This window comes from Marinomonas lutimaris, assembly GCF_019426345.1.
GTDB lineage: Bacteria > Pseudomonadota > Gammaproteobacteria > Pseudomonadales > Marinomonadaceae > Marinomonas > Marinomonas lutimaris.
On the sequence record NZ_JAHLLW010000006.1, the window covers coordinates 57,672 to 173,014 of the forward strand.

Consider the following 115,343-nt stretch of genomic DNA (forward strand, 5'->3'; position numbering starts at 1 on the left):
TGAGCCAACGCCGCGACCATTTTACCCATATTAGATAATCGCTCGTGATGACTCAGTTTTTTCTGTAGCAAATAGGCTTCCGTCAAATCAACCAGAATAACCAACTGACCAGGAACATTCCCCAATGACGCTGTCTCGACTCGCACGCGACGGCCACTAACCATACTCACATCATGACCATCATCTTTTTGGGGGCGAAAACTCAAGGGAACAATTTCTCCCCAAGATTGACCAACTAATGGCAAATTGAATAAGCGATCCGCAACGGGGTTAGCCATAACCACCACCCCCTCTTCATTCAGCAGTAAAACACCCACCGGCATAGATTCAAAAAGCTGCTGAAACTGTAACACTAAGATACGGTTTTTATCTTGCTCTTGGCGCTTATCCTGCTCAGATTTCTCCAATTTTTCGTATAATCGAACGACTTCTTGTTGAAGGTCGAGATAGGATTTTGCCAATACATCAGAAGACTCGGAAAACGCTTTAAACGCGGTTTTAAGTTCCGCTATTTCTTCATCTTTTGTCACTAAAACTCCGATTTATCAATATTATAGCGACGCATTTTTTCGATAAGCGTTGTACGTTGTATTTGTAGATTCTGCGCAGCCTTAGAAACTACACCTTGAGTAGACACCAAAGCTTGACGAATCAGCAGCGCCTCTAGGTGGCGAACATGTAAATTCAAGTTCACGCCAGACGCCTGAGGAAAAGTATGTAATTGCTTTATTTCTTTAAGCACAGAAGAAAGCGTTTGCGAACGCCAAGGTAACGGGCAAAACCAAACATTATAATCGCCAACTACATCCATTGATTCACAAAGTGAGATAACAGGAATCACCTCATCCAGCTCAAAAGACCGCACAGACTTACCTAGCACAACAAAATCTGGTACGTGAAACGCCGTCAACGAAGTACCATGCTCGACTCCAATAAAGGTCAAGATACTGGAAACACTCGAAATTTCTTCGTCATCAAGACCGCATAACCAAGCTTTCACATTAGCACCTCAACCTTAAAAATAAGCAATTCTAACTATCATTCTATTATAATGCGTTGTTACTGCTTACTTTCAAGCATTTACACAGCTTTTCACCGTATAAAACTTATAATGCCAGCAACAATTCATCAAAAACTTGCTGCGAATCAAGCTCGCTTTCACACCAAGGCAGAACACCTAATAATGGTGCGGATATCATATTCATAAGGCTGGCGAGATTCTCATCATAATATGGCATTTTTTCCGCACCAGTATTGGCAACCCAACCAGCAAGAGTCAAACCATCACGAGCAATGGCCTCTGCGGTTAGTATCGCGTGATTCAAACACCCCAGCTTCATATTAACAACCATAATGACCGGAAAGCCTAAGGATTTTGCTAAGCCAGATAGCAGCTCTCTGTCGTTTAATGGTACTCGCCAACCACCAGCACCTTCAACTAACGCAAGGTCATGAGGTGTAAGCAATGTGCCTTTAATAAAACCCTCTAACCGAGAAACTGTGACCAAGCGCCCCTCTTTCATTGCAGCAATATGAGGCGCAATTGCTTCTTCTAAAACGACCGGGTTTACTTGTTCATAGGCTAATTTAACACTGCTTGCCTGCTGAATAAGCAAAGCATCATCATTGCGCAATTTACCATCAATGCGGTCTGCGCCTGCCGCAATTGGTTTAAGTCCAATTGACTTCAACCCTGCACGTTTGGCAGCATTTAACAAACCAACGGTGACATAAGTTTTACCCGCATCGGTATCAATACCTGTTACAAAAAAACGCTTTTTCACCATAACTCCTAGATACTAATAGGCCGTTGAGCGACCACAAACGAAACTTGATAACTCAGAGGAACTCCACATTCATTCCGCTGCTTCTCATACTCCTGCAAAAATGCTTTCCACTTACTGGGTGATGTAGATTGATCGCCATCAGCCGAGATCAAACTAGCACCGACTTTTTTCAGTGAATAAATAGCGCTTTCAGGTGAATCAAACCACATAGGAATATCTGATAATTGAGAAGATACAAGGTTCAACTCGGATGCTTTAACACAATCTAAAAGCGCGCCTGATGCCATATACTGATGAACATGTTCTTTATTATCCAAGCCAAACCAAGCTTTACTAATTTCGGGCATAGAGCCCTGCGAAAGCGTTGAAAAAACCACATAGCCACCTGGCTTGGTGACACGATAAAGCTCTTTAAACAAAACCAAAGGGGTCAGACACCACTGAATCGCAAGACTCGAAAAAACCAAATCACACGACTTATCTTGAAGAGGTAATTGCTCGGCATCCGCACAAATATAATGGGTATTTTGCAAAGCAGAATAACGCTCACTTGCCACGGTTAACATTTGTGACGACAAGTCGAGCGCAATATTACAAATAGGATTTAGTTGTTCAGATAATATCCCTAGAGCCTGACCGGTCCCCGTTCCAAGATCAAGTACCACGTCTGCCTGATTTAGTGGCAACATCGCCAACAGACGGTCTAGGACAATTTTTTGAAAGTCAGCATAAGAATCATAGGACCGAGAAGCTCGATCAAAACGCTTAGCAAGTTGTCGTTTATAGCTAAGCGTCGATATATCAGGAGTTATTAGCATCTATAAAGTTTTCTATATGACGCACACAAGCCTCTTCATCTTCAAAAAAAGGCTGATGCGCACAATTTGACAGTACAACACATTGCTGCAAAGGATTTACATCAGTTTGTTGCTCTAATGATTTACTAGAAACCAACGCATCCTTGCCTCCTAATACGTGTAAATTAGGACAATCCAAAAGCGACCATTCACGGCGCACATCTAGCGATTTTAATAATCTAAGCCCACCAATAAGAGCTGGACGGCTCAAGGTTTTAACCGGCAAAAAGGTCTGTAATTGTTTAACCAAAGCTCGTTCATTGTCTGCACCTTTAGACTGCAACATAACAAACCGCTTAAGACCGTCTTCAGGCGACTGCTCAACCAAAGCCGAAAAAGCATCAAAATCTTCGACGGCCATTGCATCTTCCCAGTTTTCTCGTTTAATAAAACTCGGTGAAGACGACAAGGTAATCAAACCAAGCACACAACTAGAACGACGCGCAGCAACATAAGCAGATACCATGCCCCCCAGAGACCAACCAATCCACCAAGCCTCTTTGGGTGCAACTGCAATCAACTGCTCAGACAAAGCCGCGATATCATAATTAGGCCCAATACGAGAGCGTGAAATCCATTGCTCATTAAGCGAAATACCAGGCAAATTCGCTACAACAACATAAAAACGCTGACTCAGACGTAATGCAAAAGAGCGCATCACCTCTTTTGGCATTGCCCAACCAGACACCATAAAAATAGCTTGATTAGACGAGTTTCCAAAAGCTTCTGTTTCAATACGTGCTCGCATGCTGTCCCTCTATTACTTTGTATTTAAACGCTTTGGATTTAAACATTTTGCGTTTAAAAGTTTCGCTGTTAAAACTTTTTCGAGTGAGTCGCATAATAACACTAAATCTTCATCAGAGTGGGCGGCACTTAAGGTAATTCTTAAACGAGCGCTACCTACCGGCACAGTTGGTGGACGAATCGCGGTACACCAGATTCCAAGCACTTTTAATTGCTCGCTAATAGCAATTGCAGCCTTGCTATCACCAATAACAATCGGCTGAATGGCTGTATTTGAAGGCATTAATGTAACCGGAAGCGACTGAACTCTCTGACGAAAATACGTAATATGCCGAGCTAGTCTATCTCGCCGTTCCTGACCCTCTGCTGACTGAATAAGCTGCAACGAAGCCAAAGTAGCTCCTGCAATCGCTGGAGACATTGCTGTGGTATACACATAAGGTCGAGCAAATTGAGTGAGATAATCCGCATAATCGTTAGATGTCGCCACAAATGCTCCAGCGGTGCCAAACGCTTTACCCAAAGTGCCAACCAAGATAGGCAAACTTGTTGCGTCCAGCCCCTCTAGCGCCAAACAACCTCTGCCGTTTTCACCAAGACATCCTAACCCATGAGCATCATCCACCATGAACATCCAATCATGTTGATTAGCCAACTGAGACAATTCCGCCAAAGGCGCAATATCACCATCCATACTGAAAACCCCATCGGTGATCAACAAACCACCCGGTGCGGATCTAGCAATCAACTTTTGCGCACTTTCCACATCACCATGCAAATAACGGCGTAACTGTGCTTGTGCTAACAAAGCGCCATCTATTAAAGACGCATGATTAAGCTTGTCTTGTACTATAGGACGATTTTTATCCGCGAGCGCAGAAATCACACCAAGGTTTGCCATATACCCAGTACTAAATAGCATGACTCGCTCGTAACCGAGCCAATCCGCCAAGGCTTCTTCCAACGCTTGATGGGGAGCCAAATGACCACATACTAAGTGAGACGAACCACCACCAACACCATAAGCTTGAGCCGTATCATTTAGCGCTTTAATTAGCTTCGGATGATTGGCTAAACCTAGGTAATCGTTCGAGCAAAATGCCGTATAATCTTGAGACTGTATTTGAGTATGCGGAATTTGAGGACTATCTAGCGTAATGGTACGACGCATTAAGTCTTGTTGGCGGCGCTCTTCAAGCGCCGCCAACACCCAGTCCGGCGTATTAGACGCTGGCTTCATAAAACAACTTAGACTCTTCTTGTTTTACTGCTTGCGCTGCAATAGCTTCAGCCACCGCTGCATCTGAATGCTCTTCACGCTTCTCTGGATTAATGCCCAAATTAGCAAACAACGCCATGTCTTTATCGGCTTCTGGGTTGCCAGTAGTAAGCAGCTTTTCACCGTAGAAAATAGAGTTTGCACCCGCCATAAAACACAAAGCTTGAGTTTGCTCATTCATGCCTTGGCGACCAGCAGACAATCGAACATGTGATTTAGGCATCAAAATACGCGCTACTGCAATCGTACGAATAAATTCAAACGTATCTAGATCATCAACATTTTCTAACGGCGTTCCTTCCACCTTAACCAACATATTGATTGGCACACTTTCCGGATGTGGAGCCATTTGAGAAAGTTGGCGCAACAAACCCACACGGTCTTTTTGCTCTTCCCCCATGCCCATAATACCGCCACAGCAAAGCTTGATTCCTGAATCACGAACACGAGACAGCGTGTCTAAACGATCTTGATAAGTACGAGTGGTAATAATGCTGTCGTAGAACTCAGCAGAGGTATCTAGGTTGTGGTTGTAATAATCCAAACCTACATCTGATAAACGCTTTGCTTGATCATCATTTAACGAACCTAGCGTCACACAAGACTCTAAACCTAAAGACTTAACGCCCTTAATCATCTCTAGCACATAAGGGAAATCTTTCTCGGAAGGATGCTTCCATGCGGCGCCCATGCAAAAACGGCTTGCACCTTTTTCTTTTGCTAAAGCGGCTTCTTCAAGCACCTTCTGCACTTCCATTAACTTTTCTTTTTCAAGTTCAGTATTGTAATGACCACTTTGCGGGCAGTACTTACAGTCTTCTGGACAAGCGCCAGTTTTGATCGATAAAAGCGTACTTACCTGTACTTCATTTGGCGCAAAATTATCTCTATGGACAGTCTGAGCACGAAACATCAAATCCATAAAGGGCAAATCGAACAACGCTTTTATTTCTGCATGGGTCCAATCAAAACGCGGTGCGCTCACATTATTTGTAGGCAGAGCGCTTGCGGACATATTCGCTACAGACGTGTTTGTAGACATACTTAAAGACATAGTATCCTCGATCCAGAAAAAATTAATGGAGCAATACTAATGGACTGGAAGAAACTGTCAACCACAAAAATAACACAAGTTTACAAGAGTATATTTTTAGACCTATGCTATATTTGCAATGCAAAAGCTCAAAACACACTTTGCAAATCCTGCCATGAAGGCTTTCCTGCCAACCTAAATCATTGTCAGCACTGCAAACGCCCAACTCAAAAATCCAGCATTTTGTGCGGACAATGCCAAAGCAGCCAACCTGCCTATCAAGTATGTATCGCGCCCTATCGCTTTGAAGGAATCATAAAAACACTCATCCATAGCATTAAATTTAATCAAGGAACTCATTACATAAGACCACTCATTTACCTATTGAGCGAACACCTCATTGAGTCATATTCGTCTGAAAGCTGGCCAGAACAGATACTCTATGTACCCAGTCATCCAAGCCGAATCAAGGAGCGTGGATTTTGCCAAACAAAAGCCATGACAACCCAGCTAACGAGAAACCTTAAAGAGCTTCTGGGCGAAAAATGCCCAGCTATTCCTAAAAACAATCCACTAAGAAAAATTAAAAACACTAAAGCCCAACACTCACTAAGTCGAAAGGAGCGATTAAAAAGCCCTCAAAGTAGCTATCAGCTTGATGGACCTATCGCCAAACATGTAGCCTTATTTGACGATGTAATGACGACAGGAAGCACGATAGAGAACTGCACCAAACTGTTATTAAAAGCAGGCGCAGAACGAGTGGATGTTTGGGTGATTGCCCGAACGCCTGATAAAGAATATTAATAATAAGAAAAAATATCAGCCTAGCCACAGAAGACAGCTTTGTTTACTATGCCGTCAACAAAGCAATGGTGACGTTATGAAAACAGATCAAGAATACCTAGATTTAGACAAGCAACTCCTGTGGCACCCATACACGTCTATGAGCAAGCCCAGTCCACACTTCCTTGTTGAAAAAGCTTCGGGCTGCGAAATAACCCTCAGCGATGGACGCACACTAATCGATGGTATGTCTTCTTGGTGGAGTGTTATCCACGGCTACAATCACCCAACCATGAATGCGGCTATCCAAGAACAATTATCACAATTTTCACATGTAATGTTTGGAGGGCTAACCCACAAACCCGCCATTGAACTCGCCGAAAAGCTCATCACAATTACTCCTACTGAGTTACAACGTGTTTTCTTCTCCGACTCAGGCTCAGTTTCTGTTGAAGTTGCCCTAAAAATGGCCATCCAATATTGGAATGCCCAAGGCAAACCTGACAAGCAATTTTTCGTCAGTCCAAAAAGCGGCTATCACGGCGACACATTCGCAGCCATGTCAGTGTGTGACCCTGAAAACGGCATGCACAGCTTATTCACTGGCGCACTAACAAAGCAATTCTTCATCTCACCACCACCAACTGGCTTGAACGCACCAATAAAAGCCGAATACCTTGACGAAGTTCGTAAGGTGTTTGAGGAAAACCACCAACGTATAGCAGGCTTCATTATCGAGCCCGTTGTACAAAATGCTGGCGGTATGCGTTTTTATAACCCGGAGTATTTAAATCTGATTCGAGCACTTTGCGATGAATTCGAGATACTCTTAATTTTCGACGAAATTGCTACAGGTTTTGGTCGAACGGGCAAGCTTTTTGCCACAGATCATAGCAATATCTGCCCAGATATAATGTGCGTTGGCAAAGCCTTAACCGGCGGTTACATGACGCTGGCTGCCACTTTAACAAACGATAAAGTGGCACTTGGTATAAGTGACAATGGTGGCGTATTTATGCATGGGCCAACCTTCATGGGAAACCCTCTCGCCTGCTCCGCCGCTAACGCAAGCTTATCTATTTTAAGTAAGTACAATATTCCAGAAAAAATCACCCAGCTAGAAACCTGGATGAAAGAAGCCCTAGAGCCATGTGGGCAGCTCGAACAAGTAAAAGAAGTCCGTTGCCTTGGCGGTATTGGTGTTGTTGAGTTAAAAAACGCGGTCAACTTACACGAAATACAACCAAAACTCGTTGAACTAGGCGTATGGGTACGCCCTTTCGGTAAACTTATTTACTTGATGCCACCTTATGTAATCAGTAAAGAGCAAATTAATATTCTTGGTAAAGCCATTTATCAAGTCACTAGCGAACTCCCCAGCTAAACCAAATATAAATAAAAAGGCCTTTGATAAATAACTATCAAAGGCCTTTAAAATCAAACTATCAAAATCACATTATTCTTTTACTGCTTCATTCGCTCAGCAAGATTCCCCTGCTCGTAAGCCTCTTCTTCAATGTGACTAATATTTATTACGATGCTTTCTGCTTGTTCAATACTATGAATACTCAACTGATCAACATCATGCATCTTATCATTCAGGTCTCTAGCCACACCCGCCTGTTCTTCCGAGGAGACGTTAATCTGTGCAGTCATTTCAACAACGCGCTTTATAGCGGACTCTATATCACTCATTTTTTGAGCCACTTTATTCACACTATCAACACCCTCTTGCGCGACTGCTGTGCCTTTATCGATTGTATTTGTGACGTCTAGAGTATTTCGCTTTAATTCTTCCGTCATGCTATTAATGTTTTGCGTAGCATTTTGAGTACGTATCGCCAACGCACGAACCTCATCAGCAACCACAGCAAAGCCACGACCTGCCTCACCCGCACGAGCAGACTCAATCGCCGCATTCAAGGCAAGCAAGTTAGTCTGCTCTGCAATGCCACTAATGGAATTCACCACCTCATTAATGCTATCACTGCGCTCTGCCAATATGGCCACTACTTTTTTAGCCTCAGAAATATCCTGATAAACCTGACGCATGGTCTCACCTGTTTGCTGAGCCAATAAACGGCTTTCACGGGACAAACCACCCACAGACTCAGTTGCCTCAACCGCTACATGAATGTGCTCTGCAACATGAGTTACGCTAGATAATAGTTGAGAGCTAGCAGCAACTACTTCCTGAAAGGTATTACGCTGTTTATTAAAGTTAGCCAGATTTGTCGTCACACTTGCCTTCGCACCCGACGCTCTTTGACGAAGCTGCAAAGCACCTTCTTTTAGACGATACCGAAAGGTATTACCTGCAGCTTCTTGATGTATTTTGGCAAACTTAATGGCAGCCTTGATTCCAACGGTTTTACAGTATAAATACTGACCTATTGGATTATGTGCCTCGGACGATAAACCGGAGACAACAGAGTTCAACGACTGAGCCTGATAATAAGCTAACCACATACCCAATAAAGCCAAAACAGGCCCAGCAATCTGCAATGCCAATACGTTAGATAATAAGCCAATAACAGCCAATAAAATAAAGCAGGACATCAATGGCCAAGAAGCATTACTAAGATGCGCGGTTACTTTTGTCGTGGTTGGCAATAAAGCTTTCCCAGCATTAATACGATCATAAATAGACTGAGCATGTTGAATTTCATCTCGGGTTGCCTTGCGGCGCACCGATTCATAACCAATCACTTTACTGCCGTCTAATAGCGGACTTACATGCGCACTCACCCAATAGTGATCCCCATTTTCACAGCGGTTTTTTACCAAGCCCATCCAACTCTTACCCTGTTTTAGATTGGCCCACATATCAGCAAAAACAGCTGGCGGCACATCAGGGTGGCGAATAACATTATGAGGTGCACCAATTAAAGCTTCACGCTTATAGCCGGCCACCTCACAAAAAACATCATTAACAAACGTAATGCGTCCCTTCACATCTGTACTGGAAACTAAAACATAGCTCTCAGGAAAATCATTTTCTTTATTTGTTACTGGCATCTTTCGCATAAAAAGCTCTCGATTATATTTATTTGCCACCTATCTTGTGGCTTCTTATTATTTGTAAAGATAACAAAAATACACCAATGAGGTGCTATTCGTCATCAAAATCTCGATATGCATCCGGTGCTAAATCCTCAAAACGAGTATATTTACCCACAAATGCTAATCGACATGTACCAATCGGACCATTACGTTGCTTACCGATAATAATTTCCGCAATTCCTTTATGTGGCGTATCTTCGTGATAAACCTCATCTCGATAGACAAAGGAAATAACGTCAGCATCCTGCTCGATCGCTCCAGATTCACGCAAATCGGAGTTAACCGGACGCTTGTTAGGTCGATTCTCCAAACTACGGTTAAGCTGAGAAAGCGCCACCATTGGGCATTCCATTTCTTTGGCTATGGCTTTTAGTGATCGAGAGATTTCAGAGATTTCATTAGTACGACCTTCAGTGAAACCGGGGATCTGCATAAGCTGAAGGTAATCGACCATGATCATTGCAACGCCGCCGTGCTCACGAGCAATGCGTCGCACACGTGAACGCATTTCCGTCGGGCTGATACCACCGGTATCATCAATAAAAAGTTTGCGATCTTTGAGCATCTTAACTGCAGACATTAATTTGTCCCAGTCCTCTTGAACCAGCTGCCCAGATCGCATTCGAGTCTGATCGATTCGACCAAGGGAAGACAGCATACGCATCATGAGTGATTCAGCAGGCATCTCCAAACTGAATACAATAACAGGCTTATCACTGATCATGGCGGCATTTTCCACCAAGTTCATCGCAAAGGTTGTTTTACCCATAGAAGGACGACCCGCGACGATTATCAAATCAGAAGGTTGCAAACCTGCCGTCATTGCATCCAAATCAGTGAAACCAGTACTTAAGCCTGTGATAGCCCCATCTTGATGATACAATTCATCAATTTTATCCACGGTAGCACTAAGAATATCAGCCGCAATTCGTGGCCCACCTTTTTTCTCTCCGCCTTCAGCGATTTGAAATATTTTTCGCTCAGCCTCATCTAATACTTCAGCAGCCGTCATGCCTTCTGGATGAAAAGCCCGTGCAGAAATATCGTTTGTTGTAGAAATAAGACGTCGTAAAATAGAACGCTCACGAACTATATCAGCATAGGAAGCGATGTTAGAGGCGCTTGGAGTTGCTTCGGCAACCTCAATTAAATACGCCATACCACCAATAGATTCTAGATCGCCACGCTTATCTAATCGCTCACCAATGGTAACCACATCAATAGGCTCTGACTCATCAGCTAAGCGAGCAATAACAGTAAAAATTGCTTTATGCTCTGGACGATAAAAATCATCAGCAATAACAAGCTCGGACACCTTTTCCCAAGCCTGGGGGTCTAGCATCAATCCGCCAACAACTGAACGCTCAGCCTCAATGGAATACGGTGGTAATTTAATAGAAGCGACTTCAGAATCATTTAGTTGCACGCAAAATACCCATACAAATACAGAAAAAATACAGAAAGATTAGCTTATCACGCCAACAAAAAAAGGGCATCTCGCAAAGCAAGATACCCTTCTCTTATTTAAGAAAGACTCACATCTTTCTTAAGCAATTTACCGAAGCAAATTACTCAGCGATTACAGACAAAGTAACCGTTACAATAACTTCAGAGTGAAGTTGAACGTCTACTTCGAAAGAACCTGTGTGACGAATCGCGCCTTCTGGAAGACGGATTTCAGCTTTCTCTACTGCTACTTGCGTAGAAATAGCGTCAGCGATGTCACGAGTACCGATAGAACCGAAAAGCTTACCTTCATCACCAGCATTTGCAGCGATAGTGAAAGTTTTGCCTTCTAGTGTTAGAGCACGAGCTTCAGCAGCAGCTTTACGCTCTGCAGCTTGCGCTTCAAGTTCAACACGGCGCTCTTCAAAGCTAGCCAAGTTAGCTTTAGTAGCCATTACAGCTTTTTTGTTCGGAATCAAAAAGTTACGAGCATAGCCTGGCTTAACAACTGCAACGTCACCAATACCGCCTAGCTTGTTTACTTTGTCGAGTAGAATAACTTCCATCTCGATCACCTCTAATTAATCATTAGCTATCACTTGAGTTGGACGCCTTACCTTGTATTCTAGAACGAATATCTACAAAGCTATCAATCACACAAAGTGCGACTAGAATGTTTGCAAAGTACACATTCAGGACAAAAAAACCTACAAGATAAAATGCGATCAGTCCAACAATCCCAATTTCTTTTTTTGCTAAAATACCATGCACTAGAGCGAGCCCCGGCAACACCAAAGCAGGCACAGCAGCTTGAGAAAGAATAATAAAGGATCCGCCTAAGCTTTCACCTATTAAAATCATCCCCCCCAACACCAAACTAAACGCTACTGGTAGTCTTAACTGATGAAATTCAGTACGTAAACCGCCTGGATTATAGAGTCCTGCTTGCCATTTTCTTGCCAAAAACAAAGAAATAATAGCAATGACCACTTGGAAGATGGATATAGCCATCACCGCTTGGTTAAAAATCAAGTTTCTATCAGGAACTTCAACACCTTCTTTCGTCAAAACACTCTGAACTAACGTTACTGCCAAATTCAAAATATCTGCCATCAAAAGAGGCTGAAGCAGTGTGCTAATAACCGCCAGAAAACTACCGACCAATAGCACCCAACTCCATGACATTGTTAATCTAAGTAAATAGCTCAACAACATCACATCAACTAACACCATGAGTGCCGTTGCATCTCCTTGGAACATCCACAACACAAGTGCTGGTAGACAACCCCAAGCTAATACAGGTATTCCTTCTTTTACACCTTTACGAAGCACCACCAACCCTAAGATTGCGGCCGCCAGCCAAAACATCATAGGAATTAGACCAAACACCATCACACCAATAATGGCATTTAAGCGTTTTTTCATTACCCATTTAGCTAAACCACCCATAAAAGCGCTTCTTTCAGCCTATTAATTAAAGTGGCTGTCAGTGTAAGGAAGAATAGCAATGTAGCGAGCGCGTTTAATTGCAGTCGCTAGCTGACGCTGGTAACGAGCCTTAGTGCCAGTAATACGGCTAGGTACGATTTTACCAGTTTCAGTGATATAACCTTTCAGTGTGTCTAGATCTTTGTAATCGATCTCTTTAACGCCTTCTGCAGTAAAACGGCAGAACTTACGACGACGGAAAAAACGAGCCATGAGTGTCTCCTAATAAAAATAGATTAATCTTCAGATTCTTCAGATACTTCGTCAGAATTGTCGTGGTTACGCTCTTCACGCTGAGGAGCAGAACGACGATCTTCACGACCTTCAGAAGCTTTAATAGGAGATACGTCAGTTACCGCTTCTTTACGACGAATCACCAAGTTACGGATGATGGCATCGTTGTAGCGGAAAGTGTCGTTTAGTTCAGACAAAACACTGTCAGAACACTCAATGTTCATAAGAACATAGTGTGCTTTGTGAATTTTGTTAATTGGGTAAGCTAGTTGACGACGACCCCAATCTTCTAGACGGTGAACTTGACCACCATCTTCAGTGATTAGGTTAGTGTAACGCTCGACCATTGCTGGTACTTGCTCGCTTTGATCTGGGTGAACCAGAAAGACGATTTCATAATGACGCATTTAAGCTCTCCTTATGGGTTCTTAGTCTCCACGCTCCCCCTGTTAAAAAAGCTGTGAGACAAGGAGTATTGATTTACAGGGACGCGCATTATATGCACTAGTGGACAATAAGTAAACGAAATCAACCAAAGTAATGCCAACCTAACCTCACTTATCCTAAACAAGTAAGAATACAGCCTATTTTCTGTTGGCAGTTTTACAGATCCAGCTAAAGGCAATAGAATCAGTCTATTCATAATTCACTCGACCTCACGGATACGGACATCATGAAAAAAGCATTCTTGGCATTACTATTGTTCTCCCCATTTGTCGCTCAAGCTGACGGTAGCATAGGCGTCATTGGCGCTGTATCAGAATCTGTATACAAAGAAACAGATAACCAAGCTAAATTCCTGCCCAACATAGGTTATGAAGGAGAAAACTTTTTCCTTCAATTGCCTGAAGTTGGTTATCGCTTTTTACCAAAACAATCACCTCAAAACTTTTCCGTCGGCTTATCTTACGAAAGCTCAAACTTTGACCCTGACGATTCGGATGATATAAACATTCAACAACTTGATGACAGAGATGACAGCATTATGGCTTTTGCGAGCTATAAAATTGGCCCTCTATCAACAAAATTGGCACAAGATATTAGCGGTGAACATGACGGCTACTATGCACAAATCGCTTTAGGGTATCCGCTTCCTGTTGGCGCATGGAAAGTCATACCATCCATATCTTATCGCTATATGGACAGCAAAATGAGCAATCACTTGTTCGGTGTTTCTCGAAGCGAATCTGCAAACACCGGTGGTACTATTACTGCCTACGATTCAGGTGCAATTGCTCAAATCAGATATGGAATAAGAGGTATTTACCCACTTTCAGAAAGTGTAAATCTGATGCTAGGCATTAATCACACTAGGTTTGATAGTGAAATTTTAAAAAGCCCTATTGTAGAAGACAATACAATCACGTCTGTCTTAGCCGGTGTTATCTTTTCATTTTAAAATATCACCTAACAGACAACCGAGCGCTTTCGGAATAAGAAATTATGGATAAATGCTCCAATAACACCCAAGCCATGCTATTCGGACTTGGGGCCGTACTACTTTGGTCGACTGTCGCCACAGCATTTTCTATATCACTTAAGCATTTCTCACCAACACAATTACTGCTTGTTGCTAATATCGTCTCATTAATATTTTTAACAACTTTAATCGTATTTAAAGGTGAAGCAAAAAAACTCATTGGCTTTGCCAAACAATCATGGAAATCGTCTTTATTTTTTGGCGCGATCAATCCATTTCTTTATTACCTAATATTACTGCAAGCCTACAACACACTTCCAGCACAAGAAGCTCAAGCAATAAATTACACTTGGGCAATTATGCTTAGCTTTATGGCGGTTCCAATACTTAAACAACGACTAAAAAACGCGGACTATATCGCCGCCGCTGCCTGCTATTTTGGAGTACTCTATATATCTACTCGCGGCCAAATAGCATCACTGGAGTTTTCAAACGTCACAGGTGTTGCCTTCGCCCTTCTAAGCACTATCATTTGGGCTCTTTATTGGTTATTGAACACAAAAGACAAACGCCCCAGTTTAATCGGCCTAACGCTTAATTTTGCCTTTGCACTACCTTTAATCACTATATTTGCAGGCGTCACAGGTGAACTAAGCCATTGGGACAATAAAGGGCTGTGGGGCGCAATTTATATTGGTTTATTTGAAATGGGGCTAAGTTTTGTATTATGGAATAGAGCCTTAAAACTAACGACTAACGCTAGCCAAGTCGCGAACTTAATATTTCTATCGCCATTACTATCTATTATTTGGCTTTCACAATTTACTGGTGAGCCTATATTAGGTTCCACACTTATTGGTTTAGCTTGTATTTTAGTTGGTTTATTTATTCAAAACTGGGCAAAAAGAAAAAAACAATAAGGACAATACATGCCAGCATTCATCTACCTATTAGCGCCTATTTTTTTCTGGTCAGGCAACTACATTTTAGGACGATTGACCGTTTCCAATGGAATTGACCCTTTTTCAATCTCTTTCTTACGCTGGAGCCTTGCCTGCCTAATCATTTTGCCTTTTGCTTATAAGAAGCTTTGGCAAGAACGAAGCATTATCGCCAAAAACTGGCCTTTACTTGTTCTTTTCGGCTGGCTTGGTATTTGTAATTACAACCTTTTCCTTTACATAGGACTGAGAACCACAACCGTCACCAATGCAGTATTACTTAATTCGATTATGCCTGTGATGATACTCATTACAGCTCGCCTACTGCTGGGAAACAAAACCTCTTGGTTACAAAATACCGGAATACTTATTTCGACCATCGGCGCCATAACCATTGTTAGTCGGGGCAGTTTAAATACTTTTTTACATCTCAGTTTTTCACAAGGCGACTTATGGATTATTACCGCGGCTATAAGCTGGGCTATTTATTCAGTACTCATCGTAAAGCGCCCCAAAGAAATGTCTTTGATCGGTTTCTTTGCCTGCACTGCAATTATAGGGACCTTGATTCAAGCACCTCTATTTTTACTATTTGGACACAGCCAACTAGCTGACTTCACAGCAAGTAACTGGGGAGCCATCGTCTATATGGGATTATTTGCTTCGATTGGGGCTTTTTTATGCTGGAATACTGGCGTACAAAAACTAGGCGCAGCCACCGCTGGACACTTCATACACCTACTACCAGTATTCAGCATTGGTCTATCGGTTATTTTCTTAGGTGAGCAATTACTTAGCTTTCACTATGCCGGCATCACACTTATCTTTTCCGGCATTTTTGTCGCAACCGTATTAAACAAAAAACGTCAACAAACAGCCTAACCCCTATTTCGCGCCATTCGAGTACTGATCACAATGCTTGAAAAAATAAACAGCATTCCAAGAATGGCGTAAATATCAGGAACATGCCCCCAAACTACCCACCCCCAGAATCCACTAAACACAACACCAACATAACTAATCGGTGAAACAATACTGGCTGGCGCATAGGTATAAGCCAAATTATAAAGATACATACCGACATATAAAGTGACAGTGACCACAGCCACCAGCGGCCATACCGCAACAGGCAAAATCAAAGAGTCTCCCTGCAGCAGCATCAACGGCAGAGACAATACTGTCGACACGAAAAAGTATACAAATAAAGTTTCTTGTCCAGATACTTGCTGAGAAAGCATACGAGTCGTCACCATAGACAAGGCCAAGCCAATAGCGGAAATAAAGCCAACAATATGCCAAGGATTCAAATGATCAGGCGTAGGGTGAATAACAAATGCCACACCAATAAAACCAATTATAAGCGGTAACCAACGCGCCCTTGGAATCCTGATTTTATGCAGTATTAATACGATAAAAGGAACACACAATGGCGCGCAAGTTCGAAGCAAAGACGCCTCCACCAAAGGAATATGATTCAACGACCAGTAATAAAAAAGAAAACCAATGAAGCCACCAAAGCTGCGCAAAAAATGAATTTTCCATATTAAAAGCGGCCGTTTTTGCCAACGCCCTCGCATTTGAGGCAGGAGTATTAAGGCGCAAAATAAGCTCTGCCAGAAAACCAAGGTTGATACTGCGATCATGGTTTGAGCCTGCTTGGCTACCAATGCGGTGAGCGACATAACAAACGCATAAGCGATTGTCATCAAAATGCCTTTCTTCACTAACTCATGATCATCCAATGCAAGGTCACTCTTTTATATGAATAAAAACAGAAAGAATATTTAACCCAATCAAGCGACATTGTCGAGCGATTAGCTTTTCAGCACTAGACTTTCCCGCACTAGGCTAAACCACACCAAGATAACGAGAAAAAAGCGGATGAGGTTCGATTTGAGATAAGACAGACACAGGTTCATGAGCCGTAATACACCCCTGCTCAATCAAAATAACACGCCCACCCACCAAGCTCGCTTCTTGTGGCAAATGCGATACCAATAGTGTGGTTAAGCCTAATTCTAAGGTGACTTCATTAACCAAGTAGAGCATTTCTTCCCGTAAAGCAGGATCCAAAGCACTAAATGGCTCATCAAGTAATAGGATCGGCTTTTTTCGTACCAATGCCCGTGCAATGGCGACACGTTGTGCTTGTCCCCCAGACAAAGCCTGTGGATAGCGGTCTTTTTTATCAACAAGTTGCGTTTTTTCAAGCGCCCATTGAATTTTTGCTTTTTGCTCACTATTCAAAGAGAGAGAAGGAGATAATCCAATGGCAACATTTTGCCAAACCGTTAATTGCGGGAATAAGTTGTCACTTTGAAATAAGGTCGAAATGGGTCTTTCGTAAGCAGGCAAAGAAAGCAGAGACTCTTCGTTGAAAAAAAGCTCACCACGGCCAGCCAGAAAACCACCCAACAAATGTAAAAGTGTACTTTTTCCTTCGCCACTGCCACCAAGTAATGTGGTGACACCAGGGGAAATATCCACGCAATAATTCGCATGAAAGCTCTCCCAATCATATTGAAGGTCAATTTTTAACACGAACCATTACTCCACCAATAAAGCGAGACGAACAATAAAACAAGATCAAGCACAGAGAGATTAATACCACAGCAACACAGGCGCCCTCTTCCAGCTGATAAGAGCCAATCAATTGAAACAAATACAAGGGTAAAGACACCAAGCCCTGACTACCAAATAACGCAATCACGCCCATATCCCCCAAAGAAAGCAAAAGAGCATACCCAAAAGCTTGCGCTACACTTGATCTAATCAACGGCCACTCCAGACGCCATCGAGCCCAAGACTGAATACCTAAACTTAGATAAATATTTCGAAAACGCCGCTCTTGTTGATACATTACAGGCATCAAAGCTCTCAGTACAAAAGGTAGCGCCATAACCGCATTGACCCACACCACAATCCAATAACTCGACCGCAGCCCCCAGCCAAAATCACGTAAAGTCAAAAACAAACCTGTGGCAATCACCAAACCTGGCACCATTAAAATCATATTTCCCAGATGCTCGATTTTACTTGGTAAAAAAGCAAAATACTGACGTGCCATACAGAACCGCGCCAACACACCGAAACTGACACCAAGCAGCAAACTCACCAGCGCTGCAGGAACCGCAATTTTCAATGAAACCAACACTGCACTCCATAGAGCAACAGACTGTAATGTATTTAAAAAAACTGGCGAAAAAATCGGATCAAAAATGGCTAAAAAAGGCGGAATAACCAATACAAACGCACAGAACAATGCCAAAAAATCTGCCGACTTAGCCCAGAATGAGTCTTTGATTATGTAGCTTTTTACCGCTAACAAACTCACATCTTGCCGATTAACCGGTGCAATACGATACACAATGACCGCAAATAAAGTGCATATGGACACCTGAAGCAAAGCTAAAAAACTGGCTTTGTTGAGGTCAAAATCAAATCTAAGCGCCTGATAAATGGCCACTTCCAAGGTGCTATATTTTGGACCGCCACCTAAGCTTAACACCACAGCAAAGCTAGAGAAGCACAACATGAAAATTAGTACAAAGGCTCCAGGCAGAACCTTTTTCATGTAGTGCCATTCAATCCAACGAAAGGCCGCCCAACGAGAAAAACCTAACTGCGAAGCCTGACGCCACTGCCCTGATGGAATTAAGTCATAACCTTGCAACAAAAGGCGTACGGCCAACGGCATATTAAAAAATACATGGGCAAGCAAGATACCCACCAAACCATACAAGGGAACTTGCACCCCAAACAACTGATTCAGCCACCCGGTACGACCATAGACAACCACCAAGCCTAAAATCGCCACAATGGTTGGCACCACCATGGAAACTGAAAACAATTGCAGTAAAGCAGATCGGCCATAAAACTGGCGATGAATAAGACAAGAAGCAACAGGAATAGCAATAAGTAAGCTAATACTACTGCTTAGCAGCGCTTGCCATAAGGAAAAACGAACAACCCGCCAAAGGTAAGGTTGTTGCAGGTAGCCAAGCCAAGAATGCAATTCGCTATAACGCAAAAGAGCCGCCAAGCTGGCAGCCCCCATTAATAGGAAAAAAACGACACCCAATAGCGCCGGCAACAATCTCTTTACTGTTCGAAAAGAAAGCACTTAACGCCTATTATCGAGTCGTGGCATTTAACCACTCATCAATCCAAGCTTTACGATGTTGCGCCACATCTTTTGCAGGCAAGACGAGACTCTTTGTTGGCTCTAAAGCGCTATCAAACGCCGCTGGTAATTTCTCATCTAGCTTGACTACTGGCAGCATCCAGTTGCCCGTTGCAACCGTTGACTGGAAACCAGGGTGCAGAATGAACTGCATAAACTGCTTCGCCAAAGCTGGATGAGGTGCATCTTTCATCATTGCAGCCACTTCAATTTGTGGATAAAGACCTTCACTGGCAGTGGCTGCTTTATACTTATTATCCCCTTCTGCAACAATATGGTAAGCAGGAGACGTGGTATAACTCAACACAACATCCGCTTCACCTTTCAAGAATAAACCATAGGCATCAGACCAACTTTTCGTTACTGTCACCGTATGAGAAGCTAGACTATCCCATGCATCAGCGGCGTTTTCACCGTAAACTGACTTCATCCATAACAACAAACCAAGTCCAGGTGTGCTTGTGCGAGGATCCTGATAAATAACACGCAAGTTTTGGTTATTTACTATATCTTTCAAACTGCTTGGTGGATTTTGAAGTGTTTCAGAGTTGTAAATAAAAGCAAAGTGACCTTGATCAAATGGTACAAAGGTTTTATCTGACCAACCGCCATCGATAATAACAGCCGAAGTATCAACAGCATGGTTCGCTAATAAGCCTGTCTGCTTTGCCGCTTCCATTAAGTTCAGATCTAACCCCAAAAGTACATCAGCTTGTGATGACTTACCTTCTAGCTGCGCACGAGACAAGATACCAACCGAAGAATCCAGTGCAACAAAATTTACTTCGCAGGCGCACTCTTTTTCGAAATTAGCTTTTATCTTCGGCCCTGGGCCCCAATCGGATGCAAATGCGTCATAGGTATATACATTCAGAGTATCCATGGCTAATGTGACAGGCGAAACAATGACGCCAAAACTAACAGCAGCCGCAGAAAAAAGAGAAGTTAACGAAAATGGTTTCAAAGTGTCGCTCCTAAAATAAGTGAGCGGCGTACAGGGAAATGGCAAGAATTGTATTTGAGCTACTGTAAATATATCGGTAGTTCAACTTGCTATCTCGATTCCTACGCCAGCATGATCTGGATCAGGTTCGGTGGGTTAGCAGACAATCTGCTTCTCAGCTCTAACATTTACTAAATGCTAAAGCACCCCATGAGATAATGTGCGCTTATTGTAAAGAGTCGATCAACGGAAGTCTATTTCAGCAAGCACTCTAGTGACAGCACCTTGATTTTTTTCGGCAAAACGCAACGCCGTTTGACCAAGGCGGAAACGCTGAGATGATTGTCCAGCAAGGTCCATGACCACTTTTTCTAATTGCAATTCGTCTTGGCAACGAATGGCCCCATTCACCTGCAAAAGTTGCTCGGTAATATCCTGAAAATTAAAGGTGTATGGGCCAACCAAAATAGCCTTACCAAGTAACGCTGGCTCAATCGGGTTATGACCACCACGTTTAATCAAGCTACCACCCACAAAAGCCATATCAGAAGCTTGGTAGTAATTCATTAATTCACCCATAGAGTCGCCAATCACCACATCAAAATTAGTCCATTGATCAAGTGGCGCTTGGGTACGAAGAGCGACGCGCTCAAAAGACTTCATCGCTAAGGCTTTTACCACTTCAAAGCGTTCCGGATGACGAGGAACTAGTATCAACAATGCATCAGGGTATTTTTGCAACAGTGTCTTATGAACTCGCAACAGCATTTCATCTTCGCCTTGATGAGTACTTCCACCCACCCAGACAAATCGAGAACCTAACTGTCTACGCCAATTAGCTTCAAACACCTCTGGCGGCACGGCAAGATCAAATTTAATACTTCCAGTTACCATTACCTTTTTTGCGCCTAACGCCTCAAAACGCACTGCATCTGCTTGTGCATGAGCCAAAAAACAATCAGGTAAAGCAAATAAGGGTTTAGAAATAGTCGAAAACTTCTGATAGCGCTGAAAAGAACGCTCACTCAAACGTGCATTTACTACCTCAATACGCAGCCCTAACTTTTTAGCCTGTTGCAATAAGTTAGGCCAAAGCTCAGTCTCAACAATCAATAAATGCTTGCAAGTCAGTTTTTTTAGCGCCCTTTTAACACTTGAGGGCCAATCCATAGGTAAATATCTATGCTCGGCAAATGGGAAGGTTTTTACTACTTGTTCAGCACCGGTGGGAGTCATGGTGGTGATTAATAAGCGATGTGTAGGGTATTTTTCACGCCACTGAAGCACCAATGGACGCACAGCAAGCACCTCACCTACAGACGCACAATGAATCCATAAATCAGCTTCAACAGAGGGCCAAAAACCAAACGCCTCTTTCGAACGATAATGCTGGTAGGTTTTCTTAAAACGCCGGATTTTCGATAAAATCACCGGCGTCAATAAAACCAATAAAGAACGATACAACCACATGATTAATCGGCTATCTCACTAAATTGCTGATTATGGAGCTGCGCATAAGCACCATTCATCGCTAACAACTCACGATGCGAGCCTTTTTCAATAATCTCACCGTGATCCACAACTGCAATAATATCGGCATTTTCAATGGTTGATAATCGATGGGCAATGGCAATGGTCGTACGGTTTTCCATTAAACCATCCAGAGCTGTCTGAATTGCTCGCTCTGATTCTGTATCCAATGCTGACGTTGCTTCATCTAAAATCAAAATCGGTGCATTTTTCAAAATAGCTCGCGCTATCGCAATACGTTGACGCTGACCACCAGATAACAGCACACCATTTTCGCCAACCATAGTGTCTAAGCCATGATCAAGCTCTTGAATGAAGTCCCACGCATTTGCCGCTTTCGCGGCTTCAATAACCTCTTCTACACTGGTATCACGCAAATAGCCGTAGGCAATATTATCGCGGATCGTGCCATTAAAAAGTACAACTTGCTGGTTTACCAAAGCGATATTAGAACGCAGTTCAGTCAACTTATAATCATTGATACGAACACCATCGATACTCAAGGAGCCATCATCGATGTCGTAAAAGCGAGGAATTAAGTTCGCTATCGTGGATTTACCGCTTCCAGAACGCCCCACTAAGGCTAAGGTTTTTCCTGCTGGCAAAGACAAATTAATATTTTTTAAGGTCTGTTTTTCAGCACCAGCGTATTTAAAGGACATATTATCCCACTCAATATTCCCCTTTAAGCTAGTGATAGACATCGTTCCTTTATCGATTTCTTCAGGTAAATCTAAGAAATCAAAAATACTGTAAGAAGCAGCTATGCCTTTTTGCAAAATACTGTTCACATCAGTCAACTGGCGAATAGGCTTACCCAACATACCTGCAGCTGTTATAAAAGCAATAAAGTCACCGGGAGACATGTGAGCACTAATAGATGGACTTAAAGCAAACCAAATTAATGTCGCCATCATCAGCGCAAGAATGAACTGCACAATAGGCACATTAAGTGACTTAGTCATTTCCATTTTTAACTGAGAACGACGGTTTTCTGTCGCCGCTTTATGGAAACGTGCTATTTCATATTGGCTACCACCAAATATTTTAACTACTTCATGGCCTTTAATCGCTTCCGATGCCACATCAGTAACACCACCCATCGCATTCTGAATTCGAGTACTCAATTTGCGAAACCGCTTTGATGCATAAGAAACAATCAAACCAATTAAAGGTACAACCACCAAAAATAATAAAGATAGTCGCCAGTTCATGTAGATCATATAACCAAACAAACCAACAACAGTTAGACCTTCACGTAAAATAACACGTATCGCTTGAGTGATGGAGCCAATGACTTGCTCTGTATCGTAAGTCAACTTAGCTAATAGGCGTCCGGTAGGAATAGAGTGATAATAATCAGAAGGCAAAAGCACAAGCTTATTAAACATGCTGGTACGCAAATCAAAAACTACGTTATTGGCGACTTTGGCCATAAAATAGCTACCCAAGAAGGTACCTATTCCTCGAGCAATAAAAACCCCTAATATAGCCAAAGGTATTAACAAGCGGCTGTCTGAAATATTTCCCGCAGAAACGACATCAACAATATGCTTTAACAAAGCCGCTAAAGCTGGCTCCATCGCAGCATAAATTACATAACCTATGATACTAAGAAGCAAATACAACCAAGATGAGCGCACATAGCTCAAAAGGCGAAAATAGTTTTGCATACCTGAAACAGGAACTTTTGGAGCCGCAGTTTCGATTTCTATATTTTCTTTATCTTGCATTTACAAATTCGCTTTTTCGATGATAGAGGTGGTTGAGTAACCATCAACAAAAGTCAACACTTTGACTTCCCCTCCATGAGCTAAGACATGATCAGCACCAACAATTGTTTCTATGGTGTAATCCCCACCTTTAACCAAAACATCAGGCGTTAAAAATTCAATAATTTCTTTTGGTGTGTCTTCGTCAAACCAAGTCACCCAATCAATCGCTCCCACACCTTCAAGTACAGACATACGATGAATCAAGTTATTAATAGGGCGTTTTTCACCTTTAAGCCGTTTAACTGACGCATCAGTATTAACCGCTACAATTAAGCGGTCTCCTAGCGCTTTCGCCTGCTTCATATAGGCAATGTGTCCTGGATGAAGAATATCGAAACAACCATTTGTGAAAACAATCTTTTCACCATTCATTTGTGCCAGCTTAATTTGCTCAAGCAAATCTTCTGGAGAAAGCACACCAAAGTTTGTGCTGTGTGAACGCTGAAACATAATGGCATCTAGTCGCTCGGCACTAATAGATGCCGTACCCAGTTTTCCGACCACATAACCTGCCGCTTGATTGGCGTATTCAACCGCGTCAATAAAACGCTTACTCGTTACATAAACCGCAGTTAAAACCGCAACAACGGTATCGCCAGCACCGGTAACATCAAACACTTCTTTGGCTGCTGTCGCTAATGAAAACGGTGGTTTATCGTCACTCAACAAAATCAAACCATCTTCACCACGAGTCACTAGCAAAGCTTTCCAGCCAAATTGCTCGCGCAGAGCTTTAGCTTTCTCCTCCAATTCTTTCGTTGAACGGCATTTACCCACAATCATTTCGAATTCTAGAAGGTTCGGCTTAACTAAGGTCGCCCCTTGATAGATTGAGAAGTCATCACCTTTAGGGTCAACAAAACTTGGTACTTTCGCGATATTTGAGAGTTTTATTAATGTCTGAACATCTGCAAGACAGCCTTTTGCATAATCAGAAAAAATGACGGCATCTGATTCGGGCAAACACTCTTCGACGACTTTTGCCAATGCTTCATTCTGAGAAAGACTGTCTTCACGCTCTTCAAAATCTAAGCGAATAAGCTGTTGATGACGACTCATCACGCGTAATTTGGTAATGGTTGGTAAGGTTTCTGAGCGAACAAACCGGCAAGTAACGCCCACCTCTTCTAAGCAACGAGTCAACACCTCGGCATTTTCGTCGTTACCGACCACACCAACTAGTGTTACAGAGACGCCCAATTTGGCTAAGCCAAGCGCAACGTTTGCCGCACCACCTGGACGATCTTCAATATTAGAAACCTTGACGACTTGAACAGGAGCTTCAGGAGAAATGCGTGAGGTGCCGCCATGCCAATAGCGATCTAACATAACATCCCCAACAACAAGGATGTGTTTATCTTTAAAATTTAGATACGAAGAGTTCATAGCCACATAATAATCGATTTTTAGAGGCACTCATCTTATCATACTCCCTCGCCAAGTTGGACATACCTAAAACATACGAAATAAGGCTTTTACACAATGCTGAATTCCGCTCTATTATCTAGCCAATCGTTCTTATTTGATGAACTTTTAAACAATTGGTCTCGTTATGGTATCAACAAGGAAGATGGCCACAGTTACGAAAGCATGAAACATGACTGGAGCAACAACTCCCTTGGTCGTGTTCGTTTATTAACTCAATGCCGTCAGTTATATACTTTTAGTCATGCTTGCCAGATAAAAAATTTGCCTGAGTGGCAAGTAAAGCTAACGCCTCTTTTCGACTTTATCACGTCTCATTATTTTGTTGATGATCGCTGGATTTTTTCGTTAAACGACAACCTTTCTGTAAAAGATGGGCAATCTGATGCTTACGCTCTCGCCTTTGTATTGCTCTCTTTTAGCTATTACCATCAGGTAACGAAGGATGATCGCGCTATTCTTTATATGAAAAAAACACACTTGTTTTTGTTGGAGAAGATGCAAGCAGAATCCGGCGGTTTTTATGAATCTTATCCAGTTGATAACACGCAAATTCGCCGCCAAAACCCACACATGCATTTGCTAGAAGGTTATGTCGCCGCCTTCAAAGAAACCCATGATAACGATTATAAAGTGGCCATCCAGTCTCTACTTTCATTGGCACTCGAGCATTTTTACCACAAAGAAACAAAGACGCTACGTGAGTTTTTCAGTGCTGATTGGAGTCTTGACCCTAACACAGGCAATCAAGTAGAACCTGGACACCACTTCGAATGGGTCTGGTTGCTCTACCAAGCAAATAAAATAATCCCTAATTCCGACTATACTGATTTAGCACAACAGCTATGGTTAACAGCAACTAGACATGGACTTGCAAACAATGGTGGCATTTATAATCAAATAGACGGAGATAAAAAGCAGCCTATCGATAAAGAAAAGCGTATCTGGCCAATCACCGAATATATAAAAGCCATCACAGTGATGCCAATTGGTAAAGAAGAGAAAATAGACCGATTAGAGAAGGCTATCTATTTTATTCAGCAACACTATTTGCTACCGAATGGCCGTTGGAATGAGTATCTTAATGAAGATAACTCGCCAAAGGACTTTCCGCTCCCCGGAACCAGCAGCTATCATATTTTTCTCGGTCTAACAGAAGTGATAGCATGGGCAAAAGCAAACAACGATTTTCAGGATTCTTTTTGAGTTTAGAGCTGACGTATTTAGAGCTAAACTTACAAAGACAAAATAGGACACATAAATTATGTATATAGTAACAGGTGGTGCCGGATTCATTGGCAGCAATATAATCAAAGCCTTAAACAACAAAGGTATCAAGAACATCCTTTTGGTAGACGATTTAACAGACGGAAAAAAATGTCTAAACCTGTCTGATCTTGATATTGCAGATTACATGGATATGTATGATTTTTTGGACGCTATCAAGAACGACACATTAAACATTAATCCTATTGCTGTTTTTCATGAAGGTGCTTGTTCAGCAACCACTGAATGGAACGGTAAATATGTCATGGACGTAAATTATCAATATTCAAAAGCTGTGTTAGATTTCTGTTTAAAACACGAAGCACCATTTTCTTATGCATCTTCCGCCTCTGTTTATGGTTCCGGCCCCATTTTTCAAGAATCCCGTGAAAACGAAAAACCGCTTAACATGTACGCCTACTCAAAGTTTCAATTTGACCAATATATTCGAGCGGTTTTACCAAAAGCGAAAAGTCAAATTGTTGGCTTCCGCTATTTCAACGTATATGGGCCTCGTGAACAACATAAAGGCAGCATGGCCAGTGTCGCATTTCACCTTCGTAATCAAGTACTTGCAGGGGAAAACCCAAAACTCTTTGGTGCATACGATGGTTACGAAGCAGGCGGTCAAAGCCGAGATTTCATCTATGTTGAAGATCTAGTTAATACCAAACTTTGGTTCCTAGAAAACCCAGAAAAATCAGGAATATTCAACCTAGGCACAGGTAAAGCAGAACCTTTCCGCACAATAGCTGAAACGGTCATTGCCCATTATGAAAAAGGCGAAATTGAATACATCCCTTTCCCTGAGCATTTAAAAGGCGCTTATCAAAGCTTTACTGAAGCGGACATCAGCAAGCTTCGCGAAGCTGGCTATGAAGGAAACTTCCGCGGACTAGCCCAAGGCGTTCAAGACTACCTAGGTTGGCTTGATACTAATGGCTAAATATTTAATTGTTGGGCCATCTTGGGTTGGCGATATGGTTATGGCTCAAAGCCTCTTCATTACTCTAAAGCAGCGTGATGAAGAGGCTGTCATAGATGTCATTGGTCCAAATTGGTCATTGCCTATTTTGGCCAGAATGCCACAAGTACGACGGGCTATTTCTCTCCCTACTGGCCATGGTGAATGGGGAATAAGCACACGTCGCAAACTAGGACATTCACTTCGCTCAGAGCATTATGATCATGCCATCGTGATGCCTCGCTCATGGAAATCAGCCTTGGTGCCCTTTTTTGCAAAGGTTCCGCATCGCGTTGGTTTTACTGGTGAACAGCGTTATATATTACTTAACGAACGTCGCAAGCTAGATAAAAATATTTTAAATCAAACGGTAAAGCGTTTTACGTCTTTAGGGTTACCTAATGAACTAGCCTATCCACCAATGGATATTCCGTCTCCCGCTTTATCCGTTGATCCAGATAATCAAAAAAGCCTTTTCAAACAATATAATTTATCGAATAGACCCGCTATCGCACTTATGGCTGGCGCAGAATTTGGCCCATCTAAACAATGGCCTATTGCTTATTTCCATGAACTGGCTAAAAGCGCTATTGAAGCGGGCTATCAAATCTGGGTATTGGGCGGACCAAAAGACCAAGACAACGGCGAAGAAATCACAAGTAATCTTGGCGAATTTGCCGTAAATCTATGTGGAAAAACCCAATTAGTGGACGCAATAGATTTACTCGCAATAGCTGACAAAGCTGTCAGTAATGACTCTGGTTTAATGCACATTGCGGCAGCCGTCGGCACAGAAGTACATGGAATTTATGGCTCAACAAGCGAGTTATTTACGCCACCACTTACAGACAATAAAACCATTCATAACCTTCACCTTGAATGCTCCCCTTGCTTTAAACGGACTTGCCCGCTGGAGCACACTAACTGTCAGAATCAACTAACTCCTGACATGATTATAAGGACTGTCATTACACAATGAATCTTGCATTGCTCAGAAATAGACCACATTTTGGAGCTCAGATAACCAGTATTCCTGTGCTGTTTTATTTCTTCAATAACTATGGCAATCAAGAGCCAATCACCCTTTTAGCTAAAAATGATGTGGCATGGATTTACAATCAACTCCCTTGGATAGAAGAATGCATCCACTCGAAAAATAAATTCGAAGAACTCAAGAAGCTTAGACATTGCGATAACCTTCTCAATTTAAGACCGAGCGATCGCCTACCTATCATTTTTTATAAGCTCACCAAAAATGGTAGAGCTTTCGAATTAGTCAAAAATGATTTTCTTACCAACTTACTTTCTGAAAAACATAACATTTTATGCAAAAAAGAATATAGAGCTCTTGGCTATCTAAAAATTTTCATAAAAGAAGAACACGCCTTATTAGAAGCTCTTGCCGCTCCATTTATCGCACTAGCAGAAGGCTCTAAACTCCACCTAGAAAAAGAAGAGTTTAGTGTACTTATTATGCCAGGCGGTGGTGCAGGAGAAATAAAGAAATGGGGAATTGAAAAGTTTCTTATTGCTGTCGAATCCATTACCAATGCAATAGGAAAAAAATACCACCTCCATATTTTATTAGGCCCTGATGAAAACAAAGAAATTCAATACGTAAAAGAGCTAAATTCTGAAAATTTATCTCTGCACGTAAACATCTGTCTTCACGATATTGCAAAGCTAGTGAATCACTGTGACCTAACGATCGCAAATGATTGTGGACCATCTCACGTTGCTCAGTGCTTACAAAAACCCTTTGTTGGCATCTTTAGAGAACCTAATACAGAGTGGTTTCTTAGTCATAAAAAATCGGGGACAATTTTCCCTAAAAAAGGTCATGACATCAAAACCATCACCACAGAAACCGTAACCGAATACGCTATTAATTTATTGAAGAGCCAAGTATGAAAATTTCAGGCAACATCATCACCCTAAATGAAGAAAAAAACATTGCTGCTTGTATAGAATCGATGCAAACCGTTTGCGATGAAATAATCGTGGTAGACTCAGGCAGCACTGACAGTACCATCGAAATTGCTAAAAGCTTAGGTGCAACCATAGTCAATCAACCTTATTTAGGCGATGGTATTCAAAAAAATGTTGCTCTAAATCACACCCAAAATAAATGGGTTTTGAGCTTAGATGCCGATGAGCGTCTAACATCAGAAATGACTCAAGCTATTCAGCAGCTGGATTTAGAGTCTACCAATATTGAAGGCTATTCATTTCGCCGACAGAATATGATTGGTAACCGCTGGATAAAGCACTGCGGCTGGTATCCAGACCGTTGCATCCGCTTATACAATACAGACAAAACTCGTTTTGCTGATGTGAAGCAGCACGCCAGCGTGCAAACAAAAAATGTTAAAGATATTGACGCTGATATTATCCACTATTCTTTTAAGAATATCGGTGAACTGTTTGCTAAGCCCGGCCGAAACTTCAGCGGAAGAGCCGCTAAAATCATGTATGCAAAAGGCAAAAGAGCAAATTCTTTCTCTCCTTTTACACATGGTCTGAATGCTTTTATCCGTAAATACATTTTTCAAAGAGGTTTTATGGGAGGTGTAGATGGAATGACAGTAGCACTAAGTTCAGCAGTCAACAGCTATCTAAAGTACGCTAAGCTTCTTGAATATCAACGTGACCCTAGCGTCACAAAACAAGACGACTTTAAAAACATTTGGTAACCAAACAGGCGATACACCTTGAGTAAAATGCTAACTGTACTTCATGTCAATCTCGCTAAAGGTTTCCGTGGTGGAGAAAGACAAACAGAACTTCTTATAAGAGCCCTAGCAAAGCACTTTAATACACGGCAGTTACTTGCATGTCGTGAAGAGTCTCCCCTTCGCACTAGACTTGCGGACGTGGAGAACCTCTCTTTTGTTACAGCAAACAACCAGCTATCGGGACATTATGCCGCACCTCATGCTGATATCGTCCATGCGCATGAAGCAAAGGCCGTTCACTGGGCTTATCTACACAAGCTCCTTAGAAATACACCCTATATTATTACTCGACGTGTTGATGCAATCGTAAAAGATAAATGGTTAAACAAAAAAACCTACAACAATGCATCAGCATTGGTTGGTATTTCAACGATTATTGCGAATCAACTTCGCGATAAGCAATGGGGAGAGGTTTATCAAATTCCAAGCACTCTCGCTCACTTAGAAGTTGATCAAAAAGAAGGTGAAAGCTTTCGAAGTACTTTTCCAGGAAAAACGATTATTGGCCATGTAGGCGCATTAGTTGATAAACATAAGGGACAAAAAGTTCTTATAGAAGCAGCAATATTGTTAGAAAAAAACCATCCGGATCTACATATCGTTTTTTTCGGTGATGGAGCAGACAAAGAAGAACTTGAATCTTTATCCAAAGGTATTAAAAACATCACATGGATGGGATTTAAGCCGAAGATTGGGGACTATTTACCTTACTTCGACCTCTTTGCCTTCCCTTCTAGAAATGAAGGTTTAGGCTCAACTTTATTAGATGTGATGGATGCAGGTGTACCTATCATTGCCTCTAATGTTGGCGGCATTCCAGATATTGTCATTGATAACGAGACAGGGTTACTTGTCGAACCAAATGACAGCTCTGCACTAGCTGATGCCATCATAAAACTTTCCAATGACAAAGCCCTTCAAATGAAATTAATTGAGGGTGCCAAAAAACAAATCGAAAACTATACGCCACAAAAAATGGCAGAAAGATATTTATCACTCTATGAAAAAATAACGGCCTGAGGGATAACCTCAAGCCGTTACTCTCGAAGAACGGACGATACCAAACAGTGCGTTAATTATTTCCTAAACCGACTCACACTATCCAGTGCATCTTTTAAAAATACATAATTAGGCTCGGCACCTTTTTTCACCCGATTGGTTAAATCATAGATTTTATATTGTCCACTCGCCCCAACCTCTAAAATACTGTCATGAGTAATCAAGGCATAACTAGCATAACTTGAAGACAACACCCAATCTCGTTCCTCACTTTCACCTAAAAGATCAATACCTACCGAATAAGTATCTAAGGAACTGGTAACGCCAAGATAGTTTTTCATTAACGTCGGAACAACATCTTCATGACTGGTTATAGAGCCTAAACCTTCTTTTAGCCTTCCAATATTAGGTCCAACCATAACAAATGGTACATGTGTTTGCGCTGGCGTAAAATTACTGTTGTGCCCCCAATAGTTTAGTTTATTGTCATTCAGTTCTTGCGCATGATCACCAGTTATAATTACAACCGTATTATCTGCATCTCCCGTTGTTTTTAACTCATTCAACACTTTTTTTGCTAAATCATCCACATAATGAACGCTTGTCTTATATCTATTCATAAACAATGTTGGATCTGTATCATTATTGAGAGTCAAGTAATTCACTTCACTTAGCATTGGCTCGTATTTTTTTCCGTAATCTTTCGGAAAATCGTAACCATGCGGAGCATCATAGAAAAGAAATGAAAATGCAGGTTTAGATTTATCTCTGTGCTGATACCATTGCAACCAACCTTCCGTCAGCTTGCCATCTCTTTCAGCAGGTGAACGCCCTTCTGACCTTAAACGCAAGTCATTCACTTTAGTAAAGACAGTTTGATTAAATTCAGGATCAGTCAACGAAGCCGAAGTAAAAATACCTAGCTGATAGTCCAACGCCTGAAGGCGATCAATAAAAACAGGTGATTTTTGATTCGACAGTATGCTTTGCCAATATGTCCCTGGTAGACCATAAAAAAGACCAAAAATCCCAGTACGAGTATTATTCCCAGTAGATATATGATTTTCAAAAGAAGCACCATTTTGAGCATAAGCCCACATGCTAGGAGTATTATCAGCATTAAAAGTATCAAAACGCCATGAATCAACCACCAAAAACATGATATTCACGGGTTTATCAACAGCAACAGTATTAAGTCTTCCAATTGGATAATTAAGGTTACTAGCCACTTTTAAAGACAATACTTTTTGCCGCTTCAGTGCCTCCTCATCAATCCAGCCGTATTGACGCATAAAATTATTTGCCGTCGCAGGCTGAAATAAAGGTAGATAGCTTTTGCTTATTGTAACGGGTTGGTAAGCATTCGCAGCGGCCCATATATGAATAAAATTACTCGCAAAAAAACACAAGATAAACAAGCAGGCGAAATATCTTTTTTTAATCCAAGTAGCAGATCTAGCACTTAGAAAGTTTAGTAGTGCATATTCAATTAAAAATATAGCCAAAAAACTAACAGCGGCAACAAACCAAGTAATAATAGAAAAATCAACCACATCACCGGATAACACTAATTTAAGAACAACTTCATTGATATGGAAGCGATATTGGGCGAACACAAAGGTATCAATCAACAGCAAAAACAAGGATGCAGACGCTAAAAAACCAGCTACTAGATAAAAAAGTTTTCTAGGTAAAAAGACCAAAAAAAAGGCAAATAACCCCAATATTCCACCGAGTAACGCCATCTGCCCGATTAAGCTCGTGACAATAAAAGAAGCACCTAAGACATCAGCAGGAAACTCAGGCAAAAATAAAAAATATCTTATAGCCAAAAGAATAGAGAAAAGTATGTTTATTATTAGAAAATAACCAAAAACTGAACGTTTATTACCAAGAGCCATGCTATAAAACCAAATAATTTTATTAAAAAATAAAAAAGCTAGTCTGTAATCAATCGCCTATAACAATTGAATTTTTCTAGACTTCATTTTTCATATCAAGTAGATCATCCATGACTCGGTTAGCTACATTACTCTGATATAGCTTCATAAATTACTAACGTATTGCAGTTATAAGAAATAATTTTTACTCAGCCAAGTGATTCTCAACCCGTCATCTTTAAATGAAAGTACGGCTTCTTATTAAGTATATAGACCCTCTAAGAGGCAATGTCCAAGGCGACGAGCTCATTACACTTTGCTATTAACGGAGTACTAGAAAACCCAACATAGCCAGCTCCTAGCATAGCTATTTTCATTCAGATCACCTTTTGACTTTAAAGATAGAATTTACGCTCTAAAGAGGCTATTTTACAGTTTGCACCATAATTAAAAACGCCAAAATGCGCTTTTTTCATTAATTACATCAAGAAATACAGCAAATCGAGAACACCACAGCTAATCTTAATAAAAAACAAGGAGTTCTATATGAAGTTTGAACTGGTAGATCGTCAAGGCTATATCCCTGATCTTAACTATGGAGAATCAGGACAAGAGCTTTCCTGCTTTATTCCCAGTGATTACCCTTTTCAGCAAGTCAGCTATGATAATGGCGAAGGCGAAGCCATCATAGACAAACACACTTGGCATTTTTTCTTCACACAAGAAGGCATAGGCATCAAATTAATGGATGGTATTGTGACACTAAAAGAAGCGGAGCACTTCCTACTTGCAGTTAAATCACACATTTGGGGGGAGACACATCAACAAGTACAAATTTTCATAGCGGGTGCAACTCCGAAATAACATGTGCCTTACTACGTCACTTAGCCTCTATTAAAGAGGCTAAGTTTATCGGCATGGATGGCACTAAAAAAACATTATCACAATGCAACCGCTCGCAGCATTCTTTTCGACCATTGACTCCACGACCCAACATAAACTTGCTTTGCTTCTATGCCTGCATAATTTAATGCCAAGACATTATGACAAGCCGTCACACCGGATCCACAATAATATACATACGTATCACTACTACCGGATAACCAGTCTTGCCACTCTACATGCAATTGTTCCGCAGGTTTAAAACAAGCATCTGCATCTAAATTATCTGAAAATGGACGATTAATCGCCCCGGGAATATGCCCAGCAATAGGATCCATGGTTTCATTTTCACCATTAAAACGATCTGACGCTCTAGCATCCACCAGCTGAAATTGATTCGTCTCAAAGTTTTCAACTATCGCTTGCTCACTAATCGCCCAAGGAAATGAAACCTCAACTTTATTAGATGACGCTTTTGCTATGACTGGAGTCAATGAAACATCTCTACCCTCTCTCAACCATGCAGGAAAGCCACCATTTAAAACACGTACATCAATATTTTGCTGGCTAAGCATCCACCAGGCGCGTGCGGCAATCGCCCCGCCCATATCGTCGTATACAACAACTTGAGTATTGAGATCTATTCCCCAAGCCTGTAATTTCTCTGAAAAAACGACTTCGTCCGGTAGAGGATGTCGACCAGTCAATTCCGTCTCTGGTGCTGCCAACTCATGATGAACATCCACAAAAATAGCGCCAGGAATATGACCGTTATCGTATTCCGATTTACCTTTAGCATGATCGGTCAAATAGAACCGACAATCTAAAACAACCACATTCGGCTGCCCAAGCAATAGGGCCAGTTCATTTGTATTAATCAGTGTTTTTAATAGCACAGGCTTTCCTCAGACAATCGTCAGTGGTCATAAAACAGACCCTTTCTGTTTCTTTTAAATCTACTTTGATTATTCATTTTTTGCTAACATTCGCGACAATTATCTTACTACTGAGTTTTCTATGTTACGTATCGACCTAATTCTTACCGAGCAAGGCCTTGCTAAATCTCGCTCGCAAGCACAAATCTTTATCAGTGAAGGACGAGTCTCATACAAACAAAACGAAAAGTGGATAAAAGCCACCAAGCCTAGCATAAAACTGCCATCAGACATTGAGCTGACCGTAACCTCAGACAAAGCCGACAAATACGTTTCCCGTGGTGCTTTGAAACTTGAAGGTGCTTTGTTACATACACAACTAAATATCGAAGGTTTCCTTGTATTAGATATCGGCCAATCTACCGGTGGCTTTAGTGATTGTGCAATTCAGCATGGCGCAGCGCATGTTGTCGGAGTTGAGGTAGGGCACGGACAACTAGACCCTAGCCTGCGTAATAATCACAATATAACCTGCCTAGAAGGAATTAATGCTCGAAACTTGAGTATTAACGATCTAAATGGACACTTTCCAGCAAACGGTTTTGATCTTGTCGTCATGGATGTTTCTTTTATATCGCAGACTAAAATTTTGCCTCAGCTACCAAATTTACTAAGTGAAGCAGGCCACCTGATTACATTAGTAAAACCTCAATTTGAAGTAGGAAAAGAATTCATTGGCAAAGGTGGAATAGTAAAAGACAAGCAGCGTGTAAATCGGCTTGAGCAAGACATAAAAGCCTTTGTCACTTCATTAGGATTCGAAGTGAAGTGCTATATAGAAAGCCCAATAAAAGGTGGTGACGGTAATCAAGAGTTTTTACTCTGGGCTATTAAGGCAGAAGGTTAAAAGAGAAAGTTTTTAAATTATTTCATCATAACTGTGATTATTTGTAGGCAAGATTTCACGAGCCTCTTTCTCTTCCAGCTCTGTAATGTAGTTTCTAGCCATATAAAAACCCAAACAACCAAAGATAACGGATCCAACGGCTTGTCCGAAAAGTATCCCCTCTGCCCCCATAAAAAGAGAGAAAATGGTAATCAGTGGCCATGTACCTAATGTTGCGCGACCAAAGTTCAACAAGGTGCTATTCAAGGGTTTACCAAGATTATTAAAAACAGCAATCGCAATAAACAATAGACTCTGAAAGAAAAAGCTAAAAGACACAAAAGTAGCAAAAAACCGAATCAGATCTGCGCTTCCTTGAGAGGCATGAAATACTGATACCAGCCAATCTTGCATTTGATAAAGGCAGAAGCACAAGACGAGGCAATAACCTAGAGCATAAACCACGGCACTACTGATCGCACTGTGCATTCTGTCAAAGCGCCCTGCCCCATAATTCTGGCCCAGTATAGGCCCAACAGCGCCAGATAAAGCAAATATTCCACCAAACACCACAGGAATAATTCGCCCAATAACGGCCACAGCCGCTACAGCATCATCGCCAAACGACGCTGTATGCTCCATCACAATAGCATTTGCTAACGGCGAGGACATATTCGTTAACATGGCAGGAATGGCGATCATGGAAATCGATTTAACGTCTTTGAAGAAGTCCATTAAATCAAATTCGCCAAGCATCTTATGGATATGAACCACGCCATAATACGACACAGCAACCATGGAAAAACGCGCAATCAAAGAGGCTATGGCCGCGCCTTGCACGCCCAACCCGAAAGCGAAAATAAAAATAGGGTCCAATAGCGCATTGACCAAACCACCAACCATGGTGGCGTACATGGCACGACGGGCATCGCCTAGCGCTCGCATAATGCCAGAGCCAATCATGCCAATCATGACCGCAGGCATGCCGATGACCAAGATCTGCAGATACCCTGTTGCTAAATCGAGTGTTCGCCCTGTGGCACCAATATACAAAAGGATATGAGGAATATTAGGCCATAAAAGCCAGACAACTCCGGTCGAAAAGAAAATACCAAACGCCAGCACATTGACTGCACGACGTTTAGCTAACTCGATCTGTCCTTCACCAACAGCTCTTGATACCAAAGCTGTTGCCGCAATAGAAACAGCAATGCTCAAAGAGATGGTAAAAAACATGATGGTGCTAGCAAAACCTACAGCAGCTACCGCTTCCTTCTCGCCCAACATAGAAAGGAAAAGCATGTCGACCAAATCGACCAAAAACATGCACATTAGACCAAACGCACCGGTGGCTGACATGCTAACGACATGTTTAAAGGTTGAACCTTCTGTAAGCTTTCCCGGACCAGGCATTTGTTTCCCCTAAAAATGACGCATTGACCGCGCGACAATAAAACGCAAAAAAACGCGCCCAAAAATAAAAAACCGGACAAGCAAGCACTTGTCCGGTCAGGTATTTTCTCATGTATGACGATTTGAGAAAATGCTTACATTGTGGATAACCTAATGAAGATCGTTATTTGATCGATTAAAAACGATTTTTTCAACATCGACAAAGCGTTCGGCAAAATGCACCGTCATCCCATCTTTGACAGATTCAGGCAATTCTTCAAAATCACGACGATTTGGCTCAGGTAAAATTACCTCACTAATTTTACTACGCTTAGCTGCGATTATTTTCTCGCGGATACCACCAACCGCTAAAACCTGACCGGTGAGCGTCAATTCCCCCGTCATAGCCAACCCACGTCGAACCGGCTCCCCTTTCGCTAAGGACAATAATGCCGTCGCCATGGAAATACCCGCGCTTGGCCCATCTTTTGGCGTAGCGCCTTCAGGAACATGCAAATGCACTAAACTTTTATCAAAGAATTCTGGATGTTTTTGATAACTCTTTGCATGAGAAAAAACGTAGGAATACGCGATCTCAGCAGACTCTTTCATTACATCACCGAGTTTACCAGTGAGTTTTAAGCCACGTGTTAGTTCATGGACTTTATTGGCTTCAATTGGCAACGTCGCTCCGCCCATAGAAGTCCAAGCCAAGCCAGTCACCACACCAACGCCTTGTAATGTTTTCTCAGGTCGGAAATAAGGCATCCCCAATAACGTCTCTACGTCTTTCACACCAACATTGATGTGCTCTTTTTCGCCAGTCATTAACTCAACAACACTCTTGCGCAAGACTTTTTGCAATAGTTTATCTAAACCACGAACCCCTGCCTCACGAGCATAATGCTCAATAATATGACGTAACGCAGCATCAGTGATATTCAGCTGTTTCTTCATCAACTTGTTTTTCTTTAGCAATTTAGGCCATAAATGCTGCTTAGCAATTGCTAGTTTTTCATCACCAATGTAACCAGACAACCGAATAACATCCATTCGATCTAACAAAGGCGCAGGGATCGTATCTAACTGATTTGCCGTACAAATAAACAACGCCTTAGATAGATCGATACGCATATCCAAATAGTGGTCGAGAAACTCAACGTTCTGTTCAGGGTCAAGTGCCTCCAATAAAGATGACGCTGGATCACCTTGGAAAGAAGAGCCAATTTTGTCGATCTCATCCAACATGATGACAGGATTTTCTACCTCGACATCTTTTAGTGCTTGAACGAATTTACCCGGCAAAGCGCCAATATAGGTACGACGATGGCCTTTTATTTCGGCCTCATCTCGCATGCCGCCAAGACTAAAGCGATAGAACTTACGGTTTAGAGACTCCGCAATAGACTTACCAATGGACGTTTTACCAACCCCAGGAGGACCGACCAGCAGTAAAATGCTGCCGCCCATTTCGCCGCGGTGCGCACCCAAAGCTAAGAATTCAACAATGCGGTCTTTTATGTCGCCAAGACCTGCATGATGAGATTCCAGAACCTCACGGGCTAATTTAATATCCAAGTTATCTTTTGAGTGAACCCCCCATGGTAAAGACGTCGCCCAATCTAAATAATTACGCGTCACGCCGTACTCAGGAGAACCTGTTTCAAGAATACTCAGTTTATGAAGCTCTTCTTGAATTTTATCATTCACGGCTTTAGGTAAGGTTTTACCTTCTAAGCGAGCCTCGAATGTTTCGACATCAGAAGTGCGGTCATCTTTTGAAATACCCAGCTCTTTCTGGATGATTTTCAATTGCTCTTTTAGGAAAAAGTCTCGCTGATGCTTACTTATTTTATCGTTCACTTCGGCGCTAATTTCATTCTGCAAGCGCGCAATTTCAAGCTCTTTTCTCAGCAAGGTAAGCGCTAAATGCATACGAGCATTTACCGGAATAGTAGCCAATACATCATACAAATCTTCCGAATCCGCAGAGGTAATAGATGCAGCAAAGTCTGCCAACAAGCCCGATTCATTAAATGAGAATCGACCTAGATACTGTCTTAAATCTTCGCTAAACAAAGGGTTTAAACGAATCAGTTGTTTAATCGCATCTAGAATGGCAATGGAATAAGCTTTCGACTCATCGTCATTAGACTTCACATCATTAATGTAACGAACGCGAGCCAAATAAGGCGCTTCTTCACTTAACCATTCTATCACTTCAAAACGCTTTACACCTTGAGCCAAAAAGGTCAACTTATCGTTTTGCTTCTCGGCTTTATGTACTCTTGCAACACAGCCAATTGAACGAAATTCGTCAACTGAAGGTGCTTTTTTCGTTTTCTTGTCCGCATAAACTAGGCCAACAACCGCTTGAGGATGTTCTGCGATTCGCTCTAGCGTATCCTCCCACTGCTCGGCATCAACCATAACGGGTTGAACCTGTGCTGGAAAAAATGGGCGGCTTGAAATAGGTAAGATAAACAACGTTTCAGGTAAAACATCATCAGGAAGAGCAAGACCTCTTGGGTCACTAATCACAACACCATCTTCTTCTGTTACTTCTACTTGGTCTTCTTGTGTATCTAAGTATTGTTCGTCATCACTCATAATAAACTTCTCAATAAATATGTATTTTTCGCTAGAAATGTCTATGACAATTTTTTATTGGCATTTTTCTATGGATACACCTTATGTAATGACGATATTGCCGAAAACAATACCATAGGCGACTTTCCCAAATGCTTACTCACTTCAAGAAACAAACTAACCCATAGGACAGGATTAGTTATTTGGCCTATTCCGACTTAGTGTTATTATAAGGACCATGATAAATGTAGAACTCGCTCAATTTCACACTCTCGACCCAGAGTTACAAAAAAGGAAAGGCTAATGACCCGCGATGAACTCCTTAATGCTTACAACGATATATTTGTGATTAAACACCCTTTTGTTAAACACAAATTAACCAGTCTTCGCGATAAGAACACCAGTACCCGTGAATTTCGTATGTTAGTAGAAGAGCTAGGGACATTGATTGGCTACGAAGCTACGCGCGATCTAGAAACAACCGACGTTGAAATTGAAACACCTTTAGAAAAAGCCATGTGCCCAGTTCTAAAGGGCAAAAAGCTTTGTATTGTGACAATAATGAGAGCAGGTAATGGACTTGCAGAGGGCGTACTAAAATTGTCGCCTAGTGCACGTGTAGGTCACGTTGGCTTGTATCGCGACCCGGAAACAAAACAGCCTGTTGAATACTACCTAAAAATGCCACATTCAGTGAATGAACGTACCATTATTGTGGTTGACCCAATGCTAGCAACGGGCAACTCAGCTATTATGGCCATCGACAAAATGAAGGAAATGGGTGCAACAGATATTCGCTTCATCTGCCTATTTGCTGCGCCAGAAGGCATTGAAGCATTTAAAGAAGCACACCCAGACGTTGCCATGTACATTGGTTCAATTGACCGTGGTCTTGACGAGCACGCTTACATTCGTCCAGGTGTTGGCGATGCTGGCGACCGAATTTACGGCACGCGCTAATCATTTACAAAGCAAATAAAAAGCCGTCTTTTAATTGCATAAAAAGGCGGCTTTTTTGTTATTAAGAAGCGAGCAAAAAATTATAACTGTTAACTCTTAAGAGCCAAAAACGCACCAGCACTTGCCATGATGCCACCCGCCGTTTTATTCAATGTTTTCATAGAACGCTCAGACTTCATGAAACGTCTTGCCTGAGAAGCGCCAATAGAAATCGCAGTCAAACCAAGTAACAACGCCACAAAAGTAAGAAGCGACGCAAACACTATATCCATCGCACTTAAAACAGTTAAATCCATAAATGTCGGCAGAAAAGCGACATAAAAGAGTATAACTTTAGGGTTAGAAGCTGAAATCATAAAACCTTGGACAAAGCTTGCGATCTCATTATTCGCTTCTTGTAGATTATCACCCGAAGACATTGTTGAAACTGGCGACACCCACATTTTCCATCCCAAATAAATAAGGTAAGCGGCACCAGCATAACGTATGACAAGAAATACCTCTTCCCAAGCCGCTGCAATAGCCGCCAAACCGTAACATGCCATCACTAAATAAACGATATCACTCATTACCATACCAAGGCTTAGAGAAAAACTCGCTCTCGCACCTCTAGAAATACTTCTTGCCAAAATCGCAAAAACCCCAGGGCCTGGAGTAATGCCAAAAATAAAAATAGCGAGAAAAAACGTAATTCCGCTTTCTAATGTCATGCCTAGCTCTCCATCAATTTACAACGGTTGCTCAACAACACCGCAACCAGCTAACACCATTCTAGTAATAAACTGCTTTGCTTCTTCATAGTCACTTTCTTCTAACTCATCTTTCTGCAGCATTATTTTAACTTGCGCATCAAAATCTGCGTAAGTCTGAGTCATCGCCCAAATACTAATAAATAGATGTTCTGTTGAAACAGGACGCATCAAGCCTTTATCCACCCAAACCTGAATGGTCGCCTTTTCACGACTTAACTCAGTAACAAATAAACTTTTAAGATAATCTAAGACAAAAATTTCTTCGCCAATTAACGCCATTGCAAAAATCTTTGAGGCATTTTTATTAGTACGGGATTGATCTATTTTTTCACTAATGTAGCGCGTCAGGTTGTGCTTAGGCCCCTCTTCAACATTAAACTCGCTGACGGAATCTAACCAAAGACGAAGAATGCGCTCTAATACCGCTTCTAGAAGGTCTTTTTTAGAGCGATAGTAGTAATGAACATTGGCCTTTGGCAGACCAGCTTCATCAGCAATCATCTGAGTTGTGGTTTTAGCCAGACCTTGTCGTGCAAAAACACGCTCCGAGGTTTCTAAAATGAGCGTTTGGTTTTGAGCTCGGATATGCGCTTTCAACTGATCTTTTGGTCGTTTTACTTCGGTCAAGGGTGAAGCCTCGCTGATCAACATGTTACTAAAGGGGGAATGTTTTTGTATTGTCTTACCATCCTGCGCAATATAGATGAAGGATAACATCCTTTAGAATCGGCACGAAGAAATAAGAAAAATCGGCATAAAAAAAGGGAGCCGAAGCTCCCCATTTCCCCTCGTAGCAGAGACGTTAATGACTATAGGCATTCGTCATTAGGCTAACTGCTACACCACGTTGGCGCTGTAATTGAGACGCAAAACCAATAAAAATTCAGCGTACATCAATGTTCTTGATCGATGGCAATTACCATCGTTGGTTACTTGTACAGTAAACCGAAAAGACTCTACTAACTTCTAAGTATTAACACTTCTAGAAATTGAATCAGATGATTCAAACAAATAAATACAGTCTTTTATAAAATCTATATAAGGATTATAGACAGCTGATTTTACAGTGCAATAGATGAGAGCAAAAAAACTGACCGATCGATCAGTTTTTTAAAGATTTAGACGTTTTTTGGAGATGGAGATTTGGAAACGCGGTTCCTTCCTTTCTTTTTAGACTGATACAAGGCTTCATCCGCTCTCTTTAGGACTGAATCTGGAGATTCACCAATAGTAGCAAAAGCCACACCAACACTGGCTGTAACATTCACCCCTATCTCTTGTTTCTTTTTAGGATCAAACACCTCAACCAAAGCGTCTTCGATACTTTCTCGAATCAATTCTAGGACACCTTCAACCTCAGTAAGGCACTTACCTCGAAACACAATAGTAAATTCTTCACCACCGAAACGAAACGCCTTTCCTGGGCTCGAAAACTGCTTCAACTGAGAGGCAACACTTTTAAGCACTTTATCGCCCATGTCATGCCCATAAGTGTCGTTAAACTTTTTAAAATGATCTACATCGACCATGGCAATTGCATAGTGCTTAGACAGTCCGACAAGCTGCTCATTCAAAGCACGCCTACCAGGTAATTTAGTCATATCATCTAAATAAGCCATGCGATGACTTTCCATCAGCAAAAACCAAATCCACAATAAAAACTGTGCTGACAATAAAGCATCAAACTGATTACTTGAGGAAACAAAATGACTGATAATCAGTAAACTGACAATACTTATCAGACCGCTTGCTCGAAAGGTGTCACCGCTTAGCCACCAAGCCAGACCAATTGCCAAGGCACTGACAATCAAGACACTCCACAATAAAACAGTCGACCAACTTACACTGCTACTTAAAAAAGCATAATCTAAAAAAGCAAAAGACACCCAGCTTCGTTCAATGGCATAACACCAGCAAAGTAGCATCAACACGAAGAGGATTCGATTAACCGCAAAACGATTAAAAAAACCTCGCTCAGGCACAAAGCCCAATAAAGCAATACAAAAACAAGAGACAACCAAATAAGCAGTCAATGATGCAGCTTGGTCTGAATCACCATAAAGCTTTGGAATCAAAAGTAGCAACACAAGGATTAACACTCGACCTTTATTAAAATGCCAAGCGAGTAAAATTGCGATACCAGCAAAAATAAGGGGAAGTAACGGTAACAGGCTAAACCACAAAGGTGGCAACAAGCCAACATACAAACTAGCATAAACACTCACTAGTAAAATGCAGCATGGAACTAACAGTGAACCTAAACGTTCAGACATAAAAATATCAAACCCATCGAATCATTCGATTAAATACGACCAATATATTGCCCCGAAAACGATTCAATTTCATTAATAATAACGTGAATTCTAAACCAAAAGGAAAACACAATGGGATTACTTGTAGATGGGCAGTGGACCGATCAGTGGTATGACACCAAAGCGAACAACGGAAAATTTGTACGCAGCGAATCCGTGTTCAGAAACTGGATCTATCCCAAACACGAATACGATCAAAACAACCCGAACCATTTCCCTGCTCAAACTGGCCGCTACCACCTGTACGTCTCTCTTGCCTGCCCTTGGGCACATCGCGCACTGATTTTTATTAAATTAAAACAACTAGAAAACATCATTAGCATTAGCTGTGTTCATCCCGATATGCTTGATAATGGCTGGGAATTCAAGCAAGACGATAACTTTATAGATCCCAACATTAGTATAGGAGATCCATTACACCATTTTGATTTTGCCCATCAGCTTTATACCAAAGCCAAGCCAGATTACAGCGGCAGAGTCACTGTACCTATTCTATGGGACAAAGAACGCCATACTATTGTCTCCAACGAATCTTCAGAAATCATCCGTATTTTTAATCGTGCATTTAATGAAATAACTCATAACAACTTAGATTTTTATCCAAATGATAAAGCAGAAGAAATAGATCAACTAAATGAACGCATTTACAATACAGTCAATAATGGTGTCTACAAGTGCGGCTTTGCAACGACTCAAGAAGCTTACGAAGAGGCTCTAACGCCACTTTTCGATACTTTGGAGTTTTTAGAAGAAAGATTAACGACTCGCACTTATTTATTAGGAGAAGAGCAAACCGAAGCAGACTGGCGTCTTTTTACAACGCTCATTCGCTTTGACGCAGTCTACTTCGGGCACTTTAAATGTAATATGAAGCGTATTCTAGACTATCCAAACCTCAACGTTTTTTTAAAGCGCCTGTACGACACTTCTAGTATTGCAAGCACAGTAAACCTACAACACATCAAACGACATTATTACTACAGCCACAAAACAATCAACCCAACTCAAGTGGTTCCAATAGGGCCCGCTAAATTATTTCCTTAAACATCAATTAAGTAAAAAAGGAATTAAGGCAAATTCAAGAAGCCTGAGTTAAAGTCTATTAAAGTGAGCTCTTTTTAAGGATAATGGGCTCACTTTTTTATCTGCGCACCCCTTTAGTTAGCTATTGCTTGCTTTGTAATGCTTACTGAAAAATATAAATATTTGAGACTTGTGGCTATTTATGGAAAAGAAAATACTCTGGACTATCTCTTTTGCACTAATATTTATTTTGTGGATAAAAGCTGGCCCATTTAAAAATGATATCGACGACATCATGGATGAGTCATCAGAAACAAGCTCCCAATACGATGAATCAGGTGAAGCGACATCAGACGAAAAGAACTACTTTAAATCACATCCGATTCAGAAAAACGCTCCTGACTTTTCTGCAATAGCAGATGTCAAAGAACGTAAAAAAGCCTTCTTTGATTACTTAACCCCTTTTATAAATGAAAAAAACAGTCTTATTTTAAAAGACCGTGAACGCTTGAACGCCCTGCTTGCTAGTAATAAAAAGCTATCAGCAAAAAACAAAAAATGGATTTCTACACTTCGTCAAAATCATAAGCTTAAAAAACTTGAGAGTTACACAAAAGACGACATAAAAGCATTACTTAATCGCATCGACATCATTCCAGCCTCACTGGTTTTAGCACAATCTGCCAATGAATCTGCATGGGGAACATCTCGTTTCGCCACGCAAGGCAACAACTACTTTGGCCAATGGTGCTTTAGAAAAGGCTGTGGCTTAGTCCCAGAATCAAGAAACGAAGATGCCGATCATGAAGTGCGAAAATTCAATGATGCCCGCGAGTCTGTGTTTGCCTATATTGATAACCTAAACACTAATGCCGCTTACAAAAAACTCAGAGCCTCTCGTGCGCAGCTAAGAAAAGATAAACAAGTCGTCACTGGTCTTGCCCTTGTTCATGGTTTAGAACACTATTCAGAACGAGGCCAAGCCTACGTAGAAGAAATAGAAGGCTTAATCAATTACAACAAACTTTGGCGCTTTAATCGCTCTCAGCCAAAACCAGAGCAACCATAACCAATAACAATATTCAAAGCTCAAAGAAGATAAAAATGTAATAAAATGCAATTTATTGTTACGAAATTACTTTATGTGGGGTGGCTAAGCGTTACCCCCTTCATTACAATACCGTAATATTTCACCCACTCATCAAACGAGGAAATTCAATTGGCCCGTTTACCTGTTATTGTTGGCTTTGGCGGAATCAATTCGGCTGGTCGTACCTCTTCACATCAAGCATATCGCCGAATTGTCTTTGATCTTCTTCCAAGCTCAATCCAGCAGGATGTTTTACTCGATCTTGCCACTATTACCAACATGGCCGAGCACAAAAATGGCCTTTGGTATACTAATGGTGGAGAAGCACTAGATGCCGCCGCACTTATTGACAGCATCGGAGAGTCTCTTCTTGCTCGCACCTTAATTCGTCGTATTCACCCTAGTTTATTTGATGTTGACCATGTGGTTTTACACAAATCCACAACACTACAGTCAAGTCACAGCGAAGAAAAACTCAGCTTTACTATCAAAACACGCTCTCTTCCAAATGATCGCCCTACAAATTGGCAAGTAACAGAGCTTTCAGACACCCTAAGCGAAGTCGTTGTTGACGGTAATCTAGAAACTTTTATAAAAGACACTCGCCCTCTTTCTGTAAAAGCTGCAGGACAACTACCCACTGGCTTTGATCCATCTAAGCTGTATCAAAGTCGAAATCATCCTCGCGGCCTACAAATGACTGTCTATGGTGCATCAGATGCTATTAAAAGTAGCGGCATTGATTGGGAAACCATTCGAAGCAAAGTCGCTCCAGATCAAATGGCGGTTTACGCTGCCAACTCAATTGGTCAAATGGACGACTTAGGATTTGGCGGTATGCTCAAATCCGCCCTAATGGGTAAACGCACAACATCGAAACATTTGCCTCTTGGTTATGCTCAAATGCCAGCAGACTTTGTAAATGCTTACATTTTAGGCAGCGTTGGCAATGTCGGTACTGCAATTGGTGCCTGTGCAACGTATTTTTTCAACCTAGAAAAAGCCATCGACGGCATTAAGAGTGGAAAATTTCGCGTGGCAATGGTTGGCGGCAGTGATGCTCCGATCACCCCCGAAATTATCGAAGGCTTCAGAACAATGGGTGCCTTAGCAGAAGATACCGCTCTGCTTGCTCTGGACGAGATAACAAATCAAGAAGAACCAGACCATACCCGCAGCTGCCGACCATTTGCTCAGAACTGTGGTTTTACCATTGGAGAATCCAGTCAATGGACACTTCTGATGGATGATGAACTTGCCATTGAATTAGGCGCTGAAATATTTGGCGCTATCCCAGCGGTATTTTCACATGCAGATGGACATAAAAAATCCATTTCAGCGCCAGGTATTGGCAACTATTTAACCATGAGTAAAGCCATGGCTTACCTGCAAAATATCATAGGTAATGACGGCTTAACGCAGCGTACTTTCATTCAAGCACATGGTACCAGCACACCGCAAAACCGTATCACTGAATCTCACGTACTAAGCAAAGCGGCGACTAGCTTTGGTGCAACCGATATACCAGTTGTGGCAATGAAAGCTTTCCTAGGCCACTCTCAAGGTACTGCAGGTGGCGATCAGTTGCACTTATCTTTAGGCGTGTGGAAAGATGGCATTTTACCCGGTATCACAACATCCAATGCGGTTGCCGATGACGTTTATCAAGACGGCCTAAAATTCCAACTCAAGCACGAGGTTTATGGAAAAGACCATTTTGATGCGGCATTATTAAACTCAAAAGGTTTTGGTGGAAATAACGCAACAGCTGTTTTGTTATCTCCAATTCAAACCATGAAAATGCTAAACAAGCGCTACAGTGCAGAGCAAATGAGCGACTACCAAGCGAAAAACGCTGATGTTGTTGCTGCAGCTGAGGAATATAATCAATCCGCTATTCGTGGTGAAACGCTTCCTATCTACAAATTTGGATTCAACGTATTAGGCGGTGAAGAGCTTAATATAACGGATCAAGAAATTCGTTTACCTGGCTATGATATGCCTGTAAATCTAAACATAGAAAATGAGTTTAGCGATTTGAAATAACAAAAAGCTCAAATCTAAGATACTGGCCAATACACTATCAAAATTTTGTATTGGCCAGTTTGTCTTGTAAAAAATCTAGTAACAATCGAGTCTTTCTAGACATTAGCTTGCGTTGTGGATAAATAGCATAAAAGCATATTTCGTAGCCCTTATACTTTGACAACAAGTTGATCAGCGCACCTGATTCAATGTGCTTTGCTACCAGAAAATCAGGTTGATAAATCACCCCCAAACCCGCCAAGGCAAACCGAGTTAAAGCACCACCATTATTCGCAGTAAAAGCGCCAGAAACCGAAACCGTTTGAGAAACACCGGCTTCGTCTATCAACGACCAACGATTTGGCACGAGCGCATTGCTATACAAAAGGCAGGAATGACTTTCTAGCTCTCCTATATGATGAAGTTCTCCATGCTGCAAAATGTAATCTGGCGACGCACAAACAAACCCTTTGGAATAGCACAGAGGCCGAGCAACAAATTGATCTCCTCCTAAATCCCCTCCCCTAATCGCAATATCAACACCAGATTCCGTCATATCGATACGTTTATCACTAAAATCTATATCCAATTCGATTTGAGGATATAAACGACTAAAACTATCCAGTAAAGGCACAATGTGCGATAAACCAAAATCCATTGGCACACTAATCCTCAGCAGCCCTTTTGGCTTTTGTGTCAAATCGCCAATTTCACTCTCAGCTTCCTCAATCGCATCAAGTATCGCTATGCAATGCTGATAATATTTACGACCAGCATGAGTGATACTGATGTTACGAGTATTACGCTGCAAGAGCTTAGTCCCTAACTCCTCTTCAATAGAGTTAATATAGCGTGTCACCATAGGTCGAGAAATCCCTAAAGAGTCACTCGCTAATTTAAAGCTTTCTGCCTCATAAACACGGCAAAACACCTTCATCGCTTGCAGCTTATCCATTCACTTCCCCAAAAAATAAAAAGTTCCCTTATTATCATTTCTTTTTAGTTAATATTGAATTGTTTTTAGCGCTGATTATTTATTAAAAAAAACAATCTACACTGTGCACATCTTTGAATCTAGTAAAGGAATGTAAGAATGAAAATAATTAGTATCAGTGCATTAATGCTTGTATCAAGCCTATCCATGGCAGCAGATTACAAAATTGATCCCGCCCATTCTGGTGTTGTATTTAAAGTAGGTCATTTGGGCGTTAGCACAACTGTTGGCCGCTTTAATGAATTCGAAGGTAATTTTGCATACGCCGAAGATGGAAAATCAGGTAACGCATCATTGACGATAAAAGCAGACAGTATCGATACCAATCACGATGCTCGTGATAAACACCTACGTAGCCCTGACTTTTTAGATGTTAAACAATTCCCAACACTGACCTTTAAAAGCACCAAATTTGAAGGAAACACCTTAACTGGTGATCTAACTCTACACGGCGTAACTAAGTCGGTTAGCTTTGATGTTAACAAGGTTGGAGAAGGGAAAGATCCTTGGGGTGGTTACCGTGCAGGTTTTGAAGCAAAAACCGTTATTCAGCGCAGTGATTTTGGCATTAGCTACTTCATCCCAGGCGTAACAGATAAAACAGAAATTGAAGTTTATGTGGAAGGCATTCGCCAATAATCAATTCAGAAAAAAGCACCAAGGAAAGCGATCATGTACGAAGAAGCCAGTAACTCTACTGTTTTAATGCTATTACATACGGCAGTTTACCCCTTTCTCGCCGCACTAATAGTCAGCATTGTTGCTGGAAAATTGTTACGCGCATCGTCTTATCTTGGTTACCTTGGCGGCTTTATTGTCGGACTCAGCCTGATCCATTCAGGCTTGAGTTTCCCACCAAAGCAAGCGATAGACTATTACAGCATAACAGTATTAATTGGCATCGTTTCACTATTTAGCTTAGTCACTATTAAACAACCAGTAATTCGCAACAGTGCTGGTTTTATATTGTTTGGACTATCGTTTTATCTTCTACTCAACCCAGTATTAAAACACTCAGGCCCTATCATCAGCCTTAGTTGGGCAGCAAGCTGCGCATTCATCGTTCTGCTTTACCAACTGATACAACAAAAAATACAAAAAACAGCAGATCAAAAAGCACAGCCAGAACGCAGCATTTCTCCACTACTTTTACCAATAGGATTGATGGTCACTGCTGGCGCAGCTGCACCGGTTATATCAATTGGAGGAAGCTTATTAATAGGACAGCTATTAGGTGCTTTAGGTGCAGCGTTATTTGCCTATGTGACTATTAGTTATTTTACTAAAACCACACAAAGCCAAACCAGTATCCCAGCTCTCCTAATACTAGGAGGATTAATTACACAAAGTCATGTTCTAGCAGACATTCCGTTAAACGTCATGCTAATGCTTGCTGCAAGCAGCTTTATAACGCCAATAGCCGTTGCTCTAGGCGGTCGATTAAGCAACAGACAAAGTATTTTCATTATCATTGGCCAAATCGTAATCAGCATTTTAATAAGTGGATTAAGCTTATGGTTGGTTTGGCCGGAAAGTAGCCTGTATTAATCAAAAACGCTAATCTTTGAAAATAGATCTAGAAGATTGCCATAGTGGTAAAATAACAGCCGCTATGGCACAGCTAGCAGCACCATATGACATCATATACAAGACATCAGATTCACTAAGATGAAGGTGAATGAAGACAGAAACATAATTAGGAACAACAATAAATAACCATATCCCTATAACTATAAAGAAGCGACCAAAACCAGATAGCCCCTTTATTCTTAGCAATAACCAAGCCGTAAAATACAAATACACAAAAGAAGAAAATGCGAACAACAAAATCACACCAACGGAAGGTTGCTTCGCCATATCTACCAAAGCTGCACGCTCTAAAAGTGACACAGGTGCCGAAGCATACCAAGCCCCCCCAACAAGCATTTGAAAGATAAAAGCTAATACGACCGCTTTATGATTTATTTTGTACACATCACCTCCCATTCTACTTATTTATCTCAACCAAAAATTGGCAGCTAACTAGCTTGATATAATTCCTTAACTAAACTTCTTAATTTTGATCGCCATGGCCGCTGTTTTATCCCAAAGTGATTAAATATCTTCCGACAAGATAATGATTGCCGCTGCATAACTAACGTTTCATGCACCTCTGGAAACGAATCACCAATTGCCTCGACTTCTACTTGCGCTTTAGGATCGAATTGACTGGAAGTCGCCAAAATAGCCTCAACCAATCGAATCCAACTAATTTCTTCAGCACAACAATAATGGTAAACACCTTTATTTTGAGCACCGTAATGCCCTTGATTTACCATAGACAAAATCACTCGAACCAAATCAGACACTGGTGTAGGACTACCAATTAAGTCATCTTTATAAGCAAGATTAACGCCATCTTGAATCAAGCCTAGCGTCCTACAAACAAAGTCATCCCCTTTACCACTGAATAACCAACCCGTTCGTAGCACAATATTATTAGGGTTACTCAGCACAATAGACTCCGCCTCAATCAAAGCTTTTGCATAAGCCTCAGAACTATCTGGAACATCAATTTCAGCGTAAGGCACATCTTTATTGCCAGAAAACACCCTAGCACTGCTAATCATGATTAATGTCGTGCTCGATTTTTCACTCAAATACCGTAAAGAGGACTGAAACTTTCCATAATCATTTTGCAGCGCATAACGCAAGCTTAACGCATCAATAATAACGTCAAACTGCATGGCATCTAATTCAGCTCTTCTGCTAACATCCAGTAATAGCGATTCATCAGGACACAACCATTCGAATTCGTCTTTGCCTTCAGAAAGCTGCAATAAAGACGAACCAACTTCAGTGCCACTTCCCAAAAGAAGAATACGAATAGGCGCGTTAATATCTTGTGTATTATTCAAAGTAAGTCCTCATTCCACCTTGGAAAAGTCCTCAGTAGATTATCATATGTCTGCTGTGCAATCTGCTCTACACTTTCCTCCCTTATCTGCGCCACACTCTGCGCAATAAGAGGAATAGAAAGAGGGGTATTATGTTGCCCTTGAAAACCATAAAGCGGCATATCAGGCGAATCCGTTTCAAGCACAAATGCATTATCACTGAGCGATGCCAATACTCTATGCGCTTTTTGTGCTCTTGGATAAGTCACCGTACCACCAATCCCCAGCACAAAGCCAAGGTCCAAAAAACGTTTCGCTTGTTCAGAGCTGCCATTAAAAGCATGAACAACACCACCGCATTTAAAACCAACTTCCCGCAAATACTTAAACACCAAATCATAACTTTTTCTGGCGTGTAAAATAACTGGTAATTTCAATGATTTAGCCACACTTAACTGACGAGTGAAAAACGCCACCTGTACTTTCATATCAATAGCATTAGGCCAACAATCCAATCCTATCTCACCAACGGCAACCACACGAGGTGTATCACATTGCTCAGCAAGAAAATCGATTTGATCCAACGAAGCTTCCGACAAAAAATAAGGGTGTAAACCATAAGCAGCTCGCCACTCAGGATAACGCTTCATCAATATTTCCAACTTCGACCAGCTAGCAACAGTCGTCGCAGGCACCAAAAAACCCGCCACACCATTTTCCAAGCAGCGTGACATCAACGAATCGCGTTGCTCATCAAACACATCAAAATCTAAATGACAATGGCTATCAATAAACATATAGAAGAGGTTACACGATTTAAAGGATGAAGTACTAGATTATAAAACATTCGAAAACAAAAAAGGCCGTACAAAATGCACGGCCTTTTTAAGAAACATAGTAAAAGTAAGCTTAAAGTGATGGGCCAGCCTTCACAATAGCATCAGACACTGTATCGAACTTCTTAAAGTTCTCAACGAATTGATTAATCAAATTTTTCGCTTGAGCTTCATAAGCCGACTGATCTGACCATGTCTTACGAGGGTTCAATAAAACACTATCAACACCAGGAACTTGAGTCGGAACATCCAAGTTAACGTCAGACAAGTGCTCGGTTTCAGCATCAGCCAAAACACCAGATTGAATCGCAGAAATTACCGCACGAGTAGTAGGAATACTAAAACGCTTACCACCTTGACCATGAGCACCACCAGTCCAACCAGTATTAACCAGATAAACCTTGCTACCGAACTCCTCAATGCGCTTAATCAAAAGATCCGCGTACACATCAGCAGAACGAGGGAAGAAAGGCGCACCAAAACAAGTAGAGAAGGTTGATTTAATCCCCGTACCAGCGCCCATTTCTGTTGAACCAACAAGCGCTGTGTAACCACTTAAAAAGTGATAAGCCGCCGCTTCTTTCGTCAAGATAGAAACTGGAGGAAGAACACCTGTCAAATCACACGTTAAAAAGATAATGGCATTTGGCTCACCAGCTCGGTTGCCCGCTGCACGTTTTTCAATATGCTCACGAGGGTAACCAGCACGACCATTCTGAGTCAAAGACGTATCAGCATAATCAGCAACACGTGTTTCAGGATCTAGAACAACGTTTTCAACGATAGTACCAAATTTAATCGCATCCCAAATAATCGGCTCATTTTTTTGAGAAAGATCAATGGTTTTTGCGTAGCAGCCGCCTTCAATATTGAAAACGGTGTCTTTACCCCAACCATGTTCATCATCGCCAATCAAAAAGCGCTCAGGATCAGCAGACAAAGTTGTTTTACCCGTACCTGACAATCCAAAAAACAAAGTCACATCGTCTTCTGTACCGACGTTGGCAGCACAATGCATTGGCAATACATCATGAGCAGGCAACAAATAGTTTTGTACGGAGAACATGGCTTTTTTCATTTCACCAGCGTAACGCATACCTGCGATAAGCACTTTGCGCTCAGCAAAGTTCAGAATCACACAACCATCTGAATTGGTGCCATCACGCTCAGGCTCACAAACAAAGTTTGGCGCATTAAGAATCTGCCACTCACCTTTGCTTGATGGATTATATACATCAGGACGAATAAACAGGTTACGACCAAATAATTGGTGCCAAGCTGTTTCAGTGCGCATAATCACTGGCAAATAATATTCATCTCCCGCACCGACATGAATGTTAGATACAAACGACTCTTGGCCATCAAGATACGCAGCAACTCGATCCCAAAGCGGAGCAAATTTTGCTTCAGGGAACGGGCGATTAACAGGGCCCCAATGAATGCTATCTTTACTGGACGCTTCTTCAACGATGAAACGATCCATAGGAGATCGACCGGTACGAGCACCTGTTTCAACAACAAGCGCGCCGTTATCGGCAAGAACCCCTTCGCCATTCTGCAGGGCTTTTTCAACCAACTGCGGCGTAGTTAAATTTGTATGAATACTAGTTACGTCTGATGCGGAGTTCATGTTGCTAAATCCTCTGAACTATAAAGATTGTCTGGTCATTTTTATTATTATGCGAAAGTTTTTTTCTGTAAAAAGCATAGTAACAAAACAATCTAAGAAAAAATATTGTTATAACAATATGTTATTTTATTACCATTTTGAAACTTTCCAAAAAATCCTAACCACATGAAAAATATAGAAATTACTTTAAATCAGTGTAATGAAACGAGAATCAACACCTAAGCACAAGTGATCGACACTATTTTTTTTGTAGTTTTCTTTCTTTTTTGTAGTCTTTCTACTAAATAGAAACTTATTACCCACTCTAAGAACAACAAAAAACAACCAATGCAGCCCCGCAATTTTCTAAGAGAAAGCCACCTAAAATGTAAGGTTTCTATTAAAAAACATCAAAAAAACACAATTATTTGAATTTTTCTTGCCTCTAGTATGTCCTGAATCATAGCGCTTCATGGTAAGATTCTTTCTTCAATTTCCCCCAATTGTTCAAAAGGTTGATCGATATTTATGTTAAAAACGAATCAGAACTGCAATATTGGATTTGTCGGCCTGGGTGTCATGGGTAAAAACTTGGCCTTAAATTTAGCTGACCATGGCTACCGAGTTGCAGGTTTTGATCTTGACGCACATAAAGTTCAAGACGTTTTAGATACTGAAGCGGCAGAACGCCCAGATCCATCAGCAGAAGCTCGTATCATTGGCTGTTCAAACATAGAAGACATGCTTGCAAATTTAGTAAAGCCTCGCGTCATTGTTGTTTTGGTTCCTGCTGGAAGCCCTGTAGACGCCGTATGCAACAGCTTAATTGATGCTGGCCTAGAAGCAGACGATATCGTAGTAGACTGCGGAAACAGTCAATGGACTGATACCATTCGCCGTGAAGCGGAATACAAAGAAAAATTCAAATTCTTTGGCACCGCTGTTTCTGGTGGTGAAGTGGGGGCGCGTTTTGGCCCATCTCTTATGCCTGGCGGCGACGCCGATTCTTGGAAATATCTACAACCAATGTGGGAAGCCGTAGCCGCTAAAGTAGACGAGAATGGCAAACCCATCGTTAGCAACACACCTGGCAAACCTGTAACTAAAGGCGAACCTTGTACTGCTTACCTTGGGCCAAATGGCGCAGGTCATTACGTGAAAATGGTTCATAACGGCATTGAATATGCTGACATGCAGCTTATTTGTGAAGCTTATCATCTACTACGTTCTTTGCTTGGTTACGAACCTGAAGAAATTGGTAAGTTATTTGAAAAATGGAACCAAGGTGTTTTAAACAGCTACCTTGTTGAAATTTCAGCTGACATTCTTCAGCAATACGACCACAAAACAGGCGCTCCGCTAGTAGATATGATCCTAGACAGCGCAGGCCAAAAAGGCACTGGCCGCTGGACATCTATCAGCGCGACACAAATGGGTGTTCCTGCTGGCATTATCAGCGAATCCGTTTATGCTCGTGCCCTAAGCACACTAACAGGTGAACGAGAGCTTGCTGCAAGCAAACTTGTTGCAGATGTAGAAAGTGGCGAAATTGAAGCCGAAGAAGTAGAGAAAGCAATCGAAGAAGCGCTTTACTGTGCGAAAATTTGTGCTTACGCTCAAGGCTTCCAACTAATGCGCGCAGCTGAAAAAGAATACGATTGGAAATTTAACTTCAGTGACATCGCTAAAATCTGGCGCGGAGGCTGCATCATTCGAGCGTCTTTCCTACAAAAGATCGCTGATGCTTTTGTCGAAAACCCAGCGCTTGAAAACCTATTGCTAAGCGATTATTTCGCTGACGCCATGGCGAGCAAGCAAGCTGGTCTTCGCAAAGCTGTTGTCCTTGCAGCGCAATCAGGTATCCCAACGCCATCTTTCTTCTCGGCATTGGCTTACTTTGATGGCTACCGCTCTGAAGTTTTGCCTGCTAACTTGCTACAAGCGCAACGCGACTACTTCGGCGCTCACACCTATGAACGCGTGGATGCAGAGCCAGGTCAGAAATTCCATACTTACTGGCAAGAAGAAGGTCGTCCAGAGCGTAAAGCTTAAGACCAACTTCTAGCTCAAAAAAAACGCTGACTTAGCAATAAGTCAGCGTTTTTTGTTTCAGTTTGGATGCTGACCCATGCTTTTAGCAAAGCACTGTCAAGCGAACTAGTCATTACTTCATTTTCTTTTCCATCGAAGTCAACATACCTCTTAACATGCCCACTTCTTGCTGATCCAATCGCGAACGCTGAAACAAACGACGAAAACGTGTCATCACTTGCATTGGCATTTCAGGATCAAGAAACTCAGTCTGTACTAAGACTTTTTCCAAATGCTCAAGCAAGTAATCGATCTGCTCAACATTGGCCGCTGGCACATCCCATTTACTCGCAACCACTGGCGCATCTTTCATCAATAGAGTCTTCATGCGTAACTCATAGGCAATAACCTGTACTGCCGCACCCAAATTCAAGGAACTAAAGGTCTCAACAGAAGGAATATGCACATGATAATTACAGCGTTGTAGCTCTTCGTTGGTGAGTCCTCTGTCTTCACGACCAAACACAAATGCCGTCACCAAGCCTTCATCAAACACCAAGTCTGCTGCTTGCCTTGGATCTACCAAAGGCCAAGGAATATTACGTTCACGAGCACTGGTGCCGATGACTAGCTGACAATCAGCCAAGGCTTCTTCTAAAGTATCTACAACAACGGCATTATCTAAAATATCCATCGCACCAGAAGCGCGACTCACCGCTTCATCACTAGGATATTGCTTAGGTGCAACAAGATACAGATCTGCTAGCCCCATATTTTTCATTGCACGAGCAGCACCACCAATATTTCCAGGGTGCGATGTATTAACAAGGACAATTCTTACTTTATTTTGCATTTTATGAGGTACCAATAATAGCCGTCGGACAATGGCGCGTATCTTAACAGATATTTATCATAAAGCCGCAAGCCGATCAGTTTTTAACCAAAACTTCACTAGCAAAAAGCGCACTGTTACGATAGAATTCGCGCTCTTATTTAGGCACTCGGTTCTATTGTGCTCTTTGCTTAAGGTACTTACCTTTGCGAAGGCAATTGATAAAACGGAGAAGCCCGCTCTTTAACACTTTATTTGGCAACTTATCGTCTTATAGACGGTATATGCATTTTAATGACGGAATAATTGACGGTAAATTATGCAACCTAGAATCAATGTCGCACTTAAAGCAGCTCGTGCCGCTGCAGAATATATTGTTCACTCGCAAGAAAAATTGCTTTTTGATAAAGAACAAGGTCAGTCCGCTGAACAAGTTTATCAAGCTGTTTGCTCTGGCGCAGAACGCAGCATTGTTTACCACCTAGAAAAAGCCTACCCAGCTGACACCATCACAACTCGCCTTCAAGGCACAGTTCAAAATGGCGAAGAAGGCGAATGGATCATTGATGCAATCCAAGGACAGCACTTATTTTCACGTGGCCTAACGGGCAACGTTATTACTATGAGCTACCTAGTTGCCGGTAAAGTGGAGCACGCTCTTGTGCTAAACCCTCACACCAAAGACGAGTTTTACGCTAGTAAAGGTCGTGGTGCCTACCTGAACAACTCTCGAATCCGTAGCAGCTCTGCACGTACATTAGAAAACGTGACTGTCGCAGCACAATTCCCTGCAACTGATCGCTTGATGCCTTACCTATCTGGACAATTCGCTGTGCTCACTGAAATTGCAGAGCAAGGCGCTCGTGCTGTTATGCAAGACTGCCCAGCATTGATGCTTGCTAACGTTGCAGCTGGTCGTCTTGATGCAGCTTGGGGCATTAAACTTCAAGAATGGGAAATGCAAGCGCCGCTATTCATTGCAAAAGAAGCTGGTTGTTTATTCGCTGGTTTTGATGGCTCACCAAGCCTAGAAAAAGGCGATGTACTTTGCGCAGCACCACGTTTGTTTAAAGTATTGCTGCCAACTCTAAACAAACACCTAAACTAAAACTGAACTTTGGTTTAAGAACATAGACAAAAAGGCTCTTTTCAGCGATGAAAAGAGCCTTTTTTTATGATAATTATTTTCTAATTAATGCTTATGATGACCATGTTCATGATGATGGTGATGTAAATCCTCTTCATCATGGTGATGGTGGTGGTCACTAGAGCCATCTTCACCCGGATAGAACAAACCTATATCTTGACGAATCTCATCTAACGTTGCTATCAGCTCTAAACTGTTCTGCCAGCTATGATTAGGACTTTGAATCAAACCTTCTTCAAGGCAGCGGTTCACTTCATCTACCTCAAACTGGTAGCCATTTCCGGGGAAATCAAACTCCACAGCGCGCTCTTTATTATCAGCGCTAACAACACGGCAGGATTTGGCTTTGAACCATTCTGAATCGATTTCAATATAACCTTTAGAACCAGATAACATGGCACGGTTCGGATTACACGAGATCAAAGACGCATCCAAAGAAGCAAGCTGTCCACTTTCCCAACCTAATAGAATTTGCTCGAACAGATCCACTTCCGTGTCGCCAATCACCGCTTGGTTCTGAACAAAGTCCGGCTTACCGAAAAACAATTGTGCTAAGAACACCGGATAAATCCCTACATCCAATAAAGCGCCGCCGCCAAGCTCAAGATTCATCAAACGATGATTAGGATCTGTAGGCCCAACAAAATTGAAACTTGCCTGAATGCTGTTCAGGTCGCCAATTTCACCTTCTTCAACCCACTCTACAACTTGCTCTATAACAGGATTAAAACGCGTCCACATGGCTTCCATGACAAACACGTTATGCTCTAACGCTAAATCGTAAAGCTCCTTAGATTGCACCTCATTGATAGTGAAAGGCTTTTCACACAATACAGCCTTACCCGCCAAAATACAGGCTTTGGTAAGATCGTAATGAAATACATGAGGTGTCGCTATATAGATAACATCCACTTCATGACTATTAATCAGTGAAAAGTAATCAATAAAGGCCAATTCGATATCAAATTCGGCCGCAAATGCATCCGCTGATGCCTTATCACGAGAAGCAACCGCACGAAGTTCGCCCGCTTTGACATGACAAAAATCACTGGCAAATAAATGCGCGATTTGACCTGTACCAATAATACCCCAGCGTACCTTCTTCATAGGATTCTCCCCATAGACTTAATCAAAGCATTAACGCCAACAACTTATTAGTGTTAAAAATAGCGACACTAAAAAACGCACGTAAGAGACCTTTGCACGACGTTACGAGCGAAACCAAGACGAGGCAAAAATAGACGAGAAAGCAGAGTTTATGAGTTATAAATGAGCATTTCGAGTCTGTTTTTAACAAAGTATTAGCAAGCACAGTAGTCGTGCAAATATCTCGCTAAGTTTGACGTCAAAGAAGACTATAGTCCACTGGCATTTTCAAGTTCATGAATGCGTTCATTTAATTTTTCAACTTGCACTTCTAATTCTTTAACTTTGGCTTCAAGTTGTTGAGTGTATTCATCGCTTGTATCAGAAGAAAAGGAGACAGCTGGCCGCTCTGATTCTGTACAGAAGCATTCTTGATAGCGCTGCTCGCGCTTACCCGGCTCTCTTGGTAACAGGCAAACATAAGGGCCACCCGTTTTCGACTGCAGCGACTGCAAAGCTATTTCCACTTCGTCACGAGATTGGAAGCTATGCAAACGACCACTGCGTGAGCGAAGCTCTCCTGGCGTTTGAGCACCACGAACAAACATCAGGCAGATAATCGCCGTTTCCGCTGGCGACAATTGCAAATCGGAAAACTCCGTATTACAAAACCTGTGCTGATATTTACTGACTCGGCTATGAGATGCATTGATTTCAGTCACCAAGCCGCGAGCCACCAAAGCATCTACCGCGCCTTGCACCTCTATTTCAGACAGTTGAGTAACTGGCTCACGATTGGACTTTTGATTACAGGCATTTACGAGGGCATTCAAACTAAGAGGATATTGATCTGGCGTGGTAATCTCTTTTTCCATAAGACAACCAATAACACGCATTTCGATAAAATTTACTTCGTGATAACTCATAGTTTTTCCTAACTGCTTCTTCTTTATTCGTCTTTAACGATGCTTTTTAAATAATGTAAAAGGCATCACCAATACTTCCTTTAACGATCTTGGTTGATACGTAACCGTATCAGGCAGTCCTATTTTTAAATGTTCATCTCCTTCTAAGGCAATATTTCTTTTTGTCTTAAAAAACGTATCCCAAATACTCAGGAAAAATCCGTAATTACTGTTCGCCTCGAGGCTCACTCTTGAATGATGTATGCGATGCATATCTGGAGTAACTACTAGCTTCTTAACCCATGCCTCGATATTAACAGGCAACCTTGCATTAGTATGGTTAAACATAGCGGATGCATTCAATAAAATATCAAACGCCAGCACGGCTTCCACTGGAATCCCCAATAACCAAACGGCTAAGGCCTTAATACAAAGAGACAATACAATTTCGATGGGATGAAAACGCATCGCAGAACTCACATCCAATTCAGGATCAGAGTGATGAACGCGATGAATACACCACAAGAAAGGAACACGATGAAATAGCCGATGCTGCCAATAAATAAGGCAATCTAGCAATAGAACACTCAGTAGAAAAACAGCCCAAAAAGGCAAACCCAACACCCAAAAAAGACCAAAATCTGGGCTAAATAAAGCCACAGAAGATAGCAATAAAGGCTGAAAAACTCGAACGCTAACCGCACCGATGACTAACAAAAAAAGGTTATGACACCAACGTTGCCGCCACTGCAAAAGAGCACCTCTTGGCCAATACCATTGCCAAAAAAGCAGCACACTAAAGACCAGAAAAAAAACACCCATACGGACAGTGAAATCTATCATTTAGCAAATAGCCTAGGATAAAAAAACCTTAAATATCAAATAAAAAGCTGTAATAAAGCTTACTGAATAAGTACTGAAGGTTCTCGATGATTCAGTAAAAAATGAACTTTTATCTGTCCAAAAAGTTCCGCTAATACATTAAGGTTGATCTCATCTAATCGGTGAATAATAAAACAATTATCCCCAAATTGAACATGAGGTAAACGCTCAGCAAATGGGTAAAGTACGCTAAGATCCGAAAAATATACGCACAAATGATCTTCTCGTGCCGCCACACCATAAAGCCAACCAGCATTCTGCTGAAAGTAAGGAATGCCCAAACCGCCGACTAGCTCAGCCTCGGGGGCAATTAATTCCATCATTTGAATTATTTCCAGCAAATCTTCTCGAATCGCAGGAGAAGCTTGCTGGATATAGCGACTAACAAAATTACTCGATGCTAACGTCAACATAAGAACAGCTCCTGTAGATGCACTTTAACCTGAGCTCGATCTCACTTATTTGACTGTTTTAAAAGCAAATAAATCACATAAATTTGTGTTTTATGAGTGCCTCTTCAATACGAGTCATCGCTTGGTCGAGAATGGATCGGGGACAACCAAAGTTTAGGCGAACATAGTTAGGATTACCAAAATCTTTACCATCGGAAACACCAACACCAGCATCAACAAAAAATTGATACGGATTATCGAGCGACAAAGCTGACGCATCTATCCACGCAAGATAAGTGGCCTCTAAATGCACCATTTTCAGAGGTGTCGAAGCCAATCGTTCAACCAACAAATCTCGGCTGCCTTTCAAATACACCAACAGCTCATCGTGCCACTCTTGACCTTCTTCATAAGCAGCAATAGCAGCAGTTAGACCTAACATATTGGGCGATGGAATTAAGCCTGCTCTTTCTTTGTTAAATGCTTGACGCAATTCAGCGTTTTCAATCACCGCGAAAGCATAACCCAAACCCGCAATGTTGAAGGTTTTACTTGGCGCCATTAAGGTAATGGTGCGATTCGCAGCGTCTTTATTCAAACTGGCAAAAGGCACGTGAGGCAAATCATCCAAGATCAAGTCGCAGTGAATTTCATCACTCACCACCAGCAAATCGTATTTTTTTGCTAACGCGTGAATACTTAATAATTCCGCCTTGGTATAAACCGTCCCTCCTGGATTATGTGGATTACATAACAAAATCATCTTACTTTTAGGGTTGGCACAAGCCGCTTCAAATTGCACCATATCTGGCACCCAACGGCCATCATCAATGACCATATCCACATTTAATAAATCACGCTCCGATGTTAATGGCGCTTTCGTTAAATGATAATAAACAGGGCCAGGTACAACGATGCCATCACCTGCATTTGAGAAAACACGAACACTCAAATGCAAAGCGCAAACTAGTCCAGGTAAATGAACTAAATGCGCGCTAGAAATATCCCAGCCATAACGAGTAGACAAATGTGTTTGAATGGCTTTTGATAAGGCTTTAGGCGTATGCGTGTAACCATAAACGCCCTTTCCAACTCGTTGATTTAAAGCATCTTTAATGCAATCTGGCGAATCAAAATCCATGTCCGCCACCCACATAGGGATGACATTTTCAGGGTATTTTGACCACTTATCACTGCTCATATCCGATCTATCTATCAGGGTATCAAATACCGAAAAGCCGACATCCATAAAATAGCACTCCAACCTTTAATTTAGCTTTATAATTAACACTATCGCGCCTGAAAATTCCAGCCATAATAGCCAATAGGAAAAACGAAAAAGAGCAAGTTAAAATAGTACATTAAGTAAAATATGAGCACAAAAACACTCATTTCTTATCTTATACCGACAGAATACCTCTGAAAAAAAAGACAAAAAATTTTTAAAAACAAATTACCCCTTTAAAATCATATAATTAGATTCTTTAGAGCACTAAGTTTCCTAATTGTCAAGGGTTGACCTAAATTACACAATCAGCCTAGTATAGTTTTCATTAAACGGCTGTTTAATAAAAAAGGATCCAAAATGCCAAAAGTTGGAATGCCCGAAATACGTAAACCTCAGCTCATCGAGGCCGCAATAAAGGCCATAGATAAATATGGTTTTGCGGGGGCAACAGTCAGTGTTATTGGTAAAAAAGCAGGCGTTTCTCCAGCCATCATCAACCATTACTTTGGTGGCAAGGATGGCTTGTATGAAGCAACGATGAGAAGCCTGATTCGTGAGTTTTTTGAAGGGTTATCCAAAGAAGTCATAAAAACGAAAAATAAATCAGCTAAAAATAAAGTAATGGCCATCGTAAAGGCCAGTTTTAGCCAGTCCCAAACACATCCCCAAGTCGTCAAAGCTTGGATGGGATTTTGGGCATCAGCCATGCACACGCCCTCTTTGTATCGATTGCAAAATGTCTACTCTAAGCGCTTACAAACATCGCTTGTGTGTGTGTTAAAAGAAGAATTTGAAATTAGCAAAGCCCGCCGCATCGCCCTAACAGTTGCCGCACTGATTGACGGGATGTGGCTACGAGGCTCATTAGCCGGCGGCATAAATAAACAAGAATCAGCGGCTCAAATACAAGATTATTTGGATCTCGTGTTTAAAGAATAAGCCTTAAACACGCTATCACACGGATTTTTTTCTTACATTTTTTAGGCAGTCTACAAAACAACACTGCCAACGTTTTAGGAGTTCACGGTCAGTGCCAGCACTCGGCACTGTATTCGCTCATTGATTTTGAGTTCAATAGAAAGAGGGTAAGGGTATGTTAAATAAGGCAAAGAAGACCGCAATAGCCATTAGTATGGCAAGTGTTTCGGGACTCACCATGGCAGCAGATTGTTCAACAGTTCGCTTTTCAGATGTGGGTTGGACAGATATTACCGCCACCACAGCAGTAACCAGCGAGATCGTCGAAGGTCTAGGCTACAAAACCAAAACACAATTGTTATCTGTTCCTGTTACTTACACTTCGTTAGCAAATGGCGATATCGATGTTTTTCTAGGCAACTGGATGCCAACCATGCAGGCAGACATTGAACCTTACCTAAAAGCAGGTACTGTTGAAGACCTTGGTGCAAACCTAGTCGGTGCCAAATACACTCTAGCCGTTAGCAAAGACGCTTTTGATGCTGGTGTAACGGACTTTTCCGATCTTGCCAAACACCGCAAAGAATTTTCTGGCCGCATTTACGGTATCGAACCTGGCAATGACGGCAATCGCATCATCCAAGACATGATTGATACTAACGCCTTTGATTTAGGCAATTTCCAACTAGTTGAATCCAGCGAAGCTGGCATGTTGTCTCAAGTTAGCCGAAATACCCGCCGCAACAAATGGATTGCCTTCCTAGGTTGGGCACCACACCCAATGAACGCCAACTTTGAAATGGAATACCTTTCTGGCGGAGATGATTACTTTGGCCCTAACTACGGTGGTGCCGACGTACACACTAACGTCCGTAAAGGTTACATCCAAGCATGCCCTAACGTTGGCAAGCTCATCACAAACCTAAAATTCTCTTTACCGATGGAAAACCAAATAATGGGCGCCATTCTTGATGAAGGCAAAAAACCCAATATCGCAGCAAAAGAATGGTTAAAAGCGAACCCTGAAGTTCTTGATGCTTGGCTTAAAGGTGTAACCACTAAATCTGGTGATAACGGCCTAAGCGCGGTGAAATCACACCTAGGTCTTTAATACATCACTTGCACATCATAACGGCTCCCTTAACAACACACCGTTGAGGGAGCGTCATCGAACTATCGGGAGAACACATATATGAATTGGCTGACGGATAATAAAATCCCTCTTGGCGCTTGGATGGAAAACTTTGTCGATTGGCTGGTTACTGCGGCTTCCGGTTTTTTTGATCTAGTCTCTATAACGTTAGAAACCATGATAGTCACAATGGTCGACGCGATTGATTCGATTCATCCGCTTGCAGTTATTGCCATTATTTTAGTTGGCGTTTGGTTTCTTCATCGCAGCATTGGCCTGCTTATTTTTATAACCCTATCCTTACTACTGATTATTAATATGGGTTATTGGGTGGAAACTATCCAAACCCTAGTACTTGTCGTCTCGGCAACAGCAATAAGTGTATTAATTGGTGTTCCTATTGGCATTGCGGCCGCCCATCGGCCTTGGCTATACACCATGTTGCGTCCAATTTTGGATTTGATGCAGACGATTCCAACCTTTGTGTACCTTATTCCAACACTCATTCTATTTGGTCTAGGTTACGTACCAGGCTTGATATCGACCATTATTTTTGCGATTGCCGCACCAATTCGCTTGACCTACTTAGGCGTCAGTAAAGTACCCAATGAGCTTATCGAAGCAGGCCTAGCCTTCGGTTGTACAAAATCAAAATTGCTATACAAAGTTGAACTGCCAGCTGCTATGCCAAACATCATGGCTGGTGTCACTCAATGTATTATGTTGTCTTTATCCATGGTGGTTGTCGCAGCCTTGGTTGGAGCAGATGGCTTAGGGAAGCCGGTTATCAGAGCATTGAACACGGTAAACATTTCCCAAGGGTTTGAAGCAGGTGTTGCCATTGTATTGGTTGCCATCATGCTAGACCGAATTTGTAAGTCGCCATCATCTAAGAACGCGGGGTAATTTATGTCTGTTGTAACAATTGAAAACGTCGACATTGTCTTCGGTGACAATAAAGCAAAAACACTCCCTCTTATGGACAAAGGTCATACTCGTGATCAAATCCTTGGTATGACTGGCGACGTAGTTGGTGTGCAGAACGCCAACATTGAAGTCAACGAAGGTGAAATCTGCGTATTAATGGGACTATCTGGATCTGGCAAATCTACCTTACTGCGCGCCGTCAACGGTTTGAATAAAATTGCCCGTGGCCGTTGCCTTGTAAGAGACGGAGACAAGATGGTCGATATGGCAAAATGCGACGACGCAACACTACGTCACATGCGTACTCGTCGCGTATCCATGGTATTCCAAAGCTTTGCTTTAATGCCTTGGTTAACCGTACTTGAAAACGTCGCCTTTGGTTTAGAGATGCAGGGCATGCCAAAAGCCGAGCGTCTTAAAAAAGCACGCGAGCAGCTAAAAATGGTCAGCTTAGACAAATGGGCAAACAAAAAACCAGACGAGCTGTCGGGTGGTATGCGCCAACGTGTAGGTTTGGCAAGAGCTTTTGCCATGGACACAGACGTTTTGCTAATGGACGAACCTTTCTCTGCGCTCGATCCATTAATCCGTTCACAACTTCAAGATGAACTGATCGAGCTGCAAAAACGCTTAAATAAGACCATTATTTTCGTTAGTCACGATTTAGATGAAGCACTGAAGATCGGCACCAAGATTGCCATCATGGAATCCGCTAGAATCATTCAGGAAGACGCTCCTGAGCAAATCGTCCTAAATCCTGCTACTGAGTACGTAGAGAAGTTCGTTGCTCATACCAACCCTCTGAACGTGTTACGCGGTAGCTCGCTAATGACACCACTAACTGAATTGGCAGTACAAGACGAGCATGTTGTTATCAATGAAGACATTAAAATGAAACTAGAAAACGGTAAACTGGTTTCTGTGCAAGGACCAAGAGGCGACATTCCAACGGCTCGCTGGACACCAGAAACCATCCTTGCCAACGTGCCAGATAATACCGTCTTTATCGTTCCAGCCAACATCGCCATGCGTGATGCCGTAGAGTTACGCTATCACTCCAACCATTTCATGGTATTAGAAGAAGCAGATCAATGCGTCGGCATTCTCAACGACCATAACTTTTACCATGCCCTACTAGGTAAGCACTTTGGACGCGAAGAAGCCGCGGCTTAGCGCTTTTCTCTAGATAAGACCAAATAAAGAAATAAGACCAATTTGAAATACAGATAAATAAAAAGGCCAGATGTTTAATCCATCTGGCCTTTCTTGTTTTGACGCTGCTTTCACACCTAAATCATCAAACGTTCAGCAACAAGTGCTCTCGTTCCCAAGAACTAATCACTCGGTTAAAGGTTTCAAATTCACTGCGTTTGACGCCCATGTAGGCTTTGACGAAATGTTCGCCCATGATGTCACAAAGCGGTTGGCATTCTTCCAAAAGACGCAAACCTTCTTCAAGAGTACGAGCGATTTCAACTTCTTCCGAAGGTGGCTTTTTACCTTCCACAGGTTCAGTAGGATGCAGTTTCTCTTTAATACCAAGATAACCACACGCCAATGTTGCAGCTATCCCTAAGTAAGGGTTGCAATCTGCACCCGGAAAACGATTTTCAATGCGCGTCGCCTCTGGTGGCGAAAACGGAATTCTTAGTCCTGCAGTACGGTTATCAAATCCCCATTGCATATTGATTGGTGCCGCCATATCTGGAGAGAAACGACGGTAAGAATTGACGTTTGGGGCAAAAAAACTGATCGCACTTGGTGTGTATTTTTGCAATCCACCCAAGTAGTTATAAAACAGTTCACTTGGGCTGCCGTTGTCATCAAACAAGTTTTTCCCTGTTTTGCTGTCCACCAAACTCTGGTGAATGTGCATCGCACTGCCCGGCTCATGTTGCATAGGTTTGGCCATAAACGTCGCGTACATACCATGCTTCATAGCCGCTTCACGCAAAGTACGTTTAAAGACAAATACCTGATCGGCCAAATCTAACGGATCACCATGGATAAAGTTGATTTCCATCTGCGCCGCACCAGACTCATGGATCAAAGTATCCACATCCAAACCCTGTGCTTCGCAATAGCTGTAAAGCGTATCAATCACTGGGTTGAACTCGTTCACTGCGTCTATGCTGTAAGAACGACGAGAAGTCTCTCGTTTGCCAGAGCGCCCTACTGCGGGTTTTAATTCATAATCTGGATCGGTGTTTGGATCAATCAAATAAAATTCTACTTCTGGGGCAATCACTGGTGTGATGCCTTCTTTCGCATACAGAGCAAGAATATTACGTAGAATCGTACGACTAGATAAAGGATGCAGCTGGCCGCTTTTATCATAACAATCATTGATGATTTGCGCCGTAGGTTCATCAGCCCAAGGCACTAATCGGAAGGTGTTCGGATCAGGGTGAAGCTCCATGTCTCGGTCGCTCGCATCCACCAACTCGTAGTGATTGTCAGCCCAATCACCGGTGACACTTTGCACGAGAATAGTCTCTGGAATACGCCCGAACAATTCTGCCAAGAATTTATACGTTGGATAAAATTTACCACGAGCGTTGCCCGTCATGTCTGCCAACGTTGACTCGACTTCCGTTATTGAATGTTCTTTCAAAAAAGCTTCAAACTCTGTCATAACCCACCTTGTGCCAACGAATTTCTTTATTAAAACGGCTAAAAAAATGCCTATTGCGGATACAGTCTATTTGTTTACTATGATCACTAAATTAATTGATAATTTGGCTTTGAACATATTTTAGTTGATCGACTAAAGCAACTGCTTTTGCCAGAATGGGCCAAAATAAAACCATCATCTAATTCGATACCAACCTTTCGTTGCTATCTGTTTTCAAAGGACTCACCAAGTGAATACTCACGAAGCATCCTACTACGCCGCAACAGCGAATATACAGACAGATTACCCAAACCTAACAGGCGAACAAGAAACCGATATCTGTATTATTGGTGGTGGTTTTACTGGCGTTTCTGCCGCACTGCATTTAGCTGAAGCTGGCTTTAAAGTAAGTTTAGTCGAAGCCAATAAAATTGGCTGGGGAGCGTCTGGTCGTAATGGTGGTCAGATTTGCCAAGGTCATAACATGGGCCACGAAGACATGATAAAACAGGTCGGCAAAGACACCGCCGATTTGCTATGGCAAAGCTCGGTGGACTCGGTTGCTTTAGTGAAAGAACTTGTTAAGCGCTACAACATAGATTGCGACTTGACTGCAGGCGTTTTGCACGTCGCCAGCAAACGCCGTCATGGTGACGAAATTAAAGAATCCGTGGAATACAAACGCAATACATTAGGCTACAGCGCAGTCGACTATCTAACCGCTGACGAGGTTGCTAAAAAACTCGGCACGGACCGTTATTTTGGTGGCGAATTTTATCAAGAAGGCGCGCACATTCATCCGCTTAACTTCGTCTTAGGCATGGCGCAATCGGCAACTGCTCATGGCGCCACGCTTTACGAAAACTCCACTGTCATCTCTTATAAAACGGGTGAGAAACCGGAGGTTATTACCGAAAAAGGCAAGATACGTTGTCGCTACCTGCTATTCGCTTGCAATGGTTATTTGGGCAAACTTAATGGCGCAGCGGCGAAAAAAATCATGCCGATTAATAACTTCATTATTGCCACGGAACCCTTGAGTGATGAACAGGCAAATCGCATCAATGCTGAACGAGTCGCAGTGGCTGATTCAAAATTTGTGGTGAACTATTTCCGCCTGTCTGCTGACCAACGTTTGCTTTGGGGCGGCGGTGAAAACTACAGCCAACATTTCCCCAAAGACATCGCGAGCTTTGTAAAAAAGCACATGGTTGAAGTTTATCCAGAACTGGCCTCTCACAAAATTGATTACGCTTGGGGTGGCACTTTAGCCATCACGCTAAATCGCATGCCGCATATTGCTCGACAAGAGCAAAATATCTTTGTCGCACAAGGTTATTCTGGTCATGGCGTGGCGCTGGCGACTTACGCGGGCGCTATTTTTGCAAAAGCGGTACAAGGTTCTCTAGAAGGCATAGACGCCTTTGAGCGTTTACCGATAAAAGACTTCCCCGGCGGTACATTACTGCGTTGGCCGGGGTTAGTCGCGGGGATGTTGTATTACTCTATGCTGGATCGATTACCCTAACAAAATACAAAAGCCGTTTCACAGAGAGTCTTTATTTTTTAAGACTCTTTCTTTAAAAACAAACCAATCCACGACATCATCTGATTAGAATGAATGTCGCTGCTTTCAAGAGAATTTAAAGCTGTCTTGGCTTGCTCTTGAGTAAGTTGCTTACCATCGTATAAATTGACCAAGGCTTTTTCATACACTTTGGAAAACTCAGGATGCCCCTGAAAAGTCAAAATATGATCTTCATAAAGCAAGCCTGCATTTTCACAAAATTCTGAACGTAAAATCACTCGCGCACGTGCAGGCTTTTCAACGACCTGATCCTGATGAAAAGCACACAAGGCAAGCTCTTTTGCCTCTGGAAGCACTGGCAAAGATCCACATATATCATATTGATGAATGCCTACGCCCCAGCCGCCTTGGAATTTTTCAACGCGTCCGCCCAATGCACGAGCAATGACTTGATGGCCAAAACATATGCCGACCAAAGGACGCTGTAACTGATCGATATTTTTGATCAAAGTGCACAAACGCAGAATCCAAGGTTCATCAGAATAGGCATCAGCTTTCGATCCGGTAATCAACCAAGCATCACATTCTTCAGCACTATTTGGGAACTCATCTAAACGCACATCATATGTAACAAAAGAAAAATCTTGTTGTAATTTCCCCAGCTGTTCGGCAAACATATTGGCGTAGGTTGGGAACTCGCCCAGTAAAGAATCAGGTGTAATACCTGCAGCAAAAATACCGATCTTCATTCATTTATCCTTAAAATGTTTTTCAATAAACAGCACTATTTATTCGTATCTTTAAAACGATTTTGTCTATGCATAATTACAATCGCCGCGATGACAGCAATCGACACCGTCACTATCATCAAGGTCGCCAAAGCGTTCACTTCTGGCGTCACGCCTAAACGGACTTTCGAAAAAATCACCATTGGCAAGGTGCTGTTACCTGGGCCAGAAACAAAACTGGCAATCACTAAGTCATCCAACGACAAGGTAAAAGACAACAACCAACCAGAGATAATCGCAGGTGCAATCAAAGGCAAAGTAATCAAAAAGAACAAGGATATAGGTTTGGCACCTAAATCCATCGCCGCTTCTTCTAATGTCTCATCCAAAGAAGCTAAGCGAGATTGCACAACCACGGCCACATAAGCCAAACAAAAGGTTGTATGAGCGATAACGATGGTGGTTACACCACGACCAGCAGGCCAACCAAACATGTTTTCCAAAGACACAAACAACAACAACAAAGATAAGCCAGTAATGACTTCTGGCATCACCAAAGGCGCTGTCACCCAACCGGTTAACATGGCTTTGCCTGCGAACTTACGCATTCGACTCAAGACAAAACCCGCTAAAGTACCCAACACAGACGCCAAGGTCGCACTGATAAAAGCGATTTTCAGACTTACCCAAGCCGCACTCATAATTTGCTCGTTGCGGAACAATTCGACGTACCATTTTAACGACCAACCGCCCCACACTGTGACCAGTTTGGATTCATTAAAGCTATACACAATCAAGGCAATAATCGGCGCATACAGAAACACAAAGCCCGCACCAGCCATCACTTTTAAAGCTACTGAACTGCCCTGTTTCATTCGGCCTCCTTATTGCTGTTTCGCATAAACATAATTGGCCCAACCAAAACAATCAGCATGACCACCGCCACGGCAGATGCCAAAGGCCAATCACGATTTAAAAAGAACTCATCCCACAACACACGGCCAATCATCAAGGTATCCGATCCGCCCAACAAGGCCGGAATCACATACTCCCCAACCGCTGGAATAAACACTAACAAACAGCCAGCAATAATCCCCGGCTTCGCCAATGGCAAGGTCACCAAGAAGAATGACTGATAAGGCTTCGCACCTAAATCTTGCGCCGCATCCAGAAGGTTTAAATCCATTTTTTCCAGAGTGGTATACAAGGGCAAAATCATAAACGGTAGATAGGTATAAACAATGCCAAGATAGACAGCAAAGTCGGTCTGCAAAATTTGAATTGGCTGATCAATAATGCCAGTAGCCAGTAAGAAATCGTTAACCAAGCCATTCTTTTTCAACAAGGCCATCCAAGCGTAAACACGCAATAGAAAAGACGTCCAAAAAGGCAAAATAACCAAGGCGAGCAAAATCGTCCGCATAGTGGGACGACTGCGAGCAATCAAATAGGCAATCGGAAAACCAATTAGCAAAGCAAAAAACGTCGATATGGCCGCTATTTTTAACGAGCTTAAATACGCATCCAAATAAAAGCGTGATTCAAACAAATACAGGTAGTTGCCAAACGTCACTTTAAACGTAAGATAAGCATTACTCGAATCCCATTGCAGCAAAGGTGAATACGGCGGCACCGCAATCATGGCCTCGGCTAGGGAGATCTTGAACACCACCAAAAAAGGAATAAAGAAAAACGCTGCCAACCACAACATTGGCACCAGAATAACCGCCATTCGCCCCAAACGCAGCTTACTCAACATCATGCTACTAACACAACGCAGCTATCCGCGCCCCAAGAGAGAAAAACGCGATCTTCCCAAGTTAAACGGTTGCCCATTTCGCGAGACACATTGGGCTGAGTAATACGGATTTCTTTGCCGGAATTAAGACGAACTTTGAATATCGACTGACTGCCCATATACGCCACATCAGAAATCACACCCGTTGTGGCATTTACTGCTAAATCGATTGGCTCACGGCTAATACGGATTTTTTCAGGACGAATCGCCACGCTCACATTTTGGTTCGGCGCGCCACTAATGCCATGGTCAACTTTCAATAATCCATCGATATCCGAGCTACGAATTGTTGTACTGTCCCGCTCTTCATCCATTACAGTACCGTCAAACAAATTAACGTTTCCAATAAATTCGGCAACAAATCGGTTTTGTGGATATTCATATACTTCATGAGGTTCTGCCGTCTGAACAATGTCGCCATTGTTCATCACGCCAATACGCGTTGCCAAAGTCATGGCTTCCTCTTGGTCATGAGTTACCACAATAAAGGTAATACCCAACTCATCTTGCAAACGCATTAATTCAAACTGAGTCTCTTCACGCAGTTTTTTATCCAAAGCACCCAATGGCTCGTCTAACAGCAAAAGCTTTGGACGCTTTACCAAAGAACGAGCCAAAGCAACGCGCTGACGCTGTCCTCCAGACAACATGTGAGGTTTGCGTTTCGCTAGATGGCCTAACTGAACCATGCCTAAGATTTCAGCAACACGTTTATTTACTTCTGCGCTTTTTAACCCTTCACGCTTCAAACCGAAAGCCACGTTGGCTTCGACCGATAAATGCGGGAACAAGGCATAAGATTGAAACATCATATTAACCGGACGTTCCCAAGGTGGAATGCCCGTCATATCAACGCCATCAATTAGAATACGACCGGACGTTGGCTCTTCAAATCCTGCCAACATTCGTAACAAGGTACTTTTCCCTGAACCTGAGCCACCCAATAAACAAAAAAGTTCATTGCGATAAATATCAAGCGATACCGAATTAACCGCAGTAAACTGGCCAAATTGCTTGGTGATTTGTTCAATTTGCACAAATGGCTTAGCGTCTTTTTGACGCCATGTCGGCACAGATTGCGTCTGTACAGTAGAAGTATTGGGAAAAGCAGACATAACCTACGACCTATCCAAATGATTGAGCGAAAAAATGGCGGAGCAAGAAAGCCCCGCCGATACGTCGATTAACGACCTGTTTTAATATTCGTCCATGCACGAGTCAAAGAACGATCAAAACGCGCCGTGTGAGCAACTTGTACATAAAGCTTATCCTTCACAGCTTGCGTAGGATAAATACCCTTGTTGGAAACCACTTCATCGTCCAACAATGGCTCAGCGGCTTTATTCGGCACGGCATAATACACATAGTTAGAAATCGACGCAGCTACTTCTGGGCGCAAAATATAATTAATAAATGCCAATGCCGCCGCAGGATGTGGTGCATCCGCTGGAATCGCCATCAAATCAAACCACACCAAGGTGCCTTCTTTTGGAATCACGAAATTGATATCAACACCTTGATTGGCTTCTTCTGCTCGGCCTTGGGATTGAAGAATGTCACCGTTATAACCGATAGCAACACAAATCTCGCCATTCGCTAGATCAGAAATATAGGTACTAGAATGGAAATATTTAATAAAAGGACGAGCTTGGCTCATCAATTTTGCCGATGCTTCCAACTCTTTCGTGTCTTCTGAATTTGGATCAACTTGACGGTAATTATTGACGATAGACATCACCTCGGCTGGTGAATCCAATACCGCAATGCCACAGTCTTTCAACTTAGCCGCAATCTCAGGGTTGAATAAAATATCCCATGAATCGATATCACTGGTACCCAAACGTTCTTCGATCATTTGCGTGTTGTAACCAATACCGATTGTTCCCCAAGCATAAGGAATGTTGTGTTGGTTGCCCGCATCGTGTTTTTCGATTTGTTTAAGCAAGGTGCCATCCAAATTACCGATGTTGCTTAATTTGCTTTTATCGATAGTCTGATAAACGCCCGCTTTCACTTGGCGTTCGAAAAAGGAGTTCGACGGCATAACGACATCGTAACCCGAACCGCCAGCCATCATTTTGGCTTCTAAAGCTTCGTTACTGTCGTATACATCGTAGTTCACTTTAATGCCAGTTTCAGCGGTAAACTGCTCCAAAGTGCCTGGTGCCATATAGTCAGACCAGTTGTAAATATTAACGACGTCTTGTGCGTGAAGTGTTGCAGAGCTAGCCGCACATGCGAGCATAAAACCAAGCGCTTTGTTTTTCATTTAGGGATCTCCCACTATTAACTAATAAATAAGCTAATGACATTGGCCAAAGCCAACGTTTAAACTTTATAAGTACGCTTCGTATTCCACATCGGAAATACGCCCATAGATTTTTTCCTGCTCTTGCTCCTTCACCGCACTAAACACTCGGACAAAGGTGTCACCAAGATATTCACACATAAATGCACTGTCTTTAAACGCTTCCGTCGCCAATTCCCAACGATTTGGTAAGGCTTCATAGCGTTCATAAACGGCGTATGCGTCCCCTATAATTGGCTCAGGCGGTGACATTTTGGCTTCTATACCATGCAATGCTGCGCCCAATATTGCCGCCAACACAAGATAAGGGTTCGCATCCGCACCAGCGACTCGATGCTCTATACGACGAGCCTCGCATTCACTTTCCGGTATGCGTACAGCAACCGTGCGGTTCTCATAACCCCAACTTGCAAAAGTTGGCGCATGAGCACCATTTTGAAAACGGCGGTAAGAGTTCATATGTGGCGCAAATACCAGCATAGATTCTGGCATATGATCCAACAAACCTGCCACCGCTTGATGAAGCAGCAAAGAGCCATCTTCATCACCGTTATCAAATACGTTTTTGCCCGTTTCATCCAGCAAACTAAAATGCACATGCATCCCGCTGCCGCTTTTATTGGCATAAGGTTTTGCCATAAAGGTGGAACCCAAGTCATGACGACGGGCAACACCTTTGACCAAGCGTTTAAAAAGGATCGCATGATCGGCGGATAATACTGCGTCATTGGTGTGTTGCATATTAATTTCGAACTGTCCAGGACCTAATTCTGACACTATCGTATCAGCCGGAATTCCCTGAGCTTCGCAAGCCTCACGAACCTCGGTAAAAAAGCCTTCCAACCCATCCATTTCATCGATCGAATAACAATCTGTTTCGCTCAACCTACGACCATTTCCATCGTTAATAATTGGCTCTTCTGGACGACGTTTAAATTCGGATTCACCATCCAATAAATAAAACTCCAGCTCAGTCGCCACTACTGGTGTTAGACCTAATGCTTTATAACGATCAACAATACGCACTAGGATCTGCCGTGGATCAGGATAAAAAGGCGTGCCATCCATATTGAACATCATGGCTAACACTTGATCTCGGGGCGATTCCGCCCAAGGCACAGATGTCGGCTCATCATAAACAGGCATGCAAACGCCGTCGGTATCTCCGGTTTCAAAGACCAAACCATTGGTAAGAACATCATCCCCCCAGTTGTCAAAGCCAATAACCGATTGCGGCAATTTAACGCCTTGGGCCATAACAGTGTCTAAACCACTCGCAGGAATGCGCTTACCTCGAAGATTGCCATTTAAATCGGCAATAAATAAATCAAACTCTGTGTTCCCTTCGTTCATTTCCGACATATAAAATACTCTTCTAAAATGGGGCAACAGTAAGAAAGTTGCTGAATAAAAGCTGAACTTTGTGTCGATACCGATCTTTTAATGGATTGTTTTTATTCACTCCTGATCACAATAATTTCACATTACCCTAAGCAAATGTTATGAGTAACTATCCCCAAGTGGGTATATGCAAAAATGATGGCAAGTCGTTATAAAAACTAAATAATTGTTCAACTTCTTGCATTGTCATGAGATAGAAATCAATTTCCAAGATAAGACTTTCCCTAGAATATAGGTAAACGCATCAAAATGGATCGATGGAAATAAACACAAAACATAAGCGCCCTAATTTGAAGCAAACAGGAAATAAATCGAGGCAGGTATGCAAAAAAACATCACCTTAGAACATCCAACTATTTCAGAGCTAATTCGGGATTTGGCCACGCTAACCAACTATGTGCGTGTACCTAGTTTCCCTGCCATGCTAGATGATTTTTTGAGCAAGCTTTGCCATTTCGACACCATTACTATCATCACTTATAAAAAAGCCCTCAAACCCATATTGATTCACCCACAAGACCCAGCACAACAAAGTGCTGCGCTGCGCTTTTATTTGAGTAAAGCTTATCTTTTAGATCCGGTTTTTAATGGTATTCAAATGGGAATTTCGCCAGGAATTTACCGTCTGGCAGATTTATCCCCTGACTCCTTTGAAGACACAGAGTACTACCAAACTTGTTATCGCGATTTTGACTTGGTAGATGAAATTAACCTGATCATTCCGCTAAATAAAGACACCAGGTGCGCGATTTCATTGGGCAGAAAGAAGGCCATAGGCTCAATCCGCCGCACCGAACTGAATCACCTAAAAAGCCTTTTTCCTATGATTGATGCGCTTGTTTGCCAATTTTGGTTATCCCAAGAAAGCGAATATGTAGAGAAAACCACCAGCTCTGGGCCGCTAAACTACGCATTAAAAACCTTTGCTCGCGGCGTACTGACAAATAGAGAACAGGAAGTGCTGGAATTGTTGTTGCGTGGCCATTCGTCAAAATCCATTGCAGATCTATTGGAAATTAGTGCGGGAACAGTGAAAGTCCATCGCAAGAATATCCACTCCCGACTCAATACTTCGACACAATCGGAAATTTTCACGCTATTTTTGACTCATCTAGATCATCATGATGAAACTAGACGAGCCTCGTAGCGCTGATCGCTGATCGATAAACGCTAGAGATTAAATACCTAACTTATCTCGCAAACTATAATACGCTGCGCCCATCGCTGTATAAGGTACACGCAATAAACGGCCGCCTGGGAATGGATACTGAGGCATGCTGGCAAACACTTCGTAACGAGCAATATCCCCTTCGATCGCATCAGCCAAGATCTCTCCCATCAAATGAGAGTTTGTTACACCATGACCAGAATAACCTTGCGCGTAATACAGGTTATCGCCAATTTTTCCCACTTGCGGCATGCGCATCATGGTTAGTAGAAAGTTACCCGTCCAAGCAAAATCGATCTTAACGTCTTTCAACATAGGATAAGTTTTAAGCATTTTACGGCCAATAATCGCTTCGATTTTATCCGGTTCACGAGCGCCATAGGTGGTACCACCACCATAAATTAAACGTCCATCGCCAGATAATCGGTAATAATCCAATAAATAATTACCGTCTTCCACACAATGATCCGTAGGCAATAACTGCTTTTGTAAATCCTTAGAAAGCGGTTCAGTAGCAATGACCTGAGTGCCACAAGGCATGGCTTTTTTCTCCACTTCTGGAATTAAACCAAACACGTACGCATTTCCCGCCACAACAACAGTATCCGCGACAATCGAGCCATTTTCCGTAATAATTTTGGCAGGCTTGCCTTGCTCGATCCGAATGACTTTTGAATCCTCATAAATCACGCCACCTAAAGATTCAAACGCCCGCGCCTGACCCAAGACCAAATTCAAGGGCTGAATATGACCACCATGAATGTCTAACAAGCCACCCGCATAACGTTCGGAGCCAATATGGTCTTGAATAGAAGATGCGGACAATAGCTTCAGGCCTTCGTGTCCATGGGCTTCCCAAAGGGCTTTTTTCGCTTTTAACGATTCGAACTGTTTAGAATTGCAAGCAGCAAAAATATTGCCCGTTTTCAAATCGCAATCTATGTTGTATTTAGCCACGCGTTGACGAATCAAAGCTTGACCCGAAAACGCCATCGCCGCCATTTTTTCACCAATAACCTCACCGTATTGGGCGGTAATGTAGTCAATGTCGCGGTTGAAGCTATTTACTATCTGACCACCATTACGACCAGAAGCACCAAAGCCAATTCGAGAGCCTTCTAATACCACGACCTTATGGCCCCTTTCGGCCAAACTCAACGCGGTGGAAATGCCCGTAAATCCAGCACCAATCACACAAACGTCAAAACGTTGCTCCCCCGCTAACTGAGGACGTAACACCTTATCGTTGGCAGAATCAGCATAATACGAGTTCACATGACTTGGTGAAGGCATAAACTAGGTACTCCTTTCGAAAGCATTAACCTTTAACCATTATGATTAAAGACGTATCCAAGTGTTTTTGATTTCGGTGTATTTTTCGAGCGCATGCCAAGACTTATCTCGGCCATTACCCGACGCTTTCACACCACCAAACGGCACGGTTGTATCGCCATCACCCCAGGTATTTACCCACACCATGCCAGATTCAAGCTTGCGACTAACGCGATGAGCGCGAGACAAATCATTGGTCCAAATCGCCGCACCTAAGCCATATTTAGAGTCGTTGGCAAGATCAATAGCTTCCTCTTCCGTTTCAAAGGTCATCACCGCCAACACAGGACCAAATACTTCTTCTTGCACGAAACGCATCGTGTGATCAGCATCGGAGAAAATCGTCGGATTCATAAAGAAGCCTTTACCTTGCTGATACTCAGGCACGCCACCAAGTTCTAGCGTTGCACCGTCATCAATAGCACTTTGGATAAAACCTGACACGGTATCAAACTGAGCTTTGTCGACCATTGGCCCCATTTTTGTGGCGGGATCGAGTGGATCTGCTGGCACATATTCACGGGCAGCTTTTAGTAGCTCGACCATAAATTCCTCTTTGATACTGCTGTGCAAATACAAACGCGAGCAAGCAATGCAGACTTCTCCTTGGTTGGTGAAAATCGCTGTTGCAGCGCCTTTGGCTGCGGCTTTTATATCTTTGCAATCATCAAACACCAAACAAGGCGATTTGCCACCCGCTTCCAGCCAAACACGCTTCATATTGGATTGACCTGCGTACTGCATCAACATGCCAGCCACACGACTAGAACCAGTAAACGCCAAGGTGCCAATATCATGATGTAACGCCAGCGCCTTGCCCGCCGTATGGCCAAACCCTGGCAACACATTAAACACACCATCAGGCATTCCAGCTTCAGTCGCTAATTGCGCAATGCGTAACGCACTTAATGGTGATTTTTCGGAAGGTTTCAGAATGACACTATTGCCTGCGGCAAGCGCAGGCGCAATTTTCCACATTACCATCATCAGCGGATAATTCCACGGTGTAATAATAGCAACCACACCTAACGGTTCGCGGCTAATTAAGGCAAGGTTCTGTGGATTCGTTGGGGCAATTTCGCCATAGAGTTTATCAATGCATTCTGCCGACCAACGCAAACAATCAAGCGAATCAGGCACATCAATGCCGACCATCTCGGAAATAGATTTCCCCATGTCGAGGGTATCAATCAAGGCTAGCTCATCTTGATGCTGTTCCAACAAGTCCGCCCATTTTTGCAAAATACGCTTGCGTTTGCCCGGCGCCAATTCCGACCAAACACCGCTTTTGAAGGTTTGCTTTGCCGCAGCCACAGCAAGATCAACATCGCCGCTGTCGCAGCTAGCCACCTTAGCAAGTAATGATTCATCGCTTGGATTGATGCAATCGAATGTCTCGCCGCTTTGCGCAGCAACAAATTGTCCATTGATGTAAGCGTCATATGGCACCTTAATGCTGGCTCGTAACGCTTGCCATTCTTGATAGGTCTTCATGTTATGTCCTTTCTTAAATGGTTCATTTTTCGCTCTATTGTCTAAACTAACTGAGCAAGATAATAAAACACCATATCCCTTAGGAGGTATGTGATTTGCATAAGATATTGCCATGCAGCAATCCGTACGGTCACAATTTATGGGCTATGATATGTTCTATGACTAAAAATACGAATTCATCACCTGCTTGTCATTGCAATCAGGGACTCAATCCGTATAGTCAGCCGAAATAATGATCAACCCGACCCATTATGAATTTTATGTTTACTATAGAAAGCCCAAAAGGACACTGAATGTTAAAGCAAACCCTGTTCCCAATCTGGAGTCTGCTCATAGGTATTGCTGTACTTACCATGGCAAGCGCCTTGCAAAGCTCACTGATCGGTATTCGAGCCTCTATTGAGGGGTTTAATACGACAGCGACAGGTTTGATTATGTCCGCCTACTATCTTGGCTTTATTCTTGGCTCCCTTTTGGTGCCAAACTGGGTCAAAAATGTGGGCCATATTCGAGTCTTTGCCGCTGTGGCATCTTTAGCTTCTATTACCATTTTGATGCAATCGGTTGTGGTTAACCCATGGTTCTGGATGTTAATGCGAATGGGCACAGGCTTGTGTTACGCAGGTCTATTTATTGTTACCGAAAGCTGGCTAAACGATATCGCAACCAACAAAACCCGCGGTCGTTTATTTTCGATTTATATTATCGAAATTTGGGCAAGCCAAACCATCAGTCAGCTATTATTAAACCTATCGTCTCCTAGCGGTTACGGTTTGTTCATCTTGACCTCAGTATTAATTTCTTTAGCTGTTGTGCCGTTATTGTTGGTTCGAACGCCATCTCCCACCATCAACGTGCCGGAAAAACTCAATATTCTTGGTTTGATTAAAACCGCACCACTCGGTGTTACAGGTGTCACCATTGCTGGGGCAACCTCGGGGGCACTATTAGGTCTAGGCGCACTCTATGCTAAAACCATCGGCTTGAACATTGCTGAGATTTCGATTTTTATTGGCGCAAGTTATGTAGGCGGGATGTTACTACAATGGCCAATAGGGAAATTATCTGATCGCCAAGATCGTCGTGTCACCATACTTTGGGTTGGCGTTGTCGGCGCATTAGTAGCCTTTATTGTGCCGCTAGGTGGCGTAATAAATAGCCAAATATTAATGATGGTCGGCATGTTTGCATTGGGTGCATTTACCTTCCCTATGTATTCGCTTGCCTCTTCTCATATGAATGACCAATTACGTCCAGAGCAAATCCTCTCCGCGAGTAGTGGCATGATATTGCTGAACGGTATTGGCGGGATGTTAGGACCTTTAATAGCGGCGGCCTTAATGGATACGCTACAAATAAACGCCTTATTCTGGTTTGTCGCTAGTCTTAATATGACGGTTGCACTGGTTGCCCTGTATCGCATCAACCGCAAACCAGCCATGATCATCGAAGAGCAAGGGGATCAAATCCCAGTTGCCCTTACGGTATCATCTGTAGCAACCGCAGAAATGCTTGTCGAGGCAGACTCTTCTAACACAACAGTAGAAGAAAAAAGCCACGAAGTGGAGATTAAGCTTTAAAAACCGATAACAACCACACAACGCTTGTGCAGTTATGACAAGGGTTGTGTGGCGATTTTAAGAGCAATACTCCAGATTAAGATCGCATTGATGCGGTTAAACCAACGCCAGAATAATGCTTTTTCTAACCACTTGGCGCAGAGCTTTCCGACTAAAGCCAAAGACAAAAACCACAGTACAGATGCACAAACTCCACCAAAAACAAACTCCCATTTCGCCCCTTGCCATTGGTTTGCTAAGCTCCCCATTAAAATCATGGTATCCAAATAAAAATGCGGATTGAGCCAAGTCACCGCAAAGCCCATCATAATCAGTGGCCATAAAGCGAGACGTTTACTGTATTGCCGCAAAATCAAATGCTCTTCTTGAAAAGACGCTCGCCATTTACCTATGGCAAACCACACCAAGAAAGCCACGCCAGCCCAACGAGATACTGACAACAGCCAATCATGGCTTTGCAAGATCAAGCCTAAACCAAAGGCTCCGAGCGCAATGGAAATGGCATCGCTCAAAACAAACAACAAGGCAATCGGAAACGCATAGTGTCGCTTCAGCGCTTGCTCTAATAAAAAACTGTTTTGCGCACCAACCGCGACAATCAATCCACCGCCCGTAATCGCTCCACTCACAAATGCCAGCACAATCTTCTCCAATTTACCTATTGCCTAAAAAGTTTCGTCTAAAAAGTTTCGTCTAAAAAGTATCTTTTACAACCTTCCTTCCAAAAAGTGGCTTGATCTTACGTAAAGCAGGTAATAAATTAAAATTAATTAAACTAAAGTTATATTAGATAAAATTATGATGGATTATAAAGCGCTCTCCTCTCTTCATGCTGTTTTGAAATTCCAAAGCTTTGACAAAGCGGCGGAATATCTTCATCTAACGCAATCTGCCGTGTCACAAAACATAAAACGCTTGGAGCAAGAATGCGGTCGCCCGTTACTTATTCGCGCAAGGCCTGTGGTTGCCACACCACTTGGTGAACAGATGCTGGCGCATTTCAATAAAGTCACCATGCTAGAAGAAGGCTTACAAGAAGCTATTCAGGGTAATCAGGCAACTCAACCGATAAGTATTGCCGTCAACAACGATGTACTCGCTACTTGGTTTACCGAGGTGGTTAATCAGTTCTCTGCGACGGATGACACCAAACTTCATATTAAAGCCGCCGACCAAGCTAAAACTCGCGCCTTATTACAAACTGGCGAAGTAGTCGCTTGTATTAGTCAAATTGGTACGCCAGTGTCTGGTGGCGATTCAATATTTCTTGGCAATATGTATTATGAACTGGTCGCCACACCTAGTTTTATTGGAGAGCATTTAAAAGGTGACCTTAGCGCCGAGGCCGTTCTAAAATCCCCATCTTTGATTTATGACGAGCATGATGAACTCTGGGCACGCTATCAAAATGAGTGTTTAGAAGTCAAAACCGATATTAGCCACAGTCATTGGTATCCATCTTCACATGGCTTTGTTGAGCTGGTAATGGGTGGCACAGTCTGTGCTTTAGTACCTAGTATTCAAATTAAACAGAAAATAAAAAGCAAGAAACTGGTATCCTTGCTGCCAAACAAGCGTCTGGCCTTGCCTCTTTATTGGCATTGGTACAAACTTAATTCACCTGTATTAGATAGGTTAACCAAGGTGATATTAACTGTCACACGAGAATCTTTATAATAAAGTCATTCGTTAAGACAGGCTGCTATATATTAATTTTGGACAGTCACTTTTTGGTCCGCCATTTAACATAACTATATTTAAGGAAAAATTATGATTCGTAAATGTCTATTCCCTGTTGCTGGTTATGGCACACGTTTTTTGCCTGCCACTAAATCCATGCCAAAAGAAATGCTTCCTATCGTAAATAAGCCTTTGGTTCAATATGGTGTAGAAGAAGCGGTCAAAGCGGGTTTGGACAACGTAACTTTCGTGACTGGTCGTGGTAAGCGTGCTATTGCCGACCATTTCGATATCAGCTACGAGCTTGAGCACCAAATCGCTGGCACCAACAAAGAAAAATACCTAGATGAAATCCGTTACCTAATCGACAACGTCAACTTCTCTTTTACTCGTCAAAACAACATGTTAGGTCTAGGTCATGCGATCCTGACAGGCGAGCCACTAATTGGCGATGAAGCTTTCGGCGTTGTACTAGCAGATGACCTTTGCTTTGGCGAAGACGACGGCGTTATGGCGCAAATGGTTAAACTGTATAACCAATTCCGTTGCACCATTGTTGCTATCGAAGAAGTACCAGAAGACGAAGTACATAAGTACGGTGTGATCCAAGGTGAATCCATGATGGAAGGCCTCTACCGTGTTACTGACATGGTGGAAAAACCATCTAAAGAAGAAGCGCCATCGAATCTTGCCATCATCGGTCGTTACATCCTAACACCCGATATTTTTGACAAGATCCGTAACACGCCAGCGGGCCGTAACGGCGAAGTGCAAATCACCGACGCCATCTTGCAACAAGCAAAAGAAGGCTGTGTATTAGCTTATAAATTTAAAGGCAAACGCTTTGACTGTGGTAGCGTTGACGGCTTCGTTGAAGCAACCAACTTCTGCTACAAAAATATTTATAAAGACCCTACTGAAGCGTAATTTTCTCTACAGCAGAAAACTGCACTGAAATAGAGCAGATATAGAAACAAAAAAACCAGTACTCCTAAAGTACTGGTTTTTTTATGTCAACAAAGCACTAAGCCGCCGAGCGCTTTCTCACCCAAACCACAATGCCTTTTTGTAGCAAAATAAAGAATAACAACAAACCGCCAACCGCGAGTTTTGTCCACCAGCTGTTTAACGAACCATCAAACGTGATTAAGGTTTGAATAATGCCTTGGATCATTCCCCCCAAGAAAGTACCAAATACATAACCCACGCCACCCGTTAACAAAGTCCCGCCGATAACTACCGCAGCAATGGCATCTAACTCCACGCCAACCGCCGCTAGTGGATAAGCTGAGCTCGTGTAGATAGCAAAGATCACCCCAGACATAGCACTATAAAAACCACTCAAGGCGTAAATTTTAATAATGGTCTTTTTCACTGGTACACCCAACAAAGCGGCAGAATGACTGTCGCCACCCAAGGCATACACGCTCATCCCAAAACGAGTTCTACGGGCTATTAATATCCCCAACGCGAGCAATACCAACATCGCCATAGCAATAAAGGTCAAACCACCACGTCCTGGCAACGGCACATAAATATCGTATAACCCTGCAATAAAAGGATGGTCAATTGGCACGGCGTCTAGATTGATCAAATACGCCAAGCCTCGAAACAAAAACATCCCTGCTAGGGTGACGATAAATGCCTGAATCTCGAAAAACGCAATAATTACCCCCATTATCGCACCAAAGGCCACGCCGACAACTAAAGCAATACCAATAGCAAACAAGGGATGCATGCCAGTATTGGTAATTAGATAGGCCATCAGCACGCCAATAAACGCGATCATCGACCCAACTGATAAATCGATACCACCAGACAAAATAACAAATGTCATACCAATAGCTGTAATGATCAAAAACGCGTTATCGGTCAATAAATTTGAAAATACCAAGGTGTCACGAAAGCCTTGATATTGGTACATGCCAAAACCATACAGCATGATGAAAACCAGCAAGGTTGCCAATATCGGCAAATTTCGTTCGTTAATCATGCTCTTGTGCTCCCCTTATCAGTACTAGCTTTACCAGCACTGCCTGCATTCTTATTCTTCAAAAAGATGCCTGACAACCATTGGCGTGTTTTAGGCGATTGAATCAACAATACCGCAAGAATAATGGTCGCTTTCACCACCAAATTATATTGAGCAGGTAAACCACTGGTCAGAATCGCCGTGGTTAAAGTTTGAATAATCAGCACACCAACAATCGTCAGTAATAAATAAATACGTCCACCCGCTAACGAAGCGCCAGCCAAAACTACAGCTAAGATAGCATCCAGTTCTAACCACAACCCGGCATTATTGGCATCGGCACCACGAATGTCCGCCGCGAGGATAATGCCGCTCATCGCCGCACAAAAACCGGAAAAAACATAAGCAGACAAAACTAACAAGCGTGCTTCAATACCAACCAAACGACTGGCTCGCACGTTGGCTCCAACCGCTTCAATAAACAAACCCAGCGCGGTTTTACGCATCACCAAAACCGTCAGCGCAATCATGCCTATCGCAATCCATACACGAATAGGGAATGCTAAGAAATAGCCATTACCAATGGCGTCCAATACATCAGAATGGAAGGTGACGATTTGCCCTTCCGTAATCATCTGCGCGATACCACGTCCTGCCACCATCAAAATTAACGTGGCAACAATAGGTTGGATGTTAAACACAGACACTAATATGCCATTCCACAAGCCACAGATAATTCCAGTGCCCAAGGCACATAAAATAACCAACCACACGGGAAAGTCTGTATTCACCGTCAATACGGCCGTCACCGCACCAGAAATCGCAATCACCGCACCGACCGACAAATCAATACCGCGAGTACCAATGACGACTGCCATCCCCAAAGCTACTAAGGCCGTTGGCGTTGCGCGATGCAAAATATCCAACAGGCTACCAAACAGGTGCCCATCTACAATTCTGAGACTCAAAAACCCAGGCGTTATCGATGCGGTAACCAAAATAATCAGCACCAGCGACAACAAGGGAGCGAGTGTTTTTTGATGTTTATGCAGAAAATTATGCTTTTTCATAGGAACAACTACTTTGAATACTGGCTTATAAAAGAGATTAATCGAGAGATTTACAATGAGACTTTTAGCTCGCAATCGTGCGCAATATCGCTTGCTCTGAAACCTCATCACCATGAAGCTCAGATACCTTGTGATGGTCTTTCATCACCACCACGCGATGAGCAAACATGACCAACTCTTCCAGCTCGGAAGAGGCAACTAACAAGCCCATACCCTGCTCACATAGCTCTTTAATGATCTGGATAATTTCGTGGTGAGCGCCGATATCAATACCGCGTGTTGGCTCGTCTAATATCAGCAAGGCCGGATGCGTAATCAACCAACGGGCAAGAATCACTTTTTGCTGATTCCCTCCGCTTAACTCGCCAATAGGTTTGTCCATGTCAGGCGTTTTTATCGCCAAACGCTGGATCATTTCTTCCACTAGCTTTTGTTGCTCAGCCATAGAAATTGGCGACCACCAACCTTTACTCGCTTGCAACGCAAGGATCATGTTTTCCCTAACGCTCAATTCCGCCACGATGCCGTCTTGCTTGCGATCCTCAGGGCAATACCCCATGCCGACCTGAATAGCATGACGCAAAGAAGATTTAGTCAGTGAATGCTTACCAAGCGTGACATCGCCTTGATCTGGCTTAACCGAGCCATAAGCCAATTCACAAAGTTCAGTACGACCAGAGCCCAATAAGCCTGCCACACCAACAATTTCCCCCGCAGCAATGCTCAAATTTAACGGCTGAAGATAGCGCTGCTTACCGACATTATTTAACTGCAGAAGCTCAGTGCGCTCTCGTTTAATGGAATGGTCATGAGCGGTTGGCGCAAGGTCTTCTAAGGATTTCCCCACCATGTGACTGACGAGATCTGAACGCGATAACTCGGCGGTTTTAAAAGTGCCAATGCACTCCCCATTGCGTAGAACAGTGATACTATCGGTAATGCTATAAACCTGATCCAAAAAGTGCGTTACGAAAATAATACCTAAGCCTTCGGATTTCAGCCGTGCCATTAGGTCAAACAGTTGCTTGATCTCGTCGCTGTCTAAACTGGCCGTCGGCTCATCTAAAATCAGCATTTTCGCTTGCGTACTTAACGCACGGGCAATGGCAACTAATTGCTGAATAGCAATCGAATAAGTATCTAACTGACGTAATGGATCTATGTCTAAACCCACTTGCGCTAATAATTCTCTGGCGCGAACTTCCGCTTTCTTCCAGCTAATCAGACCAAAGGTTTTTTCTTGATGCTGTAACGTCAGGTTTTCCATCACAGACATGGTAGGAATAAGGTTTACTTCTTGATAAACCGTACTGATGCCTAAACGCTGGGCATGGCCGCTATCAGAAGCACTGATCAAGCTGCCATCTAATAGAATCTCACCACCATCTCGCGGATAAACACCTGTCAGCACCTTAATAAGAGTAGATTTACCGGCACCATTTTCACCCAGCAAGGCGCGAATCTCCCCCTGCTGAATCTGTAAAGACACATCATTCAGGGCTTGAACGCCGGTAAAGGATTTAGATAAATATTTGATTTCGAGTAAAGGACGCACTGCGCTTTGCGCTGCCTCGACCGTCTCTTTGACCATCAAGGTTTCATTAACTAATTGCGACATACCGCCGTCTCCGTTTCGCTAGCATAAAACAATAATCCACACCTAGAAGCGCCTTGCTCCTAGGTGTGTCGCACTATTATTTACGCTTCGCGTATTCCGCAGCAGCAGTGTCTGGTAGGTACAAAGGACCGTTTGCCTTGATCCACTTGTCGACTTTTTTACCATCCTGAGACGCTAGAATGGCATCAAATGCTGGGCCACCAAGATGAGGATTCAACTCGATAGTCGCATTCGCTTCACCATCAGCCATGGCTTTAAAGATATCTGGCACCGCATCGATAGACACAACCAAAATGTCTTTGGTTGGCTTCACGCCCGCTTCTTTCATCGCTAGGATCGCGCCCAATGCCATGTCATCATTGTGAGCAAACAAGGCACAGATATTCTTCGCGCCGCCTTCGGCTTTTAAGAAACTTTCCATGACTTCTTTACCGCCAGCACGAGTAAATGAACCAGACTGAGAACGAGTAATCGTCATATTAGGGAAGTTACTAATAACAGAATCAAAGCCCGTCTTACGGTCAATAGCCGCAGATGAACCAACCGAGCCTTGCAACTCAACAATATTACAACGGCCATTGGTTTTCGCTGCTAACCAAGATGCCGCTAACGCGCCTTCTTCTTTAAAATCAGACGCCACTTTCGTTAGGTACAAACTTGGATCTGCCGCCACACCACGGTCAATCAACACAACGGGGATTTTAGCTCGTTGCGCTTCTTTCAATACTTGATCCCAACCCGTTTCTACCACAGGTGCGAGCAAAATACCGTCAACACCTTGAGCGATAAATGAACGCACAGCCTTGATTTGGTTTTCTTGCTTTTGTTGTGCATCGGAGAATTTTAGATCGTAGCCACGGCGTTCAGCTTCGGCTTTAATAGATTCAGTTTCAGACGTTCTCCAGCCACTTTCAGAGCCGATTTGCGAGAAACCTATCGTGAGATCTGCTGCCATCGCCGAGGCAGACAACACAGGAAGTAATACCGAGAAAGTAGTTAACACAGCCTTGCGTTTGAATGCACCCAGCCATGGCAACGAAGGACGAACAGAGAGAGATTGCATACTAGATTCCTTTTTGTTTTTGTTGTTATCTGTACTGAGCCCACATACCCGCTATTGCCGATCATCTGGGACTCTGCAACTGAGAATATAGCCCGCCCTCTCTCCTTTCAAATGCAAGTTACAACGAACTCCATATCAATATTGATATGAAAAAGCACCGTAACATGACTGTTTTATTCACCATATAGTACTTTTTCAGCCATTAAATAAGCCTTTACATCACATCAAATACAACTGACTCAACCAAACACTTACCGGTAAAGTCACCACAGACAGTAAAGTTTGCATCGTAATATAAGCAGACATCCTATCTGCATCGCCCCCTAACTGACGCGCCAACGCATAAGCCGACGTGGCCGTTGGCACGACACCAAATAACACCGCCACCAAGGCTGGTAGGCCACGTACATCAAGCCACCAGCACATTAAGCCAATCACCAAAGGAAACACCACAAAGCGCGCCACAGCAGACATCACAAACGTCATGCCGACAGAGCGAATCGTCTCAAAACGCACACTTGCGCCGACAGCCAGCAACACCAATGGCAACGCTGCCTGAGACAACATGCTAAGCACATCAGAGACTAAAATAATCGGCGTCAGCCCTAACAAATTCAAACTACTACCAAGCACAATAGACACGATCAAAGGGTTGCGAATCAAAGCACCACTTAACAAACGAGACAAGGAATTGGCTGACGAACTATCAACCGACGACGGCCCATGCATCAAGGTCATGGACACCACCAAAAATACATTAACAGAAGGAATCAACACTGATGCGCCCAACGCAGCCAACACCAAACCATCATTGCCGTACAAACTGCCCGCTAAAGCCAACATAACAAAAGTGTTAAACCTCACGCCTGCTTGCAACATAGACGACGCCGTCGGCGCAACCACCTTCATCAGCCAAGTACTGATAAATACAAAAACCGCAGTCACCAACAAAGCAAACAACAAAATAAACGCATACTTTGGCAACATAGGGTTACTAAAGTCGATTTGCGAGGTTTTACTGAACAGCAAAGCAGGAAACAGCACCCAATAGGACAACTTATCAACGCCAGACCAAAAGCCCTCCATTGGAAAACGCCAACGCTGACACACAGCCCCAGCCATCAACAGCAAAAATACCGGCAACACAGAAAGAGAGAGAGAAAACACAAATACCCCTTAAAAAATAGTCCAAATGCCCCCTGCCCGAAAGCACGAGGTAATCACCTGTAGGTCGGCCTTTAGGCCGTCAAAAGCCCGATAACACCAAACCAAAAACCTTGACGCGCTAAAGCACGACCTACAAGATCGACGGAATTCGTTTAACGAAAGCCTCCTTCGCGAGAATGACAAAGCTGCCAATCCTGAATTGCCAATTGTTCTACAAACCACGACAAACCTTTGCCCGGATCATCTTTACGCCATGCCAAATACGCCATCTGATTCGGTCTCGGTAGCTCACACTGGCGCAACACCAAACGACCAGAACTTAGCTCATCGGCAATGCGATGTTTCGGCAAATACCCTACGCCTAAACCCAAACATTGCGCTTGAATTTTACTGCGCATAGTATCGACTCTAAGCACTTGCCGACTCTCAAAAATCCCACTGCTACGGGCTGGCAAAATTTTTGAACTATCCGCCACAACAATAGAAGGATATTGGCGCAATTGCGCCGCGGTAATCATCCCGTTGGTCAAAGCCAACGGGTGCGTTGGCGACACCGCAAACACAAACTCTATCTCACCAATGGCTCTAATATGAACATTCCCCTTGGGCAACTCACCCGTCGCGCCAATGACCAAATCCGCCCTATCATCTTGCAGAGCATCCCAACCGCCACCAACCGCCTCTTCAGACAAGGTCAATTCCACCGGTCTATTCTGCGATAAAAAGTCCCCTACCACAGACATTAAAGGTGACTCTAACAACACCGTATCTCGGGCGATTCGAAGCTTTGGCTCCCAGCCAGACTCAAATTGCTTAATTGAATCCTCTAAACGCATGGCTGCCTCTAAAATAGCTCGACCCTGCTCCAGCACTAGGTGACCAGCTGGGGTTAATACAGCTTTTTGTCGTGAGCGATCAAACAAGGCAACACCCAAATCATCTTCCAGCTTCTTCACTGTATAAGTCAAAGCGGACGGCACTTTAAACAGAGCATCCGCCGCGGCCGCAAAACTGCCCAACTGATGAATTGCTTCCAACACCCGTAAAGCTTCCAATGTCACCGCGTATGCCATAGCTCAACCTTTATTCAAATTTTTTGAAATACTAGCTCAAAACCTTCCGATTTTCTTTCTTTTTCCCGACGACTACACTCACTTCATACACCGCAAGCCACTCTGTCTTCCGGTAACTAATAGGAGAAATACCATGATCACTATTCGCAACGCACAAGACCGTGGACACGCAAACTTTGGTTGGTTAGACAGCCATCATACGTTTTCTTTTGGTAGCTACTACGACCCACAACATATGGGCTTTTCAGACCTACGCGTCATCAACGATGACTCCGTCACCCCAGGCGCGGGTTTTGAAACCCATGGTCATAAAGACATGGAAATACTAAGCCTAGTATTAGAAGGTACCATCGCCCACAAAGACAGCGCAGGCAACGTAAAAGAATTACCAGCAGGTGAATACCAACTCATGTCCGCAGGCAAAGGCGTTTACCACAGTGAATTCAACGCCTCTAAAACAGACATGCTGAAATTCCTACAAATCTGGATCATGCCAAATAAACTAGGTGGAGAGCCAGGCTACCAACAGAAAGAATTTAGCCAAGCACAAGGCTTCACCACCATCATCACGCCTGATGGAAAGGATGGCACACTGCACGTTAAACAAAACATGCAACTCATCCAACTGATCCTTGAAGATCAGCAAACAGCCACATGGCAAGCGGACAAAAACCGCCACTACTATGTGCACCTGATCGAAGGCGAACTGTCACTAGGCGATGACATCACCATGCGCCCCGGCGACGGCGCAAAAATTGAAGATATAACTGAAATTAACTTTGAAAGACTAAGCGAGCAACGCGTTAAGGCCCTGCTGTTTGACTTGGTGTGATTTGATTTAATTCCCTTCTCTATTTTCAACAGTGGGCATAGCAATGCTCACTGTTCTTTTTGTTTCCTCTCAGCCCTGATCATCCAGTTCCTTGGGGTTAGGCTTTTGTCGCAGAATTTGCCTATCTCGACTTGGTAGCCGTTTTCTTCTAGGTACATGGCGCGGTCGAGGATGAGCCAGTATTCCAGTGCGGGCCTAAAGAGTTGGCTGATGGCTTCGAGTTTTAGTATTTGTTGGTAGCGTTGTTGGCCTTGTGATTCGAAGGCGTCAAAGGGCAATTTGGCTTGTAAATGTAAAAGACTTTTTTGCTCGGCTGCCCAGTGACAAAAAGCATCGAAGCCTTGGCTGAGTAAGGCTTTTTGAATAGAAGGAACGGGAAGGTATTCATCTTGCTGACGAGCAGTTCTTTGCCATGCATCAAAGCCAAGTCGATAAGTCAGTTCAAGTTGTTTAAGACGTTGTTCACGGGCACCTGCGGTGGCGACTTCTTTGACGGCAAGTTTAAGGTCGGCTTGGCGTAAATTAAGTTGGGATTGCTGCGCCAACTGAGATAGCGGGCGATAGAACTCATCTTTCGTCAAATGATAGCAGCATGGAGAAATGCAAAGTTTGCCTGTGTTTGCCACAATCGCTTGTTGGATGAGTTCACGATGCAAGTCTCCACAGGCATGGAGTGCAACGGCACAGTGAGCGTTTGCTAACGCGGGTCGCCCCTCTCCTTTAAGCACATCGGCGTGGGTAAAAGTCTGTGGTAGGTTTAGTCGCTTAGCTTCTTGTTCGCCCGCTTCGCACAGCGTCTTTTGCCATTCTAGGCTGTGAACTGGCTTGCTGTCTTGAAAGGCTAATAATTTGCCCAAATGACCTTTTCCTGCGCACCATTCTACATAGCTATTGGCTTTTGGCGTATATGCAACAAAGGCTTGAATTTGCGACCACTTTCGGCCTTTTATTCCGGCTGAAACATAACTTGGCACATCATGAGTAAGTGTTCGCTGCGGTGATTCCTCAAGTAAATCAAGGTCTAATAAGTTAAGTGCTTCTTTTAAATCTGGGCAGACCCGAAACACTTCTACATAAAAAGCCTCACTGTCTATTTCTAGGTTTTCTCGCTCTAAGAGCGCTGCCAGCTCAGGATAGGTATGTTTCCAAGGGTTATCAAGTCGAGCAAAGGTGTCAAACTGCCAGAGTTGAGTATGCGTTTTTAGCCAAGTATCAAGTGATTGAAAACGCTGTTGGAAAGAGGTCATAAACTGGCTCGTCAGGAAGGAAAAACTAGGTGTCTTTTTTTCTTTACAGTATTGAGGAAATTTCCCTCTCACTTGCATTGTATTTTGTCATAAAAACGGCAAAATGAAGAGGCTATTCAAGCAACGATCATATTCACAGCGATTTTCCTGTGACATAAAACAAGGACCCCGTAACTATCATGTTCAAGCATCTTAAAGCCGTTTCAGGCGACCCTCTTTTAGCTCTTATTATTGCCCATAAAAATGACACAAACCCAAAGAAAATTGATTTGGGTGTGGGTGTTTATAAAGACGACAATGGCCATACGCCGATTTTAAATACGGTAAAGAAAGCCGAATCCATTTTGCTTGAACAAGAAGACTCTAAAAGTTATCTAGGTATTTACGGTGCCACTGAGTTTGAAGCCATTATCAAAGATTTGATTTTAGGCGAAGGCAATGAATTGATCACTTCTGGTCGTATTCGTTCTACGCAAACACCTGGCGGTACAGGCGCATTAAAAGTGGCGGCGGATTTTATTAGCGCCAACTTGAAAGACGCTCGCCTTTGGGTAAGTGATCCGACTTGGGGTAACCACAAGTCTATTTTCGACTCTGCAGGCGTGGAGGTAAAATCTTACCCTTACTACGATCCAGCAACAAACGGCCTACGTTTTGACGACATGATGGCGAAGCTAGAAGCCGAAGTAAAAGAAGGCGATGTGTTGTTGCTTCATGCTTGCTGCCACAACCCAACAGGTATCGACTTACAATTCGATCACTGGAAAATCCTAACCGATTTCGTTAACAAGCGTGGTTTGTTGCCATTAGTTGATGCGGCATACCAAGGTTTTGGCGACGGTTTAGATGAAGATTTGGCTGGCTTGCGTTATATGGCTGCCAATGTTCAAGATATGTTGATCGCGAACTCTTTCTCGAAAAACTTCGGCATTTACCGTGAACGCTGTGGTGGTTTGAGTGTTATTGCTGCGTCTGCTGATGAAGCAAATGCCGCGTTTTCAATTATCGGCCAAGCCATTCGTGCGAACTACTCTATGCCACCTGCTCACGGTGCCGCTGTAGTTTATACCATCATGAGCAACCCAGAACTAAAAGCCGAGTGGATTTTAGAAGTTGCGGCTATGCGTGATCGTATTAATGGTTTACGTGAAAAGCTCGTTGCTAAATTGGCAGCGTCTGGCGTGAGCAAAGACTTTAGCTTCATCAAAGATCAGCGCGGCATGTTCTCTTACTCAGGTTTAACACTAGAGCAAGTTCGTACATTGCGCAGCGAATACGCGATTTACATTGCTGACACAGGCCGCATGAGCATTGCTGGTGTGAGTGATAACAACATCGATTATTTGTGCGAAAGCATTGCGAAAGTTGTAGGTTAATATAAAAAAACGTTACTTGTAAAAGCAACGTTCTAAAACGAAAAAACCGTGATCTGATTAGATCACGGTTTTTTTTCTTGCTGTTATAAGCAACGTACCTATAAAGCAGTTTTTAATAAATAATTAAAACCTAATGCAATACGCGAGTTTCTTTGTTTTTTGTGCCAGTTTGCATTTCAGGATGATAATGCTGCACTAAGCGTAATATCGATGGCTCTAAGGTTTCTCGCCAGAAAGTCACTTCTGCTGCAACCATAGTTTCAAGCTTTTCCCAACCAGCTTCAGTACCAAATAAACGCACTGGCGCTAGAACCTCATCGAAAAACTCTCGATCACCACCAATTCCTAAACCGATCAGTTTAGCACCACGAATAAAGCCAACACACCATTCTTCAACTAATAAAGTATATTCACCATCAACTTCTTGCTCTAAATACACTGGATAAAAATCCCCAAACAACAAGCTGTTCATGGTTTCCATATACATGATAAGTACAAGGCTCAAGAACTCGTCTTCTTGTTCGGTTGACTCCCAAACAGGTTGATCTTCGTCCGCGCCCCAAATAGCATTCAACCAAACATCAGGCTCTAACTCTTGCACAGAGCAACCCAGTGCCGTTAAAAAGCCATCTAACTCCGATACACACATCAGTGAGCGATCTGTCCCAAAGGTCAATAAATAGTGGTCTATTTTTTCGTACAGGACTTCTTCGCTGATGACATCATCGTCTTTTTCTTCAGACATTCATTCGTTTCCATTTAGTTGAGCTATACATATATTTTAGCTTGCTTGGGCAAAAGCGATAAATTATTGATTCATTAATCAATAATCGCCAAGTTACCGTAGGTTTCTAGCCAGCTTTTACGATCACCTGCGCGTTTTTTCGACAGCAGTTTGTCTAGAAGCTCATTAGTATCCGGCTTGTCTTCCATGGTGAGCTGGATTAAGCGGCGCGTATCTGGCGCCATGGTAGTTTCACGAAGCTGTGATGGGTTCATCTCACCCAAACCTTTAAATCGCTGTACGTTTGGCGTACCACGTTTATTTTCTGCTGCGATTTTATGTAGGGTAATGTCTTTTTCTTCGTCATCTAGGGCGTAGTAAACTTCTTTGCCAATATCGATTCGGTACAAAGGCGGCATGGCAACAAAGACATGTCCGCTGTTTACCAAGGCTGGAAAATGGCGAACAAACAAGGCGCAAATTAGCGTTGCGATGTGTAAACCATCCGAGTCGGCATCGGCCAAGATACAAACTTTGCCATAACGCAAGCCACTCAAGTCCTCATCACCTGGATCGACACCAAGTGCTACGGAAATATCATGAATTTCCTGAGAGCCAAGCACTTGGTTAGAATCTACTTCCCAAGTGTTTAATATTTTTCCTCGTAGCGGCAAAATAGCCTGGAAGTCTTTCTCACGAGCTTGTTTGGCAGAACCGCCTGCAGAGTCCCCTTCCACAAGGAAAAGCTCGCTTCGAGACGAGTCTTGCCCAGAACAGTCCGCCAATTTACCTGGTAATGCAGGACCTTGAGTTACTCGTTTACGAACGACTTTTTTACTGTCTTTTAGGCGTTTTTGTGCGCTGTTAATCACGATGTCGGCAATTTTTTTACCGTCTTCAACATGTGTATTCAACCAAAGACTAAAGGAATCTTTTACTGTCGCGGAAATAAAGGCCACGATTTGACGAGACGATAATCGTTCTTTGGTTTGACCAGAAAATTGTGGCTCTTGAATTTTCGCTGATAACACATAGCTACAACGATCCCATACATCTTCTGCGGTTAGCTTAACGCCACGAGGTAAGAGGTTGTGGAAATCACAGAATTCACGAATTGCTTCTAGCAAGCCTGTTCGTAAACCATTGACGTGAGTACCGCCCTGCGCCGTTGGAATCAAGTTGACATAACTTTCTGTTACCAACTCGCCGCCTTCAGGCAACCACTGTACCGCCCAATCGACCCCTTGCGTTTTTTCTGTCAAGCCGCCAATAAAAGGCTCGTCTGGTAACAACACAAAACCCGCATTGGCCTGCGCTAGATAATCTTTTAGACCATCTTGATAAAACCATTCTTCACGAGCTTCTTCGCTGCCGCTTTGATCAATAAAAACAACATGAAGACCAGAGCAAAGAACCGCTTTGGCTTTCAGCAAATGTTTTAAACGAGACAAAGAGAACTTAGGGCTATCGAAATATTTGGTGTCGGCAGTGAATTTTACTTTCGTACCGGTGTTTTTCTTACCAACAGTGCCGACTTCTTTTAATTCTGAGGTTTTAAAACCATTTTCAAAGCCAATGTGATATTGAATGCCGTTACGTCTTACCCAAACTTCCAACGAAGTAGACAAGGCGTTAACAACCGATACACCGACACCGTGCAAACCACCTGAAAACTGGTAATTATCGCCAGAAAACTTACCACCAGCGTGAAGCTTTGTCAGGATCAACTCAACACCCGATATCCCCTCTTCTGGGTGAATATCGACTGGCATGCCTCGACCGTTGTCTTCGACGCTCAAAGAACCGTCTTTGTACAAGATAACTTCGATACGATCCGCATGGTTAGCCAAGGCCTCATCGACGGAGTTGTCGATAACTTCTTGTGCTAGATGGTTTGGCCGTGAGGTGTCCGTATACATTCCTGGGCGTTTTTGTACAGGTTCTAAGCCACTAAGAACTTCTATCGATCCGGCGTTATATTCTTTTGCAGACATGCGTGTTTTTACTTCCAAGTTGATCGTGAAATACAGGTTTCAGTCGCTGTATTACGTGCGAGTGTAAATTAGATTGGCTAGAGTCTATCACTGGTTTTACGCAGTGTGAAATAGTCCAACAAAAGCAGTAGCTTACTCGGTTAATATTTCAGCAAAACGAAGAATCTCAGCGGAAAATCGTTCAAATTCAGTAAAACTGTGATCGCCTTTTTCTTCGTGAGTAAGTCGTGCTGTTTTAGGAAAAGCCTTAAGTGCTTCTTTATAATCCAACACTTCATCACCTTCTTGAACCATAAGCCAATAAAAATCAGCAGTTGGTTCTGTAACAACCAATTGCTCAAGCTCTATCATGTGCGCTTGAGTTAATTCGTATTCTTCATTGGTATAAGGGTTGAGTTGCGGACCAAGAAAGTCTTGTAACAATACGGGAGCTTGTACCGCAGGATTCACCAAAATGGCTTTCACACGATACTTTTCGGCAAGATATGCCGCATAAAATCCACCAAGAGAACTACCAATTAACGTGATGCCTTGTTGTTGATTGGCTTCAATAATGCTTTCTAGCTGCTTAATGGCTTGCGCTGGCTGCCAAGACAAACGTGGCGAAATAACCGCATCAGGCAAGCCCATTTTTTTCGCAGCCTCACCTAGCACAGTCGCCTTATGGGAACGTTCAGAGCTATTAAAACCATGGATATACAATAAAGCAGTCAAAGGATCTCGTCTCTTTACTTAGGTTAAGTTATCAGGGTAAAAGCTAAGATCAGGCAAACTGAAAAGACAAGGTGTTATTCAGCCTATGACCATGCTTCAAACACAGCTCCAACAAATCTGCCAGTTGCTGATTTAAACGAAATTTCTCGTCTCGATGCAGCATGGCATCATTTGGATAAGGGTATGTGCCACTGTATTGTCGGTGACCATCAGTAATTTCAGCAATGCCTACATCATGATACAAGCGCACCGTCATGGATAGTGTCGTCTTGAACAGAAGTTTTTTAGGTATTTCAGGGCCAAACTCTAATGCAATTTCAGAGGTGAAACGGCTTTCTTTGCCAAGCGTTAAGCATAATCGACTCTCTTGATCACCTGCACTATGAACGGAAAAATTCCAAGAATCCATCTCTTCTTGACCGCGCATGAGTTTACCTAAACGACGATAATTCAACTCGCCGAGCAGCTGTAAACTCACCAAATCTGGCACATAGTGTTTCGATGTTTTCTGTGTCTTCATAGTATCTGTCATTCTTGTGGCGTGTTTCCTTTTGAAAAATCTTGTTCTGAACCATCAACAGAAGCCTGTCTTAAGGCGACAAGTTGGTGGTTCATACGAGTGTCTTTATCGTGCCAGTATAGATTAAACCAAGTAAAAAAGTGTTCTCTGTCCTTTCCAGACGCTTGGTATTCAGGCATTAACATGGTGTCAGGAATGGCAACGTCTCTCACCATGACCTTAACTTTTCCAATGCGCCCACACAGTAAATCCCAGCCTGTTACTGTCTTTTGTTCATATAAAACATTGATATCAGTAATGCTTTTTATGGCCTCAGGCATAGTTTGCAATATAAAACCGACGCCACCTGCTTTTGGTTTAAGCAAACAACGATAAGGCGATGCTTGCTGTCTATGTTTAGCCTCGGTAAAACGCGTACCTTCAACAAAGCTCATGATTGAGTTTGGACGCTTAAGCAGGCGCTTACAAGAGCGTTTTGTGGTGGCTAAATCTTTTCCCGCTAATTTTGGATGCTGTTGAATTTGTCCTTTAGTATAGCGTTTCATAAAAGGAAACCCCATTATGTAAGCAGCAGATCCGACAAACGGCAACCAAATGAGGGCTTGTTTCATAAATACTCTTGGTAAAGGACGACGGCCTTTGAGCTGGGCAAAAATCACAAACACATCAACCCAAGATCTATGATTCGCAATAATCAAATTCCAATGATCAAAATCTGCTTTCATGGTGTCATCAAGTTCCCATCTTACACCTAAGATGTTTTGAAACCACCACTCACAAGAAGCCACCCATCCATCATACAAGCGATTGAAACAACGCTCTGCAAAATTCTCATAGCGGGTATTTTTTAACACTAATAAAGGCGCAACAAGATGAACCAATAAGGTCCAGAAAAGTACGTTGCCACACATAAAAACAAAAGAAACGAGACCTACAACTGGCTGCAACAAAGTTTTCTTATTTGTAAAAATGGCTGTGTCTGACTTCATTGATTTAAGCGCTCCAACGTTTTACGAGATCGCTTTTGTTTAATGCAAACCACTGCAACCCCATGATAGTGCTGGCGTTTTCTACATCATTCTTAAGCAAAGCAATAGCATCGTCGGACGAAACAAGATGTAATTTGATGTCTTCATTTTCTTCATCTAAGCCATGAACTTTTGTGGTATCCACAAGGCTCGAATCAAACTCTCCCGCGTACATGCGTAAGTACTCAACCAATCCACCCGGTGACGGCACAAACTTAAACATGTATTCAAGGCGCTTTACCGTCACGCCGGCTTCTTCGAAAGACTCACGGCGCGCCACGTCTTCATCGCTTTCACCTTCTTCCACCATGCCCGCAACCAATTCCAGTAACCAAGGCGATTCGCTTCTCAACACAGTAGGACGAAACTGTTCTATTAATAAAATTTTGTCGGCTACTGGATCAAACAACAACACACATACAGCATCGTTTCGCACCATCATTTCGCGGGTCATGGGTTGGCTCCATTCACCGTTAAACTTCTTATGCTTCAAAGTCAGTTTGTGCATTTCGAAAAAGCCCTTGTAAAGACATTCGTCGACTAACACCTCAACATCTTTTTTGCTGTACGTCGGTTTAAACTTCATATTATCTCGTCCTAAGCAGACCACTACTTCAAATAAGGTCTGATATGATTAATTAGCAACTCAGGCAATCACTTTTTACAAAAGCCATTATTACAAAAGTCGCAATGACAAATTTGGAGTGTCGTAAATGGAAAATATACGTTGCGCTTGGTGTTTAGGATCTCCCGAATACATTCATTATCATGATACTGAATGGGGAATCCCTATTTATGATGACCAAGCGTTATTTGAATGTATTGTACTAGAAAGCGCTCAAGCAGGTCTAAGCTGGATTACTATTTTACGCAAACGAGAAGGTTATCGAGCGCTTTTTCATGGTTTTGACCCAGTTAAGGTCGCTAACATGACCGAAGCTGACGTAGAACGCTTATTACTGGATGAACGTATCGTTCGCCATCGGGCTAAAATTGAAGCCACCATTAACAATGCCAAAGCCTTTTTAAAAATTGCCGACGAATTTGGCTCGTTTCGCCAATATTACTGGGCATTTAGCGACAACAAAATCATTGATAACCCAATCAATAATCATACTGATGCTCCCGCTGTCACCGAGTTATCGACTCGTTTCGCCAAAGACTTAAAGAAAAGAGGTTTTAAATTTCTTGGCGCCACGACTTGTTATGCTTTTATGCAGGCCACGGGCATGGTTAATGATCATATTGCAGACTGTGTCTCGCGGAAGAAAAATAAATTGATTAAACAGTTATAATCAATAGCAGTTCCTTGATTTCATTAATGTTTAGCCTAAAGTAGTCGATATAGTAAAAAGATTCTTTGTACAATGTCCATGCTCATTGGGCTTTCAAATTCCATTATTTAGTTTGGTAAAAAACATGTTTAACAACAAAAGCATTCTTATTACTGGTGGCACGGGCTCTTTCGGTCGTCAGTATGTGAAAACACTATTGGCCAACTACCAACCTAAACGACTGGTTATTTATTCTCGTGATGAGTTGAAGCAGTACGAAATGCAGCAAGATTTTGATGCGTCTTGCATGCGCTATTTTATTGGTGATGTTCGAGACAAAGATCGTTTAACTCAAGCCATGCGAGATGTAGATTTTGTCATTCACGCTGCAGCACTAAAACAAGTTCCCGCCGCTGAATACAATCCAATGGAATGTATCAAAACCAACATTCATGGTGCTGAAAATGTAATTGCTGCAGCGATTGCTAATAATGTTGAAAAAGTCATTGCGTTATCCACAGACAAAGCCGCTGCGCCAATTAACCTTTATGGCGCTACCAAGCTTGCTTCTGACAAGCTGTTTGTTGCCGCCAATAATATGGTCGGCCAAGGTCGCACGCGCTTCTCTGTGGTTCGCTACGGTAATGTGGTTGGTTCACGCGGCTCTGTTGTACCGTTTTTTCAAAAGTTGGTTGCTGATGGCGCAGAATCCATCCCGATTACTCACCCAGACATGACACGTTTTTGGATCACTTTGCCAATGGGTGTGGATTTCGTATTGAAGAACTTCCAACGCATGCACGGTGGCGAAATATTTGTGCCGAAAATTCCTTCTGTGCGCATCATGGATTTGGCAGCGGCTTATGCCCCAAACATTCCAACCAAAGACGTTGGTATTCGTCCCGGCGAAAAGCTCCACGAAGTGATGTGTCCTGGGGATGATTCTTTTCATACTTATGAATTTAAAGATCATTATGTGATTTCGCCAAGCATCAAGTTTTATCAAGACGATATGGATTTTGCTCACAACCGTTTAGGCGAAACGGGCGAGTTGGTTGAGCCTGGCTATGAATATCAATCTGGCAGCAATCCACATTTTTTAAGTATTGAAGAGATTTTGACCTTCGATGACGCACACTGATTTTATTCCCTACGGCCGACAATCCATTAGCGAAGACGACATTGCTGCCGTCGTAAAATCGCTCCGTTCTGATTTTTTGACCCAAGGCCCTTGTGTCAGTGAGTTTGAGCAAGCTATTTGCACAAAAGTCGGCGCCAGTTATGGTGTGGCAGCAAACAGCGCCACATCGGCCTTACATCTAGCCTGCTTGGCATTAGGTGTTGGGGCAGCCGACACGGTTTGGACATCACCTAACACCTTTATCGCTTCCGCCAATTGCGCTCGTTATTGCGGTGCTAATGTAGATTTTGTCGATATTGATTCTCGCACGTACAACATGTGTGCGAATAAATTGGCTGAGAAATTAGCCATAGCAAAAACACAAGACAAATTACCAAAAGTTGTGATTCCGGTGCATTTCGCGGGTCAATCCTGTGATATGGAAGCCATTCACCTTTTATCGAAAGAATATGGTTTTCGCATTATAGAAGACGCTTCCCATGCCATTGGTGCGAAATACCAAGACAATTACGTGGGCAACGGAACATTTAGCGACATTTGTATTTTCAGCTTTCATCCAGTGAAGATCATCACCTCGGCTGAAGGTGGCATGGCAATTACCAATGACGAACAACTTGCTAAGCACATGCGTACGCATGCTCAACAAGGTACAACCAAATCTGTTGATGAATTAACGCAAACGCCTGGAGATTGGTATTATGAACAACACACGCTGGGCTTTAATTACCGCATGACGGAATTACAGGCTGCTCTTGGTTTATCACAATTATCTCGCTTGGATGACTTTATCGAACGTCGCCATCAGCAATTTGCCAATTATAAGGCCTTGTTAAAAAACTTACCTATTACCTTACCTTATCAAGCGGATGATAATTACTCAGCTCTGCATTTATTTCCAATTTTATTGCCAGAACATAACAAGGCCGCGAGAAAAGGCGTGTTTGATATTTTACGTCAAGCAGGAATTGGTACTCAGGTGCATTACATCCCTGTGCACACCCAACCTTATTATCAAGAGCTAGGATTTAAACAAGGCGACTTCCCTATCGCGGAAGATTACTACGCTCGCACACTGAGTTTGCCGCTTTTTGCCGACTTAACTTATGCTCAACAAGAGCGAGTGGCACTGATCTTAAAACATGCCTTAATTGCTAATCGTGTAATGAGAGCCTAAACAATGAAAAATAGCGCTCTTTCACAAGAAAACCAAAAGCCCTATCGAGTTGCGGTGATTCCAGCTCGTGGTGGATCTCAGCGCATTCCTAGAAAAAATATTCGCTTATTAGATGGCAAACCTTTGATCGCTTATTCCATCGAAACGGCGACTGCTTCAGGGTTATTCGATCGCGTTATTGTTTCTACCGATGACGCAGAAATTGCAGAAGTCGCACGCAAATTTGGCGCAGAGACTCCGTTTTTTCGCCCTGCCGATTTGGCTGATCACATGACAGGTACAACGCCGGTAATGCAGCACGCGCTGCGCTGTTTGATTGATGAAGGTAAAATACCAGACCAAGCGTGTTTGATTTATGCCACTTGCCCAATGCTGACGCCAGAAGATTTACAGCAAGGTTTGGCACAACTAGACCAAAACACAGCATTTTGCTTTTCAGCCACTACCTTTGCCTTCCCGATTCAAAGAGCACTTCACCTCAAAGAAAACGGCGAATTGGCGCCCATGTTCCCTGAACATATAGGCAAACGCTCACAAGATTTGGTAGAAGCTATTCATGATGCGGGGCAGTTCTATTGGGCGAGCACTAAAGACTGGTTTGATGAAGAAATATTTGGCCCTAAATCCAAGCCTTTATTATTACCAAGACATAGAATTCAGGATTTGGACACAGAGGAAGATTGGTTGCGCTTAACGCAAATTATGAAGCTGCAAAATATGAGTTAATGGTTTTTGCTACGCGGTTGGCACCATCACAATCAACTAAGCTACGAGCCGTTTTACGAGCATTTTCTTGCCACTCAATATCCAGCCAGCAACGATTCACATCTTCGACTAACTGCTCAACGCGTTGCTGCCGAACTTCTTCCGGCACATTATCAAAACGAATAGAACGACACCAATCTAGTGGAACATGCTGCTCCAATGAGCGAGTTTGATTGTCTGCGACTTGAGCAAAGACTGTCGGCACACCCATGCAAGCCAATTCAAACAAGGTGCCACCCGCAGCAGAAATCGCCATTTTAGCGCGCAGCATCAAGGGGGTAACGTCTGTTAAACCTTGCTCAAAAGCAATGTGCTTCTCGCGGCAAAAATAGATGACCTGATCGGCATTTTTAGCATTCGCGCCCAATAACACCTGAATATGTTGGCAAGGAAAGCCTGACGCTAATAAGGCCTTTAAAATAGGCAAGGTTAGCGCAAGCGGATCGGTTCCACCTAGAGTAATAAGCAATTGCTCAGGGTTGCTTACATGCGCTTCTACGCGTTGAAAGGTAGGTCTTAATAACGCATAAGAACTTCCAGTTAATGGAAGTTCTACCCGTTTGGAATAAGTTTCTTTCAGTGGATTTAGGAGCCATTTACAGGAGAATTCGCCCCGATCATTCATATCATCCAACACCAGTAAGTTCGGCTGGTATTGATGAAGCTCGGTAATTTCTTCGGCGCTGTAGCCATAATGATCTAATACCACTAGATCAACTTGTCTCGCCAAAGCTAAAAACTCAGACTTACACCCTTCTTCTGACCCGCCACCAATCAAGCAGTCTTGCTGAGAGGCAAAGGCTTGATACCGACGATCAACCACAAACTGACAGTGCCAGCCCAGTTCGTTAAAAGCATGGACTAAGGCTTGGCAGCGAACTCTATGTCCCATGCCGATTTCGACAGAGGCATCGGCTCGCACCAAGAGTTTCACGCCATCATATCCCAAGCAAGCGGCTGGCCTTTTTGCGCATCTACCACTAATTTTTTACCTAATACTTCTGGCCAATATTTAGGCGCAAGACCAAACGACGGACGAATGATTTTCAGATGCTCTTCGGTCAATATGGTGCCAGCGGGTAAATCCACTGCCACATAAATAGAGCGACGGTATTTCTTCGCTGCTTGCTCGGCATCTGAGCCGCCATAAGTCACCGTACCAAGCGCTGCTTTTGCGGCCCGACAAGCAACTACCAGCGCTTTCATTTCATCTGGCTCCATGGAGAATTCTGCGTCCACACCACCAGCACTGCGATCTAACACAAAGTGTTTTTCAATCACGGTTGCGCCCAAAGCTGTTGCAGCAACAGCCGCGCCCAGACCTTTAGTATGATCAGACAAGCCAACAGGACAACCGGTTTTCGCTGCCAAATCGGCCATAGTTACCAAGTTAGAATCTTCTATTTTGGAAGGATACGTACTGGTGCATTTGAGTAATGTTAGCGGATTATCGCCAATGGCTCTGATGGTTGCGACGGCTTCGGCGATTTCTTCTTCGCTTGCCATGCCGGTCGACATGATAATCGGCTTGCCCGTTCTCGCTACCGCTTGAATTAACGGAATGTCGGTCATCTCAAAAGACGCGATTTTATATAAGGGCACGTCGATGGATTCTAAAAATGCCACTGCGCTTAAATCGAACGGAGAACTAAACGCCACCAAACCTAAAGACTCTGCCAACTCAAATAACGGCTTATGCCATTCCCAAGGTGTTGAGGCTTTTTTATACAGGTCATAAAGATTGGAACCGCGCCACAAGCTATCACTTTCGGACACCATAAATTCGCCGTGGCGAACATCTAACGTCATGGTATCTGGTGTATAGGTCTGTAACTTGATCGCATCTACACCCGCATCAGCTGCGGCATGAATCATAGCTTTAGCGAGTTCCAAATCTTGGTCATGGTTGCCCGATAACTCAGCAATAATAAAAGGCATTTTTTCAAACATAGCTTCGAACATAATTAACCATTGTAAAAAGTGACTAGGTGATCATTACCTTGATCCACATACTCTGACGCTTGCTGGAGCATGCTTGGCATTTCCTCAAGAAATTCACACCATGGTGCAAATAAATGACGGGCACGAGCCACGGCTTCTGCTTCGTCCTGATACTTAAACAAAAACTGCACGATCAAAAAGGTGGAGTATGTAAAAGAACCAATTAACAAATCATAAATATGGCGATGAATACTGCCCTTCAAAAAATAAATCTGACGATGATGAGACCAAAATAAGTCACATACTTGCTCGCGTGTTGTTATTGACTCATCCCAGCCCTGTTGCAGCGTCCGGCTAATCTTACGGAAGTCATCCACAGAAATAAGCTCATCGGCTGATTGGCCGACTAACGACTCTGGCGGCTCGGTAAAAAATACGCTTTCTAGAATATCGATGACTTTAGCGTGATCAATTTTAGGGTCCATGATGAGAACATCTTCAAACCGTAACGGTGTTACGCCTTCGATTTTTGCCCCATCAGATAAATTAAAACTGGCAAAATTACGGCGTTTATTCAATTGTCGAGTAAGGGATTCCAACTGAACTCGTGAAGTATCCATAATCCCTGTGGCATAAATTGTGCCACCAAAGTTTCCTTCACGCTCTACCAATTTAGCTTCTTGGAAAGTTTGGAATCCAGATTCTTTGCCGTCTTTATAATATCCACTGTGAATTGAGTGATGGCTGCCTTTGTCTTTGAAGCCATTGTCTACACCAAGATAATAGACATTATTAAAACCAAAGAGATGAACATAAGACAATGCCAAGTTAGCAACCACGGGATTACAGTAGTTCAGCTGCACGTATTCTTTGCTATCACCATGGGACCGCGCTTGGCTTAACATTAAAGAGGTTATGGCTTCGCCTGGTTTCATCGCCATGCCTGAGCGTTTAAAACAATCAAACAAGCCTGGATGCATGACGTTTACAGACAAAGCCCAAATTTTATCTAAGTAGTCTTGATCTAAAAACTGGAACTTATCAACCGTTTGCTTAAGGCGTTCAATATCTACATGAATATCAGGCGTCACACCTAACTTTTTTAAGGTATTAATGGTTGAGCCACAGCAAATTAGCAAAACTTGATCTCGAACTTCTTTGACTAACTCAATGCCTTGATCAAGAGATGGGCCATTCCCTAGAATGAAAACAGGAATATTACTCACCCATTTAGGTAACGCTTCACGACTCTGAAAATGAGCGACTTTGGTTTTAGGCAAGGATTTCAAACCTTGTGCAACACCAATTAGAGCATCATCAAAAAATCCCCAACCCATAACCTGACGAGCATACTGCTTTTTAAAATAATCAATCGCCAGATCATTTTCAGGGCTGCCATAACCGACATAAAGATAAGTTTCTGGCGCCATGAAAAAACCATTTTCTTCTAACTGACGAAGATATTTTTCGGTAAATTCTTCTGGGCTCACTCCTAAAAAGAAATGAATGGTACGGCCATCACGGTTACAGATTTCTAAAATATTCTGCCACTCAATGGCAAACAATGAGTAATAAAAAAAATCCAGATCACACTCATACAGATAAAGGTGTTTTATCTCTCGCTCAGCAAGAATCATTTCAAGCTGATAACCAAACTCCACCCCAAACAATATTGCAGACCCAACAAATTCAGGCCAACCGCTTTGTGGCTCTAATCCTGCCGATTGCAACTCAACTTGATCTAGTATTTTATTACTATAGTACACATGGCGACTTGGGTGATTGGCTGTGCGTTCTAAATTCAATACCGTTTTATTAGGCTTGATAAAGGCTCGGTTTACCCTTTCGGCAGACTGAGCTCTTGGTTTTTTAGAAAAAAGTGGCACACCAACATCTTCACGGTAAAGATTAAGCTCACCGCTTTCTTCCATGTAAATATGACGTTTTTTAGGCTGATAATCTTGAAAGGATTCAAATATGTGAGGCATGATCTGAGAAAACACGGTCATGTTTCTTAGGTATCGTTCAGTCAACTCTTGATCATGCTCTTTGAGGCGTGATGCACCTCTTTCAAACAGCGAAGCGAATGCTTCAGCCTGATCAAGAGAGGATAAATTTTCCTCATTCTGCATTTTTCACGCCTTTGTACTTATTCACACTCTTACGAGTTTTATTAGTTTGGTAAAGTTGTTTTTGCATTTCCGCATGAACATCACGAATAAACCGAATAGCGGATTGATGAACCAATATGAAATGCTTTATTCGCTCATTATCCTTTGCCGTAGAAAGCGGTTGAATGGAGCGAATAAAGGCATCATTTTCTTCACATAATAGCTGTATTTTTTCTACGTCTTTATCAATAACACTTTGTTCTAATGCGGCACTCAACTCAGTTAAGTGAGACATATCAAACATTAAACTGCTCCAACTCGAGCTTCAGTCTGACCTTCATAAGCAGCTTGCTTATCGGCTGTAGATATTTGATCCCAAGCACCTTTAATTTGCAAAATAAGACCCATTACTTGATCAAGGATACTCGTGTCTTTAGCAATGCTGGCTTCAGTGATACGAACTATCATGTATTCGTAAAGTGACTCAAGATTATCCACAAGCTCTGGATTAACGTCACGGTCTAATGCGTCTCTTAACGCATTAATAATTTCACTAGCGCGAGTTAATGCTGCGGCTTTTCCTTCCCAGTCTGAACGTTCGATACAACCTTTGCCTAAAGCTAGCTTTTCAAGCGCGCCTTGCATTAAGAGCTGAATGACGCGATGAGGGTCAGCCGAGGCTAAGTCGGACTTAATTGAGTCCTTTCTGTAGGCTTGGATCCCTTTACTCTTGTACATAAACAACCCCATTAATACGTGTATTACAATTTAAAACAGCTACATTTTCGACAATACAGAATTTAAATAGCCACCTTGAGCATTCATATTTGCAAGGCGAGAATCTAAACTTGTAAACTTGGACCGTAGAGAATCTTCATATTTGACCATACGGTCTTCATAAGCCTCTAACGTCCCTTCTGTATTATCTATCGACCGGCGAACCGAATCCTTTAATGAATTTGTCATTCCATCAGATCCGGTATAGTTATCAAGCAGATCTTCTAATGACTGAGCCAATCCGTTATCACCAGATATCAATGGTGCGATATCGCTATAGCCTTTTTTCATGGCATTATCAAACTTAGCGTTGTCAAAACTAAGCTTACCTTTGTTATCCATTTTCACACCCAGATCGAAAATAGAAGTAAAGGTTCCAGAATCACCATGACTACTCATTAACTGGGTAGATAGGGAGGACTGCAAGTTCCGGACCATGCTATTACCATTTAAAACAGCGCCCCTATCTGAGCTAGCTTGCAGCAATCCAACAACATCATTATAAGAAGCAATAAACTCTTCTATAGTTTCCTGAACTGTCTTTTGGTCAAAGCTGATGTCTACTTTTGTAGTTTTATCTGTCAGCGCTAATGCTTCAATGGATAAACCAGCAACGGCATTATCAAAAGTATTGGTATCATTTCTAATTTGAATACCATCTACAGTAATAATTGCATCACGAGCCTCATCTCCTAAAGGCGTATAAAGGCCAGCAGATATTCCTTCGGTTGAAATGGTGTCTAAACTAAGCACTGCATTTTTTGCAGTAGGAGAAGTATCTTTTTTATCAGCAATATCTGAATCTTTGCCATCAACAGAAGCAGAATCTCTCTCTGAATCTGCTATGTCTTTTTCTTCATCGGCAGGAATCGGTCCATCATTAGCAAAGTCAACATCATCTCCCGCCAAGTCCAATTCATCTTTTCCGTCGGCGACATCTTCAGCAGGAAGCTCATCAAGTGTTTTGTCTGAGCTGTCCTCAATAGGATTATCAATAATATTGCCGTTTTCATCTCTCACAACAGCAGTATTAGTAATTTTTAGTGTATTTGCAGCCCCCTGAATGGCAGAGGTAGCTGTGAAGAATAGATTACCGTTACCATCATCAACCAAATTAGCAGACACACCAAAGTTATCTTCTGATGTATTAATTTGATTACGAAGTTCGGATAAAGTCGTACCAGCATCAACGGTAATAGAAAACTCGTTGCTACCAGCCTTAAAGGTAAGTCGCGAATCTTGTTTAGCAACAACATCATCCGCAGAGGAAAAAGTACCAGGCGCCGACATGACTCGACTGCCCTTTGCTAGCTGATTGACATCAATAGAATAAGAGCCATTTGAGGCCGTATTGTCTGTCGTAATAGCAATAACTTCTTCACCTTCTGTTTGGGCGATTTTTGCATCACGCCCAGTAAAAAGCTCATCATCATTTAGAGCTTTGACAGAAGATTTAAAAGTATCAATAGCTGAGCCAACTTTGCCTAATGCAGACAACTCCGCCTCATAGCCATCAATTTTATCTTGATAAAGTTTTACTTTAGCGTCTTTTTGAGCACTCACCATTTGTTTAACAAGGGACTCTAGGTCAATACCAGACCCTGCACCTAATGAGCCTACCGACATAACTTTATCTCCTGACACCTACATTATCTGTTATCTAAATCAAACCTCACTGTTTACCAAGGTTCCCTTGATATCACTTAGCTGGCTCATAATAGCGTCTATTCTATCAGACATTTTAAGAAACTCTTCTGTTGGGATTTGACGTACCACATCCCCCGTTGTCTGATCTAACACTTTTACGATATTTTGCGCCCTGTCTTCTGTCATTTCAAAGGTTAAATGCACATTTAATTGAGACATTTTTTGATTCATGATCTCGACGTCGTGAGGCTCTACCTTTGCAGAAGAATTTGAAAATTGAGAGTTTCGATTATCTTTATCTGCTCTGCTCGTATCGGCTGTATTTTGTACAACTTTAGCATTTGCTTGGCGTAATGCGGCAAAATCTTCTGCGGCACGCTGTTCTGGCTTTAAAGAGTAATTGAGACCCTGCTTAGAAAAATCACTGGCATTAATAGACATATCAGAGTTCCCCCAAATAGACAAAAGCCGGGACTAGGTCCCAGCTTTCCGCTACCAATAATGCTTAGCCTAATAGAGACAAAGCAGTTTGTGGACGTTGGTTTGCTTGAGCCAAAATAGATGAACTTGCTTGCTGAAGAATTTGAGAGCTTGTTAGCTTAGCAGTTTCTTCTGCGAAATCAGCATCACGTACACGAGAACGAGCAGATGATACGTTTTCCGTAATGTTACTCAAGTTACTAATTGTAGAACCAAAACGGTTTTGCACCGCACCCAACTCAGCACGTTTTGAGTCAACTGCAGAAATCATAGTATCTAGTACATCTACCATGCTCTGAGCATTAGCCATTGTAGATACAGAAGCAGTTGTAACATCCACCTGAGCAGTAGTAGCACTACTAGATAAGCCAGACATAGTGAAACCACCATTACCAGCGTAATCGATTGTGTTGTTAATACCGCCATCGGTTAAGTTAAAGCTAATAGTTTGGTTAGAGTCCGCGCCTACTTGGAAAATACCAGTGTAAGTACCGTCCAATAAGTTTTCACCACCGAATGTAGTATCCGATGCGATACGGTTAATCTCAGTAGATAGCTGACTAACTTCTTGCTGTAGTGCTGCACGGTCTTTATCTGAGTTTGAACCGTTTGACGCCTGAATAGATAGCGTACGCATACGCTGCAACATGTTTGTTGTTTCATCCAATGCACCCTCTGCCGTTTGAGACAAAGAAATACCATCATTGGCGTTACGAACCGACTGATTCAAACCATTTACCTGAGAAGTTAAACGGTTAGAGATAAGTAGACCTGCCGCATCATCAGCCGCGCTGTTAATACGCAAACCAGAAGACAAACGCTGGAAAGAAGTATCCAACGATTTAGCTGAGCCCATTAGCTGGCGCTGTGCACTTAAAGATGAAGTATTCGTATTTACATAAAGAGCCATCATAGCCTCCTAGGTTTTATTAAATCCTGCAAAAAAGCAGATCGTATAAGGTTTTCGACAAGAATCTGAAAACCTTTAGTCAATTTAGGAAATATTTTTCCGTTTTTCGGAAAACAACCTCCTATATAGCGGCAAATAAATGCCTAAGTAATTGTTTTAAAATAAATTTAAAACAATTAAATTTATTTACACTTTTTTTAAAAACACTGTGTTTTTTACCTTAAAGCCCCAAAAACACGCCTTAAAATCCCTTAAACCTGATCTAAAAGTAAATAATCTGACAAAGATCTTTCACTAGGTCTCCACTTCCAACTCACCAAGACGGCAAACAATCACCAAAGAAATGGCTACCACATTAAAAAACAGACAAAAACTGCCACTCAAAACACCGCCTTGTTACCATTATTGAAGACAAAGTCGTCTATGTTTCGCTCAAAAATCAATAAAGACTCGGCCATGCCTTTCGAAACATCTTAAAAAAGAAATTCAGCCCACTCTTCATCCACAAAAATACCGGCAGCCCCCGATTTTTTCGCCAACGAGTGGCCATGCCACGCTCACGGCAACATCCTATGCAAAAATACAAATAAGCAATCTGTCACCAAGCTAGCCATCAGAATCAAAACCCACAATGTATTAGCCAAAACCCTGAAAAAAAGACGCAGCTGCGCCGTTAAAAGGATTCGAAAAGCGAAATTTCGCCCGTGTCTCATCCGCGCAAATAGCGTCAGAAATCTAACGGCTGTGTCAATGAGTGGCCATATCGCAGCCACAGCAGTAGCCTATGTAAAAATACGAATAAGCAACCTGCCACCAAACTCAACGCCTCAGAATCAACAGGCTCAACCTCCAATCAAGGCCGCGAAAAAAAGACATAGCTGTGCCATTAAAAAACCCTAAAAACGAAATTTCGCCCGTTATTCATCCACACAAATCGCGTCAGAAACCTAACTTTTTCATCAACAAATGACCGTGCCACAGTCACAGCAGTAACCTATGCAAAAATACGAATAAGCGACCTACCACAAAGCTCGAGCCCTCAGAATAAACAGGCTCAACCTCCAATCAAAGCTGCGAAAAAAAGACATAGCTGTGCCATTAAAAAATCCTAAAAACGAAATTTATCCCGTTATTCATCCACACAAATAGCGCCAGAAACCTAACTTTTTCATCAACAAATGACCGTGCTACAGTCACAGCAGCAACCTATGCAAAAATACTGATAAGCGACCTATCACCAAGCTCGACTCCTCAGAATCAACACGTTCAATGTATCAATCAAGACTGCGGAAAAAAGACGTAGCTGTGCCGTTCAAAAAATCCTGTAAACATCATTTAATCCACTATTCACCCACACAAATCGCGTCAGAAATCTAACTTTTGTGTCAATGTATGGCCGTGCCACAGTCACAGCAGCAACCTATGCAAAAATACGAATAAGCGACCTATCACCAAACTCAACTCCTCAGAATCAACACGTTCAATTTATCAATCAAGACTGCGAAAAAAGACGCAGCTGTGTCGTTCAAAAAATCCTGTAAGCATCATTTAATCCACTATTCATCCACACAAACCGCGTCAGAAATCCAACTTTTGCATCAATGTATGGCCCTGCCACAGTCACAGTCACAGTCACAGTCACAGTCACAGTCACAGTCACAGTCACAGTCACAGTCACAGTCACAGTCACAGTCACAGCAGCAACCTATTCAAAAAACGAATAAGCAACCTGTTTCCAAACTTGACTCCTCAAAAAACCAAACGCTCAACGTGCAACCCGAATCCGTGAAAAAAGGCGCGGCTGCGCTGTCCATAAAAAATTCATTGTTCATACAACCACAACAGCCTTACACACAACGAAATACGGCATAGCCACAACATGCATTCGACACATTCCAATTCGCTAGAGCTTTCTCTATTCCGCATACTTCACTTTTAGATGCGAGCCTGACCACTGAAAACCTAGCTAAATCATCTATAGCTTCTCGCAAACTGAACAACATATTTAAGGCACAAACTCATCACTGAAATTACTCATCAAGAATGATCTATACTTTTAAAAGAACTCCATCAAAAAAGCTCATCTCAAAGCCGGTCAAGAGCAAAACGACATATATATCGCGATCTGTTTGCTCAATAATCGCCTGCGGCATAAGCCTCAACACCAAACATCCCCTCTCCTAAACCACCCAAAAGCATCAAAAAACGCACAAAAGCTCACTATTTGGGCAAAAAAAAGCCGGGTGAAAAAATCACCCGGCATAAAAGGCACCTCTAGGAGAGAGAAGTAGCCTATTTTCCGAGACAAACTCGAATCATTTGCGAAAGCTGCAATCTAGTGCGGCTTCACCTCACGCTATTTTGTATAAATTAATTACCTAATAAAGAAAGCGCAGTCTGAGGACGCTGATTTGCTTGAGCAAGAATGGTACTACTCGCCTGCTGCAAAATTTGCGTACTAGTCAGATTGGCCGTCTCTTGAGCAAAGTCGGCATCACGAACTCGAGCACGAGCCGAAGATACGTTTTCAGAAATGTTACTCAAGTTAGTAATAGTAGAACTAAATCGGTTTTGTACCGCACCCAGCTCTGCTCGTTTAAAATCTACCGCAGAAATCATACTATCAATAATACCGATCATACTTTGCGCATTCACCATAGTTGAAATAGACGCAGTAACTTCGTCAATTTGAGCCGAAGCTTGGCTGGACAAACCGGACATGGTGAAACCATTATTAGCTTGGTAATCAATAGAATTATTTGGACCACCAAACTCCAAAGTAAAACTGATCGTTTGGTTTGCGTCGGCACCAACTTGGAAAACACCTTGGTAAGTACCGTCTAGTAAGTTCGCACCACCAAATGTGGTTGTTTCCGCAACACGGTTGATCTCTTTAGACAATTGCGCCATTTCTTGCTGTAGCGCGACACGGTCTTTGTCTGAATTTGATCCGTTTGCTGCCTGAATAGATAGAGTACGCATACGTTGTAGCATGCTTGTCGTTTCGTCCAGGGCACCTTCAGCCGTTTGAGATAAAGAAATACCATCGTTCGCGTTTCGTACAGATTGGTTCAAACCATTAATCTGTGAGGTCAAACGATCTGAAATTTGAAGACCTGCAGCGTCATCTGCAGCGCTGTTAATTCGACGACCAGATGACAAGCGTTGGTATGCCGTATCAAGGTCACGACTAGAGTTTGAAAGTAGTCGCTGAGCATTCAGCGAGGACACATTAGTGTTTACATATAAAGCCATTTTTTCTCTCCTAAAAACATTTTTTAAACGAGACAACCTTTTGATTTAATTAGTTATTTGGTTTTTGTCTCTTATTAAAGTTATCGACACATTCGCGCTGATCTTTAATATTTTTTTATACTTTTTTTGATTTTTTTGCATTTTCCTAACTCAAAAAAAGCGGTACTCACAGTTATCGAACTCAACGTAAATAACTTTAAGAATAAAAGTAAAAAACATGAAAAAGACTAAAAAAAACCGGAAAACAGAAGGGATACAAAATATAGGTAGACATCAAAAGATCTGCCTAACGGTGAACGGTGAACGGTGAACGGTGAACGGTGAACGGTGAACGGTGAACGGTGAACGGTGAACGGTGAACGGTGAACGGTGAACGGTGAACGGTGAACGGTGAACGGTGAACGGTGAACGGTGAACGGTGAACGGTGAACGGTGAACGGTGAACGGTGAACGGTGAACGGTGAACGGTGAACGGTG

General features: G+C 42.6%; 107 protein-coding genes and 1 riboswitch (2 of these 108 cut by a window edge). Of the genes, 36 read left to right on the top strand and 71 right to left on the bottom strand.

From position 1 onward, the window contains the following. The 7 genes from KPL72_RS08915 to bioB form a co-directional block, all read right to left on the bottom strand. Positions 1–530, bottom strand: the 5' portion of a protein-coding gene (locus KPL72_RS08915; protein WP_219702502.1) for a sensor histidine kinase. 625 nt of this gene lie to the left of the window's left edge; only the first 530 of its 1,155 coding nucleotides appear in the window; its start codon is at positions 528–530; its stop codon lies off the left edge, out of view. Then, positions 530–1,000: a helix-turn-helix domain-containing protein gene (locus tag KPL72_RS21430; RefSeq protein ID WP_212916174.1), complete on the bottom strand. Its 471-nt coding sequence runs from the start codon at positions 998–1,000 to the stop codon at positions 530–532. The genes KPL72_RS08915 and KPL72_RS21430 overlap by 1 nt, the downstream gene beginning before the upstream one ends. A gap of 106 nt (positions 1,001–1,106) precedes the next feature. Further along, positions 1,107–1,784: a dethiobiotin synthase gene (bioD, locus tag KPL72_RS08925; RefSeq protein WP_212916175.1), complete on the bottom strand. Its 678-nt coding sequence runs from the start codon at positions 1,782–1,784 to the stop codon at positions 1,107–1,109. Positions 1,785–1,792: 8 nt separating this feature from the next. Continuing rightward, positions 1,793–2,605 carry a malonyl-ACP O-methyltransferase BioC gene (gene bioC, locus KPL72_RS08930; RefSeq protein WP_219702503.1) on the bottom strand — a complete coding sequence of 271 codons (813 nt, stop codon included), beginning with the start codon at positions 2,603–2,605 and terminating at the stop codon, positions 1,793–1,795. Next, positions 2,589–3,392 (bottom strand): alpha/beta fold hydrolase, encoded by an 804-nt coding sequence (locus tag KPL72_RS08935; RefSeq protein ID WP_219702504.1) that lies wholly within the window; start codon positions 3,390–3,392, stop codon positions 2,589–2,591. The genes bioC and KPL72_RS08935 overlap by 17 nt, the downstream gene beginning before the upstream one ends. Positions 3,393–3,404: 12 nt before the next feature. Continuing rightward, positions 3,405–4,631 (bottom strand): 8-amino-7-oxononanoate synthase, encoded by a 1,227-nt coding sequence (gene bioF, locus KPL72_RS08940; protein WP_219702505.1) that lies wholly within the window; start codon positions 4,629–4,631, stop codon positions 3,405–3,407. Then, positions 4,615–5,685 (bottom strand): biotin synthase BioB, encoded by a 1,071-nt coding sequence (gene bioB / locus KPL72_RS08945; RefSeq protein ID WP_212918927.1) that lies wholly within the window; start codon positions 5,683–5,685, stop codon positions 4,615–4,617. The genes bioF and bioB overlap by 17 nt, the downstream gene beginning before the upstream one ends. A 78-nt stretch (positions 5,686–5,763) precedes the next feature. On the opposite strand from bioB, the gene KPL72_RS08950 reads away from it, so the two are divergent. Continuing rightward, entirely contained in the window at positions 5,764–6,510 is a 747-nt protein-coding gene (locus KPL72_RS08950) for a ComF family protein (protein ID WP_219702506.1), read from the top strand. A 76-nt stretch (positions 6,511–6,586) separates the two neighbouring features. Then, entirely contained in the window at positions 6,587–7,873 is a 1,287-nt protein-coding gene (bioA, locus tag KPL72_RS08955) for an adenosylmethionine--8-amino-7-oxononanoate transaminase (protein ID WP_219702507.1), read from the top strand. Between the two features lie 80 nt (positions 7,874–7,953). On the opposite strand, the gene KPL72_RS08960 is transcribed toward bioA, so the two are convergent. From KPL72_RS08960 to rpsF, 6 genes are all read right to left on the bottom strand, one after another. Beyond that, positions 7,954–9,516: a methyl-accepting chemotaxis protein gene (locus tag KPL72_RS08960; protein ID WP_219702508.1), complete on the bottom strand. Its 1,563-nt coding sequence runs from the start codon at positions 9,514–9,516 to the stop codon at positions 7,954–7,956. 85 nt (positions 9,517–9,601) lie between these two features. After that, the gene (gene dnaB, locus KPL72_RS08965) at positions 9,602–10,978 is read right to left on the bottom strand and encodes a replicative DNA helicase (RefSeq protein WP_012071131.1); all 1,377 of its coding nucleotides are present in this window, start codon (positions 10,976–10,978) and stop codon (positions 9,602–9,604) included. A gap of 142 nt (positions 10,979–11,120) precedes the next feature. Further along, positions 11,121–11,564 carry a 50S ribosomal protein L9 gene (rplI, locus tag KPL72_RS08970; RefSeq protein ID WP_168822545.1) on the bottom strand — a complete coding sequence of 148 codons (444 nt, stop codon included), beginning with the start codon at positions 11,562–11,564 and terminating at the stop codon, positions 11,121–11,123. Positions 11,565–11,586: 22 nt separating this feature from the next. Beyond that, on the bottom strand, positions 11,587–12,447 hold the full coding sequence (locus KPL72_RS08975) for a hypothetical protein (protein WP_212916182.1): 861 nt from the start codon (positions 12,445–12,447) through the stop codon (positions 11,587–11,589). Positions 12,448–12,468: 21 nt separating this feature from the next. Further along, positions 12,469–12,699: a 30S ribosomal protein S18 gene (gene rpsR / locus KPL72_RS08980; RefSeq protein ID WP_012071134.1), complete on the bottom strand. Its 231-nt coding sequence runs from the start codon at positions 12,697–12,699 to the stop codon at positions 12,469–12,471. 23 nt (positions 12,700–12,722) lie between these two features. Next, complete coding sequence (gene rpsF / locus KPL72_RS08985) at positions 12,723–13,127, bottom strand: 30S ribosomal protein S6 (protein ID WP_012071135.1); 405 nt, start codon at positions 13,125–13,127, stop codon at positions 12,723–12,725. A gap of 266 nt (positions 13,128–13,393) precedes the next feature. On the opposite strand from rpsF, the gene KPL72_RS08990 reads away from it, so the two are divergent. Genes KPL72_RS08990 through KPL72_RS09000 form a run of 3 tightly spaced genes read left to right on the top strand, consistent with a single transcriptional unit; the run spans position 13,394 to position 15,963 of the window. Then, a complete protein-coding gene (locus tag KPL72_RS08990) occupies positions 13,394–14,119 on the top strand; it encodes a MipA/OmpV family protein (RefSeq protein ID WP_212916183.1) in 726 nt (241 codons plus the stop codon). Positions 14,120–14,163: 44 nt separating this feature from the next. Continuing rightward, complete coding sequence (locus KPL72_RS08995) at positions 14,164–15,060, top strand: DMT family transporter (protein WP_219702509.1); 897 nt, start codon at positions 14,164–14,166, stop codon at positions 15,058–15,060. Positions 15,061–15,069: 9 nt separating this feature from the next. Further along, complete coding sequence (locus tag KPL72_RS09000) at positions 15,070–15,963, top strand: DMT family transporter (RefSeq protein WP_219702510.1); 894 nt, start codon at positions 15,070–15,072, stop codon at positions 15,961–15,963. Here the strand turns inward: KPL72_RS09000 and KPL72_RS09005 are convergent. From KPL72_RS09005 to hldE, 7 genes are all read right to left on the bottom strand, one after another. Next, positions 15,960–16,823 (bottom strand): DMT family transporter, encoded by an 864-nt coding sequence (locus KPL72_RS09005; protein WP_219702511.1) that lies wholly within the window; start codon positions 16,821–16,823, stop codon positions 15,960–15,962. The two genes, KPL72_RS09000 and KPL72_RS09005, sit on opposite strands and share 4 nt — an antisense overlap. 106 nt (positions 16,824–16,929) lie before the next feature. After that, positions 16,930–17,622 (bottom strand): thiamine ABC transporter ATP-binding protein, encoded by a 693-nt coding sequence (locus KPL72_RS09010; protein WP_219702512.1) that lies wholly within the window; start codon positions 17,620–17,622, stop codon positions 16,930–16,932. Next, the gene (gene thiP / locus KPL72_RS09015; RefSeq protein ID WP_346729507.1) at positions 17,609–19,204 is read right to left on the bottom strand and encodes a thiamine/thiamine pyrophosphate ABC transporter permease; all 1,596 of its coding nucleotides are present in this window, start codon (positions 19,202–19,204) and stop codon (positions 17,609–17,611) included. The genes KPL72_RS09010 and thiP overlap by 14 nt, the downstream gene beginning before the upstream one ends. 10 nt (positions 19,205–19,214) lie before the next feature. Beyond that, entirely contained in the window at positions 19,215–20,228 is a 1,014-nt protein-coding gene (gene thiB, locus KPL72_RS09020) for a thiamine ABC transporter substrate binding subunit (RefSeq protein ID WP_219702513.1), read from the bottom strand. 80 nt (positions 20,229–20,308) lie between these two features. Then, a riboswitch (TPP riboswitch) is annotated at positions 20,309–20,428 on the bottom strand. A 22-nt stretch (positions 20,429–20,450) separates the two neighbouring features. Continuing rightward, positions 20,451–21,677, bottom strand: a complete 1,227-nt coding sequence (locus KPL72_RS09025) for a 3-deoxy-D-manno-octulosonic acid transferase (RefSeq protein WP_219702514.1) — start codon at positions 21,675–21,677, stop codon at positions 20,451–20,453. A gap of 2 nt (positions 21,678–21,679) precedes the next feature. Next, a complete protein-coding gene (gene msbA, locus KPL72_RS09030; RefSeq protein ID WP_219702515.1) occupies positions 21,680–23,470 on the bottom strand; it encodes a lipid A export permease/ATP-binding protein MsbA in 1,791 nt (596 codons plus the stop codon). Continuing rightward, complete coding sequence (hldE, locus tag KPL72_RS09035; RefSeq protein WP_212916191.1) at positions 23,471–24,898, bottom strand: bifunctional D-glycero-beta-D-manno-heptose-7-phosphate kinase/D-glycero-beta-D-manno-heptose 1-phosphate adenylyltransferase HldE; 1,428 nt, start codon at positions 24,896–24,898, stop codon at positions 23,471–23,473. Between the two features lie 96 nt (positions 24,899–24,994). On the opposite strand from hldE, the gene KPL72_RS09040 reads away from it, so the two are divergent. The 6 genes from KPL72_RS09040 to KPL72_RS09065 are packed head-to-tail and all read left to right on the top strand — an operon-like array spanning position 24,995 to position 30,922. Next, positions 24,995–26,143 (top strand): AGE family epimerase/isomerase, encoded by a 1,149-nt coding sequence (locus KPL72_RS09040; RefSeq protein ID WP_219702516.1) that lies wholly within the window; start codon positions 24,995–24,997, stop codon positions 26,141–26,143. A 58-nt stretch (positions 26,144–26,201) separates the two neighbouring features. Continuing rightward, complete coding sequence (gene rfaD, locus KPL72_RS09045; protein WP_219702517.1) at positions 26,202–27,149, top strand: ADP-glyceromanno-heptose 6-epimerase; 948 nt, start codon at positions 26,202–26,204, stop codon at positions 27,147–27,149. Next, positions 27,142–28,146 (top strand): lipopolysaccharide heptosyltransferase II, encoded by a 1,005-nt coding sequence (gene waaF, locus KPL72_RS09050; protein WP_219702518.1) that lies wholly within the window; start codon positions 27,142–27,144, stop codon positions 28,144–28,146. Before rfaD ends, waaF begins: the two co-directional genes overlap by 8 nt. Further along, complete coding sequence (locus KPL72_RS09055; RefSeq protein WP_219702519.1) at positions 28,143–29,078, top strand: glycosyltransferase family 9 protein; 936 nt, start codon at positions 28,143–28,145, stop codon at positions 29,076–29,078. Before waaF ends, KPL72_RS09055 begins: the two co-directional genes overlap by 4 nt. Next, complete coding sequence (locus KPL72_RS09060) at positions 29,075–29,860, top strand: glycosyltransferase family 2 protein (RefSeq protein WP_212916196.1); 786 nt, start codon at positions 29,075–29,077, stop codon at positions 29,858–29,860. Before KPL72_RS09055 ends, KPL72_RS09060 begins: the two co-directional genes overlap by 4 nt. Before the next feature lie 27 nt (positions 29,861–29,887). Then, positions 29,888–30,922, top strand: a complete 1,035-nt coding sequence (locus tag KPL72_RS09065; protein WP_219702596.1) for a glycosyltransferase family 4 protein — start codon at positions 29,888–29,890, stop codon at positions 30,920–30,922. A gap of 56 nt (positions 30,923–30,978) precedes the next feature. Here KPL72_RS09065 and KPL72_RS09070 read toward each other — a convergent pair whose 3' ends face one another. Continuing rightward, on the bottom strand, positions 30,979–32,802 hold the full coding sequence (locus KPL72_RS09070; protein WP_219702520.1) for a DUF3413 domain-containing protein: 1,824 nt from the start codon (positions 32,800–32,802) through the stop codon (positions 30,979–30,981). Positions 32,803–33,327: 525 nt separating this feature from the next. Here KPL72_RS09070 and KPL72_RS09075 point away from each other — a divergent pair. Continuing rightward, on the top strand, positions 33,328–33,645 hold the full coding sequence (locus KPL72_RS09075) for a hypothetical protein (RefSeq protein ID WP_219702521.1): 318 nt from the start codon (positions 33,328–33,330) through the stop codon (positions 33,643–33,645). A gap of 77 nt (positions 33,646–33,722) precedes the next feature. Here KPL72_RS09075 and KPL72_RS09080 read toward each other — a convergent pair whose 3' ends face one another. Next, positions 33,723–34,559, bottom strand: a complete 837-nt coding sequence (locus tag KPL72_RS09080) for a sulfurtransferase (RefSeq protein WP_219702522.1) — start codon at positions 34,557–34,559, stop codon at positions 33,723–33,725. A 121-nt stretch (positions 34,560–34,680) separates the two neighbouring features. Between KPL72_RS09080 and KPL72_RS09085 the strand changes: the two genes are divergently transcribed. Next, positions 34,681–35,445, top strand: a complete 765-nt coding sequence (locus KPL72_RS09085) for a TlyA family RNA methyltransferase (protein ID WP_219702523.1) — start codon at positions 34,681–34,683, stop codon at positions 35,443–35,445. 12 nt (positions 35,446–35,457) lie between these two features. On the opposite strand, the gene KPL72_RS09090 is transcribed toward KPL72_RS09085, so the two are convergent. Beyond that, on the bottom strand, positions 35,458–36,837 hold the full coding sequence (locus tag KPL72_RS09090; protein WP_212916201.1) for an MATE family efflux transporter: 1,380 nt from the start codon (positions 36,835–36,837) through the stop codon (positions 35,458–35,460). A gap of 150 nt (positions 36,838–36,987) precedes the next feature. Beyond that, on the bottom strand, positions 36,988–39,426 hold the full coding sequence (lon, locus tag KPL72_RS09095) for an endopeptidase La (protein ID WP_219702524.1): 2,439 nt from the start codon (positions 39,424–39,426) through the stop codon (positions 36,988–36,990). Positions 39,427–39,708: 282 nt separating this feature from the next. Here lon and upp point away from each other — a divergent pair, with 282 nt between their 5' ends. Continuing rightward, a complete protein-coding gene (gene upp / locus KPL72_RS09100) occupies positions 39,709–40,365 on the top strand; it encodes a uracil phosphoribosyltransferase (protein ID WP_219702525.1) in 657 nt (218 codons plus the stop codon). Between the two features lie 89 nt (positions 40,366–40,454). On the opposite strand, the gene KPL72_RS09105 is transcribed toward upp, so the two are convergent. From KPL72_RS09105 to KPL72_RS09115, 3 genes are all read right to left on the bottom strand, one after another. Beyond that, positions 40,455–41,075, bottom strand: a complete 621-nt coding sequence (locus KPL72_RS09105; RefSeq protein ID WP_219702526.1) for a LysE family translocator — start codon at positions 41,073–41,075, stop codon at positions 40,455–40,457. Between the two features lie 18 nt (positions 41,076–41,093). After that, complete coding sequence (locus KPL72_RS09110; protein ID WP_249422168.1) at positions 41,094–41,744, bottom strand: TetR/AcrR family transcriptional regulator; 651 nt, start codon at positions 41,742–41,744, stop codon at positions 41,094–41,096. A gap of 491 nt (positions 41,745–42,235) precedes the next feature. Further along, complete coding sequence (locus KPL72_RS09115; RefSeq protein WP_219702527.1) at positions 42,236–43,390, bottom strand: GGDEF domain-containing protein; 1,155 nt, start codon at positions 43,388–43,390, stop codon at positions 42,236–42,238. Between the two features lie 111 nt (positions 43,391–43,501). Here KPL72_RS09115 and KPL72_RS09120 point away from each other — a divergent pair, with 111 nt between their 5' ends. The 3 genes from KPL72_RS09120 (at position 43,502) to KPL72_RS09130 (ending at position 47,588) form a co-directional block, all read left to right on the top strand. Further along, positions 43,502–44,473, top strand: a complete 972-nt coding sequence (locus KPL72_RS09120) for a glutathione S-transferase family protein (protein ID WP_219702528.1) — start codon at positions 43,502–43,504, stop codon at positions 44,471–44,473. A 181-nt stretch (positions 44,474–44,654) separates the two neighbouring features. Next, a complete protein-coding gene (locus KPL72_RS09125) occupies positions 44,655–45,521 on the top strand; it encodes a glucosaminidase domain-containing protein (RefSeq protein WP_212916207.1) in 867 nt (288 codons plus the stop codon). 150 nt (positions 45,522–45,671) lie between these two features. After that, entirely contained in the window at positions 45,672–47,588 is a 1,917-nt protein-coding gene (locus KPL72_RS09130) for a beta-ketoacyl synthase (protein ID WP_219702529.1), read from the top strand. 37 nt (positions 47,589–47,625) lie between these two features. Here the strand turns inward: KPL72_RS09130 and KPL72_RS09135 are convergent, their stop codons facing one another. Continuing rightward, complete coding sequence (locus KPL72_RS09135) at positions 47,626–48,522, bottom strand: LysR family transcriptional regulator (RefSeq protein WP_212916209.1); 897 nt, start codon at positions 48,520–48,522, stop codon at positions 47,626–47,628. Positions 48,523–48,660: 138 nt separating this feature from the next. Here KPL72_RS09135 and KPL72_RS09140 point away from each other — a divergent pair, with 138 nt between their 5' ends. Next, positions 48,661–49,200 carry a YceI family protein gene (locus KPL72_RS09140; RefSeq protein ID WP_219702530.1) on the top strand — a complete coding sequence of 180 codons (540 nt, stop codon included), beginning with the start codon at positions 48,661–48,663 and terminating at the stop codon, positions 49,198–49,200. A gap of 33 nt (positions 49,201–49,233) precedes the next feature. Continuing rightward, positions 49,234–50,109 carry a hypothetical protein gene (locus KPL72_RS09145; RefSeq protein ID WP_219702531.1) on the top strand — a complete coding sequence of 292 codons (876 nt, stop codon included), beginning with the start codon at positions 49,234–49,236 and terminating at the stop codon, positions 50,107–50,109. Between the two features lie 9 nt (positions 50,110–50,118). Here the strand turns inward: KPL72_RS09145 and KPL72_RS09150 are convergent, their stop codons facing one another. The 4 genes from KPL72_RS09150 to KPL72_RS09165 form a co-directional block, all read right to left on the bottom strand. Next, entirely contained in the window at positions 50,119–50,535 is a 417-nt protein-coding gene (locus KPL72_RS09150) for a hypothetical protein (RefSeq protein ID WP_212916212.1), read from the bottom strand. Positions 50,536–50,579: 44 nt separating this feature from the next. Further along, entirely contained in the window at positions 50,580–51,458 is an 879-nt protein-coding gene (locus tag KPL72_RS09155) for an SDR family oxidoreductase (RefSeq protein WP_219702532.1), read from the bottom strand. Then, positions 51,455–52,234, bottom strand: coding sequence for a TatD family hydrolase (locus KPL72_RS09160; protein WP_219702533.1), 780 nt, complete (start codon positions 52,232–52,234; stop codon positions 51,455–51,457). The genes KPL72_RS09155 and KPL72_RS09160 overlap by 4 nt, the downstream gene beginning before the upstream one ends. A gap of 112 nt (positions 52,235–52,346) precedes the next feature. Then, positions 52,347–53,903 (bottom strand): phosphoenolpyruvate carboxykinase, encoded by a 1,557-nt coding sequence (locus KPL72_RS09165; protein WP_212916215.1) that lies wholly within the window; start codon positions 53,901–53,903, stop codon positions 52,347–52,349. 507 nt (positions 53,904–54,410) lie between these two features. Here KPL72_RS09165 and gndA point away from each other — a divergent pair. After that, a complete protein-coding gene (gene gndA / locus KPL72_RS09170) occupies positions 54,411–55,934 on the top strand; it encodes an NADP-dependent phosphogluconate dehydrogenase (protein WP_219702534.1) in 1,524 nt (507 codons plus the stop codon). Positions 55,935–56,046: 112 nt separating this feature from the next. Here the strand turns inward: gndA and KPL72_RS09175 are convergent, their stop codons facing one another. Then, on the bottom strand, positions 56,047–56,766 hold the full coding sequence (locus KPL72_RS09175; RefSeq protein WP_219702535.1) for an RNA methyltransferase: 720 nt from the start codon (positions 56,764–56,766) through the stop codon (positions 56,047–56,049). 298 nt (positions 56,767–57,064) lie between these two features. Here KPL72_RS09175 and KPL72_RS09180 point away from each other — a divergent pair, with 298 nt between their 5' ends. After that, positions 57,065–57,853 (top strand): inositol monophosphatase family protein, encoded by a 789-nt coding sequence (locus tag KPL72_RS09180; RefSeq protein WP_212916218.1) that lies wholly within the window; start codon positions 57,065–57,067, stop codon positions 57,851–57,853. Between the two features lie 84 nt (positions 57,854–57,937). On the opposite strand, the gene KPL72_RS09185 is transcribed toward KPL72_RS09180, so the two are convergent. From KPL72_RS09185 to KPL72_RS09205, 5 genes are all read right to left on the bottom strand, one after another. Next, a complete protein-coding gene (locus KPL72_RS09185) occupies positions 57,938–58,999 on the bottom strand; it encodes a Gfo/Idh/MocA family protein (RefSeq protein WP_212916219.1) in 1,062 nt (353 codons plus the stop codon). Between the two features lie 248 nt (positions 59,000–59,247). Next, positions 59,248–59,904 (bottom strand): YceH family protein, encoded by a 657-nt coding sequence (locus KPL72_RS09190; protein WP_219702536.1) that lies wholly within the window; start codon positions 59,902–59,904, stop codon positions 59,248–59,250. A gap of 33 nt (positions 59,905–59,937) precedes the next feature. After that, entirely contained in the window at positions 59,938–60,726 is a 789-nt protein-coding gene (locus KPL72_RS09195) for a sterol desaturase family protein (RefSeq protein ID WP_219702537.1), read from the bottom strand. 59 nt (positions 60,727–60,785) lie between these two features. Further along, entirely contained in the window at positions 60,786–61,178 is a 393-nt protein-coding gene (locus tag KPL72_RS09200; protein WP_212916222.1) for a DUF1801 domain-containing protein, read from the bottom strand. 73 nt (positions 61,179–61,251) lie between these two features. Beyond that, positions 61,252–62,406, bottom strand: a complete 1,155-nt coding sequence (locus KPL72_RS09205) for a MalY/PatB family protein (protein WP_219702538.1) — start codon at positions 62,404–62,406, stop codon at positions 61,252–61,254. A 336-nt stretch (positions 62,407–62,742) separates the two neighbouring features. Here KPL72_RS09205 and betI point away from each other — a divergent pair, with 336 nt between their 5' ends. The 4 genes from betI to choV all read left to right on the top strand — a co-directional run bounded on the left by betI (position 62,743) and on the right by choV (position 66,535). Next, positions 62,743–63,324 carry a transcriptional regulator BetI gene (gene betI / locus KPL72_RS09210; RefSeq protein WP_219702539.1) on the top strand — a complete coding sequence of 194 codons (582 nt, stop codon included), beginning with the start codon at positions 62,743–62,745 and terminating at the stop codon, positions 63,322–63,324. A 154-nt stretch (positions 63,325–63,478) separates the two neighbouring features. Continuing rightward, entirely contained in the window at positions 63,479–64,414 is a 936-nt protein-coding gene (locus KPL72_RS09215; RefSeq protein WP_219702540.1) for a choline ABC transporter substrate-binding protein, read from the top strand. An 81-nt stretch (positions 64,415–64,495) separates the two neighbouring features. Next, a complete protein-coding gene (gene choW, locus KPL72_RS09220; protein WP_212916226.1) occupies positions 64,496–65,341 on the top strand; it encodes a choline ABC transporter permease subunit in 846 nt (281 codons plus the stop codon). A gap of 3 nt (positions 65,342–65,344) precedes the next feature. Beyond that, on the top strand, positions 65,345–66,535 hold the full coding sequence (choV, locus tag KPL72_RS09225; protein WP_212916227.1) for a choline ABC transporter ATP-binding protein: 1,191 nt from the start codon (positions 65,345–65,347) through the stop codon (positions 66,533–66,535). Between the two features lie 124 nt (positions 66,536–66,659). Here choV and KPL72_RS09230 read toward each other — a convergent pair whose 3' ends face one another. Then, positions 66,660–67,997, bottom strand: coding sequence for a glutamine synthetase family protein (locus tag KPL72_RS09230; RefSeq protein ID WP_012071185.1), 1,338 nt, complete (start codon positions 67,995–67,997; stop codon positions 66,660–66,662). 229 nt (positions 67,998–68,226) lie between these two features. On the opposite strand from KPL72_RS09230, the gene KPL72_RS09235 reads away from it, so the two are divergent. After that, the gene (locus tag KPL72_RS09235) at positions 68,227–69,504 is read left to right on the top strand and encodes an NAD(P)/FAD-dependent oxidoreductase (RefSeq protein ID WP_212916228.1); all 1,278 of its coding nucleotides are present in this window, start codon (positions 68,227–68,229) and stop codon (positions 69,502–69,504) included. Positions 69,505–69,542: 38 nt separating this feature from the next. Here KPL72_RS09235 and KPL72_RS09240 read toward each other — a convergent pair whose 3' ends face one another. The 6 genes from KPL72_RS09240 to KPL72_RS09265 form a co-directional block, all read right to left on the bottom strand. After that, positions 69,543–70,253 carry a glutamine amidotransferase-related protein gene (locus tag KPL72_RS09240; RefSeq protein ID WP_219702541.1) on the bottom strand — a complete coding sequence of 237 codons (711 nt, stop codon included), beginning with the start codon at positions 70,251–70,253 and terminating at the stop codon, positions 69,543–69,545. A gap of 35 nt (positions 70,254–70,288) precedes the next feature. Continuing rightward, complete coding sequence (locus tag KPL72_RS09245) at positions 70,289–71,107, bottom strand: ABC transporter permease subunit (RefSeq protein WP_212916230.1); 819 nt, start codon at positions 71,105–71,107, stop codon at positions 70,289–70,291. After that, on the bottom strand, positions 71,104–71,994 hold the full coding sequence (locus KPL72_RS09250) for an ABC transporter permease subunit (RefSeq protein ID WP_212916231.1): 891 nt from the start codon (positions 71,992–71,994) through the stop codon (positions 71,104–71,106). The genes KPL72_RS09245 and KPL72_RS09250 overlap by 4 nt, the downstream gene beginning before the upstream one ends. Next, on the bottom strand, positions 71,991–73,145 hold the full coding sequence (locus KPL72_RS09255) for an ABC transporter ATP-binding protein (RefSeq protein WP_219702542.1): 1,155 nt from the start codon (positions 73,143–73,145) through the stop codon (positions 71,991–71,993). The genes KPL72_RS09250 and KPL72_RS09255 overlap by 4 nt, the downstream gene beginning before the upstream one ends. A 68-nt stretch (positions 73,146–73,213) precedes the next feature. Then, positions 73,214–74,299 carry a polyamine ABC transporter substrate-binding protein gene (locus KPL72_RS09260; RefSeq protein ID WP_219702543.1) on the bottom strand — a complete coding sequence of 362 codons (1,086 nt, stop codon included), beginning with the start codon at positions 74,297–74,299 and terminating at the stop codon, positions 73,214–73,216. 66 nt (positions 74,300–74,365) lie between these two features. Beyond that, positions 74,366–75,700: a glutamine synthetase family protein gene (locus KPL72_RS09265; RefSeq protein ID WP_072841108.1), complete on the bottom strand. Its 1,335-nt coding sequence runs from the start codon at positions 75,698–75,700 to the stop codon at positions 74,366–74,368. A 361-nt stretch (positions 75,701–76,061) separates the two neighbouring features. Here KPL72_RS09265 and KPL72_RS09270 point away from each other — a divergent pair, with 361 nt between their 5' ends. Continuing rightward, positions 76,062–76,886, top strand: a complete 825-nt coding sequence (locus KPL72_RS09270) for a response regulator transcription factor (RefSeq protein ID WP_212916234.1) — start codon at positions 76,062–76,064, stop codon at positions 76,884–76,886. A gap of 30 nt (positions 76,887–76,916) precedes the next feature. Here the strand turns inward: KPL72_RS09270 and KPL72_RS09275 are convergent, their stop codons facing one another. Next, positions 76,917–78,200 (bottom strand): NAD(P)/FAD-dependent oxidoreductase, encoded by a 1,284-nt coding sequence (locus KPL72_RS09275; protein ID WP_219702544.1) that lies wholly within the window; start codon positions 78,198–78,200, stop codon positions 76,917–76,919. Between the two features lie 45 nt (positions 78,201–78,245). Further along, positions 78,246–79,733, bottom strand: a complete 1,488-nt coding sequence (locus tag KPL72_RS09280) for an aldehyde dehydrogenase (RefSeq protein ID WP_219702545.1) — start codon at positions 79,731–79,733, stop codon at positions 78,246–78,248. A 293-nt stretch (positions 79,734–80,026) separates the two neighbouring features. Here KPL72_RS09280 and KPL72_RS09285 point away from each other — a divergent pair, with 293 nt between their 5' ends. Then, positions 80,027–81,313: an MFS transporter gene (locus tag KPL72_RS09285; RefSeq protein ID WP_212916237.1), complete on the top strand. Its 1,287-nt coding sequence runs from the start codon at positions 80,027–80,029 to the stop codon at positions 81,311–81,313. Positions 81,314–81,345: 32 nt separating this feature from the next. On the opposite strand, the gene KPL72_RS09290 is transcribed toward KPL72_RS09285, so the two are convergent. Then, a complete protein-coding gene (locus KPL72_RS09290) occupies positions 81,346–81,954 on the bottom strand; it encodes a LysE/ArgO family amino acid transporter (protein ID WP_212916238.1) in 609 nt (202 codons plus the stop codon). Between the two features lie 157 nt (positions 81,955–82,111). Between KPL72_RS09290 and KPL72_RS09295 the strand changes: the two genes are divergently transcribed. Both KPL72_RS09295 and galU read left to right on the top strand, forming a co-directional pair. After that, complete coding sequence (locus tag KPL72_RS09295; RefSeq protein ID WP_212916239.1) at positions 82,112–82,990, top strand: ArgP/LysG family DNA-binding transcriptional regulator; 879 nt, start codon at positions 82,112–82,114, stop codon at positions 82,988–82,990. Between the two features lie 93 nt (positions 82,991–83,083). Further along, positions 83,084–83,920 (top strand): UTP--glucose-1-phosphate uridylyltransferase GalU, encoded by an 837-nt coding sequence (gene galU, locus KPL72_RS09300; protein ID WP_212916240.1) that lies wholly within the window; start codon positions 83,084–83,086, stop codon positions 83,918–83,920. Between the two features lie 97 nt (positions 83,921–84,017). Here the strand turns inward: galU and yjfF are convergent, their stop codons facing one another. From yjfF to KPL72_RS09330, 6 genes are all read right to left on the bottom strand, one after another. Further along, on the bottom strand, positions 84,018–84,986 hold the full coding sequence (gene yjfF / locus KPL72_RS09305; RefSeq protein WP_212916241.1) for a galactofuranose ABC transporter, permease protein YjfF: 969 nt from the start codon (positions 84,984–84,986) through the stop codon (positions 84,018–84,020). Beyond that, positions 84,983–86,035, bottom strand: a complete 1,053-nt coding sequence (locus KPL72_RS09310; protein WP_219702546.1) for an ABC transporter permease — start codon at positions 86,033–86,035, stop codon at positions 84,983–84,985. Before KPL72_RS09310 ends, yjfF begins: the two co-directional genes overlap by 4 nt. Positions 86,036–86,099: 64 nt before the next feature. Further along, entirely contained in the window at positions 86,100–87,653 is a 1,554-nt protein-coding gene (locus KPL72_RS09315) for a sugar ABC transporter ATP-binding protein (RefSeq protein ID WP_219702547.1), read from the bottom strand. A 76-nt stretch (positions 87,654–87,729) separates the two neighbouring features. Continuing rightward, positions 87,730–88,716, bottom strand: coding sequence for an ABC transporter substrate-binding protein (locus KPL72_RS09320; protein ID WP_283247990.1), 987 nt, complete (start codon positions 88,714–88,716; stop codon positions 87,730–87,732). A gap of 219 nt (positions 88,717–88,935) precedes the next feature. After that, the gene (locus KPL72_RS09325; protein WP_219702548.1) at positions 88,936–89,883 is read right to left on the bottom strand and encodes an AEC family transporter; all 948 of its coding nucleotides are present in this window, start codon (positions 89,881–89,883) and stop codon (positions 88,936–88,938) included. Between the two features lie 152 nt (positions 89,884–90,035). Next, positions 90,036–90,956 (bottom strand): LysR family transcriptional regulator, encoded by a 921-nt coding sequence (locus KPL72_RS09330; protein ID WP_219702549.1) that lies wholly within the window; start codon positions 90,954–90,956, stop codon positions 90,036–90,038. A gap of 133 nt (positions 90,957–91,089) precedes the next feature. On the opposite strand from KPL72_RS09330, the gene KPL72_RS09335 reads away from it, so the two are divergent. Beyond that, a complete protein-coding gene (locus tag KPL72_RS09335; protein ID WP_219702550.1) occupies positions 91,090–91,788 on the top strand; it encodes a pirin family protein in 699 nt (232 codons plus the stop codon). Positions 91,789–91,835: 47 nt separating this feature from the next. Here KPL72_RS09335 and KPL72_RS09340 read toward each other — a convergent pair whose 3' ends face one another. Next, positions 91,836–93,035, bottom strand: a complete 1,200-nt coding sequence (locus KPL72_RS09340) for a methyltransferase (protein WP_249422169.1) — start codon at positions 93,033–93,035, stop codon at positions 91,836–91,838. 179 nt (positions 93,036–93,214) lie between these two features. On the opposite strand from KPL72_RS09340, the gene KPL72_RS09345 reads away from it, so the two are divergent. Next, on the top strand, positions 93,215–94,411 hold the full coding sequence (locus tag KPL72_RS09345) for an amino acid aminotransferase (protein ID WP_212916248.1): 1,197 nt from the start codon (positions 93,215–93,217) through the stop codon (positions 94,409–94,411). A gap of 130 nt (positions 94,412–94,541) precedes the next feature. Here the strand turns inward: KPL72_RS09345 and KPL72_RS09350 are convergent, their stop codons facing one another. From KPL72_RS09350 to KPL72_RS09375, 6 genes are all read right to left on the bottom strand, one after another. After that, a complete protein-coding gene (locus tag KPL72_RS09350) occupies positions 94,542–95,156 on the bottom strand; it encodes a UPF0149 family protein (protein ID WP_212916249.1) in 615 nt (204 codons plus the stop codon). A 74-nt stretch (positions 95,157–95,230) separates the two neighbouring features. Next, positions 95,231–97,129, bottom strand: coding sequence for a DNA topoisomerase IV subunit B (parE, locus tag KPL72_RS09355; protein ID WP_212916250.1), 1,899 nt, complete (start codon positions 97,127–97,129; stop codon positions 95,231–95,233). 132 nt (positions 97,130–97,261) lie between these two features. Continuing rightward, positions 97,262–97,843, bottom strand: a complete 582-nt coding sequence (locus tag KPL72_RS09360; protein WP_212916251.1) for a YqiA/YcfP family alpha/beta fold hydrolase — start codon at positions 97,841–97,843, stop codon at positions 97,262–97,264. A gap of 49 nt (positions 97,844–97,892) precedes the next feature. After that, entirely contained in the window at positions 97,893–98,375 is a 483-nt protein-coding gene (locus KPL72_RS09365; RefSeq protein ID WP_219702552.1) for a DUF1249 domain-containing protein, read from the bottom strand. Then, on the bottom strand, positions 98,372–99,352 hold the full coding sequence (gene yihG, locus KPL72_RS09370) for a 1-acylglycerol-3-phosphate O-acyltransferase, YihG family (protein WP_219702553.1): 981 nt from the start codon (positions 99,350–99,352) through the stop codon (positions 98,372–98,374). Before yihG ends, KPL72_RS09365 begins: the two co-directional genes overlap by 4 nt. 4 nt (positions 99,353–99,356) lie before the next feature. After that, entirely contained in the window at positions 99,357–99,977 is a 621-nt protein-coding gene (locus KPL72_RS09375; protein ID WP_219702554.1) for an NUDIX domain-containing protein, read from the bottom strand. A 127-nt stretch (positions 99,978–100,104) separates the two neighbouring features. Between KPL72_RS09375 and KPL72_RS09380 the strand changes: the two genes are divergently transcribed. From KPL72_RS09380 to pseF, 4 genes are all read left to right on the top strand, one after another. Further along, complete coding sequence (locus KPL72_RS09380) at positions 100,105–100,686, top strand: DNA-3-methyladenine glycosylase I (protein WP_219702555.1); 582 nt, start codon at positions 100,105–100,107, stop codon at positions 100,684–100,686. A gap of 124 nt (positions 100,687–100,810) precedes the next feature. Then, on the top strand, positions 100,811–101,806 hold the full coding sequence (pseB, locus tag KPL72_RS09385; protein ID WP_219702556.1) for a UDP-N-acetylglucosamine 4,6-dehydratase (inverting): 996 nt from the start codon (positions 100,811–100,813) through the stop codon (positions 101,804–101,806). Further along, positions 101,793–102,980 carry a UDP-4-amino-4,6-dideoxy-N-acetyl-beta-L-altrosamine transaminase gene (pseC, locus tag KPL72_RS09390; protein ID WP_219702557.1) on the top strand — a complete coding sequence of 396 codons (1,188 nt, stop codon included), beginning with the start codon at positions 101,793–101,795 and terminating at the stop codon, positions 102,978–102,980. The genes pseB and pseC overlap by 14 nt, the downstream gene beginning before the upstream one ends. Before the next feature lie 3 nt (positions 102,981–102,983). Next, positions 102,984–103,706 carry a pseudaminic acid cytidylyltransferase gene (gene pseF, locus KPL72_RS09395; protein ID WP_219702558.1) on the top strand — a complete coding sequence of 241 codons (723 nt, stop codon included), beginning with the start codon at positions 102,984–102,986 and terminating at the stop codon, positions 103,704–103,706. Here pseF and pseG read toward each other — a convergent pair. The 10 genes from pseG to KPL72_RS09445 all read right to left on the bottom strand — a co-directional run. Continuing rightward, positions 103,681–104,679, bottom strand: a complete 999-nt coding sequence (gene pseG / locus KPL72_RS09400; protein ID WP_219702559.1) for a UDP-2,4-diacetamido-2,4,6-trideoxy-beta-L-altropyranose hydrolase — start codon at positions 104,677–104,679, stop codon at positions 103,681–103,683. The genes pseF and pseG overlap by 26 nt on opposite strands. Next, the gene (gene pseI, locus KPL72_RS09405; RefSeq protein ID WP_219702560.1) at positions 104,676–105,707 is read right to left on the bottom strand and encodes a pseudaminic acid synthase; all 1,032 of its coding nucleotides are present in this window, start codon (positions 105,705–105,707) and stop codon (positions 104,676–104,678) included. The genes pseG and pseI overlap by 4 nt, the downstream gene beginning before the upstream one ends. 2 nt (positions 105,708–105,709) lie before the next feature. Next, entirely contained in the window at positions 105,710–107,818 is a 2,109-nt protein-coding gene (locus KPL72_RS09410) for a motility associated factor glycosyltransferase family protein (protein ID WP_212916261.1), read from the bottom strand. Further along, entirely contained in the window at positions 107,808–108,101 is a 294-nt protein-coding gene (locus KPL72_RS09415; RefSeq protein WP_212916262.1) for a hypothetical protein, read from the bottom strand. The genes KPL72_RS09410 and KPL72_RS09415 overlap by 11 nt, the downstream gene beginning before the upstream one ends. Further along, on the bottom strand, positions 108,101–108,535 hold the full coding sequence (gene fliS, locus KPL72_RS09420; RefSeq protein WP_212916263.1) for a flagellar export chaperone FliS: 435 nt from the start codon (positions 108,533–108,535) through the stop codon (positions 108,101–108,103). Before fliS ends, KPL72_RS09415 begins: the two co-directional genes overlap by 1 nt. Positions 108,536–108,574: 39 nt before the next feature. Further along, a complete protein-coding gene (gene fliD, locus KPL72_RS09425; protein ID WP_219702561.1) occupies positions 108,575–110,200 on the bottom strand; it encodes a flagellar filament capping protein FliD in 1,626 nt (541 codons plus the stop codon). Positions 110,201–110,239: 39 nt separating this feature from the next. Then, positions 110,240–110,662 (bottom strand): flagellar protein FlaG, encoded by a 423-nt coding sequence (locus tag KPL72_RS09430; RefSeq protein WP_212916265.1) that lies wholly within the window; start codon positions 110,660–110,662, stop codon positions 110,240–110,242. A 64-nt stretch (positions 110,663–110,726) separates the two neighbouring features. After that, positions 110,727–111,611 (bottom strand): flagellin N-terminal helical domain-containing protein, encoded by an 885-nt coding sequence (locus KPL72_RS09435; protein WP_219702562.1) that lies wholly within the window; start codon positions 111,609–111,611, stop codon positions 110,727–110,729. Between the two features lie 2,370 nt (positions 111,612–113,981). Further along, positions 113,982–114,866, bottom strand: a complete 885-nt coding sequence (locus KPL72_RS09440) for a flagellin N-terminal helical domain-containing protein (protein ID WP_219702563.1) — start codon at positions 114,864–114,866, stop codon at positions 113,982–113,984. 286 nt (positions 114,867–115,152) lie between these two features. Beyond that, positions 115,153–115,343, bottom strand: partial view of a hypothetical protein gene (locus tag KPL72_RS09445; RefSeq protein WP_219702564.1) — the final stretch only. 610 nt of this gene lie beyond the right edge of the window; the window shows 191 of its 801 coding nt (coding positions 611–801); the start codon falls outside the window, past its right edge — the gene reads right to left on this strand; the stop codon is at positions 115,153–115,155.

Coding starts and splice junctions, on each gene's coding strand:
- KPL72_RS09180 (WP_212916218.1), top strand. CDS start 57,065: ATGCAACCTAGAATCAATGTCGCACTTAAAGCAGCTCGTGCCGCTGCA.
- pseB (WP_219702556.1), top strand. CDS start 100,811: ATGTTTAACAACAAAAGCATTCTTATTACTGGTGGCACGGGCTCTTTC.
- KPL72_RS09435 (WP_219702562.1), bottom strand. CDS start 111,611: ATGGCTCTTTATGTAAATACGAATACTTCATCTTTAAGTGCACAGCGC.
- KPL72_RS09240 (WP_219702541.1), bottom strand. CDS start 70,253: ATGAAGATCGGTATTTTTGCTGCAGGTATTACACCTGATTCTTTACTG.
- KPL72_RS09025 (WP_219702514.1), bottom strand. CDS start 21,677: ATGTGGTTGTATCGTTCTTTATTGGTTTTATTGACGCCGGTGATTTTA.
- KPL72_RS09090 (WP_212916201.1), bottom strand. CDS start 36,837: ATGCCTGGTCCGGGAAAGCTTACAGAAGGTTCAACCTTTAAACATGTC.
- fliD (WP_219702561.1), bottom strand. CDS start 110,200: ATGTCGGTAGGCTCATTAGGTGCAGGGTCTGGTATTGACCTAGAGTCC.
- KPL72_RS09065 (WP_219702596.1), top strand. CDS start 29,888: ATGCTAACTGTACTTCATGTCAATCTCGCTAAAGGTTTCCGTGGTGGA.
- KPL72_RS08995 (WP_219702509.1), top strand. CDS start 14,164: ATGGATAAATGCTCCAATAACACCCAAGCCATGCTATTCGGACTTGGG.
- KPL72_RS09230 (WP_012071185.1), bottom strand. CDS start 67,997: ATGACAGAGTTTGAAGCTTTTTTGAAAGAACATTCAATAACGGAAGTC.
- rfaD (WP_219702517.1), top strand. CDS start 26,202: ATGTATATAGTAACAGGTGGTGCCGGATTCATTGGCAGCAATATAATC.
- KPL72_RS09205 (WP_219702538.1), bottom strand. CDS start 62,406: ATGGATGTCGGCTTTTCGGTATTTGATACCCTGATAGATAGATCGGAT.
- bioF (WP_219702505.1), bottom strand. CDS start 4,631: ATGAAGCCAGCGTCTAATACGCCGGACTGGGTGTTGGCGGCGCTTGAA.
- upp (WP_219702525.1), top strand. CDS start 39,709: ATGACCCGCGATGAACTCCTTAATGCTTACAACGATATATTTGTGATT.
- KPL72_RS09430 (WP_212916265.1), bottom strand. CDS start 110,662: ATGTCTATTAATGCCAGTGATTTTTCTAAGCAGGGTCTCAATTACTCT.
- rpsR (WP_012071134.1), bottom strand. CDS start 12,699: ATGGCTCGTTTTTTCCGTCGTCGTAAGTTCTGCCGTTTTACTGCAGAA.
- KPL72_RS08960 (WP_219702508.1), bottom strand. CDS start 9,516: ATGCGAAAGATGCCAGTAACAAATAAAGAAAATGATTTTCCTGAGAGC.
- KPL72_RS09215 (WP_219702540.1), top strand. CDS start 63,479: ATGTTAAATAAGGCAAAGAAGACCGCAATAGCCATTAGTATGGCAAGT.
- rplI (WP_168822545.1), bottom strand. CDS start 11,564: ATGGAAGTTATTCTACTCGACAAAGTAAACAAGCTAGGCGGTATTGGT.
- bioB (WP_212918927.1), bottom strand. CDS start 5,685: ATGTCCGCAAGCGCTCTGCCTACAAATAATGTGAGCGCACCGCGTTTT.
- KPL72_RS09160 (WP_219702533.1), bottom strand. CDS start 52,234: ATGTTTATTGATAGCCATTGTCATTTAGATTTTGATGTGTTTGATGAG.
- KPL72_RS09285 (WP_212916237.1), top strand. CDS start 80,027: ATGTTAAAGCAAACCCTGTTCCCAATCTGGAGTCTGCTCATAGGTATT.
- bioA (WP_219702507.1), top strand. CDS start 6,587: ATGAAAACAGATCAAGAATACCTAGATTTAGACAAGCAACTCCTGTGG.
- gndA (WP_219702534.1), top strand. CDS start 54,411: ATGTTAAAAACGAATCAGAACTGCAATATTGGATTTGTCGGCCTGGGT.
- KPL72_RS09075 (WP_219702521.1), top strand. CDS start 33,328: ATGAAGTTTGAACTGGTAGATCGTCAAGGCTATATCCCTGATCTTAAC.
- KPL72_RS09000 (WP_219702510.1), top strand. CDS start 15,070: ATGCCAGCATTCATCTACCTATTAGCGCCTATTTTTTTCTGGTCAGGC.
- choW (WP_212916226.1), top strand. CDS start 64,496: ATGAATTGGCTGACGGATAATAAAATCCCTCTTGGCGCTTGGATGGAA.
- KPL72_RS09365 (WP_219702552.1), bottom strand. CDS start 98,375: ATGACAGATACTATGAAGACACAGAAAACATCGAAACACTATGTGCCA.
- KPL72_RS09315 (WP_219702547.1), bottom strand. CDS start 87,653: ATGTCGCAATTAGTTAATGAAACCTTGATGGTCAAAGAGACGGTCGAG.
- KPL72_RS09165 (WP_212916215.1), bottom strand. CDS start 53,903: ATGAACTCCGCATCAGACGTAACTAGTATTCATACAAATTTAACTACG.
- KPL72_RS09335 (WP_219702550.1), top strand. CDS start 91,090: ATGATCACTATTCGCAACGCACAAGACCGTGGACACGCAAACTTTGGT.
- pseF (WP_219702558.1), top strand. CDS start 102,984: ATGAAAAATAGCGCTCTTTCACAAGAAAACCAAAAGCCCTATCGAGTT.
- choV (WP_212916227.1), top strand. CDS start 65,345: ATGTCTGTTGTAACAATTGAAAACGTCGACATTGTCTTCGGTGACAAT.
- KPL72_RS09125 (WP_212916207.1), top strand. CDS start 44,655: ATGGAAAAGAAAATACTCTGGACTATCTCTTTTGCACTAATATTTATT.
- KPL72_RS08990 (WP_212916183.1), top strand. CDS start 13,394: ATGAAAAAAGCATTCTTGGCATTACTATTGTTCTCCCCATTTGTCGCT.
- yjfF (WP_212916241.1), bottom strand. CDS start 84,986: ATGATTAACGAACGAAATTTGCCGATATTGGCAACCTTGCTGGTTTTC.
- KPL72_RS09330 (WP_219702549.1), bottom strand. CDS start 90,956: ATGGCATACGCGGTGACATTGGAAGCTTTACGGGTGTTGGAAGCAATT.
- yihG (WP_219702553.1), bottom strand. CDS start 99,352: ATGAAGTCAGACACAGCCATTTTTACAAATAAGAAAACTTTGTTGCAG.
- KPL72_RS09200 (WP_212916222.1), bottom strand. CDS start 61,178: ATGTTGACGTTAGCATCGAGTAATTTTGTTAGTCGCTATATCCAGCAA.
- KPL72_RS08935 (WP_219702504.1), bottom strand. CDS start 3,392: ATGCGAGCACGTATTGAAACAGAAGCTTTTGGAAACTCGTCTAATCAA.
- KPL72_RS09270 (WP_212916234.1), top strand. CDS start 76,062: ATGCAAAAAAACATCACCTTAGAACATCCAACTATTTCAGAGCTAATT.
- KPL72_RS09140 (WP_219702530.1), top strand. CDS start 48,661: ATGAAAATAATTAGTATCAGTGCATTAATGCTTGTATCAAGCCTATCC.
- KPL72_RS09295 (WP_212916239.1), top strand. CDS start 82,112: ATGATGGATTATAAAGCGCTCTCCTCTCTTCATGCTGTTTTGAAATTC.
- KPL72_RS08975 (WP_212916182.1), bottom strand. CDS start 12,447: ATGGGTGGTTTAGCTAAATGGGTAATGAAAAAACGCTTAAATGCCATT.
- KPL72_RS09350 (WP_212916249.1), bottom strand. CDS start 95,156: ATGTCTGAAGAAAAAGACGATGATGTCATCAGCGAAGAAGTCCTGTAC.
- KPL72_RS09115 (WP_219702527.1), bottom strand. CDS start 43,390: ATGTCTGAACGTTTAGGTTCACTGTTAGTTCCATGCTGCATTTTACTA.
- KPL72_RS09375 (WP_219702554.1), bottom strand. CDS start 99,977: ATGAAGTTTAAACCGACGTACAGCAAAAAAGATGTTGAGGTGTTAGTC.
- KPL72_RS09175 (WP_219702535.1), bottom strand. CDS start 56,766: ATGCAAAATAAAGTAAGAATTGTCCTTGTTAATACATCGCACCCTGGA.
- KPL72_RS09320 (WP_283247990.1), bottom strand. CDS start 88,716: ATGCAATCTCTCTCTGTTCGTCCTTCGTTGCCATGGCTGGGTGCATTC.
- KPL72_RS09340 (WP_249422169.1), bottom strand. CDS start 93,035: ATGACCTCTTTCCAACAGCGTTTTCAATCACTTGATACTTGGCTAAAA.
- KPL72_RS09070 (WP_219702520.1), bottom strand. CDS start 32,802: ATGGCTCTTGGTAATAAACGTTCAGTTTTTGGTTATTTTCTAATAATA.
- pseC (WP_219702557.1), top strand. CDS start 101,793: ATGACGCACACTGATTTTATTCCCTACGGCCGACAATCCATTAGCGAA.
- KPL72_RS09415 (WP_212916262.1), bottom strand. CDS start 108,101: ATGTTTGATATGTCTCACTTAACTGAGTTGAGTGCCGCATTAGAACAA.
- waaF (WP_219702518.1), top strand. CDS start 27,142: ATGGCTAAATATTTAATTGTTGGGCCATCTTGGGTTGGCGATATGGTT.
- KPL72_RS09055 (WP_219702519.1), top strand. CDS start 28,143: ATGAATCTTGCATTGCTCAGAAATAGACCACATTTTGGAGCTCAGATA.
- KPL72_RS09345 (WP_212916248.1), top strand. CDS start 93,215: ATGTTCAAGCATCTTAAAGCCGTTTCAGGCGACCCTCTTTTAGCTCTT.
- KPL72_RS09410 (WP_212916261.1), bottom strand. CDS start 107,818: ATGCAGAATGAGGAAAATTTATCCTCTCTTGATCAGGCTGAAGCATTC.
- bioC (WP_219702503.1), bottom strand. CDS start 2,605: ATGCTAATAACTCCTGATATATCGACGCTTAGCTATAAACGACAACTT.
- KPL72_RS09060 (WP_212916196.1), top strand. CDS start 29,075: ATGAAAATTTCAGGCAACATCATCACCCTAAATGAAGAAAAAAACATT.
- fliS (WP_212916263.1), bottom strand. CDS start 108,535: ATGTACAAGAGTAAAGGGATCCAAGCCTACAGAAAGGACTCAATTAAG.
- KPL72_RS09255 (WP_219702542.1), bottom strand. CDS start 73,145: ATGTCTGCTTTTCCCAATACTTCTACTGTACAGACGCAATCTGTGCCG.
- hldE (WP_212916191.1), bottom strand. CDS start 24,898: ATGAACTCTTCGTATCTAAATTTTAAAGATAAACACATCCTTGTTGTT.
- KPL72_RS09260 (WP_219702543.1), bottom strand. CDS start 74,299: ATGAAAAACAAAGCGCTTGGTTTTATGCTCGCATGTGCGGCTAGCTCT.
- KPL72_RS09085 (WP_219702523.1), top strand. CDS start 34,681: ATGTTACGTATCGACCTAATTCTTACCGAGCAAGGCCTTGCTAAATCT.
- KPL72_RS09195 (WP_219702537.1), bottom strand. CDS start 60,726: ATGATAGATTTCACTGTCCGTATGGGTGTTTTTTTTCTGGTCTTTAGT.
- KPL72_RS09275 (WP_219702544.1), bottom strand. CDS start 78,200: ATGCCTTCACCAAGTCATGTGAACTCGTATTATGCTGATTCTGCCAAC.
- KPL72_RS09105 (WP_219702526.1), bottom strand. CDS start 41,075: ATGACATTAGAAAGCGGAATTACGTTTTTTCTCGCTATTTTTATTTTT.
- KPL72_RS09265 (WP_072841108.1), bottom strand. CDS start 75,700: ATGTCGGAAATGAACGAAGGGAACACAGAGTTTGATTTATTTATTGCC.
- pseI (WP_219702560.1), bottom strand. CDS start 105,707: ATGTTCGAAGCTATGTTTGAAAAAATGCCTTTTATTATTGCTGAGTTA.
- KPL72_RS09185 (WP_212916219.1), bottom strand. CDS start 58,999: ATGAAGAAGGTACGCTGGGGTATTATTGGTACAGGTCAAATCGCGCAT.
- galU (WP_212916240.1), top strand. CDS start 83,084: ATGATTCGTAAATGTCTATTCCCTGTTGCTGGTTATGGCACACGTTTT.
- parE (WP_212916250.1), bottom strand. CDS start 97,129: ATGTCTGCAAAAGAATATAACGCCGGATCGATAGAAGTTCTTAGTGGC.
- KPL72_RS09310 (WP_219702546.1), bottom strand. CDS start 86,035: ATGAAAAAGCATAATTTTCTGCATAAACATCAAAAAACACTCGCTCCC.
- KPL72_RS09145 (WP_219702531.1), top strand. CDS start 49,234: ATGTACGAAGAAGCCAGTAACTCTACTGTTTTAATGCTATTACATACG.
- KPL72_RS09380 (WP_219702555.1), top strand. CDS start 100,105: ATGGAAAATATACGTTGCGCTTGGTGTTTAGGATCTCCCGAATACATT.
- KPL72_RS08950 (WP_219702506.1), top strand. CDS start 5,764: ATGGACTGGAAGAAACTGTCAACCACAAAAATAACACAAGTTTACAAG.
- KPL72_RS09190 (WP_219702536.1), bottom strand. CDS start 59,904: ATGAGTTATCACGAAGTAAATTTTATCGAAATGCGTGTTATTGGTTGT.
- KPL72_RS09120 (WP_219702528.1), top strand. CDS start 43,502: ATGGGATTACTTGTAGATGGGCAGTGGACCGATCAGTGGTATGACACC.
- KPL72_RS09135 (WP_212916209.1), bottom strand. CDS start 48,522: ATGGATAAGCTGCAAGCGATGAAGGTGTTTTGCCGTGTTTATGAGGCA.
- KPL72_RS09040 (WP_219702516.1), top strand. CDS start 24,995: ATGCTGAATTCCGCTCTATTATCTAGCCAATCGTTCTTATTTGATGAA.
- KPL72_RS09280 (WP_219702545.1), bottom strand. CDS start 79,733: ATGAAGACCTATCAAGAATGGCAAGCGTTACGAGCCAGCATTAAGGTG.
- rpsF (WP_012071135.1), bottom strand. CDS start 13,127: ATGCGTCATTATGAAATCGTCTTTCTGGTTCACCCAGATCAAAGCGAG.
- KPL72_RS09250 (WP_212916231.1), bottom strand. CDS start 71,994: ATGATGTTGAGTAAGCTGCGTTTGGGGCGAATGGCGGTTATTCTGGTG.
- KPL72_RS09440 (WP_219702563.1), bottom strand. CDS start 114,866: ATGGCTTTATATGTAAACACTAATGTGTCCTCGCTGAATGCTCAGCGA.
- KPL72_RS09245 (WP_212916230.1), bottom strand. CDS start 71,107: ATGAAACAGGGCAGTTCAGTAGCTTTAAAAGTGATGGCTGGTGCGGGC.
- betI (WP_219702539.1), top strand. CDS start 62,743: ATGCCAAAAGTTGGAATGCCCGAAATACGTAAACCTCAGCTCATCGAG.
- lon (WP_219702524.1), bottom strand. CDS start 39,426: ATGAGTGATGACGAACAATACTTAGATACACAAGAAGACCAAGTAGAA.
- msbA (WP_219702515.1), bottom strand. CDS start 23,470: ATGCAAGATAAAGAAAATATAGAAATCGAAACTGCGGCTCCAAAAGTT.